At 61.7% G+C, this 113,795-nt stretch carries 110 protein-coding genes and 6 tRNA genes (1 of these 116 running past the window's edge); 62 read left to right on the top strand and 54 right to left on the bottom strand.

What is annotated here, in order from left to right; translation table 11 throughout:
* The 16 genes from HDE77_RS00575 to terL all read left to right on the top strand — a co-directional run.
* Positions 1-796 carry the 3' end of a portal protein gene (locus HDE77_RS00575; protein ID WP_184415120.1) on the top strand. It extends 995 nt beyond the left edge of the window, so only the last 796 of its 1,791 coding nucleotides appear in the window; the start codon falls outside the window, past its left edge; it ends in the stop codon at positions 794-796.
* Entirely contained in the window at positions 783-953 is a 171-nt protein-coding gene (locus HDE77_RS00570) for a hypothetical protein (protein ID WP_184415118.1), read from the top strand. Before HDE77_RS00575 ends, HDE77_RS00570 begins: the two co-directional genes overlap by 14 nt.
* A 5-nt stretch (positions 954-958) precedes the next feature.
* The gene (locus HDE77_RS00565; RefSeq protein ID WP_184415116.1) at positions 959-1,717 is read left to right on the top strand and encodes a hypothetical protein; all 759 of its coding nucleotides are present in this window, start codon (positions 959-961) and stop codon (positions 1,715-1,717) included.
* Between the two features lie 103 nt (positions 1,718-1,820).
* Positions 1,821-2,765 carry a phage capsid protein gene (locus HDE77_RS00560; protein ID WP_184415114.1) on the top strand — a complete coding sequence of 315 codons (945 nt, stop codon included), beginning with the start codon at positions 1,821-1,823 and terminating at the stop codon, positions 2,763-2,765.
* 67 nt (positions 2,766-2,832) lie between these two features.
* Positions 2,833-3,420, top strand: a complete 588-nt coding sequence (locus HDE77_RS00555) for a hypothetical protein (protein ID WP_184415112.1) — start codon at positions 2,833-2,835, stop codon at positions 3,418-3,420.
* Positions 3,420-5,555 (top strand): hypothetical protein, encoded by a 2,136-nt coding sequence (locus HDE77_RS00550; RefSeq protein WP_184415110.1) that lies wholly within the window; start codon positions 3,420-3,422, stop codon positions 5,553-5,555. The genes HDE77_RS00555 and HDE77_RS00550 overlap by 1 nt, the downstream gene beginning before the upstream one ends.
* Positions 5,552-6,010 carry a hypothetical protein gene (locus tag HDE77_RS00545; RefSeq protein WP_184415109.1) on the top strand — a complete coding sequence of 153 codons (459 nt, stop codon included), beginning with the start codon at positions 5,552-5,554 and terminating at the stop codon, positions 6,008-6,010. Before HDE77_RS00550 ends, HDE77_RS00545 begins: the two co-directional genes overlap by 4 nt.
* A 1-nt stretch (position 6,011) precedes the next feature.
* Positions 6,012-6,476, top strand: a complete 465-nt coding sequence (locus HDE77_RS00540) for a hypothetical protein (RefSeq protein WP_184415108.1) — start codon at positions 6,012-6,014, stop codon at positions 6,474-6,476.
* A 16-nt stretch (positions 6,477-6,492) separates the two neighbouring features.
* On the top strand, positions 6,493-8,805 hold the full coding sequence (locus tag HDE77_RS00535) for a hypothetical protein (RefSeq protein WP_184415107.1): 2,313 nt from the start codon (positions 6,493-6,495) through the stop codon (positions 8,803-8,805).
* Between the two features lie 12 nt (positions 8,806-8,817).
* Positions 8,818-12,057: a hypothetical protein gene (locus HDE77_RS00530; protein ID WP_184415106.1), complete on the top strand. Its 3,240-nt coding sequence runs from the start codon at positions 8,818-8,820 to the stop codon at positions 12,055-12,057.
* A 47-nt stretch (positions 12,058-12,104) separates the two neighbouring features.
* On the top strand, positions 12,105-14,009 hold the full coding sequence (locus HDE77_RS00525) for a phage tail fiber protein (RefSeq protein ID WP_255482493.1): 1,905 nt from the start codon (positions 12,105-12,107) through the stop codon (positions 14,007-14,009).
* 107 nt (positions 14,010-14,116) lie between these two features.
* Positions 14,117-15,709 carry a hypothetical protein gene (locus HDE77_RS00520; protein WP_184415104.1) on the top strand — a complete coding sequence of 531 codons (1,593 nt, stop codon included), beginning with the start codon at positions 14,117-14,119 and terminating at the stop codon, positions 15,707-15,709.
* Between the two features lie 3 nt (positions 15,710-15,712).
* Complete coding sequence (locus HDE77_RS00515; protein ID WP_184415103.1) at positions 15,713-16,177, top strand: hypothetical protein; 465 nt, start codon at positions 15,713-15,715, stop codon at positions 16,175-16,177.
* A 2-nt stretch (positions 16,178-16,179) separates the two neighbouring features.
* Positions 16,180-16,464, top strand: a complete 285-nt coding sequence (locus HDE77_RS00510; protein ID WP_184415101.1) for a hypothetical protein — start codon at positions 16,180-16,182, stop codon at positions 16,462-16,464.
* Positions 16,451-16,690, top strand: a complete 240-nt coding sequence (locus HDE77_RS00505) for a hypothetical protein (RefSeq protein ID WP_343206030.1) — start codon at positions 16,451-16,453, stop codon at positions 16,688-16,690. The genes HDE77_RS00510 and HDE77_RS00505 overlap by 14 nt, the downstream gene beginning before the upstream one ends.
* Complete coding sequence (terL, locus tag HDE77_RS00500; RefSeq protein ID WP_184415098.1) at positions 16,687-18,345, top strand: phage terminase large subunit; 1,659 nt, start codon at positions 16,687-16,689, stop codon at positions 18,343-18,345. Before HDE77_RS00505 ends, terL begins: the two co-directional genes overlap by 4 nt.
* A 612-nt stretch (positions 18,346-18,957) precedes the next feature.
* Here the strand turns inward: terL and HDE77_RS00495 are convergent.
* Positions 18,958-19,293 carry a hypothetical protein gene (locus HDE77_RS00495; RefSeq protein ID WP_184415096.1) on the bottom strand — a complete coding sequence of 112 codons (336 nt, stop codon included), beginning with the start codon at positions 19,291-19,293 and terminating at the stop codon, positions 18,958-18,960.
* Between the two features lie 62 nt (positions 19,294-19,355).
* On the opposite strand from HDE77_RS00495, the gene HDE77_RS00490 reads away from it, so the two are divergent.
* Both HDE77_RS00490 and HDE77_RS00485 read left to right on the top strand, forming a co-directional pair.
* On the top strand, positions 19,356-19,820 hold the full coding sequence (locus HDE77_RS00490; protein ID WP_184415094.1) for a lysozyme: 465 nt from the start codon (positions 19,356-19,358) through the stop codon (positions 19,818-19,820).
* A 94-nt stretch (positions 19,821-19,914) separates the two neighbouring features.
* Positions 19,915-20,514: a hypothetical protein gene (locus HDE77_RS00485; protein ID WP_184415092.1), complete on the top strand. Its 600-nt coding sequence runs from the start codon at positions 19,915-19,917 to the stop codon at positions 20,512-20,514.
* Between the two features lie 36 nt (positions 20,515-20,550).
* Here HDE77_RS00485 and HDE77_RS20255 read toward each other — a convergent pair whose 3' ends face one another.
* Together HDE77_RS20255 and HDE77_RS00475 are read right to left on the bottom strand one after the other, a co-directional pair.
* Positions 20,551-20,694, bottom strand: coding sequence for a hypothetical protein (locus HDE77_RS20255; RefSeq protein ID WP_221444057.1), 144 nt, complete (start codon positions 20,692-20,694; stop codon positions 20,551-20,553).
* 118 nt (positions 20,695-20,812) lie between these two features.
* The gene (locus tag HDE77_RS00475; RefSeq protein WP_184415090.1) at positions 20,813-21,049 is read right to left on the bottom strand and encodes a hypothetical protein; all 237 of its coding nucleotides are present in this window, start codon (positions 21,047-21,049) and stop codon (positions 20,813-20,815) included.
* 410 nt (positions 21,050-21,459) lie between these two features.
* On the opposite strand from HDE77_RS00475, the gene HDE77_RS00470 reads away from it, so the two are divergent.
* The 8 genes from HDE77_RS00470 to HDE77_RS00435 all read left to right on the top strand — a co-directional run bounded on the left by HDE77_RS00470 (position 21,460) and on the right by HDE77_RS00435 (position 25,766).
* Positions 21,460-21,696 (top strand): hypothetical protein, encoded by a 237-nt coding sequence (locus HDE77_RS00470; protein WP_184415088.1) that lies wholly within the window; start codon positions 21,460-21,462, stop codon positions 21,694-21,696.
* An 82-nt stretch (positions 21,697-21,778) separates the two neighbouring features.
* The gene (locus tag HDE77_RS00465; protein ID WP_184415087.1) at positions 21,779-22,219 is read left to right on the top strand and encodes a hypothetical protein; all 441 of its coding nucleotides are present in this window, start codon (positions 21,779-21,781) and stop codon (positions 22,217-22,219) included.
* Between the two features lie 951 nt (positions 22,220-23,170).
* Positions 23,171-23,443, top strand: coding sequence for a hypothetical protein (locus HDE77_RS00460; RefSeq protein WP_184415085.1), 273 nt, complete (start codon positions 23,171-23,173; stop codon positions 23,441-23,443).
* An 81-nt stretch (positions 23,444-23,524) separates the two neighbouring features.
* A complete protein-coding gene (locus HDE77_RS00455; RefSeq protein WP_184415083.1) occupies positions 23,525-23,713 on the top strand; it encodes a hypothetical protein in 189 nt (62 codons plus the stop codon).
* A gap of 27 nt (positions 23,714-23,740) precedes the next feature.
* Entirely contained in the window at positions 23,741-24,172 is a 432-nt protein-coding gene (locus HDE77_RS00450; protein ID WP_184415082.1) for a hypothetical protein, read from the top strand.
* A gap of 64 nt (positions 24,173-24,236) precedes the next feature.
* Positions 24,237-24,827 (top strand): hypothetical protein, encoded by a 591-nt coding sequence (locus HDE77_RS00445; protein WP_184415080.1) that lies wholly within the window; start codon positions 24,237-24,239, stop codon positions 24,825-24,827.
* A 1-nt stretch (position 24,828) separates the two neighbouring features.
* The gene (locus tag HDE77_RS00440; RefSeq protein ID WP_184415078.1) at positions 24,829-25,455 is read left to right on the top strand and encodes a hypothetical protein; all 627 of its coding nucleotides are present in this window, start codon (positions 24,829-24,831) and stop codon (positions 25,453-25,455) included.
* Positions 25,452-25,766: a hypothetical protein gene (locus HDE77_RS00435; RefSeq protein WP_184415075.1), complete on the top strand. Its 315-nt coding sequence runs from the start codon at positions 25,452-25,454 to the stop codon at positions 25,764-25,766. Before HDE77_RS00440 ends, HDE77_RS00435 begins: the two co-directional genes overlap by 4 nt.
* A gap of 262 nt (positions 25,767-26,028) precedes the next feature.
* On the opposite strand, the gene HDE77_RS00430 is transcribed toward HDE77_RS00435, so the two are convergent.
* On the bottom strand, positions 26,029-26,262 hold the full coding sequence (locus tag HDE77_RS00430; protein WP_184415073.1) for a hypothetical protein: 234 nt from the start codon (positions 26,260-26,262) through the stop codon (positions 26,029-26,031).
* Positions 26,263-26,328: 66 nt separating this feature from the next.
* On the opposite strand from HDE77_RS00430, the gene HDE77_RS00425 reads away from it, so the two are divergent.
* The 5 genes from HDE77_RS00425 to HDE77_RS00410 all read left to right on the top strand — a co-directional run bounded on the left by HDE77_RS00425 (position 26,329) and on the right by HDE77_RS00410 (position 29,266).
* Positions 26,329-26,502: a hypothetical protein gene (locus tag HDE77_RS00425; protein ID WP_184415071.1), complete on the top strand. Its 174-nt coding sequence runs from the start codon at positions 26,329-26,331 to the stop codon at positions 26,500-26,502.
* A gap of 2 nt (positions 26,503-26,504) precedes the next feature.
* Positions 26,505-26,630 (top strand): hypothetical protein, encoded by a 126-nt coding sequence (locus HDE77_RS20365; RefSeq protein ID WP_255482462.1) that lies wholly within the window; start codon positions 26,505-26,507, stop codon positions 26,628-26,630.
* Between the two features lie 241 nt (positions 26,631-26,871).
* The gene (locus HDE77_RS00420; protein WP_184415069.1) at positions 26,872-27,255 is read left to right on the top strand and encodes a hypothetical protein; all 384 of its coding nucleotides are present in this window, start codon (positions 26,872-26,874) and stop codon (positions 27,253-27,255) included.
* 15 nt (positions 27,256-27,270) lie between these two features.
* A complete protein-coding gene (locus tag HDE77_RS00415; protein ID WP_184415067.1) occupies positions 27,271-27,945 on the top strand; it encodes a hypothetical protein in 675 nt (224 codons plus the stop codon).
* Between the two features lie 58 nt (positions 27,946-28,003).
* Positions 28,004-29,266: a site-specific integrase gene (locus HDE77_RS00410; protein WP_184415065.1), complete on the top strand. Its 1,263-nt coding sequence runs from the start codon at positions 28,004-28,006 to the stop codon at positions 29,264-29,266.
* Positions 29,267-29,283: 17 nt separating this feature from the next.
* Here the strand turns inward: HDE77_RS00410 and HDE77_RS00405 are convergent.
* The 8 genes from HDE77_RS00405 to rlmE form a co-directional block, all read right to left on the bottom strand.
* Positions 29,284-29,368, bottom strand: a tRNA-Leu gene (locus tag HDE77_RS00405).
* Between the two features lie 333 nt (positions 29,369-29,701).
* Positions 29,702-29,777 (bottom strand) — tRNA-Lys (locus HDE77_RS00400).
* Between the two features lie 24 nt (positions 29,778-29,801).
* A tRNA-His gene (locus HDE77_RS00395) sits at positions 29,802-29,878 on the bottom strand.
* A 15-nt stretch (positions 29,879-29,893) separates the two neighbouring features.
* A tRNA-Arg gene (locus tag HDE77_RS00390) sits at positions 29,894-29,970 on the bottom strand.
* A 34-nt stretch (positions 29,971-30,004) separates the two neighbouring features.
* Positions 30,005-30,081, bottom strand: a tRNA-Pro gene (locus tag HDE77_RS00385).
* A gap of 178 nt (positions 30,082-30,259) precedes the next feature.
* Positions 30,260-30,336: transfer RNA gene (locus HDE77_RS00380), tRNA-Arg, on the bottom strand.
* 282 nt (positions 30,337-30,618) lie between these two features.
* Complete coding sequence (ftsH, locus tag HDE77_RS00375; protein ID WP_184415063.1) at positions 30,619-32,577, bottom strand: ATP-dependent zinc metalloprotease FtsH; 1,959 nt, start codon at positions 32,575-32,577, stop codon at positions 30,619-30,621.
* Complete coding sequence (rlmE, locus tag HDE77_RS00370; protein WP_184415061.1) at positions 32,570-33,223, bottom strand: 23S rRNA (uridine(2552)-2'-O)-methyltransferase RlmE; 654 nt, start codon at positions 33,221-33,223, stop codon at positions 32,570-32,572. Before rlmE ends, ftsH begins: the two co-directional genes overlap by 8 nt.
* A gap of 82 nt (positions 33,224-33,305) precedes the next feature.
* Here rlmE and yhbY point away from each other — a divergent pair, with 82 nt between their 5' ends.
* Both yhbY and HDE77_RS00360 read left to right on the top strand, forming a co-directional pair.
* Complete coding sequence (gene yhbY / locus HDE77_RS00365) at positions 33,306-33,602, top strand: ribosome assembly RNA-binding protein YhbY (protein WP_184415059.1); 297 nt, start codon at positions 33,306-33,308, stop codon at positions 33,600-33,602.
* Entirely contained in the window at positions 33,602-33,979 is a 378-nt protein-coding gene (locus HDE77_RS00360) for an Mth938-like domain-containing protein (protein ID WP_184415057.1), read from the top strand. Before yhbY ends, HDE77_RS00360 begins: the two co-directional genes overlap by 1 nt.
* Before the next feature lie 239 nt (positions 33,980-34,218).
* Here HDE77_RS00360 and HDE77_RS00355 read toward each other — a convergent pair whose 3' ends face one another.
* Genes HDE77_RS00355 through surE form a run of 4 tightly spaced genes read right to left on the bottom strand, consistent with a single transcriptional unit; the run spans position 34,219 to position 37,395 of the window.
* The gene (locus HDE77_RS00355; protein WP_255482461.1) at positions 34,219-35,277 is read right to left on the bottom strand and encodes a peptidoglycan DD-metalloendopeptidase family protein; all 1,059 of its coding nucleotides are present in this window, start codon (positions 35,275-35,277) and stop codon (positions 34,219-34,221) included.
* A 28-nt stretch (positions 35,278-35,305) separates the two neighbouring features.
* Positions 35,306-35,914 carry a VTT domain-containing protein gene (locus HDE77_RS00350; protein WP_184415055.1) on the bottom strand — a complete coding sequence of 203 codons (609 nt, stop codon included), beginning with the start codon at positions 35,912-35,914 and terminating at the stop codon, positions 35,306-35,308.
* On the bottom strand, positions 35,914-36,594 hold the full coding sequence (locus tag HDE77_RS00345; protein ID WP_184415053.1) for a protein-L-isoaspartate(D-aspartate) O-methyltransferase: 681 nt from the start codon (positions 36,592-36,594) through the stop codon (positions 35,914-35,916). Before HDE77_RS00345 ends, HDE77_RS00350 begins: the two co-directional genes overlap by 1 nt.
* Positions 36,595-36,597: 3 nt before the next feature.
* The gene (surE, locus tag HDE77_RS00340; protein WP_184415051.1) at positions 36,598-37,395 is read right to left on the bottom strand and encodes a 5'/3'-nucleotidase SurE; all 798 of its coding nucleotides are present in this window, start codon (positions 37,393-37,395) and stop codon (positions 36,598-36,600) included.
* 172 nt (positions 37,396-37,567) lie between these two features.
* Between surE and HDE77_RS00335 the strand changes: the two genes are divergently transcribed.
* Positions 37,568-38,113, top strand: coding sequence for a Smr/MutS family protein (locus tag HDE77_RS00335; protein WP_184415049.1), 546 nt, complete (start codon positions 37,568-37,570; stop codon positions 38,111-38,113).
* Here the strand turns inward: HDE77_RS00335 and HDE77_RS00330 are convergent.
* From HDE77_RS00330 to HDE77_RS00295, 8 genes are all read right to left on the bottom strand, one after another.
* Positions 38,102-38,965 carry a type 1 glutamine amidotransferase domain-containing protein gene (locus HDE77_RS00330; protein WP_184415047.1) on the bottom strand — a complete coding sequence of 288 codons (864 nt, stop codon included), beginning with the start codon at positions 38,963-38,965 and terminating at the stop codon, positions 38,102-38,104. The genes HDE77_RS00335 and HDE77_RS00330 overlap by 12 nt on opposite strands.
* 2 nt (positions 38,966-38,967) lie before the next feature.
* On the bottom strand, positions 38,968-39,993 hold the full coding sequence (truD, locus tag HDE77_RS00325; RefSeq protein ID WP_184415045.1) for a tRNA pseudouridine(13) synthase TruD: 1,026 nt from the start codon (positions 39,991-39,993) through the stop codon (positions 38,968-38,970).
* A 51-nt stretch (positions 39,994-40,044) separates the two neighbouring features.
* Positions 40,045-40,518 (bottom strand): 2-C-methyl-D-erythritol 2,4-cyclodiphosphate synthase, encoded by a 474-nt coding sequence (ispF, locus tag HDE77_RS00320; protein WP_184415043.1) that lies wholly within the window; start codon positions 40,516-40,518, stop codon positions 40,045-40,047.
* Positions 40,518-41,213 (bottom strand): 2-C-methyl-D-erythritol 4-phosphate cytidylyltransferase, encoded by a 696-nt coding sequence (ispD, locus tag HDE77_RS00315; RefSeq protein ID WP_184415041.1) that lies wholly within the window; start codon positions 41,211-41,213, stop codon positions 40,518-40,520. Before ispD ends, ispF begins: the two co-directional genes overlap by 1 nt.
* Before the next feature lie 30 nt (positions 41,214-41,243).
* Entirely contained in the window at positions 41,244-41,573 is a 330-nt protein-coding gene (gene ftsB / locus HDE77_RS00310; protein ID WP_184415039.1) for a cell division protein FtsB, read from the bottom strand.
* A gap of 19 nt (positions 41,574-41,592) precedes the next feature.
* Positions 41,593-42,891: a phosphopyruvate hydratase gene (gene eno, locus HDE77_RS00305; protein WP_184415037.1), complete on the bottom strand. Its 1,299-nt coding sequence runs from the start codon at positions 42,889-42,891 to the stop codon at positions 41,593-41,595.
* A gap of 91 nt (positions 42,892-42,982) precedes the next feature.
* Positions 42,983-43,819, bottom strand: a complete 837-nt coding sequence (gene kdsA, locus HDE77_RS00300) for a 3-deoxy-8-phosphooctulonate synthase (protein ID WP_184415035.1) — start codon at positions 43,817-43,819, stop codon at positions 42,983-42,985.
* Positions 43,816-45,486 carry a CTP synthase gene (locus HDE77_RS00295; RefSeq protein ID WP_184415033.1) on the bottom strand — a complete coding sequence of 557 codons (1,671 nt, stop codon included), beginning with the start codon at positions 45,484-45,486 and terminating at the stop codon, positions 43,816-43,818. Before HDE77_RS00295 ends, kdsA begins: the two co-directional genes overlap by 4 nt.
* A gap of 146 nt (positions 45,487-45,632) precedes the next feature.
* Between HDE77_RS00295 and HDE77_RS00290 the strand changes: the two genes are divergently transcribed.
* Positions 45,633-47,432 (top strand): aminopeptidase P family protein, encoded by a 1,800-nt coding sequence (locus HDE77_RS00290; RefSeq protein ID WP_184415031.1) that lies wholly within the window; start codon positions 45,633-45,635, stop codon positions 47,430-47,432.
* A 78-nt stretch (positions 47,433-47,510) separates the two neighbouring features.
* Here the strand turns inward: HDE77_RS00290 and HDE77_RS00285 are convergent, their stop codons facing one another.
* Both HDE77_RS00285 and HDE77_RS00280 read right to left on the bottom strand, forming a co-directional pair.
* Positions 47,511-50,222: an EAL domain-containing protein gene (locus HDE77_RS00285; RefSeq protein WP_184415029.1), complete on the bottom strand. Its 2,712-nt coding sequence runs from the start codon at positions 50,220-50,222 to the stop codon at positions 47,511-47,513.
* A gap of 111 nt (positions 50,223-50,333) precedes the next feature.
* Complete coding sequence (locus tag HDE77_RS00280) at positions 50,334-51,110, bottom strand: iron-containing redox enzyme family protein (protein WP_184415027.1); 777 nt, start codon at positions 51,108-51,110, stop codon at positions 50,334-50,336.
* A 410-nt stretch (positions 51,111-51,520) separates the two neighbouring features.
* On the opposite strand from HDE77_RS00280, the gene HDE77_RS00275 reads away from it, so the two are divergent.
* Entirely contained in the window at positions 51,521-52,276 is a 756-nt protein-coding gene (locus tag HDE77_RS00275; protein WP_184415025.1) for an SH3 domain-containing protein, read from the top strand.
* A 72-nt stretch (positions 52,277-52,348) separates the two neighbouring features.
* On the opposite strand, the gene HDE77_RS00270 is transcribed toward HDE77_RS00275, so the two are convergent.
* Positions 52,349-53,050 (bottom strand): NAD-dependent epimerase/dehydratase family protein, encoded by a 702-nt coding sequence (locus HDE77_RS00270; protein ID WP_184415022.1) that lies wholly within the window; start codon positions 53,048-53,050, stop codon positions 52,349-52,351.
* Positions 53,051-53,113: 63 nt separating this feature from the next.
* Between HDE77_RS00270 and HDE77_RS00265 the strand changes: the two genes are divergently transcribed.
* Positions 53,114-55,309, top strand: a complete 2,196-nt coding sequence (locus HDE77_RS00265; protein ID WP_255482460.1) for a M13 family metallopeptidase — start codon at positions 53,114-53,116, stop codon at positions 55,307-55,309.
* 69 nt (positions 55,310-55,378) lie between these two features.
* Here HDE77_RS00265 and HDE77_RS00260 read toward each other — a convergent pair whose 3' ends face one another.
* On the bottom strand, positions 55,379-57,211 hold the full coding sequence (locus HDE77_RS00260) for an FAD-binding oxidoreductase (RefSeq protein WP_184415020.1): 1,833 nt from the start codon (positions 57,209-57,211) through the stop codon (positions 55,379-55,381).
* A 306-nt stretch (positions 57,212-57,517) separates the two neighbouring features.
* Between HDE77_RS00260 and HDE77_RS00255 the strand changes: the two genes are divergently transcribed.
* A complete protein-coding gene (locus HDE77_RS00255) occupies positions 57,518-57,955 on the top strand; it encodes a hypothetical protein (RefSeq protein WP_184415018.1) in 438 nt (145 codons plus the stop codon).
* 245 nt (positions 57,956-58,200) lie between these two features.
* Here HDE77_RS00255 and HDE77_RS00250 read toward each other — a convergent pair whose 3' ends face one another.
* Positions 58,201-59,883 (bottom strand): hypothetical protein, encoded by a 1,683-nt coding sequence (locus HDE77_RS00250; protein ID WP_221444056.1) that lies wholly within the window; start codon positions 59,881-59,883, stop codon positions 58,201-58,203.
* Positions 59,884-60,342: 459 nt separating this feature from the next.
* Here HDE77_RS00250 and HDE77_RS00245 point away from each other — a divergent pair, with 459 nt between their 5' ends.
* The 4 genes from HDE77_RS00245 (at position 60,343) to HDE77_RS00230 (ending at position 65,273) form a co-directional block, all read left to right on the top strand.
* Positions 60,343-61,179 carry a DUF4097 family beta strand repeat-containing protein gene (locus tag HDE77_RS00245; protein ID WP_184415016.1) on the top strand — a complete coding sequence of 279 codons (837 nt, stop codon included), beginning with the start codon at positions 60,343-60,345 and terminating at the stop codon, positions 61,177-61,179.
* Between the two features lie 111 nt (positions 61,180-61,290).
* Positions 61,291-63,504: a penicillin acylase family protein gene (locus HDE77_RS00240; RefSeq protein WP_184415014.1), complete on the top strand. Its 2,214-nt coding sequence runs from the start codon at positions 61,291-61,293 to the stop codon at positions 63,502-63,504.
* A gap of 151 nt (positions 63,505-63,655) precedes the next feature.
* Positions 63,656-64,006 (top strand): YciI family protein, encoded by a 351-nt coding sequence (locus HDE77_RS00235; protein ID WP_184415012.1) that lies wholly within the window; start codon positions 63,656-63,658, stop codon positions 64,004-64,006.
* A 16-nt stretch (positions 64,007-64,022) separates the two neighbouring features.
* On the top strand, positions 64,023-65,273 hold the full coding sequence (locus tag HDE77_RS00230) for a DUF6596 domain-containing protein (protein WP_184415010.1): 1,251 nt from the start codon (positions 64,023-64,025) through the stop codon (positions 65,271-65,273).
* Positions 65,274-65,346: 73 nt separating this feature from the next.
* On the opposite strand, the gene HDE77_RS00225 is transcribed toward HDE77_RS00230, so the two are convergent.
* The 3 genes from HDE77_RS00225 to HDE77_RS00215 all read right to left on the bottom strand — a co-directional run bounded on the left by HDE77_RS00225 (position 65,347) and on the right by HDE77_RS00215 (position 67,776).
* Positions 65,347-66,051 carry a glutathione S-transferase N-terminal domain-containing protein gene (locus HDE77_RS00225; RefSeq protein WP_184415008.1) on the bottom strand — a complete coding sequence of 235 codons (705 nt, stop codon included), beginning with the start codon at positions 66,049-66,051 and terminating at the stop codon, positions 65,347-65,349.
* A gap of 113 nt (positions 66,052-66,164) precedes the next feature.
* Positions 66,165-66,899: a methanethiol S-methyltransferase gene (mddA, locus tag HDE77_RS00220; protein WP_184415006.1), complete on the bottom strand. Its 735-nt coding sequence runs from the start codon at positions 66,897-66,899 to the stop codon at positions 66,165-66,167.
* Between the two features lie 49 nt (positions 66,900-66,948).
* Positions 66,949-67,776, bottom strand: a complete 828-nt coding sequence (locus HDE77_RS00215; protein WP_184415004.1) for a methyltransferase domain-containing protein — start codon at positions 67,774-67,776, stop codon at positions 66,949-66,951.
* 332 nt (positions 67,777-68,108) lie between these two features.
* On the opposite strand from HDE77_RS00215, the gene HDE77_RS00210 reads away from it, so the two are divergent.
* The 4 genes from HDE77_RS00210 to HDE77_RS00195 all read left to right on the top strand — a co-directional run bounded on the left by HDE77_RS00210 (position 68,109) and on the right by HDE77_RS00195 (position 71,986).
* Positions 68,109-68,642 carry an OsmC family protein gene (locus HDE77_RS00210; RefSeq protein WP_184415002.1) on the top strand — a complete coding sequence of 178 codons (534 nt, stop codon included), beginning with the start codon at positions 68,109-68,111 and terminating at the stop codon, positions 68,640-68,642.
* Between the two features lie 12 nt (positions 68,643-68,654).
* Entirely contained in the window at positions 68,655-69,626 is a 972-nt protein-coding gene (locus HDE77_RS00205; RefSeq protein WP_184415000.1) for an AraC family transcriptional regulator, read from the top strand.
* Between the two features lie 243 nt (positions 69,627-69,869).
* Entirely contained in the window at positions 69,870-70,895 is a 1,026-nt protein-coding gene (locus HDE77_RS00200; protein ID WP_184414998.1) for an acetamidase/formamidase family protein, read from the top strand.
* 197 nt (positions 70,896-71,092) lie between these two features.
* Complete coding sequence (locus HDE77_RS00195; protein ID WP_184414996.1) at positions 71,093-71,986, top strand: DoxX family protein; 894 nt, start codon at positions 71,093-71,095, stop codon at positions 71,984-71,986.
* A gap of 29 nt (positions 71,987-72,015) precedes the next feature.
* Here the strand turns inward: HDE77_RS00195 and HDE77_RS00190 are convergent, their stop codons facing one another.
* The gene (locus HDE77_RS00190; RefSeq protein WP_184414994.1) at positions 72,016-72,693 is read right to left on the bottom strand and encodes a GNAT family N-acetyltransferase; all 678 of its coding nucleotides are present in this window, start codon (positions 72,691-72,693) and stop codon (positions 72,016-72,018) included.
* Between the two features lie 192 nt (positions 72,694-72,885).
* On the opposite strand from HDE77_RS00190, the gene HDE77_RS00185 reads away from it, so the two are divergent.
* Entirely contained in the window at positions 72,886-74,211 is a 1,326-nt protein-coding gene (locus tag HDE77_RS00185; RefSeq protein ID WP_255482459.1) for an amidohydrolase family protein, read from the top strand.
* Positions 74,212-74,304: 93 nt separating this feature from the next.
* Here the strand turns inward: HDE77_RS00185 and HDE77_RS00180 are convergent, their stop codons facing one another.
* From HDE77_RS00180 to hutU, 7 genes are all read right to left on the bottom strand, one after another.
* A complete protein-coding gene (locus tag HDE77_RS00180) occupies positions 74,305-76,389 on the bottom strand; it encodes a hypothetical protein (RefSeq protein WP_184414992.1) in 2,085 nt (694 codons plus the stop codon).
* Positions 76,390-76,454: 65 nt separating this feature from the next.
* On the bottom strand, positions 76,455-77,783 hold the full coding sequence (locus tag HDE77_RS00175; RefSeq protein WP_184414990.1) for an amidohydrolase family protein: 1,329 nt from the start codon (positions 77,781-77,783) through the stop codon (positions 76,455-76,457).
* Between the two features lie 361 nt (positions 77,784-78,144).
* A complete protein-coding gene (locus HDE77_RS00170; RefSeq protein ID WP_184414988.1) occupies positions 78,145-79,641 on the bottom strand; it encodes an amidohydrolase family protein in 1,497 nt (498 codons plus the stop codon).
* Between the two features lie 166 nt (positions 79,642-79,807).
* Positions 79,808-79,984, bottom strand: coding sequence for a hypothetical protein (locus tag HDE77_RS00165; protein WP_184414986.1), 177 nt, complete (start codon positions 79,982-79,984; stop codon positions 79,808-79,810).
* Between the two features lie 78 nt (positions 79,985-80,062).
* Positions 80,063-80,413, bottom strand: a complete 351-nt coding sequence (locus HDE77_RS00160) for a helix-turn-helix domain-containing protein (RefSeq protein WP_184414984.1) — start codon at positions 80,411-80,413, stop codon at positions 80,063-80,065.
* A complete protein-coding gene (locus HDE77_RS00155) occupies positions 80,410-80,775 on the bottom strand; it encodes a DUF6516 family protein (RefSeq protein WP_184414982.1) in 366 nt (121 codons plus the stop codon). The genes HDE77_RS00160 and HDE77_RS00155 overlap by 4 nt, the downstream gene beginning before the upstream one ends.
* A 119-nt stretch (positions 80,776-80,894) precedes the next feature.
* Complete coding sequence (hutU, locus tag HDE77_RS00150) at positions 80,895-82,565, bottom strand: urocanate hydratase (protein WP_184414980.1); 1,671 nt, start codon at positions 82,563-82,565, stop codon at positions 80,895-80,897.
* A 154-nt stretch (positions 82,566-82,719) separates the two neighbouring features.
* Here hutU and HDE77_RS00145 point away from each other — a divergent pair, with 154 nt between their 5' ends.
* The gene (locus HDE77_RS00145; RefSeq protein ID WP_184414978.1) at positions 82,720-83,706 is read left to right on the top strand and encodes a PD40 domain-containing protein; all 987 of its coding nucleotides are present in this window, start codon (positions 82,720-82,722) and stop codon (positions 83,704-83,706) included.
* A 114-nt stretch (positions 83,707-83,820) separates the two neighbouring features.
* Here the strand turns inward: HDE77_RS00145 and HDE77_RS00140 are convergent, their stop codons facing one another.
* Positions 83,821-85,452 (bottom strand): DUF4034 domain-containing protein, encoded by a 1,632-nt coding sequence (locus HDE77_RS00140; protein WP_184414976.1) that lies wholly within the window; start codon positions 85,450-85,452, stop codon positions 83,821-83,823.
* Between the two features lie 296 nt (positions 85,453-85,748).
* Here HDE77_RS00140 and HDE77_RS00135 point away from each other — a divergent pair, with 296 nt between their 5' ends.
* From HDE77_RS00135 to HDE77_RS00115, 5 genes are all read left to right on the top strand, one after another.
* A complete protein-coding gene (locus tag HDE77_RS00135) occupies positions 85,749-87,263 on the top strand; it encodes a DNA-3-methyladenine glycosylase 2 (RefSeq protein WP_184414974.1) in 1,515 nt (504 codons plus the stop codon).
* Complete coding sequence (locus tag HDE77_RS00130) at positions 87,260-87,796, top strand: methylated-DNA--[protein]-cysteine S-methyltransferase (RefSeq protein ID WP_184414972.1); 537 nt, start codon at positions 87,260-87,262, stop codon at positions 87,794-87,796. Before HDE77_RS00135 ends, HDE77_RS00130 begins: the two co-directional genes overlap by 4 nt.
* Before the next feature lie 251 nt (positions 87,797-88,047).
* Complete coding sequence (locus tag HDE77_RS00125) at positions 88,048-88,629, top strand: TetR/AcrR family transcriptional regulator (RefSeq protein WP_184414970.1); 582 nt, start codon at positions 88,048-88,050, stop codon at positions 88,627-88,629.
* Positions 88,613-90,052 carry a nitrilase-related carbon-nitrogen hydrolase gene (locus HDE77_RS00120; protein WP_184414968.1) on the top strand — a complete coding sequence of 480 codons (1,440 nt, stop codon included), beginning with the start codon at positions 88,613-88,615 and terminating at the stop codon, positions 90,050-90,052. Before HDE77_RS00125 ends, HDE77_RS00120 begins: the two co-directional genes overlap by 17 nt.
* 155 nt (positions 90,053-90,207) lie before the next feature.
* Positions 90,208-91,488, top strand: a complete 1,281-nt coding sequence (locus HDE77_RS00115; protein WP_184414966.1) for an ectonucleotide pyrophosphatase/phosphodiesterase — start codon at positions 90,208-90,210, stop codon at positions 91,486-91,488.
* A 14-nt stretch (positions 91,489-91,502) separates the two neighbouring features.
* On the opposite strand, the gene HDE77_RS00110 is transcribed toward HDE77_RS00115, so the two are convergent.
* From HDE77_RS00110 to HDE77_RS00100, 3 genes are all read right to left on the bottom strand, one after another.
* Positions 91,503-91,886: a VOC family protein gene (locus tag HDE77_RS00110; protein WP_184414964.1), complete on the bottom strand. Its 384-nt coding sequence runs from the start codon at positions 91,884-91,886 to the stop codon at positions 91,503-91,505.
* Positions 91,883-93,169, bottom strand: a complete 1,287-nt coding sequence (locus tag HDE77_RS00105; protein WP_184414962.1) for an MFS transporter — start codon at positions 93,167-93,169, stop codon at positions 91,883-91,885. The genes HDE77_RS00110 and HDE77_RS00105 overlap by 4 nt, the downstream gene beginning before the upstream one ends.
* Before the next feature lie 89 nt (positions 93,170-93,258).
* A complete protein-coding gene (locus HDE77_RS00100) occupies positions 93,259-94,437 on the bottom strand; it encodes a membrane dipeptidase (protein WP_184414960.1) in 1,179 nt (392 codons plus the stop codon).
* Positions 94,438-94,571: 134 nt separating this feature from the next.
* Between HDE77_RS00100 and HDE77_RS00095 the strand changes: the two genes are divergently transcribed.
* From HDE77_RS00095 to HDE77_RS00080, 4 genes are all read left to right on the top strand, one after another.
* Positions 94,572-95,300 carry a TetR/AcrR family transcriptional regulator C-terminal domain-containing protein gene (locus HDE77_RS00095; RefSeq protein ID WP_184414958.1) on the top strand — a complete coding sequence of 243 codons (729 nt, stop codon included), beginning with the start codon at positions 94,572-94,574 and terminating at the stop codon, positions 95,298-95,300.
* Between the two features lie 110 nt (positions 95,301-95,410).
* Positions 95,411-96,181: an SDR family oxidoreductase gene (locus HDE77_RS00090; RefSeq protein WP_184414956.1), complete on the top strand. Its 771-nt coding sequence runs from the start codon at positions 95,411-95,413 to the stop codon at positions 96,179-96,181.
* Between the two features lie 32 nt (positions 96,182-96,213).
* Positions 96,214-97,002 carry an SDR family oxidoreductase gene (locus HDE77_RS00085; RefSeq protein WP_184414954.1) on the top strand — a complete coding sequence of 263 codons (789 nt, stop codon included), beginning with the start codon at positions 96,214-96,216 and terminating at the stop codon, positions 97,000-97,002.
* 51 nt (positions 97,003-97,053) lie between these two features.
* Positions 97,054-98,070 (top strand): NADP-dependent oxidoreductase, encoded by a 1,017-nt coding sequence (locus HDE77_RS00080; protein WP_184414952.1) that lies wholly within the window; start codon positions 97,054-97,056, stop codon positions 98,068-98,070.
* Between the two features lie 284 nt (positions 98,071-98,354).
* On the opposite strand, the gene HDE77_RS00075 is transcribed toward HDE77_RS00080, so the two are convergent.
* Complete coding sequence (locus tag HDE77_RS00075) at positions 98,355-99,368, bottom strand: DUF3800 domain-containing protein (RefSeq protein ID WP_184414950.1); 1,014 nt, start codon at positions 99,366-99,368, stop codon at positions 98,355-98,357.
* Between the two features lie 162 nt (positions 99,369-99,530).
* On the bottom strand, positions 99,531-100,430 hold the full coding sequence (locus HDE77_RS00070) for a Dyp-type peroxidase (protein WP_343206045.1): 900 nt from the start codon (positions 100,428-100,430) through the stop codon (positions 99,531-99,533).
* A gap of 213 nt (positions 100,431-100,643) precedes the next feature.
* Here HDE77_RS00070 and HDE77_RS00065 point away from each other — a divergent pair, with 213 nt between their 5' ends.
* On the top strand, positions 100,644-101,021 hold the full coding sequence (locus HDE77_RS00065) for a hypothetical protein (protein WP_184414947.1): 378 nt from the start codon (positions 100,644-100,646) through the stop codon (positions 101,019-101,021).
* Positions 101,022-101,076: 55 nt separating this feature from the next.
* Complete coding sequence (locus HDE77_RS00060) at positions 101,077-101,946, top strand: class I SAM-dependent methyltransferase (RefSeq protein ID WP_184414945.1); 870 nt, start codon at positions 101,077-101,079, stop codon at positions 101,944-101,946.
* An 81-nt stretch (positions 101,947-102,027) separates the two neighbouring features.
* Here HDE77_RS00060 and HDE77_RS00055 read toward each other — a convergent pair whose 3' ends face one another.
* The 3 genes from HDE77_RS00055 to HDE77_RS00045 all read right to left on the bottom strand — a co-directional run bounded on the left by HDE77_RS00055 (position 102,028) and on the right by HDE77_RS00045 (position 105,118).
* On the bottom strand, positions 102,028-102,873 hold the full coding sequence (locus tag HDE77_RS00055) for a hypothetical protein (protein WP_221444055.1): 846 nt from the start codon (positions 102,871-102,873) through the stop codon (positions 102,028-102,030).
* A gap of 415 nt (positions 102,874-103,288) precedes the next feature.
* Positions 103,289-104,056 (bottom strand): MipA/OmpV family protein, encoded by a 768-nt coding sequence (locus tag HDE77_RS00050; RefSeq protein ID WP_184414943.1) that lies wholly within the window; start codon positions 104,054-104,056, stop codon positions 103,289-103,291.
* Between the two features lie 324 nt (positions 104,057-104,380).
* Positions 104,381-105,118, bottom strand: a complete 738-nt coding sequence (locus HDE77_RS00045) for a DUF4410 domain-containing protein (protein ID WP_184414941.1) — start codon at positions 105,116-105,118, stop codon at positions 104,381-104,383.
* Positions 105,119-105,243: 125 nt separating this feature from the next.
* On the opposite strand from HDE77_RS00045, the gene HDE77_RS00040 reads away from it, so the two are divergent.
* Positions 105,244-106,038 (top strand): AraC family transcriptional regulator, encoded by a 795-nt coding sequence (locus HDE77_RS00040; RefSeq protein WP_184414939.1) that lies wholly within the window; start codon positions 105,244-105,246, stop codon positions 106,036-106,038.
* A 14-nt stretch (positions 106,039-106,052) separates the two neighbouring features.
* Here HDE77_RS00040 and HDE77_RS00035 read toward each other — a convergent pair whose 3' ends face one another.
* The 3 genes from HDE77_RS00035 to HDE77_RS00025 all read right to left on the bottom strand — a co-directional run bounded on the left by HDE77_RS00035 (position 106,053) and on the right by HDE77_RS00025 (position 109,206).
* Positions 106,053-107,039, bottom strand: coding sequence for a multidrug resistance efflux transporter family protein (locus HDE77_RS00035; protein ID WP_184414937.1), 987 nt, complete (start codon positions 107,037-107,039; stop codon positions 106,053-106,055).
* A gap of 113 nt (positions 107,040-107,152) precedes the next feature.
* Entirely contained in the window at positions 107,153-108,523 is a 1,371-nt protein-coding gene (locus HDE77_RS00030) for a HAMP domain-containing sensor histidine kinase (protein WP_184414934.1), read from the bottom strand.
* Positions 108,520-109,206 (bottom strand): response regulator, encoded by a 687-nt coding sequence (locus tag HDE77_RS00025; protein WP_184414931.1) that lies wholly within the window; start codon positions 109,204-109,206, stop codon positions 108,520-108,522. Before HDE77_RS00025 ends, HDE77_RS00030 begins: the two co-directional genes overlap by 4 nt.
* Positions 109,207-109,357: 151 nt before the next feature.
* Between HDE77_RS00025 and HDE77_RS00020 the strand changes: the two genes are divergently transcribed.
* Positions 109,358-109,855 (top strand): Spy/CpxP family protein refolding chaperone, encoded by a 498-nt coding sequence (locus tag HDE77_RS00020; RefSeq protein ID WP_184414929.1) that lies wholly within the window; start codon positions 109,358-109,360, stop codon positions 109,853-109,855.
* 263 nt (positions 109,856-110,118) lie between these two features.
* Here the strand turns inward: HDE77_RS00020 and HDE77_RS00015 are convergent, their stop codons facing one another.
* Both HDE77_RS00015 and HDE77_RS00010 read right to left on the bottom strand, forming a co-directional pair.
* On the bottom strand, positions 110,119-110,280 hold the full coding sequence (locus HDE77_RS00015) for a YXWGXW repeat-containing protein (protein WP_184414927.1): 162 nt from the start codon (positions 110,278-110,280) through the stop codon (positions 110,119-110,121).
* Between the two features lie 153 nt (positions 110,281-110,433).
* Positions 110,434-111,804: a formimidoylglutamate deiminase gene (locus HDE77_RS00010; RefSeq protein ID WP_184414925.1), complete on the bottom strand. Its 1,371-nt coding sequence runs from the start codon at positions 111,802-111,804 to the stop codon at positions 110,434-110,436.
* A 91-nt stretch (positions 111,805-111,895) separates the two neighbouring features.
* Between HDE77_RS00010 and HDE77_RS00005 the strand changes: the two genes are divergently transcribed.
* Positions 111,896-113,455 carry a bifunctional GNAT family N-acetyltransferase/carbon-nitrogen hydrolase family protein gene (locus HDE77_RS00005; protein WP_184414922.1) on the top strand — a complete coding sequence of 520 codons (1,560 nt, stop codon included), beginning with the start codon at positions 111,896-111,898 and terminating at the stop codon, positions 113,453-113,455.
* The last annotated feature ends 340 nt before the right edge of the window (positions 113,456-113,795 follow it).

Raw genomic sequence — 113,795 nt, 5'->3', positions numbered from 1 at the left:
CGGCGAGGACTACGGCGCTGGTCTGGTCTACGACTACTACGGCGACTTCGATGCATTGGAGAAGCTGAGCAAGGCAATCCTCAAGGGTGCCGCAGCAGCCGCCAAGGTTCTGTGGGCACTGGATGAGAACGCCACGATCCGACCGACGACCATCACTCAGGCCGAGTCTGGTGACGTGCTTCGGTTCAAAGCCGAGCAGCTCAAGTCCGTGTCACAGGAGAAGTTCGGCGACTTCAACTTCGTGGGTCAGCATATCGACAAGCTGATTACTCGATTGGAGATGGCGTTCGGCGTTCGCACGTCGATTCAACGCAGCGGCGAGCGAGTCACTGCTGAGGAAATCCGTTACCTGGCTCAAGAGCTGGAAGACACCCTCGGTGGCATCTACTCGATCCTCGCAGAAGACCTTCTACTTCCCCTGGTTCGCCGCATCATGGATCGCCTCACCCGCGCCCATCGACTCCCCGATCTGCCTCCAGGTCTCATCAAGCCCCGCATCGTTGTCGGCGTCGCCGCACTCGGCCGTGGGCAGGACATGCAGAAGCTCATGGAATGGGCACAAGCAGCGCAGCAGGTTCTCACACCGCAAGTGTTCTCACAGCGTGTGAATCCAGGCGAGCTGATGGCCCGTATGGGCGCTGCATCCGATCTGACCATGAAGGGCCTCATCAAGACTGATGAGCAGCTCCAGCAGGAACAGCAGACCGACACCATGCACCAGGCCGCCATCCGTGCAGCCCCAACCATCGCAGGTGCCGCCATGGCACCACCAGGAGATATGAGTGGCCAACAGTAACCCAGTGACCGACACGCCGGCTGATCCGGCAAAGACCAAGCCGGTCACACCAGCTCCCGTGAAGACCCCGAAGGACACAGCGAAGGCCGAGGCCGATCCGCTGGAGAAGTTCAAGTCCGAGTCGAACGGTCTCACCATCTACAACTTCAACCACTGAGCCTTATGACCGAAAAGTCCGAGATCACAATGACCATCGAGAACCCGGTCGCCGAAGCTACTTCCACGGAAGCCGCTGCTGCAACCGAGGTCACGTATGGTGGCTTCAAGACCGTCGAGGAGCTGGTCGCCGCTCACGCCGAACTGACCGCAAAGCAGACGGCCACGCCGACCGCTGAAGAAGCTGCCGCCGCCGCTGCTGCTGCGGAAACCAAGCCGGCCCTGGAGATTCCAGCGGGCGACGAAGGTGCACAGAAGGTTGTCGAGGGCGCCGGCCTGGATTGGGCTGGCCTCAACACCGAGTACGCCGAGACGGGCAAGCTTTCCGAAGAGACGTATGCCTCGCTGGAAAAGGCCGGCATCCCGAAGGCCGAGGTGGACACCTACATCCGTGGCAAGCAGGCCGAAGTCGATGCATATGACGCGGCTGTCTACGGCACCGCTGGCGGCAACGAAGCGTACCTTGGTCTGATCGAATGGGCGAAGGGCAACCTCGCTGAAGCCGAGAAGATCGAGTTCAATTCCGCTGTCACGTCCGGCAACCCAGCTCGCGCAAAGATGGCCGTCGAGGCCCTTGCTGCGCGCCATGCTGCGAAACGTGGCGCCCCTCCGGGGTCACTGCTGAATGGCAAGAAGGCTCCCACGGGCGCCGCGCCATTCAAGTCCCAGGTCGAGGTCACCGCAGCGATGCGTTCTCCTCAGTACAAGAACGACCCGGCGTATCGCGCTGAAGTCATGGAGCGGCTGCGCCACTCCGAGTTCTAAGCCCCGCACTGCCCCTGTAGTAACCCACTGGATGAAATAGGCCCGTGTGCAATGCCGCAGGGGAATTTCATTCTCCCTTCCATAAGGAAATCTCAAGAACAAAATGGCAAACGCTGTACCGAATCGTCTTGGTCAAGTCCAGAATGCTGGCGACGACAAGGCGCTGTTCCTCAAGCAGTACGCGGGTGAAGTCCTGACCTCGTTCATGGACGAGTACAAGCTGGCCGGTCATGTGACCGAGCGCAACATCTCCCATGGCAAGTCGGCCTCGTTCCCGGCCATCGGCACCATCGGTTCCGAGTACCACGTACCGGGCACCGAGATCACCGGCCTGAACGTGCAACACAACGAAGTGGTGATCGGTCTCGATCCCATGCTGATCTCGCATGTGTTCATCCCGAACATTGACGAGGCCATGAACCACTACGACGTGCGTAGCGAGTACACGAAGCAGCAGGGCCTCGAACTGGCAAAGCAGCGCCAGCTCAACGAAATCCGCTGTGCGATCCTGGCCGCGCGTATGACCACCGGCCCGGTCGATGGTCAGCCGGGTGGTGCGATCATCAAGGCTGCGACGATGGGCACCGATGCGTCGTTGCTGGCTGCTGCGATCCGTCAGGCTCGTCAGACCTTCGACGAGAAGGACATCCCGGAAGAGGATTGCATTGCCGTCCTGAAGCCGGCGCAGTGGTATCTGCTGACCCAGGTGAAAGACTTGGTGGATCGTGACTTCAACCCCACTGCGGGTGCGTCGCTGTCGCAGGCCGTGATCGAGTCCATCGCTCGCATCAAGCTGCTGAAGACCAACCACTTCCCGAACGCTGATGACTCGGCGAACGCGAAGATTCAGCTCTCCCGCCGCGCTGACTACAGCAAGTCGGTCGCTGCTGTGTTCCACAAGAGCGCAGTCGGCACGCTGAAGCTGCTGGACTTGGCATTGGAAGATGCCTACGACGCACGTCGCCAGGGCACCCTGATGCTCAGCAAGTTCGCGCTGGGCCACGGCCCGCTGCGTTCGGGCGGTGCGGTCGAGATCGCAATCGTCTAAGCAGTACCCCCTCAACCCGTCACGTCCCTAACCGGCGTGGCGGGTTTTTTTTGTCTACCGGAGACTTATGCAACTCACCGCAACCACGGAGCTTGAGGCTGTCAACCAACTGCTGAAGGCAGTGGGCGAGACTCCCATCAACACGCTCGACAACATGGGCTTCACCGACGCCTCGATTGCGCGCGATACGCTGCGCACGAAAGCACGCGAGATTCAGTCACGCGGCTGGTACTTCAATCGCGACTACAACTATTACTTCACCCCGGCCTCTGACGGCCAGGTTGTGTTACCTCAGAACGTCATCGCGCTGCGCCCATCGACGGCAGAGTCACGCCGTATCGTCCCGCGTGGCGGCAAGCTCTACAACGCAGACGACAGCACCTATGTGTTCGACGCCGACAACGGCCCCGTCGCTGAGGTGATCTGGATGTTCGACTTCGAGACTCTCCCCGAGTCCGCGCGTCGCTACATCACCGTCAAAGCGGCCACGCAGTTCCAGGCGCAGTTCCAGGGCAGCGAGCAGTCCTACGGGTTCACCCAGGACGACGAGCGGTTCGCACTGGCAGTCCTCGCCGACGAGGAGCGGGCCTACGAGCCGAAGGGCAACATGTTCAACGATGCGGCCGAAGTGTCCGAAGTCTGGACTCGCTCGTAATGCCATTGGTCTCTGGAACTATCCCGTCGATGATTGGCGGGGTCTCCCAGCAGGACGCCTCTGTGCGCCTGATGTCGCAGATCGAAGCGGCAATGAACTGCGACCTTTCCCCTGCACGCGGTGCTGGCCCTCGGCCGCCCGCGCAGTTCGTGAACGTGCTTGGCTCCGACATCCCTGACAACGCGTTCTTCCACAGCATCATCCGGGACTCCCGCGAGCGGTACATCGTCGCTATCTATCCCGGCAAGGTTCGCGTGTTCAACCACGAGACCGGCAAGGAGTACGTGGTCATCGTTGACCAGGCGTCCCTGTCGTACCTCACGACCCAGCAGAACCCTTGGGAGTCCCTTCGAGCCGTCACGGTCGATGACTACACCTTCATCGTCAACCGCGATGTCCGTGTGGCCCTGGCCGACACGTTGACCCCCGGCAGTGTCACGGGTTCCGTCCAGACCTTTGAAGACCTCCCGAAGATCACCGATCACTACGACCGCATCGGCGTCATCTACGAAGTCCGTGGTGACTCTCAGAACTCCTTCGACAACTACTTCGTGCAGATGGAATCCACGATGGTATGGCGAGAGGTGCCCTGTCCGGGACAGAAGGGAACGCTCGACAAGACCACGATGCCTCACGGTCTCAAGCGAGTCCCTGACTCCATCAACCCGGACGGCTTCTACTTCACCTACGGCCCGCTCGAATACGACACGCGCTATGCGGGTGACGACAAGTCCAGCCCTGCCCCGTCCATCGTCGGGCAACGCCTGGGTGACGTGTTCTTCCATCGGGATCGTCTTGGTCTCGTGGCGAGTGCCGGCAACGTCGTGATGTCCGAGATCGGGCACTACTTCAACTTCTGGCGCACCACGGTCACCTCGCTGCTGGACTCCGACGTGATCGACGTGAACGCACCCACTGAGGGTGTGGCGGAGATGCTGCATGTCTGTGCCTATCAGAAGGCGCTGATGATCTTCGCGTCCGGCAAGACCTCGATGTTCCAGCTCACTGGCACGCCGACGCTGACACCGAAGACGGTGAAGATCGACCCGGTGACCACCTACCAGGTGTCGCCGACGATCAAGCCCTTGCTGGCAGCGAGCAGCCTGTTCTTCTTGGACGACAACGCCGCGAAGCCCTGGAGCACTGTGCGGGAATACTTCGTCTCCGACGACACCGTGACGCCCGAGGCGGCGAACATCACCGCTCACGTTCCGTCCTACGTCCCCGGCAAGACCCGATGCATGGAAGCGGCCAGTGATGCCGACATGCTGTTCCTGGCTCACCAGTCGCCCACAGGACCGCAGGTGTTCGTCCACCAGTACAAGTGGCAGGGCGATGAGAAGCAGCAGTCCGCATGGCACCCATGGACTCTCGTGGGCACCGGAGCGGTACTGCACATGCACTCCATCGGCACCATGCTCTACCTCGTGACCAAGGCACCGGCCGGCGGTGCGGAGCTGCTGACGATGGACTTGAGTACGTCCCCGACGTACCCGCCGATCTCCAACACCTTCGACATCCATCTCGACCGGCGTCAGACGGCGCAGCCTGTGTATCAGGCGTTCGGTAACTACACCGACATCACCGTCCCTCTCGTGCTTCCAACCCTCACGGCCCTCACCGTCCTCAAGACGACTGACTGGCCCTCACCGGGCACGTACCTCGACCTTCGCAGTGCAACGCTGGTGAATGGTGGGCAGACGATCCGTCTTCCTGGTCGAGTGGACACTGGACGTGTCGTCGTGGGCTACCGCTACAACCGAAGCATCACGCTGAGCCAGCAGTTCACGCGGGATCAGAACAACGTGGCGAAGCTCATCGGCCGTTTGCAGATCAAGCGGATGACCGTGCGGTTTAACGACGCTGCGTACTTCAAGACCCAGGTGACCCCCAAGGGTCGCAGCACGGCCACCGATTCAATGGTGCCGCTACTGGAGAGCACGTTCGCCGGCCGTTCCGCTGGTGACGCTGCGTTCCTCACGAACACCCCGCAGGTTCAATCGGGCACCTACAGCTTCCTCGTGGCCTCGCGCTCCGACCAAGTGAACGTGTCCTTCGTCACCGACTCGCCTTATCCCGCCTGGTTCCAATCCGTGCAGTGGGAGGGCCTCTACACCAGCAAGGTACAGCAATGATCCTGACGATCCACGCGCCCACACCCGAGGCGCTCAAGCAGATAGCCGAACGTATGTGCGCGGAGGATCGTGCCGAGATCGAAGCAAGCCGAGGCGGTGATCCACTGGATGTCCTGACGGAATCCGTGGGGGCCAGTAGAGAGTCATACGTCGCATGGTGGGACGGCAAGCCGCAGGCAATGTTCGGTGTTGCCGACTTCACCTACGACACAGATCACGGCGTTCCCTGGATGCTCTCCACGGGAGCGCCGCCTGCGCGTGTCGCACGCCAGTTTATCGCTGCATCCCGGAAGTACGTGGCCGCATGGCTACCGATGTACGTCCGCCTTTTCAACATGGTCGATCTGCGGCACCTCCGCGCTCAGCGGTGGCTGCTGTCTCTCGGCTTCCACGCCGCACGGGTGCATGACATCCACGGCTACCCCTTCATCGAGTTCGAGGCTTCACCAAACTAAGATGTGCTACGTCGCCATTCCGTACATCGTCATGGCCGTTGCCGCAATCGGCACCGCCGCCTATGCCGCTAACCAATCGAAGATCGCTACCGAGCGACAGATGAAGTTTGCGCAGGAGCAGACCGACCAGGGTGCTCAAGCTCAGACCGACGACCGCCTCAAAGCGGCCCGTGAACAGCGCGCAGCAGCGCGTGCAGCATCCGCAGAGTCCGGTGCATCCGGCAACTCCAGCGACGCAATCCTCAACGACATCATGATGCAGTCAGGCCGTGACGTATCTCGCATCGAGAAGAACCGTGAGAACGGTCAGCTCGAAACGCAGCAGCAGGCTCGCAGCCGCTACTCCGAGATCAACGGTCAGCTCGTCGCGAGTGTCGGCAGTTCCGCAGCAAGCGCCTACGGTGGCTATTCGTCCGCCGCATCCAAGACGCCAACCATCACGCCTGACGGCAAGAAGCCCACCTAACCCTTGAGGAACCTACATGCCTCGCTTTGAAGCACAACGCATCACCTCGCGACCGGCCGTAGATTCCTCGCAGTCCGCCAACGTCGCCCTGCCCGTACAAGCTGACCTCAACGCCGTTCGCGGCCAGGGCAGCGCGATGTGGGGCCTCAGTCGCGCACTCGGTGACGTGGCGAACACCATGGCGCAGAAGAACGCCCGTGACGCTGCCAACCAGAAGGAGGCGCAGGACGCGTCCGACAAGAAGGCCGGCGCCACGCACGCTGCCGAGTTCAACGTTAGTGGTGCGGATCAGACCGAGTGGCTGAAGCAAGCCAGCGACGTAGCTAAGCAGAGCTACGAGGAGACTGACGGCATCAATGCCGTGGGTCGCTTCCAAGACCAACTACAGGAACCACTGGCAAAGCTGGAACCAGGTGCGGACATCGACGGGTTCCTGAAGGAGCATGCCGAGCAGTACATCGCCGACAACAAGCTCGACGGCAAGGCACGCGACACCTTCATGGTGGGCCTGTCCAAGTCGCAGGACGACATCAAGCAGGCGTTCCTCAAGCAGTCGATCAAAGAGTCGATGAAGCGCGAGGAGGACGGCGCGTCCGCCATGCTGGTCGATGGACTGACCAAGGGGAACATGACGACCCCCGAGGGCTACGCCGCGTGGCGTGCCTACAACGCCAACAAGGGTATGACCGACGACGAGCTGGACACCATCGCGGTGAACTCCGTCAAGGCGTCGCTCGCATCCGGTGACATCGACATCGCCAAGGGCATGTCCATCCTCCAGACCTCGACCGGCAACGGCCGACCTGTGCTGGCTGACATCCCGGAACACAAGGAAGAACTCCAGCTCGCCGCCAAGCGCGGACAGGCTGTGCAGGAGGACCGTGCGAAAGCCGCTCGCTATGACCAGGAAGTGCAGGACACCGTGCAGGTGGACGCACTGGCCGACAAGGGCATCCTGGGGAAAGCCCGTGCGCTCGCATGGGGCAAGGCGAACGACAAGTCGGCCGCTGAGGTCGCCTCGAAGCTCAACTCGTCCCGCGAGGCTGCGGAGCGACAGTCCGACAAGATGGCGAAAGAGCAGCGTCAGCGTGACGCGATGCTCCTGTGGAACAACCACGATCCTCTCAGTGAGAACCGTGCGGGCTTCTCCGCCGACGAGATCGCTAAGGCCGGCGACACCACGTTCACTGCGGCTCTCCAGGCCGGCGACCCCAAGCAGGTTGCTGCCGTCGTGGATCACGCCATGCGCAGCGGTGCCCCCATCCCGGCTCTCAAGGGAATCCTGTCGAGCACTCTCGATCCCAGCAATCCCCAGCAGGCCACGCAGTACGCGCAGCTTGTGGATCGCATGTTCAGCATCTCCCCTGCCCGCGCCTCTGCGGAGCTGGATAGCAAAGCCCTCGCGAGCTACACGCAGTACAAGCAAGCGAAGCTCCTGGGTGCTGACGACGCGCAAGCGTGGTCGAAGGTGAAGATGGGGACGAACCTCGACTCCGAGACGATCACCAAGAACGTCACTGACGCGATGAAGCTGGTGGCGAAGGATGCCCCCAAGGACTTCACATCCGAGCACTTCTGGCAGTCCAACACGCCCATCGCAAACCTGGGTGAGCTGGACACGGCCTACCGCCTCTCCGTCAAGGACATGGTGGAAGCCGCTGCTTCTCCCGAGGTGGCCGCCAAGGCCGCGCTGACCCGAGTGCAGTCCTCCTACATCCGTGTGGGCGACCGCATGGTGCGCAACTACGGCACGGGTGACGGCATGGACAAGCAGACCAGCGAAGCCATGACTGAAGCCAGCAACATGTGGAAGGGCAAGCTCGTCGAGAAGAATGTGGTCGGCAAGGATGATCCGGTGATGTTCGCGCCGATCCCTGGAGCGCCGAACACCTGGCGGCTGACCTACTTCGCTGCTGGTGGTGTCCCACTGCCTGTGACCCACGAGGTCACGAGGGTCGGCGACGACGGCAAGGAGCACACCAGCACCGAGTTCGTCGATGTCATCCCTTCAGCCGCTCGCGTGAACTACGCGGCGTGGAAGAAGCAGGAGGACGCTAAGCGTGTCACGGTGGAGCAGTTCGCCAAGAACAATGAAACGACCATCCCGGAAGGCGGCCTGACCGCTGCGAACGTCGCCAAGATCAATGCAGCGATGAAGACCTCCGACGAGAACTGGTCGAAGCCAGCAGCTACCGAACTCCAAGAGTACGGCAAGAAGAACTGGTTCGACCCGGCCAACGTTGCCAAGCGCACGAAGGTCTCGAACTTCCTCAACGATCCCTCCAACCACTCGCAGTCCTTCGCGGACTTCATCACCAGCAACCACTAACGAGGTACACCTGTGGACACACTACCGAGCATGTACGCTCGCGAGGGGCAACCAAACCTCGCCCTGCCGTCCGCAGGTGTTACCAAGCTGGACGCACAGGCCCGCACGGACGCGGCGACGGAACAGAAGACAAAGGACGCGACGACCTTCACCGACCTCATCGGCGCCAAGATCGTCCAGGGGCCTATCGCATGGGCCGACAGGGCACTACAGGAACAGGGCGTCCCTCGCGACCCCGACTTCTACGGTGCGGCACTACAGCCAGTCATTGACGACTGGCGTAAGGCGGGCCTTGAGAATCAGACGGAACTGCTGGAGCGTGCAACGTCTCCCGCACACGCTGAACTCCTCAAGGGATTCGCAATCCAGAACAAGATGGCGCAGGAAGACTCGGCTCGCTCCGGTCTCCTGTCCAACCTCGCAGCAGGCGCACTCGATCCCTCCATGTTCGCCATCGGTGCCCTCTCGGGTGGCGCTGGCTACTCCGCGAACGCGGGACGCTTGGCGAACGCTGTGCGTGCCGGCGTCGTCGGCGCAGGTATCAACATGGGCACCGAGGGCCTCGCATCACAGTACGACCCCGAGATCGACACGTCCCACCTGGTCACCGCAGGAGCCTTTGGGTTCCTCGCGGGCGGCGCCTTCGGGTTCCGCGCAGGTGAGCTGGCCGATCTGGCGCATGGCACCAACAAGCTGGTGCGCGGCACCACAGCGCCCGTGCGTACCGGCAATGACAGCATGGGTGCAGCGCGAGTCGATGGCTCTGTAGTGAGCACCCTGGACGGCCCCGTAGTGGGCACGCCAGAGTGGCAGCAGACCATCCTCGACGAGTCCTACGCGAACACCAACCGTGCTGCGTTCACTGGCAGCGGCAAGGGTGCGCCCAAGTGGCTCCCGAAGTGGATGGCGAACATGACCATCCGCCGTGACCTTGCGGGCCGCCTCGGTGGCAGCGAGTCCTCCGTTGTCCGTAACGAGGGCAGCAAGCTCCTGCGGGACAGCGTAGGCAACACAGATCGCAGCGCGGCAACCAAGTTCACTGCGTCCGAAGAATCAGAGCTGATGGATCAGACGATCCACGCGGCGTACCGCAAGGGCGTCGAGGGTGAGTGGTCGAAGTTCTCCGCCGCCAGCGGCATCAAGGGTGACGTGGCGCGTGGTCAGTTCAACGAGTCGGTCGGCTACCACATCCGTGGTGTCGCTCAGGACATGTCGCCGGAAATCGAGGCGACCGCGGATCACGCTGCTGCTGCCTTCAAGACCATGAATGACGAGCTGCGTGCAGCCGGCGTCCCCGGCTTCGAGAAGGAGCTGCCGACCAAGGGTTACCTGCCCCGCATCTTCTCCGCGAAGGGCTACACCGACCTCAATGCGACCAAGGGCCTCTCCTTCGAGAACCTGCGCGACAACCTGGTGAAGCCAGCGATGCGTAGTGAATGGATCAAGAACCTGCCGGACGGCGAGAAGGTCAACGAAGACCTCCTGCACGAAGTCAGCAACGCATGGCTCAAGCGTGGATATGACAAGGCGATGGGCGGCGCAGGTGACCTACATGGCACGCTGAACCGTGCAGACGCCGGCAGTGTCCGCGATCTACTGACGGAAGCTGGTGTGGATGTGCAACGCATCGACGCACTGGTGGGCAAGCTGGAGAAGGACGCAGCCAAGAAGGCCATGCACTCCCGTGCGAAGTCCCGCATCGACATGGACGAGTCCTTCGGCGCAACGCTGAAAGACGACCTCGGCAACGAGCACAAGGTGAACCTCGCTGATCTCCTGGAGAACAACGTGGACAAGCTGGTGCCCGAGTACGTCCGTGAGATGTCCGGCTGGGCCGCGCTGAAGAAGCACGCCAACATCGGCACGCAAGCGGAGCTGGACAAATACAAAGCGTTCCTCCTGGCTCAAAGCAAGCAGGCGGGCGACAGTGATCTGTCCCGCGCACTCGACATCACGTTCAACTCGATCCTCGGCAAGTCCACGTCCGACGCACCGCACTCCGCATGGACTCGTGGTTCCCGCTTGGCTCGTGGGTGGAACTTCCTGACCTCAATGGGCCAAGTGGGTTTCACGATGCTGGAGAGTGTGGGCGGTACGCTGGGCGCTGTGGGTTTCCGCAACGCACTGAAGGCGGCCCCTGCGGCGGTGGACATGGTGCGCAACATGCGTACCGGCAAGTTCTCCACTGACGAGGCGCGCTTCATCTCCGAGCTATCCGGCTTCGGCACCGACTTCATCCGCAACCAGCCGCATCTGCGCCTGGACTCCGTGGGCGAGTCCGTGTGGAACAACGAGAAGGCGGTGGGCAAGGCGCTGAACAAGCTCGACCAGGGTGAGCAGTACGCACAGCGCGCGATGTCCGTGGTCTCCGGTATTGCACCGATGGTGCAGTTCAACCAGGGCCTCGCTGGCACCGGCATCACCAGCTACATCATCGACCTCGCCAACCGTGCGTCGATCCCCAAGAGCGCACTGAACCGCCTGCGTGCAGGTGGCCTGGACGCTGCTGACCAAGCTCGTCTCTTTGGAAACCTCAAGGGCATGACGGGCGTCAAGGACATCGCAAAGTCCTGGGACAAGTGGTCGCCGGATGACAAGCGTCTCCTGGCACTGTTCGTCCATCGCAATGCGAAACGCTACCTGGGCGAAGGCGGTGTCGGTGACACCATCCAGCTCATGCACTCAGCGACCGGGCGCATCTTCACTCAGTTCCGTACCTTCCAGACCAACTCGTACACCTCGGTGCTCTTGCACGGGCTGCACATGCGTGACTGGCAGACGGCGCAGATGTGGATGGGTTCCACGCTGTTCGCAGGTATCGGCATGGCCGCTCGTAACTACGTCAACACCATCGGCGACCCGGAGAAGCGGGAGAAGCTGATGACGATGGATACGATTGGCAAGCAGGCGTTCCAGCAGTCCAGCTACTCCTCGATCCTCCCGTTCATGGTGGACACCGTTGCACACGACATGGGTCTCAAGAAGGCCCTCGGTGGTGATGACACTCCTGTCTTCGCCTATGGCCGCTCCACGGGCCTGGACTCCGGTGTGCAGGGCATCCCCTCGCTGGCAACCGGACGTGCCTTGTGGGGTCTTCCGAAGCTCGCGGTGACAGCACTCGATCCACATGCACAGGTCACACAGAAGCAAGCCAAGGATGCGATGTCGCTCCTGTGGTTCCAGAACGTCACTGGCGTTCGTAACGGTCTCTCGTGGGCAGCTTCACAGCTCCCGAAGGGCGACACTCCCTAACTCTCTGGAGACACATGAACCCACTGGCTCGTGGCTACTCCTTCGTGATGTACCTCGCGGAGTCAGCGGTCACGTACACCATCCCCTTCCCCTACCTGCACTCCGAAGACATCCGGGTGTTCGCAGGGGATGTGGGGGATGCTGTGGAGCAGTCCTTCACCTGGACTGGCCCCACCACAATTCAACTGGCCGATGAGGTTCCCTCGGGAATCCTCGTCACCATCCGCAGGTTCACTCCGCGCGACAGGAACCTCGTCGTCGTCGAAGACGGCACGCAGCTACCAGCGCGTGACTTGAACCTCAACAGTACACAGCTCCTCTACATCATCCAGGAGCAGCTCGACTTCGGCACCTACGGTGCTGGCGGCCTTCCTGGCGGCGGCTCTGGTTGGCCCGGTCAAGGCGACCAGCCTTCCCTACCGATCCAGCAGATCATCGACGCGATCATGCAGTCGCCCATCATGGGCATCCTGGTGACCCGGCTCGATGACATCGACAACACTGCCGAGACGCTGATGGAAGAACTCCTCCGCAGCGACCAGACGTTCGACGAACGCCGGAAGCTCGAAGGACGCATCGCTACCGCAGAGACCAGCCTGACCGCGCTGGTGGACGATCACTCGTCCGTCGCCACACAGATCACCGAGCTGTTCGCCAAGTTCGACGACTCCGCTGCGCAGTTCATCCAGGTCAACCAGGCCATCGCCACGGAGACAGAGGCACGCACCACGTCCGCCACGCAGCTCAGCGCGGCCATCAACGACAGCATCGCGCAGATCACCGACGTGAAGCAGGCGATTGCCAATGAGACCGAGGCACGATCCACCGCGATCACCAAGGTCGCTGCGGACTTCGACAAGGCCGACAAGGCCATCTCGCAGACCATGCAGACCTCCTACGCCACCAAGGACTACGCGCAGGCCATCGCTACCACCCAGGTCGAGGCGTTCTCCAACGGTTCCTTCGCGAACCTACAGAGCCGCTTCGAGGCCCTCGTGGTGGGCAATCCTGATCCTGGTGCAAACCCGGAATGGCAGGCCAACTGGTCGGTCAAGATGAATGGCGGAAAGATCGACGGCATCCCTGTGATCGCCGGCATCGGCCTGGGCATCGACAGCAAGACTGGCTCGACCTTCACGGTCATGGCTGACCGCTTCGCCATGGTCTCCCCGACCTACACCACTACGGGTGGCGTGGCGCAGCTCAAGTATCCATTCGTTGTCGGCACGGTCGGCGGCGTGAGCACCGTGGGCATCCAGGGTCAGCTCATCGTCGATGGCTCAGTGACAGCCAACAAGATCACTGCGAACTCCCTGTCAGCCATCACGGCCAACCTGGGCACGGTGAACGGCGGTACGTTCCGCACGTTCCAGCTCGACGGCAACGGCGCGATCATCAACCCGCTGGAGTTCCGCTGCGAGATGACGAACAACCCTGGCGATGCCTATCCGATGTGGATCGGTGCCGGGGCGAAGAATTGGAACAACGCAGTCTTCTCTGTCGATCGTTCGGGCAACGCCAAGTTCGCTGGACAGATCACCGCTCAGAACATGATCGGCAACTTGCAGAAGTCCACCTACACGTCGTGGACTGGCGACATCGCGGCGAACGTCGGCGGTGTCGGCGCACAGATCACTCTGACGACCCCCGTGCTCCTTGGGGAAGCTCAGGTGCCTGTGCTGCACGTCGAGTGTGAGATCCACAACCCCGGCTCCAACCCCTGCACAGGACTCATCATTCTGGAGAAGCTGGTCGGTTCGACGTGGGTAGTGATGAAGCAACACGCCTACTACATGAACGTCTCCTCCACCGCCTACGACTCCATGATGGCCCTGGACGGTGCAGCCACGGGCGCCGTGAGCTACCGCGTTCGCATCGACGGCACCGGGCAGATTCGCCCTGACTACTTCCACGTCACCGCCATCTCAATCTACGCCCTCGGGCTGAGGTAACTATCTCCGCAAACGACAACCCCGGCTCGATCTCGAACTCGACTCTAGCCGCTCGCATCTCCGCTCTGATCGACAAGTGGAACGGATACAAGAACGCACTGCGCGACTTGCTCACCAAGCAGACCGGCACAGTGGATATGGAAGACGGTACGGGTGCCATCGTCACCCTGCCGACCTTCCCGGCCCTACAGAAGACCGTCACGTCCCTTACGGACAACTTGACGGGTGCCGCCGCGCAGGCACAGGCGTCCTCGTCGCAGGCTTCGGCCTTCGCATCTGCGTCGCTGAAGTCCGCTACTGACTCCGACACAGCCCGCGCCGCTTCCGTTGTCGCTAAGGACGCCGCTGCTGCCTCTGCGGTCACTGCGGGCACCTCGGCTTCCAACGCGACCTCGAAGGCCACTGACGCTGCTACAAGCGCAACCACGGCGACCACGAAGGCTGCTGCGGCTGACGCGTCTGCGGTGGCTGCGGCCGGCAGCGCGACGACCTCCAGGAACAACTCCGACAATGCCGGCTTCTCTGCGGCATCCGCGTTGTCCTCGAAGGGCGCTGCGGAAACCGCGCAGGGCCTCGCCCTGCAATACGCGAACGCTCCGGTGAACGTCCAGGTCTCGCCTGGTAACTTCTCGGCGTTCCATTGGGCCGAGCAGGCCCGCCTCACCGCCATCGGCGCGCTGATCTACCGAGGCAAGTGGTCTGCTGCATCCGGTGCAATGCCAGACAGTCCGAAGGTCGGCGACTTCTACATCGTCTCCGCTGCCGGCACCGTCAGCACCGTCAAGTACGGCGTAGGCGACATGCTCGTTTACGACGGCGACTCCTGGGATCGCATCGACAACCAGACCGTCGTCACTACTGTCGCCGGCCGCACCGGCAACGTGGTGATCGGCATCTCTGACCTCGCGGGCCTACAGGGCACGCTTGATGCCAAGGCACCGCTGGCAAGTCCCGCCTTCTCGGGACTCGTTGATATGCCCTCGGCAACAGGTCGGTGCTTCTTCGCGTCAGGTGCGGGCGATGGCGCCTCCTACGCTACCCACAACAGCCGTGTGCATTTGCATTGGGGCCTCGGTCTTGCGGACTACACGGATACGGTTCGTGGCGTGTACGACGCCCGCACGGGTACGTGGGACACCTTGGGTGGCTACAAGGTCAACGGTAAGGCCGTGTGGCATGCGGGCAACTTCGACCCCGGCAGCTATCTGCCTGTCGGCGTGCGTACCTCCAAAGACGGAACGGTTCTCGCCAGCGGTAGCCCTCCCAACATCTCGGGGATCGTCAACAACAACGCCACCGCGCTGTGCATCGCGAACAACAACAACCAGTACGCAGCGGCCGTCATGTCCTTCCTCCGCGACGGTCAGTACGGCGCCCACTTCGGTATCGACACCGACAACCAGTGGAAGGTCGGCGGCTGGTCGATGGGTGCCAACGCGTACCGCGTGATCCACGAAGGCGTCACGAACTGGAACTGTGCCGGTCAGGTAGCAGGCAACAGCCTGACCACCCAAAGTAACGGCGGTGCGTACATCAACGGCAACGGCAGCGGCCTTCAGCACAACGGCAACGCGTACTTCGCAGGCCAGATGAACAGGCTATGGGCGAACAGTGCTGGTTGGGTAGGCATGCCGCGCATCTTCGTCCAGGGCAGTGACCCAGGCGGCGCTGCGCAAGACGGTGACCTGTGGATTTGGTGACCCATGCTGAAGATTAGAAGCGGCGGCGGGTGGCGCGATCCGGTGCAAGGACAAGCACGTAAGACCGGCGGCATCCAGACCAAGATCGGAAACATCTACAGGCGACAGGGAGGCGCCTGGGTGCTCGCGTTCGCTGCCTACACACCCGTCAGCGGCTCTGCCAGTCCCACCAGCATTTCAGGTGGCGCGCAGGGTGTCCCCAATTCCGGCAACGTCACCTCGAACGCTACAGCGGCCTACGGTGCAAACGGCAACGGCTCGTACAGCTACACCTGGTCAATCGTCTCCGTGAGCAATGGCGTCGCCCCGACCATCACCAGCCCGAACGGACAGTCCACAACCATCTCCCGTGTCGTGACTGCCGCTATCGGCGCCATCACCGGCGTGCTGGCTTGCACCATCTCGGACGGCCAATCGTCCTACGTGGTGTACGTGAACTACACACTCTCCTACTCGACCAACAAGTAACCATGGACAACGACACGAAACTACTCGCTACCTTGGGCATCACCGGGGCCGTCATCGGCCTCGGCAAAACCCTTGCTTCGAGCGGCCCTTCCAACTGGAAGATCGCCCTCGCCCGCTGCATCACCACGGCCGGTCTCAGCATGAGTGCCGCGCTGGCCGTCGTGATCTTCCCCACGCTGTCCTTCCCGGCCCATGTGGGTCTCGCTGCGGCCCTGGCGTCCCTCGGGACGACCGCGCTGGAGAGTCTGTTCGCTCGCTTCCTCGGTGGCGGTAGTGGCAGCAAGTAAGGACGCACTCGAAGCCCTGCACTCCGCTATCGCCAACAAGCTCACCGACACCATCGAGAGCATGGATACGGACACCAAGGGACTCGCTGCGATCCTCAACGTCGCCCGACAGTTCGTCAAAGACAACGGCATCGAAGCCGTCATCGTACCTGGCAGTCCCGCTGGCAAGCTGGCGGACAAGCTCAAGGAGTTCCCCTTCGACGCAAGCTCTGACCGGAGCCATTGAGCGATCCGCATCCGTTCGAGGACTTCCGTAACTTTGTCTACCATATCTGGCAGCAGCTCGGCCTACCGGCGCCGACCGCTGTCCAGTACGACATCGCTGCCTACCTGCAATACGGCCCTCGCCGCCGCGTCATCGAAGCCTTCCGAGGCATCGGGAAATCCTGGATCACCGCAGCGTATGTCTGCTGGCTCCTGTGGAAAGACGCGCAACACAAGGTACTAGTTGTCTCCGCATCCAAAGATCGCGCTGACGCCTTCTCGATCTTCACCAAGCGATTGATCGAGACCATTCCCGAACTAGCTCATCTGAAGCCCAAGGGCGACCAGCGCAACTCGAACCTCGCGTTCGATGTCGGCCTTGCGAAGCCCGACCAGTCCCCTTCCGTGAAGTCTGTCGGTATCACCGGCCAGCTCACCGGCTCACGCGCCGACACGATCATCGCGGATGACGTGGAGGTGGTGAAGAACTCGGCCACTGTCGCGCAACGCGAGAAGCTGGGTGAACTCATCAAAGAGTTCGACGCGATCCTGAAGCCCCTGGCTCACGCAGAGATCGTCTACCTGGGCACGCCTCAGACCGAGGAATCCATCTACAACCAACTCCCTTCGCGCGGCTACGAGATTCGCATCTGGCCCGCGAGGTATCCGAAGGATCGCAAGCACTTCAACCAGTACAGCGGTCGCCTCGCTCCGTTCATCGCGGATCACTTCGAGGCCAACCCTGGGTGTGCATGGCAACCTGTGGAGCCTTCCCGGTTCCATGAGGATGACCTTCTTCGCCGTGAGGCGTCCTATGGTCGCGGCGGGTTCCTGCTGCAATTCATGCTCGACACCACGCTGTCCGATGCTGAGCGGTATCCGCTGAAGCTATCCGACCTGATCGTGATGGACGTAGACCGCGAAGCGGCACCCATCCGAATCATGTGGGCCTCTGGCAAAGAGCAGGTGATCGACGACATCCCCGCTGTGGGATTCACTGGTGACCGCCTGCACCGACCGATGTATCTCGCCAAGGAAGTCGAGGAGTACACCGGCTCCGTCATGTCCGTCGATCCCTCGGGACGCGGCGGTGACGAGACGGGCTACACCGTGACCAAGCTGCTGCGCGGCATGGTCTTCCTGCGTCGTGCAGGGGGCCTGAAGGGCGGCTATGACGACGAGGCTCTTGAGCAGATCGCGCACGTAGCCCGTGCCGAGAAGGTCAAGATGATCCTGGTCGAGTCGAACTTCGGCGACGGCATGTTCATCAAGCTGCTGGAGCCTGTGCTCCGCCGCATCTACCCGTGCGCTGTCGAGGAGACTCGCAGTGTCGGTCAGAAGGAACGCCGCATCATCGACACGCTGGAGCCTGTGCTCAACCAGCACCGACTGATCGTGGATGCCGCGCTCATGCGTGCGGATCAGAAGTGCGAACCGAAGTTCCAACTGTTCCACCAGCTCACGCGGATCACCCGCGACCGTGGCGCCCTACGGCACGACGACAGACTCGATGCGCTCGCAATGGCCGTCGCGTACTGGAGCGAGTACCTCAACCGCGACATCTCCCGCGAGGAAGACAAGCGGATGGAGGAGCTGATGGAGATCGAGTACGCGAAGTTCGCGGAGAGCGTCTTCGGTCATCGGCCGGCAGCGCCGAACTTCTTCGACAACTACTGAGCGGCCGAAAAGGATAGCTAATGCGGTGGGCGAATGGATAGAACAACCGCACTAATCACCGCGCCCACCGCGAGCCAAAAGACCCTCTCCAACAAGCTGAGGCCCATCCTCGCTGTCGCACGTTTCTGTTCTGCGCGCGCCGTTCTTAGCATAAGAACCACGTTCGTCTCGACGTCCTCATGGTGCCTCCGCAGAATGTCCAGATAGCCGTCGTGCTTAAGCCCGTTGGACTCGTAAGCAGGCAGCAGAGCATGCAGCCTTTGATCGCAGAACTGAAGCAGCGTTTGGAGCTGTGACTTCGTATACAGCTCCCACTCTCTTGTATGTATCCAGCTCGGAATGAGAGCGTATTGATTGACCCAGCGATATTGCTCTACGCACTTCGCAGCGAGCTGGTCTAGCACGTCTCTGTGTTGGCCGATTAGGACACTCACAGCGCTGCTGTTCTGGCCGACTACCCCGCCTATATTTGCTGCCACAGGCTCTCCACGGAACACGACCCCGTGCAGGTCGCGACGGAACTTCTCTATCGTATCCCGTGCCGTGTTGTTTAGATCGTTGTTCTGCATTCGCTTACCCTCATCGACCCTCCGGGCCAAACTTCTGCGACAACTACTGAGTTGGTTTGTCCATAAGATCGTCAACGAGGTGCTGCGTAGCTATTTCGACCCGATCAAGCGGGTGAGCCGCGCAGTACGCGTCTACATAGGCGTCTAGCGCGTTGGTGTCTTCCTGCTTGAGCGCGCCATCCACATCGTAGTAACCGGAAGCCGTGACGAAACCGGCGACCCATCCCAGGAGATCTGCGTCGAGATGGTGCGCTCGGTCAGTTGTCCAGGTGCCACAGCTTGCGGCTCCGGCCCCGTAAACAGTGTAGCCGCGCGCCGACACGATTCCCGGCGCACATAAAGCGCACACAGCAGCAACAGCGAACAGTCGAAAGCGCATAAGTCATTCCTTCCCCTGGAGTACCCATAACCTATCAGATCACCACCCGCCTCCTCGACTTCATGGTCAAAGTCGAGGGGGAAAGGCTTGTCGCATATCGTGACACCAACGGCACCCTGACCATCGGCGTAGGCCACACCGGCCTCGACGTTACTCCTGGTCTCCGCATCACTTCTGAGACCTCCCGCGTGCTCCTCCTACGCGATCTCGCGTGGGCTACCAACTGCGTATCCAAGAATGTCCACGTCGCCCTTACGGAGCCGCAGTGGATCGCTCTCGTGTCCTTCGTGTTCAACGAGGGAGAGCATGCCTTCATGACATCCACCCTGCTGCGCTTGCTCAATGCAGCCGACTACGCGTCGGTGCCCACGCAGCTCCTGCGGTGGACGAAGGAGACCATCAACGGCCGGCTGGTTGACAACGCGGGTCTTGTGAACCGCCGCGCCGCCGAGGCCGTGTTATGGAACTCGCGGGCGGGGGCTGAACTCTCAACTCCTACGCGCGCCCTATACGTTGGTGCTCCGTAAACGTCCGTGGCATAGTTGCCCCAGCTTTTTGACGGCCTGTAGCAGTTGAGTGGCGTTGCAAAGCCTCCTGGCGCCTAGATTTACGGGGAAGAATTTGAAACGCATATTACGTTGGCTGGGCGGGTTCGCCGGACTCTTGTTGGTCGGAGCATTAGGTAGCGGCCTTTGGGAAAAGGTTCTTTCGCCGTTGTTGTCGATAGCGTCGTCAGCCCTGGTGAGCACAATTTCCAGATTCAGCAGAAGCTATAGCGATGCAACGTATGCACTGGCCGCGCAGGGATCGCCGACCAGTGCTGGGCTGTTCGCCGATTGTTTGATTGTCTTCGCGTCGATGATAGCGGTCATGTTCGTAACGACGCCCACGCTGAAAAGGACGTTTGCCCGCGTGAAGGAGCTGACCGAGAGGTCCAGCAAAGCACGGTTCATATTGGAACTGAATGCTTTGCTTTTCATGGCGGCGTTAGCGACCGTGATGGTCTCTCTGGCGAAGTTAACAGTTGCCGAGGACGTCGGGGGCAGGACTCTACAAAGCATGGAGATTCTTCGGCCAGTAATCGGGGAGCAGTACTACATTCGATTCCGGGCAGACTTCTATTCCATGAAGACAGAACGAGACTTCTTGGCGCTTAAGAAGCTGATCGACGAACAAGCGCAACGTTACAAGACGTCTGTCCCCATAGATGATCGCCTCTGAACACTCGGGCGGCCTCAAGCGAAGTGACGCGAGAAGTCACATGTGTTTCTCCACAAGTTGTTGCAGCGTCGCTGCATTTCGCTGCCCCTGGTCTTCGTAGTTGTTGTTGAAGATGCCCTGGACGTTCAGTGTGTCCTGGGCAAGCTTCCGCATGGCGTAGTAGCTATCGACCTCCACCATGCGGAACTGTTCGGCGTAGTACCGCAGGCACTCCTCGGCGCTGTTAGACCCTCGCGGGTAGAACAGCTTGGACGCGATCAGGGTCTTATCCGTCCAACCGGCGGTGCCTATCTAGATCTCACCCATCGCAGGGAATCTCTTCTCCAGGCGGGAAGCCCTGCTCCCTCAGCATCTGATCGAGCTGTTCACCCGCCCACACGTCGTCCGCTGCGCTAACGTTCTCGGTGATCTCGTCAGCCTCGCTCGCGAAGGCGCATAGGAAGTCTGCCCGTTCTTCGTGATCCTTGACGAGCTGTGGCAGCGAAGCTTCAAAAGCATCCAGCTTGTGCTGAATCTGTCTCCGCGTGAGCAACATGATCGACACCTCTGAGGTGAACAGACAATGTGACGTGAGTTGTCTACCAGGGATCAAGCAACTGTGGACAAGCCAGTCACAGTGACTAAGGAAGGGGTCAGGAAGGAGACACCCCCCTCTCCCCTGGCGACTCCTGAAGTGCTCTACATGACTCATATAGGGATCATAAGGTTCTCTTGCTTCCCCCTTGCTCCTATGCTGCGGGTTATATTATTCTCTCAATAAAAACATGGACTTGAAAGATGCTGCGACGGACTCTTGCGATCACTACTCTCCTGGCCCTGACGGCCTGCGCCTCGCTCCCCAAGCAGCACGCGGCAGTGGATGCCCTCCTCTTGGGGAAGCCACAGAGCTTCGCCACGGCCCGCCTGGGCCAGCCGCATACGTTCGGGGACACTAAGGGTCGCTTGGTGCAGTACGACCTCCGTCGCGGTGTCGGTACGGCTCTCATTCCCAACACCTCCCAGGTCAGCGGCTATGTCGGCACCACGCCTGTCTCCGCCTCCGTCACCTCCTACGACAGCTACACCTACGACACCTACTGCACCCTCATGATCCAGATGGACGCCAGCGGTATCATCGTCTGGACTAAGCTCGACGGTCAGCCGAGTGAGTGTCGCAAGGGACTCCAGCCGCTCCTGGGGTGACGCAAGTTCTCCTGATGGTTCCTGGGTGCGCCCTTGGATTACGATGCCCCTCGGGGATGTCTCAGGGTTACTAAGGATCGTGATGAAACTGAAGCTGCTTGCGAACGCACTCCTCGGAGTGCCTCTCGTCTTCTACGCAACATTCGTCGCAGCTCGGACGCCGACACCAGCAGATCTGCGGTTTTGTACTTGGTATGGCTCAATGGCCCAACGCGCCTTAATGCATCAACGCTCTGGCGTACCTATGGGCGACCTGGTGCAGGAGCTTGAGCGCAACCCGAATCATACGTACGCCATGGATTTCATGGGCTGGGCTACAACGGCACCGGCATGGGTAAACGATGTGTCTGCTGATGCGAGTGAACATTGCCTGGAGATCGTACGTCGCAATATGCGCGGATGGCTGGTTGACGATCCCGAACGTCTTCGCGTAGAGGACAAGCCTGGCGATTTTGTCGGAGGCATCACACGCCTTCCCAGCAAGAATGAAGCGCAGGCACCAGCGACTAGCCAGCAGCACTAGCCCCTGAAATGTTCAGCAGAGATTTCCGCTGGGGTATCCATAGATTCTGAACCGCGCGCATCCCCCCGTGCCCGCGTCAATGATCGCGCGCCTCGCGTCGTGACGTGAAGAAACACACGCACGCTGCCTTATCCCGGCACCGAATGGCACCTAGGGCGGCACCACAATGGCCCTAGGCCGCGCCACTAAGCCATCTGCACCGCATCCTATATCCGGCGCGCTATGCCCTAGCTGCCCTCATGCACCCAATCAGGCCCCGAATGAGCCACGCAAGGCACCTGATGTGCCGCAATGCGCGTGCGTGTGTCTGTCCTCATCTGTAGTTTTCGCCGCAGCACCTACCGTGCCCATGCCGGCCCCATACGATCCCTCACGGCTCACGCACCGCACCTGATGGCCCACGCTGGCCCCTAATGACACCTGATGCACACACGGCCACACACGCGGCCTGATGGGCCATCTGTCTTTTTTCGTTCTTGACACATCGGGAGGCTTGACAGATGGCAATTCGATGGTATCGTTTCATCCAAGTCACGGCAGGACGCCACCGACCCGCACCGCATCCACCGCGCTGCGCAGTGAAGGATCACAGGGCACCGCGAGCTTCCCTAGGGATAGCGCGGAGCGGCAAGGGAAACGAAGGCATCCGGTGACGGCTCTGCTGAGTGGATCGAACCGCAAACGACGGCCTTGCCGCTCGCCCTGCTAGGCACTGCTTCAGGACTCTTGCTACATCGCAAGACTTGACACAACGCAAGCCTTGAGTTAAGATTCGCTCCACGGTCAACGCAACACCGACCGACACCTGACACGGCTATTCACGATCCAGCGGCGCCACCCGGCGTGCCTGATGACGATGCCAAAGATGCACTGAGTGACTCGACTCATGCCGCCTACGCACCGGACGGCATGACTGGAAGCATTCAAGGGGTGCGCAACTAGGAGTGAGACATGGACAGCGAAACACGCTTCAAAGGCCGCAGAAGACAACGCCACGACGCACGGCTAACAAAGGGGAACGTGATGGTGGATCAGGAGTGCTGCAAACCCGTTCAGGACTTGAAGGGGGAGTACGTCAAGCGCAAGGAGTCAGCGCGAACCGTCTACATGGTGGGCAGCTATGACCGCGTGACTAAGCGGTGGGAGCTGATCGACACGGAAGACGTGAACCGCTGCATCTACGTGAAGACGGGGACGATCCTGTTTGCTGGCTTCACGTATTGAACGGCTAGGCACAAGCGCAGCCCATTCCTTGGGGGAGTGGGCTTCACTGGTCCCTAACGACACACACAAGGAGCGCATGACATGCGTACAGACCGTAACCCGTACCCGTTCCACAATCGCCAGCCGCAGCGCCCCGCAGTGTCCATGGGGTACAAGCCGGCACCCATGCGCCGCCGCCGCAGCAACGGGCGTGTACTGGCGAACCTTGTTGGCTACTGCGTTGCCGTGAGCATCGTGGCGGTGACCTTCGTCGGCTTTGTCGTGCGCTGACACTTGACACATCGGGAGGATTGACCAATGGCAAACCTAGACAATTCGGAAGACGTGATCGACAGCCGGGACGTGATCGCTCGCATTGAGGAGCTAGAAGGGGAACGGGACAACTTCACGTTGCCACATCCAGATGGCGGGGACGACGTTGAGGCGCCGGGAGAGTGGGCCGGTCTTAACCCCGATGACGCAGCGGAGCTGGCGACGCTGACCGCGCTCGCTGACGCGGCGGAGAGTGCTTCCGATTGGGTGCACGGGGAGTCCCTGATACGCGAAAGCTACTTCACGGACTACATCGAAGAGCTGGTCAAAGACTGCTACGAAACCCCAAAGGGCATGGACAGCGGTGCGTGGCCGTGGCGTCACATGACGATGGATTGGGAAGCCGCTGCGGATGAGGCGAAAGCCGACTACGACGAAGTGGACTTCGATGGCGTGACCTACCTGATTCGCTGCTAACAGACACAAGCGAGGCCCATTCGTTCCTGAGTGGGCCTCACTGGTTTCTGACAGGACAACGACAATGCCAGCTTTCAACTTCAGCAAATGCGGCAACCACGCGAGCGTCGATAGCGCCGTGATGCGCCACCTCCGCGACATCGGGGCGAGTGATGCCCTCGTACGGAGCATTGGGCACAAGGGGTGGTTCACTGACTTCGAGTTCGCTGATGCCACGTACCGGGGCAACGTGTGGCAGCTCCCCGCTCGCAAAGGTCGCACCCTGTTCCTCGCGGGCTACATCGAAAGCGAATACGACGGTTACGTGGTGCTGGACGCCATACGCGGCAAGCTCCGCCTGTTTGATACCGCTGAGGATGCAGCGCGGGCCGGCGATGAACTGGCGCGCGTCAACGCGGAGCGTGAGTGCGAGTACCAAAGCTACTGGCACGCGGAGCTTGCGGCTGAGTCTGCCCTCGCTGACGCCCGCGATGCCTTCAAGGATGCACGGGACGCATGGCGTGAACAGCAGGGTATCGGGGCGCTTGGCGCACGGCTCTGCAAAGACCTCCGCCAGCGACTCACTGACGCCCGCGACGCCTTCAAGGAGGCGTTGGGTTCCCTTATCGAAGCGCGGGCCGAAATGGCTCGCTATCAGCGCAGCATGGGGTACTGACATGACACAACTACTGACCGCATGCATCCCCTTCGCGGGTTTCTATTGCAGCGCGCACGACGAACAACTGAGCTACGCGGCTGAGTCGATGTTCTCTGACGATCAAGGGGACGCGAACCGGGGCCTTGTGGAGCGCCTGACGTATTCCTGTAGCTGGCGCGAGGTGCAGACGGCCTACGCGTCGCGGTTCGTTGAGGAGTATTGCGAGGCCGTGGGTTTCGATGCGTGCTTCGAGTCGATGCAGTCCCCCAAGTTTTACAACTTCGAGACCGATCGTATCTTCGTGACGCTTGCGGCCACTGAGGCGCGGCGGATGTTCGAGAACATCTCACCGGGAACGATGACCGAAAAGGCTGAGGAGCGGCACACCTCGCGCAGCGGGTTCATTTCCTTCTACACGTCTGACTGGCGTCAGTGGGGCGAGGTGGAAACGTGGGATCACAACCAACTCCAGACCATGATCGAAGCCTACGCGGCGGACATGGCCGATGAGGTTGACGAAGTGCACCTGATGGAAGACGCATGGTGCAACGGCAACATCGAGAGCTGGATCGAAAACAACACACCGGGGATCGAGCGACTCTATCGAGTCCATGAGTACCTCCGCACACGGGATGCACACGCATGAACAGGACAATTCTCGGCTCCCACGGGGCCATCGTGATCGACGCTACTGGCGCAATCGTGAGCACCGATCTGGACGGGGATGAATACGCGGACATCACCCGCTTCAACGTTGCGGAGTTCGTCAAGTGGTGCGAGGACGCGGCGCACCCGGATGACAACGAACTGCTGCGCGAGGAGGTGGACATCTGCCTCATCGGCTACTGGTACACCGATGCGGCCGGCAATGAGCGGTACGAAGCAGCGGTCGATGAGTTCCGGCACACCCACATCCACGGACACGACGAGCCCGCCTTCATTGAGTCGGGGAGCTAGTCACCGACTGCCAGTGGTGGCGCGTCCACCGCTCGATCCACACCTTGCCCTTCTCCCCTGTCGGGACGTAGCAGCTCCACATGGCTACGTCGCGGCCCTTCGGGAACAGATTCACCACCCAGCGGGAGTCCAGGCACTCGCTGATGGTCGCGAAGCACACGCCATCTCGCGACGGGAGCCGCGCGTACCACGGCCCCATCGTGTTCTCACCTAGTCGGATGCGCTCCCAACGGATGCACGCCTGATGTTCGTCCATAGCTGATTAACGGCCTGCCTGTTCGTCTACCCAATGGGCGGCCCACTCTCTTGCGTGAACCACGGCCGCCTCTTCGGAAATGAAGACCAGCTTTTCAAGCGAAGCGGCGATCACGGTGTCCCCGGTTTTGTCAGCCCGAACCACCACGGCGTTCGCTTTATACCCGGCGCCGTCGAGGCGTGTGGGGTCGCACATCAACAAATACCCACGGTAGAGGAAGCAACGTTCGTCTTCTTCCATAAGAGGCCCCCCGGCTGCGCGCAATGGGTCAACTTTATTCCTAACTCGTCTCAAGGAGTCATACGCATGGTGAAACCCTCACGTTACCCGCTGATCTTACGCGCCCTCATGGTCACCCTGGCACTGCTGGGGTTCGCCGTCGCATCCATCGGTTCCCCCAAGCTCGCTGCGGTGTACTGCGTGGTCTACCTGGCCGTGCTGGTTGCTTGGGGCCTGATGGCCTACCGCAGCGGGAGGTGACGATGCTGTACCCATACAGTGAAGTGGTGCGACTGAATGACACACTGGATGAAATTACAGGTGTCACCCTCGACGAAGCTGTAGCAAGGGCTTTCGGCCATACGCTGACGCCGGACGCCGAAATGTGACGCATTGCGCGTCTTGCCGCAGTTTCAGGAACCGGGGACACTCCCTCGCTTAGCTCAAGGTTTGACACGGAAGGATTCAGAATGCTCCACCACATCCCCGCGCTATCGTTGCAACTCGTTGAACTTCATAGAGGTTTGCAGTTTTACTTTGAACGCCCCACACCCTTGAGTTGTGTCATTGCTTTCGGTATCGCAAGGCTTTACATTTCCTGGGAGCCGATTCCACCCATTAGGATTCCTGATGAAACACCTGACTTCCACGGACGCCGCGCGGATCATGTTCTCGCTGATCCAGAAGGTACGCAGGGATACGGAGGGCGGCGCGAAGTTCACTCTGTCCAACGCCGCCACCTTGTTTGCCGCTTTGAAAAACCCCGGTGCACTCCAGACTGACATCTACAAGGAGGTCGGCGGGATTAAAGACTCCGCCATCTCCCGCCAGTTCGATCTTCTCGAAGGGCGCGCGCGCCTCGACGACAGTGATGGCCCCAGCACGGGGCTAATCACCCGCGCTCGCGATGGACGCTCCCGTACCAACAACGCAATCCTGCTGACTGCGGAGGGCGAGAAGTTTGCCGCTGAGTTCGCAGACCTGTTCAACAAGCTCCTAGACGCTCGCAGCTAGAGACAGGAAGCACTGATGACGCCGCAAGACGTGTGCTCCGTCGATTGGGTTAAAGTTTTCGACTCCGGCAAGGACGTGCTAGTCGCTGGCGCGGCTGTGCTCGCTTCATGCGTAACGTGGCACGGTATCAACAGTTGGCGAAGAGAGCAGCGAGGCAAAGCTGACTTTGAAGTCGCGCGCGCCCTCGCAAGAGCGTTATATGCCTACCGTGATGCCGTGACAGAGGCCAGACAGGGCGTGATCCGCACTTCGGAACACCCCCCTGCTTCAGACAGCGTGCGGGAGGCTAGTCCGCAACAACGCGCCGAGTTCTACGCTCACGTTTTTGAGGGACGGCTGAAGCCGCTGAATGCTGCGGCAGTGGAACTTGAAGCCGCCAGAAACGAAGCGGAGGCATTGTGGGGGGCGAAAGCGCGAACACTGGTGAATGCTGCGCTTGAGTGCAAAGGTGAGCTGCGAGGCGCCATGTGGGCCTACGTAGCGAATGAGCAGCCAGACGGCGAACATTTCGACGATCACGGTATATCCGGTTTCGCTGACATGGTGCGCATGACGGTGTTCGACGCCACGACAGGCTTCAACGGGCCGGACATAGATCCATTCGGTATCAGACTGTCAGAGCGTATTGACGCGGTCCAGCAAATGCTCCAGCAACATTTGAGCGGCGGGCAGAAGAAAAGTCGCCGCTGATCCACCATTACCAACCTCAAAACCCGCCCATGTGGCGGGTTTTTTATTGGAGAAACGTATGTCCCTAGAACTGAAGGGCAAGCTCAAGCCCGGTCAAGCTGACCGCCGCTACTACATGATCCGCGTCCAGGTGGACGGCCGGCGCGAAGTGATGTCATCAGGCACACGCGACCGCTCGGCGGCGCTGCTGAAAGAGCAGGACATCATCAACGCATTGCGGGCGAATCCCAACACCAGCAAGGCTGATCTAGTCGCCATGACGCGCGGGGATACCAGCCTGCGCCACAAGGCGGTGCTACGGCAGTCCGGCGGGGTGACGCTCCCCGAGGCGTTCGCTCGCTGCTTTGCTGACCCGAAGGTATGGCGGGGCATTCGCGCCCGTCGCGGGTACGAGTCGCTCTGTAAGGAGATCGAGGCGTACTTCGGGGGTGATCGACCGATCGCATCCTTCCGCCTGGGCGAGTGCGACAAGTTCGCCACCGAGCTGCTGGACAAGGGGCTGGCCCCGAGCACGGTCAATAAGCGGCTGGCCTGTCTCTCGAAGGTCTTCAACGTGATGCGTCGCGCGGAGGACGGCTACCCCAACCTGCCCGTGCTCACCATGCTGGACGACAAGAACCCCCGGACGTACAGCGCGAGCCTGAAGGACGAGCAGGCGCTCTTTGCGGCCGTCGCGGGCCTGGATGACACCCGAGTAGGCCCCAAGGGTGGCCCTCCGCGTAAGAAGGACGCCTACAAGTACCTGCGGCTGTTCAAGGTGCTGGTCGAGACCGGCATGCGCTTGGGCGAGGGCCTACGCATCCGCTGGGAGGACATCGTGGTCGATACGTCGGACGATACCTGGCTCATCAAGGTTCATCGTCGGCACGAGATCAAGAACAAGAAGGCGAAGACGATCCCGGTGACCGGCATGGCCCGCGACGTTCTCACTGAGCTGCTATCCCTGCCGGCGAAGGAGAAGCACCCGGTCGGCCCCTTCGGCGACTTGCGGAAGCGGCGGGCGCAGCACATGTGGACGGCGGCGAAGGAGGTGGTCGGGATCACCGACAAGGAGTGCGTCATCCACTCCCTGCGTCACACGCTCGCTACGCGTCTCCTGAAGGCAACGGGGAACCTGGTGCTGGTTAGCACCTGGCTGGGCCACACATCAACGCAGACGACCTCTGCCACGTATGCCCACGTCGAGTCCGACAGTCTGATCGAGGGCGCAGCGGCACTTACGAAACTTCGTGGCACCTTATCTGACTCTCTTCAAGCATCCCGAGACAGGGATACTTCACCAGAATCAACTCTTGACACATCGGGGAATCTAACTGCCTGATTTAATTGAAAAGTGAATGGTGCGAAAGGCGGGACTCGAACCCGCACATCTTGCGATGCCAGAACCTAAATCTGGTGCGTCTACCAATTCCGCCACTCTCGCCTGTCACCCTCATCAGACCTGCGTAACTACTGGAATCTGAAACTAAAAACCCCCGGCCAATGCCAGCCCGGCCCACCGTTTCGACCCGCCACGCCACGTCCGTCTAAGTCGATGATTCCCTTACACGAAAGCGTATCATTTTAAGGTTGCACGGCCCCACAGCACAAGCACGCTGACAAACGCACCCTGACCTGACTGATCGGCCAGCCAACCTTGCCGGGAGCGCGCCCGGACTGCCCCTGCGGCTGCAGGCTCCGTTCGGCGTGCCACCAGCCATCTTTCAAACGCACAAAGCAAGACGCCGATCGCAAGCGATCGGCGTCTTGGCTTGATTGGTGGGCCGTGAAGGATTCGAACCTTCGACCAATTGATTAAGAGTCAACTGCTCTACCAACTGAGCTAACGGCCCCGGAACTTGTTTGTCACTGGAAACTGGGGTGGATGATGGGATTCGAACCCACGACAACCGGAATCACAATCCGGGACTCTAACCAGCTGAGCTACACCCACCATAAATCTTGAAACTGGTGCGCCCGACAGGACTCGAACCTGCAACCGTCGGCTTAGAAGGCCGATGCTCTATCCGGTTGAGCTACAGGCGCAGGCACTGCCAGTAGAACATGTTACTGGCCGAGGTGGTCGGGGCAGAGGGATTCGAACCCCCGACTTTTGCGTCCCAAACGCAACGCTCTACCAGACTGAGCTATACCCCGCAACGAATCATCGAAACACTTCAAGTCGTCGAAGCCCTCAAATGTTACGGGTGACGCTTCGCTCAGTCAATCCGTATCGAAGCACACCGTGAATCCTGAAACACTGTTTTCATGGAAAAGGAACGCCCTTCTCTGTGAAAACAAAACAGGGTGCAAGCACCCCGCCTCGCAAATAAAATGGTGCGCCCGGAGAGATTCGAACTCCCGACCACCTAGTTCGTAGCCAGGTACTCTATCCAACTGAGCTACGGGCGCACTAAAGTGTTTCACTTCGCTGCCTGGACGTTGGGGCATCAAGGCGGTGAAGCGAGAAGCGGAATTATTCAGACTCCGCCCTCGTGCGTCAACACTTTTCGTCAAAAAGATTTCATTGCGTGTTGTCTTTCCGCACGAATGTGGCTCGACAGATGACTTTGCCAGCCATACACGCGGAACGTGACGCAGCGAAGAAGATCACACGACAAGCGGAGTTGATGGCCATCGGCAGCGCTCTGGGTCCCAGGCGCTGCCGCTTGCTTTAGCCGTCCAAACCGCCGATCAGTTTTCCAGACCTGAGCGATTCTGCGTAGCCGGGTCACCCACCTTGCCCACTGCTGAGCCCGCATCGCCCTTCGGCGGCGGCGGCGGTGGCGGCGTGCTGGTCGATGCATTCTTCGTCCAGTCAGCCGGTGGACCAGGCTCGCGCCCGGCCATGATGTCGTCGATCTGATGCGCGTCGATGGTCTCGTACTGCAGCAAGAGCTCAGCCATCGTATGCAGCTTCTCGAGATTCGCCGTCAGCAGCTCCTTGCTGCGCGCGTAGGCGCGATCGAGGATGCCGCGCACCACTTCGTCGATCTTGCTGGCGGTCTCGTTGGAGATGCTCTTGTGCTGGGTTACCGAGCGACCGAGGAATACCTCGTCTTCGTCTTCGCCGTAGGTGATCGGACCAAGCTCATCGGACAAGCCCCACTTGGTCGCCATGTTGCGCGCCATCTTGGTGGCCCGCTCGATGTCGTTCGAGGCACCGGTGGTGACCTTGTCGGCGCCGAAGATCAACTCCTCGGCGACGCGGCCGCCGTACAGCGAGCAAAGTTGCGACTGGATCGCCACGCGATTGATGCTGTATTTGTCGCCTTCGGGCAGGTACATGGTGACGCCAAGCGCGCGCCCTCGCGGAATGATCGTGACCTTGTAGACCGGGTCATGCTCGGGCACAAGACGGCCGACGATAGCGTGGCCAGCCTCGTGATAGGCGGTGAGTTTCTTCTCGTCCTCACTCATCGCCATCGAGCGGCGTTCGGTACCCATCAGGATCTTGTCGCGCGCCTTGTCCAGATGAACCATGCGAACTTCACGGGCGTTCTCGCGCGCGGCAAACAGCGCAGCCTCATTGACCAGGTTGGCCAGGTCAGCACCGGAGAAACCTGGGGTGCCGCGCGCGATCGTCATGGCGTTGACGTCGCTGGCGGTCGGCACCTTGCGCATGTGCACTTTGAGGATCTGCTCGCGGCCACGCACGTCTGGCAAGCCCACGACAACCTGACGGTCGAAGCGACCCGGGCGCAGCAACGCCGGATCCAGCACGTCGGGCCGGTTGGTCGCGGCGATCACGATGATGCCTTCGGTACCCTCGAAACCATCCATTTCGACCAGCAACTGGTTGAGCGTCTGCTCGCGCTCGTCATGACCGCCGCCGAGGCCGGCACCGCGATGGCGACCGACGGCATCGATTTCGTCGATGAAGATGATGCACGGCGCGTGTTTCTTGGCCTGCTCGAACATGTCGCGCACACGGCTCGCGCCCACGCCGACGAACATTTCGACGAAGTCGGAACCGGAGATGGCGAAGAACGGCACCTTGGCCTCGCCGGCGATCGCTTTCGCCAGCAGGGTCTTGCCGGTGCCGGGCGGGCCGACCATCAGGACGCCGCGCGGAATCTTGCCGCCCAGTTTCTGGAAACGGCCCGGATCGCGCAGAAACTCGACCAGCTCGCCGACTTCCTCCTTTGCTTCATCGCAACCGGCAACGTCGCTGAAATTGACCTTGATCTGATCCTCGCCCTGCAGCTTGGCGCGCGAACGACCGAAACTCATGGCACCGCGACTACCGCCGCCGGACTGCATCTGGCGCATGAACCAGATGAACACACCGACGATCAGCAGCACCGGCAGCCAGCTGATCAGCAGGCCGATCAGCGAGAAGCCCTCGGACGGATCCTGGCGGACTTCGACGCCCTTGTCCTGCATCTGCTTGACCACAGCGTTGGTGGAGAAGCCGAGCATCGGCGCAACGGTGTGGAACACGCTGCCGTCCTTCAGCTTGCCGCTGAGGGTGGCCGGTTGATCGGCGCTGATCGTGGCGGTGGCCACGTTGCCGTTGTCCACACTCTGCACAAAGGCGCTGTAAGCCAGGTCCGAAGAGGACGTGCCGCGCGGATTGAAGCTCTGGAATACGGTGAACAGGACCACCGCGATGATCACCCAGAGCAACACATTTTTCGCTGTCTCATTCATGCACGGTTCTCGCCTGTTGCGCCACGGAAGCTTTTAGACTGACCGCCAGCGCGTATACCTCACGCGAACGTGCGCGCGAGGCTTTGGGTTTACGCATCGTCACGCGGGTGAAGTCCGCACGCAAGCTGCGTAAATATTCGTCAAAGCCCACCCCCTGAAACAACTTGATCAGGAATGAGCCACCCGGCTTGAGCCACTGCCGACTGAAATCCAGCGCCAGATCGGCCAGAGCCATCGCCCGGATCTGATCGGCCAGCGCCACACCACTCATATTGGGGGCCAGATCGCACAGTACAAGATCCAGCCTGTGCCCTTCCAGCCGGCTCTCCAGCTCGCGCAATACCGACTCCTCGCGAAAATCGCCCTGCAGGAAGTCCACCCCGGCAATACTCTGCATCGGCAGGATGTCCAGCGCAAATACTTTGCCCGTATCACCCAGCCGATTGCGCACCAGTTGCGACCAGCTGCCCGGGGCCGCCCCGAGATCCACGACGTTGATACCCGGCTTGAGCAGCCGATCACGCTCGATCAGCTCCTCCAGCTTGTACACCGCACGCGAACGCAAGCCCTCGGCCTGGGCTTTCTTTACGTATTCATCATTGAAATGTTCGCGCAGCCAGACTGCACTGCTTTTGCTGCGGGCCATGTCGTTGGGGGTCACAGATTGGGGAACGGGATGGCGCATGATACCCTTTGCCGTTCATTTACCGCGAATCGAGCACCAGCGCATGGCCCTTTCCTCCTCGCAGATCCGTTACCTGCGCAGCCTCGCCCACGATCTGAGCCCGGTTGTCCTGCTCGGCGCCAAAGGCGCCACCGAGGCCGTTGTGAAGGAGTTGGGCCAAGCGCTGGACATTCACGAGCTGGTCAAGGTGAAGCTGTCTGGCGGTGACAAAGATGAACGGCAGGCACAGATCGATGTGCTGACCGGTGGCACCCAAGCCGAAAAAATCCACCAGATTGGCCATGTGGTCGTGCTGTTCCGCCGCAACGCCGACGAGCCGAAAATCGCCCTGCCACGCTAATGGACCTGTCGCTCGAACGTCCCGAAGGGTATTTGTCCGTGCGCCGGGTCGGCGCACGCAGCATCACCCTGATCGATCGCGAGCTCGACAAGAGTTTCCTGCTGGCACCGGACCGGGCGATCGAGAACTGGCCCGTCGACACCGCCAGTGCGCTGGATGCCAGTCACGTCGAGGCGTTGCTGGCATTGCAGCCGGAACTGGTCATCCTGGGTACCGGTGAACGGCAGATCTTTCCGGCGGCGGTTTTCATGGCCGGCTTTCTGCGCAAAGGCATCGGCATCGAAGTGATGGATAACGCTGCTGCGGCGCGTACCTATAACCTGCTGGCTGGTGAAGGGCGGCAGGTTATCGCGGGATTCATCCTGCCTTCCGGCTGATCGTTTTTCGATTTTCGAGCGCAACTGGCGCACGCAGCCCTGATGGAGTGCGCGTAAACTTTCGCCGGCCTCATTGCCCTTGTGAGAGCGGCTTCAGTCGCGATGCTCTGGCTTTGGCTTTGCTGTTTGGCTCGCCGCAGAGCCCAAGAGCAAAGCCACAGCATCGCGACTGAAGTCGCTCCCACAAGGGCTACCCCACAAGACCTATTCGCGCACAGGGTGCGCTCCTACGCGCTATTTCAGCGCGGCGGCAGATAGCCCAGCGGGTCAACCGGGTTGCCGTCCTTGCGTATCTGGAATTCCAGCTCGCTGCGCGTCGCGCCACTGGAGCCCATTTCGGCAATTTGCTGGCCAGCGCTGACCCGCTGACCTTCCTTGACCATGCGCTTGCTGTTGTGGCCATACGCAGACAGGAAGCTGTCGTTGTGCTTGATGATCACCAGTTCACCGTAGCCGACCAGGCCGTTGCCGCTGTAGACCACCACGCCATCGGCGGCAGCGCGCACCGAGTCACCGGTATTGCCTGCGATCTCGACGCCGGGAATGGAGTCACCGCTCTGGAAACGTTTGATCAGGCTGCCCTGGGCAGGCCAGCGCCAGGTCACCCCACTGGCGGTGCGAGAAGGCCCCGCGACAGCCGCTGGCACCTTCGCCGGCGGTGGCACCGCTGCCGGCGAAGGTGAGGGCACGCCTGCCACCGGCACCACAGTTACGGCGGTAGCAGCCACGGCAGGCACCACGGAGGCGGCTGGAGGCACAGGGGCTGCTGTATTCGGCACCTTCGCCGTGCTGGAGGCAGCGGCAGGCTCCTCCACGGGCTCGAACGCAGGGGCCGGGGCGATCGTCGATGGCGGAGGCGGCGCCGCATGGGGATGCTCAACGGGAACCGGCGGAGGCATCGGCGGGGCCGTGCCCGCGATATGCACAGGAACAACAGGCGACGGCGCCGACGGTGCGGCAACCACGGTGCCCGACACCTGCAATTTCAGCCATTGCCCGGGCCAGATCGTGTAAGGCGCGGAGACTCCGTTCCACTGCGCCAGGTCGCGAAAATCCACGCCGTTGCGGAAGGCGATTGAATACAACGTGTCGCCCTTGACGACCTGGTAGCTGCCGCCAGGAATCGGTGTGCGGGCGTGTGCAACAGGCTGGCTGTGACCGCCGGTAGCCGGCTCGACCACGACCGAGCTGCGCATGGTGCTGCAGGCAGCGAGCAGCACGGATGCGGCCATCGCGGTAACGAGTTGAAGGTATCGATCCATGCTGGTCAGCATACCGAGGCGGAACAGCTTTTTCATACAAGACGCTCCACAGGGTGACTCACGCTCAACGCGGCCAGAGCCACCAGATCAGCAGCAGGCCGAGCAGTACCAGCACGGCCCAACCGATCCACTCGATATATTTGTGCAGTACGCGTTCGGCACGCTCGCCAAACAAACGAATCAACAGCGCCAACAGCCAGACGCGTTTGCCGCGGCCAAGCGCGATGCACGCAAGGAACGGCAGCACCGGCACGCCGATAATGCCGCAGGCCCAGGTGACGAATTTCATCGGTACCACCGGCTGCAGCGCGGCCAGGATCAGCACGCCGAACATGCCCCACCGATGCTCGGCCATCTGCGTGCCCAGGCTCGTCACGCCCAGCTCGATCGGCGCCAGCAGGTGCAGCGAACCGAGCAGCGGTCGCAATGCCTGAAACGCCCAGTGACCCAGCGCGTAACCGACGAGTGCACCGAGCAGCGAACACAGCAGGCTGATATTGGCGTAGCGAAATGCCTTGTGTCGCTTGCCGAGCATCATCGGCGCCAGCATCACCTCTGGCGGAACCGGAAAGATGAAGGCCTCGACAAAGCTGAGCCCGGACAAGTAATACAGCGCACTTGGCTCGCGCGCCCAAATCAATGCACGCGCATAAAGTTTCCCGAACAAACGCATCAGCCGATTCCACCAAGCAGCGGCACGAAACTGACCGCTCCGAGTTCCTCCTGGATGAAATCGCCGTGCCCGTCGCCACGCATGCGTATCAGCATCTGCTGGCTGGGTGAACCCACTGGTGCCACCAGCACGCCGGTCGGGCTCAATTGATCAAGAATCCGGGTGGGAATGGTGTCGCCGGCAGCCGTGAGGATGATGCCGTCGAACGGCGCCTCGTCCGGCCACCCCAGTTTGCCGTCGTCGTGGCGCGTACGCAGGTTGGTCAGGCCGAGCTGACGAAAGCGACGGCGCGCCTGGCGCAGCAATTCCTCGATCCGCTCCACCGTGAATACCTGCGGTACCAGCGCGGCCAGCACCGAAGCCTGATAACCCGAACCCGTGCCGATCTCCAGCACCTTCTGCGGGATGCCGAACTCGATCAGCGCCTCGGTCATGCGCGCCACCACCCATGGCTGCGAAATGGTCTGGCCATGGCCGATCGGCAGCGCGGTATTTTCGTAGGCGCGTGAATGCAGCGCCTGGTCGATGAAGTGATGGCGCGGCACGTTGCGGATCACCTCGATCACACGTGGATCGCGGATACCGCCCTCTTTCAAACTGGCCACGAGACGATCTCGTGCACGCTGCGAAGTCATCCCCTCACCTTTGAGGTCCGCGGCCGGCAATGGATAAACGTTCATGGTTCAGGCCGCCTCATCGCTGATGTTACGACCACTAGCCATGTCGTCGCTCAGTGCCTGCATCCAGCTGCTGACTTTTTCCAGCGCCTGGAAACGGGTCAGGTCGACGTGAATCGGCGTAACCGACACAAACCCACGCTGTACAGCGTCGAAATCGGTGCCGGGGCCAGCGTCGTCTACCTCACCGGCCGGGCCGATCCACCAGATCGGGCGGCCGCGCGGATCGGTCTGCGCAATGCACGGCGCGGAGCGATGGCGGCGACCCAGCCGGGTCACTTCGAAACCCTCGATGTCTGCCCACGGCCGGTCCGGCACGTTGACGTTGAGGATGGTGTCGGCCGGCAGCGGATCGACCAGCAGGCGCTGCATCAACAGCAACACCGCCTGGGCGGCCGAGTCGTAGTGCACGCCCTTGTGATCCTGCGTCACCAATGACACTGCAATCGCCGGCAACCCGAGGAAGCGCCCTTCCATGGCCGCCGACACCGTGCCGGAATAAATCACATCATCGCCAAGATTCGCCGAATTGTTGATGCCGGACACCACGATGTCTGGCTCCTCATCCAGCAACCCGGCCAGCGCCAGATGCACGCAATCGGTTGGCGTGCCAGCCACGCGGTAATAACCGTTGCCCATCGGCAAGACCCGCAACGGCGCATCGAGGGTGAGCGAGTTGCTGGCGCCGGAACGATCGCGATCGGGCGCCACCACGGTTACCTGGCCGACCGCGCCGAGGCGTTCGGCGAGTACGCGGATGCCCGGTGCATCCACGCCATCGTCGTTACTTACCAGAACTCGCATGATGCTCCGTCGAAAACTGACTGCGGACGCGCCTGTCCAAGACTCCAATGCCCATGAGTCCACAGGGCGCGTTCCAATCCTGAAGTCTACCGGAGCGTGCCCACGGTTTCACACGGATCGGCGGCGATTTTGCAATTCGCTACCCGAGGCGCGCTTTGGTTAGCATGGCAGCATGAAGCGGCGCGTCCCCACTCCGATCGACGATGATGACAGCCGCCTGTTTCGCGAGGCTATTGGCGACGTGCGCCGACTCGACCCGGTGGCCGCACCGCCGGCTCCCGCCAGGCCCGCGCCACATCCGCACATGCTCGAAGCCGACGAAGCGGCGGTGCCGGGCGAGTTGCTCGACATGGCATTCGATCCAGCCATGCTCGAGGTTGGCGAGGAACTGAGTTACCTGCGTGACGGCTACTCGCCCAAGCTGCTGCGCCAGCTCAAACGAGGCCAGTTCAGTGTGCAGGACGATCTGGACCTGCACCAGATGAACGCTGCCGCGGCGCAAGCCAGCATCGTCACCTTTCTGGCTGAGGCGAAACAGCATGGGCGGCGCTGCGTGCGCATCGTGCACGGCAAGGGGCTGCGCTCGCGTGCTGCCGGACCGGTATTGAAGGGTCTCACCGATCGCCTGCTGCGCAGACGCGATGACGTGATTGCCTTTGCCTCGGCACGGCCGGCACTGGGGGGAACCGGGGCCGTGGTTGTGCTGCTAAAGGCTTGAGTCGAGTAACCGCGAAAACGTGCGGGCAAATGTATGCACGTCGCCCGGCCAGCGGGCCGACACGTAGTTGCCGTCCTGCACCACGAAAGCCGGTGTGTCATCGCCGAGGCGGTCGCGGACCAACCCGCTACGCTTGCGCGAGGCATGCGCCGCGTCAGCGGAGACATCCAGGAAATCTTCAGGTCGCGCCAGTGCCCGTGTCACTTCCTGCTGAACCGACATATAGCCGCGTGGCTGACCGCTGCGCTCGCTGTAGGTGCGGTAATACTGCGGCTCCCAAAATCGGCTGATGCGCGCAAGCGACCACGCGGATTTTTCCAGCGCCCAGGTCAAGGCCGTCGTACGTCGACCGAACAGCACCGAGCGATCGCTGCCAGCAACATAGCTGCGCGCCGCAAGCAGCACGCCGTGGCAGATCGCGCCCACTGGCTTGTCTGCCGCGAAGAAGCGAGCCACTACACCCTGCAGCAGACTCGACTCGAGATACTCCTGCATGCCGCGAGCACGGTGGCCGCCGGGCAACAGCAGGCCGTCGAAAGCCGTTGGCTCAATTGCATCCCAGCGCAAAGGGAAACGGAAATTCGCGTCGCGCTCCAACGCTGCATAAGCATGCCGGGCGTCGCGATTGGCACGCAGAAGTAGTCCGATCAATGGCAATGCGCGCAAGCCGGGAATCCATCCCCAGAGATCGAGCCCACGACCATCGAGCATCAAGGTATCTGCCACGCCGGGCCGTCCATCGGGCGTCGCGAAGGAGACGCGATGTCCGACGTCTGTCAGCACACGCCAGCTGATCGCGACTTCGCTTGGATCGAAGTCGCGCGATGGAATCGGCATCAGCACGCTGGCCATGCTCAGCCCTCAATCGCCGCCAGCTCGCGCACCACCACCGTGGCGTAGGCGCCTGCCGGTAGCTCGAACGCCAGCTCGAGTGCGTTGTCGTCCAGCCAGCGCCATTTCAAGTCCCGCGGCAGCAACCGCAGCGGGCGGCGCTCCTGGTCCATGCGCGCTGCCGCCACGCCTTCAGCCAGATCGCTGGAAGCCGCAGCCACCTCGCGCTCCAGAGCACCCGCATCGCCCACGGTGGGCGGCTCGCCCTGGCCCCACAACGGGCCGGACGGGTGAATATCGGCTCGCGACAGGCGCTCGGCCAGCACATCGCTGAACGGTTCCGGCCCGAACCAGGAGCGCGAGCCGGCCAGCGACCAGATCTCGCCATCCAGTGGCGTATCCCAGGCGCCACGCTCGACCCGTGCCGCCAACACGTTGTTGAAGATCTGCGAACGCGCGGCCGACAGCAGGAACGAACGCTTGTCGCGATCGACCCGACGTCCCGCAAACATCGCGCGGGCCTGCGCCACGTTGCCGCCTTCGCGGCCGAACCGTTGTTCACCGAAATAGTTCGGTACACCGCGTGCGGCGATCTGCTGCAGTACCTGCTCGGCAGCACCTCGATCGCCCTGCACCTCGCGCAGCACCAACACGAAACGGTTGCCCCGCAGCGCACCGCGCTTGAGCTTGCGCGAATGTCGCGTTGCGGCCAGTACTTTCACATCGGGATGCGGAAACGTCGACCAGTCGGGGTCGGGTTTTCCGGCCAGCTGCACCGAGAACGTCTGGCGTGTCACTGCGTGGCGATCCTTCAACCCCGCATAGCCCACCGCGACCGGCGAAACACCGGCAAACTTCGCCAGTTCGCGCGCGACCCAGTCGGTATTCGCGCCGCGCTTTTCCACCCACAGCAACGCATGCTCGCCCTGCCCTTCGGCGTCATAACCGAGGACTTCCTCGACGCGGAAATCCTCCGGTGTGCTGCGCAGATGGGCAGCCAGCGATGGCGCGCCGTAAGCGCGTGGAAGTTCAAGTTCGGAAGAAGACATCTTGCTCCACCGGTCATGCCGGCTTGTGAATCGAAATGTTTCGAGAGCGACTCAGCCGCGCTCCAGCAGCACGCAGGCTTGCGCCGCGATACCTTCACCGCGACCGGTGAAGCCGAGTTTCTCGGTGGTGGTGGCCTTGATGCTGATGCGGCCGATGTCGCAGTCCAGGTCGGCGGCGAGGTGCCCGCGCATCGCCTGTGCGTGCGGGGCAATTTTTGGCTTCTCGCCGATCACGGTGATATCTGCGTTGCCGAGCGCGTAGCCGTGCTGCGCCATCAGCATCGCCGCATGGCGCAGGAACTGCCGGCTGTCGGCATCGCGCCAGCGCTCGTCCGTCGGCGGAAAATGCATGCCGATATCACCCAGCGCCAGCGCGCCGAAGATCGCATCGCACAGCGCATGGATCACCACGTCGCCGTCCGAATGCGCGACTACCCCGTGACTATGCGGCACACGCACGCCGCCCAAGGTCACGTGGTCGCCGTCACCGAACGCATGCACGTCGAACCCGCTACCGATACGCATCACACCGTCCTCGTCAGGAGAAACTCGGCGAGCGCAAAATCCGCCGCCGTCGTCACCTTGATATTGTCTTCGGCACCCTCGACCAGCAACGGCGCGAAACCGGCTAACTCCATCGCCATCGCCTCATCACTGACTTTCAGGCCACGCCGCACCACATCGCGCAAAGCGGAAGTCAGCTCACCACGTCGAAACATCTGCGGGGTGAACGCACGCCAACGCTCGTCGCGCGATTCGGTGGCGATGCTATGCCCTGCTGCATCGGCACGCTTGAGCGTGTCGCGTAGCGGCGCACCCAGCAGGCCACCATCTGCTGCCGTACCCAGATCGATCAACTTGCCGATATCCGCCTGCCTGACGCAGGGCCGCGCGGCGTCGTGGACCAGCACAAATTCGTCGACAGCGACGTCCACTGGGAGCGCCTCGATCCCAGCCAGAACCGAATCACTGCGCTCAGCTCCGCCTACCGCTGTGAGGACCGGCTTGCCATTGAGTGTGGTGAACCCAGGCCAATGCCCATCCGACGCACCCAGTGTCACCAGCAATCCGGCAATCCGTGGATGCGCAGCGAGTCGATCAAGCGTGTGCTGAATCAATGGCCTGCCCGCCAGCGGCAAGTACTGTTTGGGGCAATCCGAGCCGACTCGCGTGCCGCGTCCAGCGGCCGGCACCACGCACCACAACATCGCCACGCTCATGATGGGCACGCTCTCATGACGGGCACGATCTCATGGCTGGCCCGTGGACGCGGCAGCTGGTGGCGGTGTGCTCCCGCCATTGGCAGGCTTGTCGACCACCTGGTAGAAAGTTTCGCCTGGCTTGATCAAACCCAGTTCGGTGCGCGCGCGTGCCTCGACGGCCTGCTCGCCGTGCTTGAGATCAAGCACATCGGCGCCCAGTGCCTGGTTGCGCTGCAGCAGCTTTGCGTTCTCGTCAGCCTGCTTCTTCACCGCCACGCGCAAGCTGTCTACTTCATGCATGCTGCCATTGCCGGACCACAGCTTCAGCTGCAGTCCGATCAGGACCAGGATCAGAATGAGGGCGATCCAGCGCAACATGGGCGGTCGATATCCCCGCTCAGCCGGGCAGGCGCGTCAGGTTGGGAAACGCGTTGCGGCCGGCATACCGCGCTGCCGTACCGAGCGCCTCCTCGATGCGCAGCAGCTGGTTGTACTTGGCCACACGGTCGCTGCGACACAGCGAGCCGGTCTTGATCTGGGTCGCGGTGGTCGCCACGGCGATATCGGCGATGGTGGTGTCCTCGGTTTCGCCCGAACGATGCGAGATCACCGCTGCGTACTTCGCGGCGTCGGCCATCGCGATGGTTTCCAGGGTCTCCGACAACGTGCCGATCTGGTTCACCTTGATCAGGATCGCGTTGGCAATGCCGGCATCGATGCCTTTGCGGAAGATCGCCGGATTGGTGACGAAATTATCGTCGCCGACCAGTTGCACGTCTTTGCCAAGACGCTCGGTCAGCAACTTCCAACCTTCACTGTCGCCCTCGGCCATACCGTCTTCGATGGTGATGATCGGGTATTGCTTGGCCCAGCTGGCAAGCACATCGACGAACTGCGCCGGCGTATATATCTTGCCCTCGCCCTCGAGATCGTAGTGACCGTTCTTGAAGAACTCGGAGCTGGCCGCGTCAAGGCCCAGCAGGATTTCACTGCCGATCTTGTAACCGGTGGTGTTGACGGCCTCGAGAATCGTGTCGAGCGCTTCGATATTTGAGCGCAGGTTCGGCGCGAAGCCGCCCTCGTCGCCCACGGCGGTGCTCAGGCCCCTGCCTTTCAGCACGCTCTTCAGCGCATGGAAGATTTCCGCGCCGGCGCGCAACGCCTCGGCAAAGTTCGACAAGCCGACCGGCAAGATCATGAACTCCTGCACGTCGACGTTGTTGTCGGCATGCGCGCCGCCGTTGATGATGTTCATCATCGGCACCGGCAGCGCACCGGGCTTGCCGTTCGACAGATAATTCCACAACGGTTCGTCGCGCGAAGCAGCAACGGCATGTGCGGCTGCCATCGAAACGCCGAGTAGCGCGTTCGCGCCCAGATGACCCTTGTTCGGCGTGCCGTCCAGCGCGATGAGCTTGGCGTCCAGCCCCTTCTGGTCAGCTGCATCAAACCCATTCAGCGCCTGGGCAATCGTCGTATTGACGTTGGTCACCGCATTCTTGACGCCTTTGCCCGCATAACGCGACTTGTCGCCATCGCGCAGCTCGACCGCTTCGCGCGAACCGGTCGAGGCGCCGCTCGGCACAGCAGCGCGACCGAAGCCGCCGTCCGCGAGGGTGACTTCGGCTTCCAGCGTGGGATTGCCGCGCGAGTCGAGGATTTCACGGGCGTGGATGCGGGTGATCAGAGTGCTCATGCAGTGTCCGTTAGCTTGATTAAATGGTGATATTGGATACACGGTGACGGTGCTCGATTGCTCAAGACCATTCCGTGCAAGACAGTTCCTGTCAAGACAAACCCTGCTCCAGGAAGCCGTGCCGCTTGGTCACGGCGTCCAGTTCCAGCAGAGTTTCCAGCAGCGCTTCCATTTTGCCCAATGGCCACGCGTTCGGGCCATCGCTGAGTGCCTTGCTCGGATCGGGGTGCGTCTCGGCGAACAGCCCTGCCACACCGACCGCGACCGCCGCACGCGCGAGCACCGGCACGAATTCGCGCTGGCCACCGGAGCTGGCACCCTGCCCGCCGGGCAACTGCACTGAATGCGTGGCATCGAAAACGACCGGGCAGCCGGTATCGCGCATCACGCTGAGCGAGCGCATGTCCGACACCAGGTTGTTGTAGCCAAAGCTGGCGCCGCGCTCGCACACCATGATGTCGTCATTGCCCACGGCCTTGGCCTTCGCGACGACATGTTTCATGTCCCACGGCGCCAGGAACTGGCCCTTCTTGATGTTCACAGGTTTGCCGGCGCGCGCGACCTTCTGGATGAAGTCGGTCTGCCGGCACAGGAACGCTGGCGTCTGCAGTACGTCGACCACCGCAGCCACTTCGTCCATCGGCGTGTATTCGTGCACGTCGGTAAGCAAGGGCACGCCGATCTGCCGCTTCACTTCGGCGAGGATCCGCAGACCCTCTTCCATGCCCGGTCCGCGAAAGCTCTCGCTGGATGAGCGATTCGCCTTGTCGAAGCTGGACTTGAAGATGAAGTTGATACCGAGCCGGCCGGTGATTTCCTTGAGCGTGCCGGCGGTGTCCAGCTGCAGCTGCTCGGACTCGACCACGCAGGGACCGGCAATCAGGAACAGTGGCTGGTTCAGCCCGATCTCGAAACCGCACAGCTTCATGCGATCGACTCCTGTGCCAACCGGTGACCATCGCGCACCGCCTTGAACTCACGCGCGGCAAGGATGAAGCCGCTGAACAGCGGGTGGCCGTCACGCGGCGTCGAGGTGAATTCCGGATGCGCCTGGCAGGCGATGAACCATGGGTGCTGCTGCTGCGGCAGCTCGATCATTTCCACCAGCAGGTCGTCCATCGACTTGCCGGAAATCACCAGGCCCAGATCCTCGAACGATTGGCGATAGCGGTTGTTGAACTCGTAGCGATGGCGATGGCGTTCGCGCACCACGTCCTGGCCGTACAGTTCGCGTGCCAGCGTGCCCGACTTCAAACGGCACTCCTGTGCACCGAGGCGCATGGTGCCGCCCATGTCGGAACGCTCGTTGCGCTGCTCGATGTCACCCGTGGTGGTGGTCCATTCGGTAATCAACGCGATGACCGGATCCGGCGTATTGCGGTCGTTTTCGCTGGAATCGGCCTCGGCGAGTCCGGCTACGTGGCGTGCGAAATCGATCACGGCCGCGTGCATGCCGTAGCAGATGCCGAAATACGGCACGCCACGTTCCCGCGCGTATCTGGCGGTCAGAATCTTTCCCTCGAAGCCGCGCTTGCCGAAACCGCCCGGCACCAGGATCGCATCGACGCCGGCCAGCGCCTTGGCGGCACCGTCAGCCTCGATCTGCTCGGCGTCGACCCAATGCAGGTTGACCCGGGTTTCCTGTTTGATACCGCCATGGCGCAACGCTTCGCCGAGCGACTTGTAGGCATCCTTGTGCTCGACGTACTTGCCGACGATGGCGACGGTGACCTCGTCTTTCGGGCGTTCCATCGCGTCGACCGTGCGCTGCCAGCTGGACAGGTCGGCCGGGCCGGCATCGAGGCCGAGGCGCTTGACCACGATCTCGTCCAACCCCTGCTGATGCAGCCACAGCGGTTGCTTGTAGATGATGTCGACGTCGGTGGCGCTGATCACCGCGTTCTCGGGCACGTTGGTGAACAAGGCGATCTTGCGCCGTTCGCTCTCGGGCAGTTGCTGTTCGCAACGGCACAGCAGGATGTCCGGCTGGATACCGATCGAGCGCAGTTCTTTCACCGAGTGCTGGGTCGGCTTGGTCTTGATCTCGCCGGCAGCCTTGATATACGGCACCAGCGTGAGATGCATGAACACGACCTTTTCCGGGCCGTGCTCGATGCGCAGCTGACGAATCGCCTCCAGGAACGGCAGCGACTCGATGTCGCCGACGGTGCCGCCGATCTCGACCAGCGCCACGTCGAAGCCACGCGTGGCCTCGTGGATGCAGTGCTTGATCTCATCGGTGATGTGCGGGATCACCTGCACCGTGGCGCCGAGATAGTCGCCGCGGCGCTCCTTGCGAATCACCGACTCGTAGATCTTGCCGGTGGTGATCGAATTCTTGCCGGTCAGGCGGGTGTGCACGAAGCGCTCGTAGTGACCGAGGTCGAGGTCAGTCTCGGCACCATCGTCGGTGACGTAGACCTCACCGTGCTGGAAGGGACTCATCGTGCCCGGATCCACATTGATGTAGGGATCGAGCTTCATCATGGTGACTGATAGCCCGCGCGCCTCAAGAATGGAAGCGAGCGACGCCGCAGCAATGCCCTTGCCAAGCGAGGACACCACACCGCCGGTGACGAAAATCAGGGGGGTCATGGAAAGCAGCCGTGCTGGAAATTAGGCATTTTAGCTGCAGAAGCGCTCCACTGCGAGATGGCATCGAACAATTCGCCATTTTGATTCAGCCCAGGAGCCCCTGAGCGGGGATGAAACGGCCATTGATCGCCTGCTAGCATGCCCCAATGAGCAATCCGATCCCCGCCCGTCTCGCCGCCCTGCGCGCGGCCATGCAGCAGCATCGCGTCACCGCCGTGCTGGTTCCCACCGCCGATCCCCACCTGTCCGAATATCTGCCTGAACATTGGCAGGCACGGGCCTGGCTGTCCGGCTTCGACGGCTCGGCCGGCAGCTTGATCGTCACCCAGGAGCATGCCGGCCTGTGGACCGATTCGCGCTATTTCTCCCAGGCCGAGCAGCAGCTGGCCGGTAACGGTGTCCAGTTGATGAAGCTTCGGGTACCGCATGCCGCGGAACACCTGGAATGGCTGCAGCAGCATCTGCACGATGGCGAAGTGCTGGCCGTGGCCGGCGACAGCATCGCGTTGACCACCCAGCGACAGATCGAACGCCGGTTGTCCGAGACCCATGCCATCCTGCGCACCGATCTGGATCTGCCTGGCGAGGTCTGGGCGGATCGACCCGCCCTGCCCCAGGCGCCGGTGATCGAACATGACCCGGCCTATGTCAGCGTCCCGCGTGCCGACAAGCTCACCCGCTTGCGCAACGCCATGCGCAAGCTTGGCGCCACGCACCATCTGCTTTCCAGCCTCGACGATATCGCGTGGCTGACCAACCTGCGCGGCAGCGATGTCGAATGCAATCCGGTGTTTCTCGCCCACCTTCTGGTGGAAACGCGAGGCCGCGCCACGCTGTTCGTCCAGCGCGCCAAGCTCGGCGATGCGCTGGTCGCCGCACTCGCGGCCGACGGCATCGAGATCGCCGATTACGCCTCGATCACCTCGGCACTGAACGAACTCGGCGCGGCCGACACCCTGCTGCTGGACGGCAGCAGGATCGTCGACGCGATTGGCGCGGCGATCCCGCCGGTGGTCCATCGAATCGAGGCGGCCAATCCCAGCACCGCGTTCAAGGCGCGCAAGAATGCCGCCGAACTCGACCATATCCGCGAAGTGATGCGTTGCGATGGCGCGGCGCTGGTATGCGCGTTTCGTCGACTGGAGCAGCGGCTGGCCGCCGGCATGACCCTGACCGAGCTGGACGTCGACAAGCTGCTGGTCCAGGAGCGTTCGAACCAGCCCGGCTACCGTGGCGAGAGCTTCGCCACCATCGCCGGCTATCAGGCCAACGGCGCGCTGCCGCATTACCGCGCCACCCCGCAGTCGCACAGCACGCTGCAGAGCAAGGGACTGCTGCTGATCGATTCGGGCGGCCAGTATCTCGGCGGCACCACCGACATCACGCGGGTGCTGGCGCTCGGTCCCACTACCGGTGAACAGCGCCGCGACGCGACCCTGGTGATGAAAGGGATGATCGCGCTGAGCCGCGCACGCTTTCCCAAGGGCGCCAGCGGTCCGCAGCTGGATGCGCTTGCTCGTGCGCCCTTGTGGGCGAGCGGCATGGATTATGGCCACGGCACCGGCCACGGCGTGGGCTACTTTCTCAATGTGCACGAAGGTCCGCATGGCATTCGCCCGCCGGTTACCTGCGGTGCGCTGGTGCCGCTGGAGCCCGGCATGATCAGCTCGATCGAGCCGGGGCTGTACAAGCCCGGCCGGCACGGCATCCGTCATGAAAACCTGGCGGTGGTTGTCGAAGCGGAGCAGACGGAATTCGGCGAGTTCTACGCCTTCGAAACACTCACGCTGTGCCCGTTCGACCGCCGCGCGCTCGAGATTGGCCTGCTCAACCCAGAAGAACGTGCCTGGCTCGACGACTACCACGCCGGGGTGCGCGCTGCGCTCAGTCCGCTACTGGAGGGCTCCGATCTGGAGTGGCTCAATCGGCACTGCGCGCCGCTGTAAGGCGCCCTTTACCGTCATTCCTGCGAAGGCAGGAATGACGAGTTGCGTCTACGCTGCATCAGCCGATCCAGCACACCATCAAGTGCGCTTTGGCGGTACCAGCTTCAGCCGGGTGGACGTAGCCTGGGGCAGATTCGGACACAGCAGGTGCTGGATCTCGTCTGCCTTCAACGGATAGGAATACAAATAACCCTGCCCTTCGACACAGCCGGCGCGCAGCAGGAAATCATGTTGCGCCTCGGTTTCGATGCCTTCGGCAATGGTGCTCAGGCCCAAACTCTTCGACATCGCCAGCATCGCCTCGGCAATCGCCACATCGTTTGGATCGCCCGGCAGTCCGGTGACGAAGGAACGGTCGATCTTCAGATACGCCACGGCCGGCAACTTCAGGTAGGCCATCGAGGAATAGCCCGTACCGAAATCGTCGATCGCCACGTCGATGCCCAGCGCATGCAGGGTCTGCATGGTGCGCTCGGTGTCATCGCCAAGGCGCAACATCGCGCTTTCAGTGATCTCCAGCAGTAGCCGCCGCGCCGACAACTGCCTGGATTGCAAGGTGTGAGTCACTCCTTCCACGAAGGCCGGATGGCCAAACCAACGCGCCGAAATATTGACCGCCACGCGGATATGCGGCACGCCGGCCCGGTCCCACGCCTGGATCTGCGCACAGGCGGCCTGCAGCACCCATTCGTCGATACGCCGGATCATGCCCAGGCTTTCGGCCACCGGAATGAACTCGGCGGGCAAGACTTCGCCGCGCTCCGGATGCTTCCAGCGCAGCAGCGCTTCCACCGCCACGATGCGTCCCGTGCGCAGTTCGATGCTGGGCTGGTAGACCAGATGGAATTCATTGCGGGCCAACGCCTGGCGCAACTCGGTCGCCAGTTGCAGGCGCCGACGGGTATCGGCGTGCATCATCGGGGTGTAGAAGCGGAACGCGTTGCGCTCCTCGGTTTTCGCCGTATACATCGCGGCGTCGGCATTGGCGATCAACGTCGCCGCATCGATGCCATCCAGCGGATAGCCGGCCACGCCGATACTGGCGCTGAGCACGATTTCGTAGTCGTCCACGATCAGCGGTTCGGACAGGGTGGCGAGCATGCGACTGACGATCGCCCTGGCATCCTCCCGCAGACTCAGCCGGGGCAGCAGCACGGTGAATTCGTCACCACCGATGCGCCCTGCCACATCGTCATCGGACAACTGGCGTCGGATACGATCGGCCACCTTCACCAGCAGGCGATCGCCGATCGCGTGGCTGTAGCTGTCGTTGACGATCTTGAACGCGTCCAGGTCGATAAACAGCACGACCGCTGCCAACCTCTCGCGCTCGGCAATCGCGATCGCATCGGCGCAGTGCCGTTCGAATTCGGCCCGATTCACCAGCCCGGTCAGCGGATCATGTCGCGCCAGATGCTCCAGGCGACGCTGATTGAGCTTGGCGGTCTGGATGTTGGTGAATACCGCGACGTAATAAAGTACTTGATGGTCCGCATCGCGGATGATGCTGATGCTCAGGTGTTCCGGATAGGTCTCGCCGTTCCGGCGTGTGCTCAGCACTTCACCATGCCAGTTGTGGCCAGCGGTGATGACTTCCCAGATGGAGTTCGGCAGCGGCGCACCACTAGGCAGGGTGCGGGTGCTGTCGAAGCGCTTGCCAAGCAGCTCCTGGGCAGTGAATCCGGTGATCTCGGTATGTGCGGCATTGGTCGAGATGACCCGGCGGTCGGCATCGGCGATGATCACGCCTTCGGCAATGCTGGCCAGCGCCTCCGCGGCAACCCGACGCTCCTGCTCCATCGCCACACGCTCGGAGATGTCGCGAATGATGGCTTGGCGCACGGGCCGCTCACCCCAGTTGGCCAGGCTGCTTTGCGTCTCCACCAAGCGCGTGCTGCCAGCTTCGCCCAGCAGGATGTTGCTTGTGGCACGGCCATTCTGCTGCCCTGAAAGGGACTGCTTGAACAGGTGCACGAAACGGTCGCCAATCAATTCATCGGTGTCGCGCCCGGTCCATGCCGACGTAGTCCGGTTGACGTCGAGAATCCGCCCACTGGCTTCGTCGACCATCACGATCGCGTCGGCGGCGCTGTCGAACAGCAGGCGGTAGCGCTCTTCGCTGCCGCGGATGCTTTCCAGGATCCTGCGCGCCATGCGTACCCACAGCAGCGCCGCGATGCCGAAGGCACCCAGCACACCCCAGAACAACAATTGGCCGAGCCATACGGCGCCGCGCACCATCTCGATCGAAAATAGATTTGTGCGCGGCTCCATGTACACATTCAGTGCATTGATGCGCGCGTGTTGCCGGGCGATCTCCGCAGGCGATGGTGCGCCCATGCTGTGGGCACGCTGCAATTCATCCGCGATCTGACCAAGTTCGATCAGCGACGCATCAGTGGATCGCCACGCCTCAAGTGCTTCCTTCATGTGCGGGGCATCGGAAAAATACTGCAACATGAACGTCATGCCGGGTTGCGCGGCCGGCATGATGTTGCCCCTGGTGAATACCTTTGTGATCTCCTGCTGGCTGAAATGACCCGATGCGATCGCATCACGACCGCTGCGGTCGGATTCGAGCAAGCCATAGTTGCGCCGGAAATCGGCGAGGTCCTCGGCCTCGCCATTAAGTGCATAGTTGTCGAGATCGATCACAGCCTGCTTCTGGGCCTTGGACCAGACACTCTCGCTGTTGAGGAAGCCAGCGAGAGTGAGCTGAACCTGAAGCACGCCCCATGTCAGGGCCATAATCAATGCGATGGCAACCGCCAACGCATAAGCCAGCGGCATCAAGCGTCGTGACAGAGGTCGTTGCTGATTGTTACCCACGAAACGCATCGCATGCCTATCTGGTTGATCACGCAGCGGTCTCCCGCTGTTTCAGTTTGTTGCTAGCTGCCGTCAAGCCGCGGCTTCATTGGCCACCCAAAGATTCCGACACGTCCGTATGCAGCGGTCACCCAGCAGGATCATGCTCATGTAGCTTCGCTTGATGCATTCGCCTAGATGTGCCACGTCGTCGACCGACGGTGTCTCACCCATCAGCGTACACACTATATCCAATGCCTCCCACGGATGGACATCATCGTAGGCAGCGTGCAGGTGCAACCAGCGCAGACTGGATGCCCGGATCGCCGGATCGAAGCTCTCCCGGTACTTTGTACTCTCGTAAATCATCTGCGACCACTCGCCAGTGACTCCCTCGATGGCGTAGTTGGTCGCCACGATGCCTGCCGCCAGGGTACCGCGGGCACTGATGTCTTCACACCACTTGACCAGGCCGTCGGTGCCATGGGGCGCCACGCCGTGCAGCAGTTCCGCGCGCGGAACCCCTGCCCCCTCGGCCCAGTTGAGCCAGTATTCGGCATGGTTCTGCTCGACCCGGATGTTGCGCACGAGCCAACGGCGAGCCATATCATCGCCGGGACTTCGGCCATAACGGGTCTTGAGCAGGTTCAGCGCCATGAAGCTGGGGAACCGTTCGATGAAGGGCCACAGGCCCATCATGAAGTTGCGGACGGACTCCTGGTCGAGCTGCAGCTCGGTCATCATGGACCAGATGTCGTGATCCAGAACGCGCTGCTTGGTGCTTGCGCAGTCCGCGATCATGTCCTGGGCCCACTGCGGGTAGCTGGTCAGTTCGGCCAAGGGACCGGTACGCTCAAAACGAGTATTCATGTAATTCTCCTAAGGGGTTGTGGCTTCAATGGGTACTGCTTCAGTTGGCCGACACAAAGTTCCTGCTGCCGGTCGTAATCGGGCATCAAAATGCGATACCGGAAACCTTTGAATTCGTGCTCTGGGACCAGTCCCATGGTGTTCCCCCTGTTTACATAGTCGATGTCGCCGCCTCCCGAGCTGTCGCGGGTGATGGGTGGCTGAAACCGGCCATGCGAAATTGAGCGTACTGCTGTCGCGTATCGCACAAGTGAACGGACTTAACGCTTCCAGGTGCTGGCATGGCCTACCGCGCTGCGGTCGCTTCACTTGCGTGGATAGGGAAACTGGATCAGCCTCCAGGCTGCTGTCTGCATTGAATCGCTTCGTATGGACGGCCATTTCCCGCCAACGTGCCGGAGATCGAATCGATGAAACGCCTTGTCTGGTCTGCCGCAATATCACTGCTGCTGGCTGCTCCCGTGGTCGCGCATGCGGCGGATGGGTACGTCACTGGAAACGTGAACCTGCGCGCCGGTCCCGATGCGCAATACCCGCTCATCCGCACGATCCCGGCTGGTTCGGCGGTTTCTGTTCAGGGTTGTACGGCTGGTTGGGAATGGTGCGACGTGATCGTCCCTGGCGGTCGCGGCTGGGTGGACGGCTACTACATTCAGTACCAGTATCAGAATCAGCCCGTGGCGTTGCCCACCTACGGAGCCCAGATCGGCATCCCTATTGTCACCTTCGTGATTGCCACCTACTGGAACAACTACTACCGCAACCGGCCGTTCTACCGCCAACGCGACAGCTGGTACAGCCGCCCGATCCCACACCGGCCGCCACCGCGGCCGATCCGCCCCCCATCGGGACATCGTCCGCCTCCGGTCAGGCCGCGTCCACCCGTCAATCCTCCCCCGCGGCCAAAGCCGCCGACCAGTGGTCGGCCAAAACCGCAGCCCAAGCCGCAGCCGCAGCCACCGGGCAACCGTCCGCAACCCGGTCAGCGACCGCCACCACGGCCGACCCCGCCGGGTAGTGGCCCGGCAAAACCACCGTCTACCCAGCCTGTCAAAGGTCCGACCAACAAGCCTGGGAGCAACCGTCCGGCGCCGCCGACCAACGGACAACAACCAGCTAAGCCAAAGCCCAAGCCTAATCCGTCTGCCAATAACGGCGGGCAATAGGCCTGCTGCGTCAGGAGCGCGATGCACGGAGATGGCCAAGTCAGCTGTGCATCCTGCTCAAGCTAATGCCGCTCATTTGGCCTGGACTTCTGCGTCGCGGCCAATCGCACTGATCTGCGCCGCTTCAAGCACGGCGCGGATTCGATCGACTCCCAGCGCGCCGCGTCGGGCGACAGCGAGCATCGCCCGGCCGACGATCTGCGTACTCAACACCGTATTCGGCAGCAAGCAGCGCAACAGCGGCAGCAGCGGCCATGCCAGCGTGTAGAACCAGCGATAGGAACCCGTCTTGGAGCGGATGCCGTGCAGCGGCTGGATGATGCCGGGTCGGAACACGTATACCGCCTTGAATGCCAAGCCCTTCAAAGCATTCTCGGTGCGCCCGCGCACTCGTGCCCACATCGTCTTGCTGGTCTCGCTGCTGTCCGCGCCCGCACCGGAAACGTACACGAAAGTCATCTGCGGATTGAGCCGTGCCAGCGTTTGCGCGGCTGTCAGCGTGAGGTCATGGGTAAGCCGGGTGTACTCGCCCTCACTCATGCCGGATGAAGTCACGCCGATGCAGAAAAAGCACGCATCGAAGTTCGTCAGATCAGCCTCAATGGCGCTGTAGTCGAACAAGTCCCCGTGTACCAGTTCGCGCAGCCTGGGATGTTGCTGTCCGGTCGCGGTGCGACCGATCGTCTGCACCCGTGCCACATCGTCGGCGAGCAGGCATTCGCGCAATGCGCCCTGACCGACCATGCCGGTAGCACCGAACAGCAAGACATTCATGGGTCGCATCCTCGAATAGTGTGAACAGCGTCACAGAATAACCGTGCTCAGTGCAAGACACCGATGCGTTCCCGCACTGCGCCGCCCCTGCATACCGAAGCCCAAACCTGCGCCGACCCGGCCCTGGCGACCGCGCTCAAACATGCGAACATGCGCGAACATCAATGTCTGGTCGGGGGCGTCATGAACAGCAGGATTCTTGCGGTGGTTTGCCTGAGTGCGTGGATCGCAGGCGCGGCTCATGCCGGCGACGCGACAGGCACCCCACCGAAATACGGCAGCTGGGGTTACGACGCCGCTGGTGCCGACATGACCTCCAAGCCTGGCAACAATTTCTTCCGCTATGCCAATGGCACCTGGCTGGATCGCACGCCGATCCCGTCCGACAAGCCCGGCGTCAGCCTGCGCCTGCTGATCACTGACCTTACCGAGCAACGCCTGCATTCGATCATGGAGTCGGCGGCGACGCATGCAACCGCTCAGCCCGCCACACTGCAGGACAAGGTGGGGGCGTTCTATCACTCGTTCATGGACGACGCTCACGTCGAGGCGCTGGGCGCGAAACCGATCGCGCCTCAGCTCGATGCCGAGCGTCAGGCGACTACCCGCGATGCGCTGGCGGCGCTGATGGGCCGCACCAATGTCGACTTTGAGGGCTCGCTGTTCAATGTCGGCATCGATGTCGATCTGAAGGATCCGAAACGCTATGCCGTCTATGTGGGTCAGGCCGGCCTCGGCCTGCCCGATCGCGATTACTACCTCAAGCCCGAATTCGCGAAGCAGAAGGCGGCGTACCAGGCCTATGTCAGCACGCTGTTGACGCTGGCCGGCTGGACTCATCCCGAGACGGCCGCGACCGATGTGGTGGCATTCGAGACGGCGATCGCTCAGGCGAGCTGGAGCAAGGTCGAACAGCGCGATCCGGTGGCAACCTACAACCCGATGAGCATTGCCGAACTGCAGCAATTCGCGCCCGGTTTCGCGTGGCCTGCGTTTCTCAAGGCGCAGCACCTGAGCGATCTGGATCGCATTGTGGTTGGCGAGAAAACCGCGTTCCCGAAACTTGCCGCACTGTATGCGAATACACCCGTGGCAACGATCCAGGCATGGCAGGCGGCGCGCATTGCCGACAACGCCGCGTTCTACCTGTCCCAGCCGTTCCAGAACGCGTATTTCGATATGCACGACAAGACCCTGTCAGGCCAGCAGGCGCAAGCCGTGCGCTGGAAGCGCGGCGTGCATGCCGTGTCGGGCGGCGACTGCAGCGCCGGCGAGCGGCTGGACTGCTTCGGCAACCTGAGCTGGGCCGTAGGTCAGCTATTCACCGACCAGTATTTCCCGGCGTCCTCCAAGGCGAAGATCGAACAGCTGGTCACGAACCTCAAGGCTGCCTACCACGCGCGCATCCAGAATCTGGACTGGATGAGCCCGCAAACCAGGCAGGAAGCGCTGCGCAAACTGGAAACCTATACGATCAAGGTCGGCTACCCGGACCATCCACGCGACTACTCGCACCTCATCGTTCGCAGCGATGACCTGACCGGCAACGTGACGCGTGCCGCCGACGCGGACTGGATGTTCTATGTGGATCGGCTGAACGGTCCGGTCGATCGCAGTGACTGGTCGATGACGCCGCAGACCAACGATGCCTACAACGGCAGCCTGCGCGACATCGTGTTCCCGGCCGGCATCCTGCAGCCACCGATCTTCGATCCGAATGCCGACCCGGCGATCAACTACGGTGCGATTGGTGCCGTGATCGGCCACGAGCTCACCCATGGCTTTGACGACGAAGGCCGCAAGATCGACGCCGATGGCGTATTGCGCGACTGGTGGACAGCGGCCGACGCGACCGCGTTCGAGGCGCGTGCGAAAAAACTCGGCGCGCAGTATTCCGCGTTCGAGCCGTTGCCCGGCGTGCACATCAACGGTGACCTGACCATGGGCGAGAACATCGCCGATCTCGGTGGCCTCACCTTGGCGCTGGACGCTTATCACGCTTCCCTGCACGGCAAGCCTGCGCCCGTGCTCGACGGCATGACGGGCGACCAGCGTGTATTCCTGGGCTGGGCACAGGCATGGCGCGGCAAGCTGACCGACGACGCGATCCGGCGCCAGGTCACCAGCGACCCGCATTCGCCGCGCGCGTTCCGCGTCAACGGCGTGGTGCACAACATCGACGCGTGGTACGACGCCTATGGTGTCAAACCTGGCGACAAGTTGTATGTCGCACCGGCCGACCGTGTGCAGATCTGGTAAAGCCGCTGAGATGAGTCTGCGGCTCGCCGGCGAACTATCCGGCGAGCCCAGCAGCAACGAGACTCTTTGCTAACCGCCCTGCACCCGCGTAAACCCATCGGCACTCCACGCCTCACTGCCCACGCCATGGTGCACAAAGAACAGGCCATGCGGATCGTAAGTCTGCTTCACCGCAGCCAGCTTCGGGTAGTTCGTACCCCAGAACGCGGTCTGCCACGCACGCTCGAAGAAGTCACTTTCCGAAACATACGAGCCAGCCCCGGGCGCAACACGTAGCAACTCTGTCATCGCCCGGCTAACCCCCGCAGCGTCTGCCCGCGCAGCAGCCAGATCCGGCTGGGCGCCCGGCATGCCGGGAAATGCAGGGGAACCCTCGGCCGCGATGATGGCCAACGCAAACGCATCCAGCACGGCCGGATTCGTCGCGGTGTCTTTCGCGGCGGCGATCTCATCGGCAGGAGCCCCGGCGAGCCCCTTGTTGAAATGGAAGGCCATTTGCCAATGCCGCGTGGTTGCGAACACGGCATCGACCAGCGCGGACTGTCGATCCTGGCGCAGCAGCGACGCGGGAATCCACGCCGATTTGTAACCGTGCAGAAACTGCGCCACCTGACCCTGGTCGCCCCTCCACAGCACATGATCCCGTGGCGCATCGGGCCGGTCATCTGCGACCTGGATTCCCGGTGCGTGCTGCCGGAAAAATTCAGCGTCCCACATGTGCTGTGCCGGCAGGCCCATGAACTGGACCGGCTCGGCGAAGGCATAGTCCTTGTTTGCACCCACCCAGTCGAAAAATGGCGCCCAGATTTTCTCCACCTGTGGCTGGGTCAGGCCCTGGAACACCATGGAGATCTTCAGCGTGTTCTCGCTCTTGAAAACCATCTGCTCACCCCAGTGCGGATTGAACAGATCGCTTTGATAGAAACTGATCGCCTTCGCAATCAAGGCCCGATAAGCCTCGTCCGAGGACGCCTTGATCGCGGCCGCCACCGCGCCGAAAAACTCGGGCAGCTCGCGCGTACGCAAGGTCAGCCGGGTGATCACGCCCAGACTGCCACCGCCGCCACCCTTGATGCCCCAGAACAGATCCGGGTTGGTGCAGGCGTTGGCGATACGCACCGTGCCATCGGCCGTGACGACCTCCGCCTCCAACAATCCTGCCGCCGCCGTGCCGTAGTTTTTCGAGAAGCTGCCAAACCCGCCGCTCTGCACGAGACCGGCGACACCCACCGTGGTGCAGCCACCGCCTTGCACGTAGCGGCCACCGTGGGTGGTCACCGCGTCATAGGCATCGATCCACATCGCGCCCGCGCCGACCGATACCGCTGGCTGCGGCGCCTGCTTGCCTGCGCAACCATGACCCACGAACGCATCGTGCAAAGTGACGTCGTTCATATGTCGCGTCCATACCAGCAATGAATCCGCGGCATCCGACGTACCCTGATAGCTGTGACCACCGCCTTTGACGACCAGGCGCAAGTGGTGCTCGCGCGCAAAATTGACGGCGGCGACGACATCCGCCGTATGGCTGGCAGCGACCGCGTAAGCGCTCGGATGCGAGGTCCAGGCATCGACCCAGCCACTGGTCTGGGTCAACGCGGGCTGGTCGCCGATGAAGTACGGATTCTTCAGATGCTTGAGCGCGTCGCCGCAGGCCGCATCTGCAGGCCCCGTTGCGCAGTTCGCGAACGGAGACTCCAGCCTGAGCAGACGTCCGCCGACGTCCCGCTTCAATCCGTCCCATGCAGCAATGGAAGGCCATCCTGGATCGCCCGGTCGCACGCGAGAGCGCAGCGCGCCGGCGGCTCCGGTACTGGCCCACGCTGTCGCGAACCGACCCTGAAAGATACCTGGCAAAAACGGGATCGCGATCGCGGCCTTGAGCAAGTCTCTTCGATTCATCAATGCATCCTCACCAGGTTGCTTGAAAGCCGTCACTGCCGCCACACGATACCTTCAAGCCGGCACCCAAAGTGTCGAATCCGGATCCCATCAAGGTAACTCCGGATGACATAAAGGGTTATGTGAACCGCTAAAAAAACACAGCCGGCTCCCCGCGCGCAAAGGCGCGATCGAGGCATTATTGCGAACGCGGTTACCCTTTCTCATGCTGCGGATTATTCAACCCGTCGGTTGTTGACGTCCCCAGGCACTGCGCGTAGCGTTAACGAAACTTCGCGTCCGTGCAGTCTTGTCAAGGAGCATACTGTGAAACGTATCGCAATATTGATTATTTCATTGCTGATGTTCGCGGTTGTGAGTTCGGCATTTGCGCAGGACACGAAGCCCTACAAGGAGGGTGGCGTCACTCGTGTCAGCTTCATCAAGATCAAACCAGGGCAGTTTGAGAATTACATGAAATACCTGGACGGACCCTATAAAGCGCAAATGACAGCACTGAAGAACGCGGGCCTGATTACGGGTTATGCGGTCTACAGCTCCGAGGCGCGCTCGGCACAGGACGCCGATGTGATTCTGACCATTAGTTACCCAAACATGGCCGCACTCGATCGCACCGATGAAAGCGATGCCGTCGCCACCAAGGTATTGGGCCCGATGGCCGCCCGCAACAAAGCCAGTATGGATCGGGAATCGATGCGAACTCTGCTGGGCAGCCAACTTACCCGAGAGTTGATCCTGAAATAGCAGCGGCTCCAGGATAATGGGGAGATGCGCTCGGTACGAGCTGATTTTGACGTTGATTAATGTGCTGCCAACAGTTCATGGTCAGCGCGCCATGGCTATACAGAGTTTCACAACACCCATTCATGCCGAAACGCATTAAAAACCAGGCCCTTGCCACTCAGGCAAGGGCCTCCTTTTAACAGCCCTGGCGGACAGCGGAACTGCCGTGCAAATGCACGGTGCTCTTGCCCACGCGCATGCGTGATTCAATGCAAGCCGCTATGACCCGCATCCGTGTCCGGTGTAAACGACACGCCACGCAGCACTTCCGCGAAACCTGCCGCCCGCAACGTCGTGAACTTCTCCCGTGACGCGCCCGCGGCACTGACGTTCTTCAGCTCATCACGGATCGCCACCAGCCGGTTCGGATCGGCACCGACGTCGCCGTTGCCGCTGATGGTCGAGGTGACCGCCCAGATCGTGACGCGACCATCCGAATCTACCCGACCCGTAAGATTGCGCAAACCATCGGTTGCCGGCGACCACGGCAGGTTGGTGCCCGGATTGGTACCGGTTGGATAGTCGCGCACGCTGTAGGCCTGGCCCAGCCCAAGACCCGCCTGCAAGGTGTAGGCAAGGGTCCAGCTGTTCGTCGTGGCGTTGAACACCCACTTCTGCAGACCGGCCGTCGTCTGCGCCGCCGCATGCGTGTACAGATCGGTGCCGCCGGTGTAGCCGTCACCTTCATCGGCAACATACAGCGTGTTCGCATCGGCAAACCACAACGCGAACGGGAAGGCCAGCGGATTCGCCGACTTGTTCGGCGTTGACGGGAAGCCGGCCAGCACGCACATGTTGGTCGGCAGACCACTGGTCTGCAGCGTGGCCGCATTGTAGGAAAGCGGTTCACTGGGAAGCGCTGCACCAGCCACCGGCACGCCAACACCGGACGGACATGCGGTACCTGTCGTTTCGACGAAATACACCGTATTGACGCCGTTGCTGCCGCTGCCCTTCGTGAAATACAGCACGTTGTTGAACACAGTCATGCCGCGAAAATTGTCATCCTTGCCGATCTTGTCGGCCTTCTGACCCAGCGCGGCGACCGAAAAGCTGGCCACCGGCGTATTCGCGCCAGGGCTCTGCGACAGCTCGGGCAATGATGTCGGCGTGACGAATTGCGCGCCCGCACCGAGAATGACGCCGTCCGGCTGCGGGTTGCTGCCGTTGCCGGCGTTGCCGCTCGTATAGAAGTAATTGCCACCGTTGCGATCATTCAGGATCGCTGCGCGGCCGTTGTTGCCGCTATATGCGTTGGTTTCCGTGAAGCTGAAGCGACCACGGCCGTCAACGGTGGCGATGGCGCGGTAAAAACTCTGCCCGACTGGATTGGTCGGGTCGACCGCACCGGGTGTGTTCGAATTCGACACGTCGATTGCGTTGACCGGCGCGACATAGCCCATGAAGGTAAGGTATTTGCGATTCAGCGACAGATGCAGCCCTATCTCCGATTTCGAGCTGAAGCTGGTGACCAACTGGCCGGCCATGGCTGCAGGCAGCAGACTGTTTGGCACTTCCAGCGAATTGAGCAGCCAGCCGTTCGGCGTGATCTGGTCGAGATAGATGCGTGAGGTGATGCCGAAGTTCGCGTCGTACAGCACGTCGTTCCATACATACGGATAGGTGCCGTCATAAGGTGCGCCAGTGGCTGCGCCGCAGCCGCCGGTAGTCGCAGCGCAATTCACCGGCAGGATCGTACCGACCTGCACATTGCTGGGCTTGTTGTCGTAGACGCTGCGACTCACCACCAGGTTGCCGGGCCAGAAATGAAAGTCCGGACCGCGCGAATAATCGCCCGCGTATGCAAAGGTGCTGGCCGCCAGAGCGGTGAGCGCAAGGGATGCAACAACGTGCCTACAGCGTAAGCGCACAGACAGAGGGTTGGTCATCGTGATCTCCGGGTTGGGTTTGAACGCACATCAATCACACAGGCAGAACGGAGCCACGGTAGTGACCCACCATGAACGATTCTTTACAGTCGCGCCGGGCCCATCGCGCGATGTGACCAGCGCCACACAGGAAGTACGTCATGAGGGTTGCCTCCCGTGGACGAAGGGTGTCGCCTCGCGTGGCGCCTTGGCGGACCTGACTTGACCCCCGCCCCGGCCTGGCTCAGACGCGCCTGCGTCTTGCACCGTTGCGCGAAAGCTGATGCACTGGAATCCGGGCTTGAGGCGGCATGACCGACACCGGCGCCCCACTTCGGCGCTGCTGCACGTTGTTGCCAACGCGATACCAGGGCTCAGGACCTGGCCGAAGGTCATGTATCGCCGCCGCAAGCGCATCACGTATAAACGCTGAGTGTCCCGCGAGCATCAGACGGGTGTTGCCCACCTGGAGTAGATACCGTGCATAAAATCATCATTGCCCTGTTGCTGACGACACTGCCACTTGCTGCTGGCGCCTCGGAATGCCGCTATAGCGCGCCGCGCAACGCTGACCTCGACGCCGCAGGCCTGAGCGGCCTGCTGCTGAAACTCGGCTCCACCGACCTGGACATACAGAGTGTGCCGGGCTTGAACAAGGTCGAGGTACGCGGCACCGCCTGTGCTTCCGATGCGTCCTGGCTGAAGGATGTGCAGCTCGATGCCAACCGCAGCGGCGATCGCGCGACGGTGGTCGCGCAGAACAATCGGCACGACAACACCTTTACCCTTATCGGGTCCACCTACGCGTATCTGAAGTTGCAGGTGCGCGTACCGGCGTCGCTCGCGGTGACCATCGACAGTGGCTCCGGCGATGTGAAGGCGAGCAACCTCGCCTCGTTGAATTTTGACTCCGGCTCGGGCGACCTCCAGGCGGATCACATTGCTGGTGCACTGACCTTGAAACTTGGCTCAGCCGATGTGAAAGCCCAGCAAGTCGGCAGTGTCGAACTGCGCCAGACAGGCTCGGGCGACGTACGCGTCGATGGCGTGCGCGGTGACGTCAAGGCGGATCATTCGGGCTCGGGCGAACTCAACTTCAGCAATGTGACCGGCGGCGTCAACGTGGGAGCGACCGGTTCCGGCGATGTCACGTTCAACAATATCGGCCGCGATGCAAAGGTCGGTGTCACCGGGTCCGGTGACATCAATGCCAACGGCATCGGTGGCAATTTCACCGTAGGCGCCAATGGCAGCGGTGAGGTCCATTACGCCAACGTCAAAGGCCAGGTCAGCGTACCGAAGCGTAACGACGATTGAATCACCTTCAACACCACGACGGGTGGAGCAAAGGCGGTCGTGGACATCTCGTGATGTGAGATGTCCACGACCTTGGCTTTGTCTACCGCTGCCTTGACCACTGGGAAACTGATGCCAATACGCTCCAGGAAGAAACGCTTTTGGCTGACACGCTCGCTGCAACTGGTTGCCCTGCTCGCACCCTGTCTCGCCGCAACTGCCAAGGCGCTCCCGCCCGATGAAGCGCGTTGGCAGCACGAGGCACAGGCGGTCACGATTACCCGCGACGACTGGGGCATCGCACACGTCCATGGCAAGACCGACGCCGATGCCGTATTCGGCATGGCCTATGCGCAGGCCGAGGACGATTTCAATCGCGTCGAGACCAACTATCTAAACGCCATGGGCCGCCTCGCCGAGGCCGAGGGCCAACCTGCCATCTGGCAGGACTTGCGGATGAACCTGTTCATCGACCCGGTCGAGCTGCAAAGAGTCTATGCCAACAGTCCCGCCTGGCTGCAGTCGTTGATGAACGCCTGGGCCGATGGACTGAATGATTACCTTGCCCTGCACCCTGACGTCCATCCGCGAGTCATCCATCATTTTGAACCATGGATGGCGCTGAGCTTCAGCGAGGGCAGCATCGGCGGCGATATCGAACGCGTATCGCTCGGCCAGCTTGAGGCTTTCTACGGCCATGATCCCCAGGCGGCGCTGGCGCAGCAGGACCCGCCATCGAGTTGGACCGAACCCACGGGATCAAATGGCATCGCGATCGCGCCGAAGCTTACCGCCGACGGCCATGCTCTATTGCTCATCAACCCGCATACCTCGTTCTTCTTTCGCTCCGAGCTGCAGATGACCAGCGACACCGGACTCGACGCCTATGGCGCGGTCACGTGGGGGCAGTTCTTCATCTATCAGGGTTTCAATCACCACATCGGCTGGATGCACACCTCGACCGGCGCCGATGTCGTCGACGAGTTCGCCGAAACGATCGTGCACAAGGACGGCCAACTATTCTATCGCTACGGTACGCAACTTCGACCGGTCACGACGCGCACGATCAACGTTCCGTACCGCAACAGCGACGGTTCGATGGGACAACGCAGCTTCACTGTCTACGCCACGCACCACGGCCCTGTCGTGCGCGAGAAAGACGGCAAGTGGATCGCGATCGCGCTGATGAACAAACCGATGGAAGCACTGGAACAAAGCTGGCTGCGTACGCGAGCCAATGACTACGCCAGCTTCATGAAAGTTGCCGAGCTCAAGGCCAATTCGTCGAACAACACGATCTTTGCCGATGACAAGGGCGAGATCGCTTATCTCCATCCGCAGTTCATTCCGAAACGCGACAACCGCTTCGACTACACCAAGCCCGTCGACGGCAGCGATCCGGCCACCGACTGGAACGGGCTGCACGCGCTCAACGAAGCGCCGCACCTGCTCAATCCAGCGAATGGATGGATCTTCAACACCAATGACTGGCCGTATTCCGCTGCGGGACCCGATAGCCCGAAGCTAGCGGATTACCCTCGCTACATGGACAGTGCCGGCGAGAACCCGCGCGGCATCCACGCCACCCGCGTGCTGAGCGGCCAGCAAGGTTTCACCATGGCGTCGCTGATGACCGCCGCGTTCGACTCCTACCTGCCGGCGTTCGCGCGGCAAATCCCGGTGCTGATCGCCGACTACGACGCGCTCCCCGCCAACGATCCACTCAGGCACCAGCTGGCGGGTCAGATCGCGCTGCTGCGCAGCTGGGATTACCGTTGGGGGATCGCCTCCATGCCGACCTCACTGGCGGTGTTCTGGGGCGACACGCTGTGGGACAAGGTCGATAAAGCCGACACCGCCGAGGGCCTGTCGATCTACGACTATATGGCTGAGAAAGCCGGCCCGAAGGCGCGTCTGGGTGCGCTGGTCGAAGCATCCGACAGGCTGCAGAAGGATTTCGGAACCTGGGGCGTTCCATGGGGTGAGGTCAACCGTTTCCAGCGCATCGACGGTGCCATCGTGCAGCCGTTCGACGATACCAAGCCCAGCATCCCGGTGCCCTTCACTTCGTCGCGCTGGGGCTCGCTCGCCTCGTTCGGCGCGCACCGCTGGCCAGGGACGAAGCGCTACTACGGCACCAGCGGTAACAGCTTTGTCGCAGTCGTCGAGTTCGGCGACAAGGTCAGTGCCCGCGCGATCACCGCCGGTGGCGAGAGCGGCCACCCGGATTCCCCGCATTTCAACGACGAAGCCGAACGCTACACCACCGGCAACCTGCGCACGGTCTATTTCTGGCCCGAGCAACTCAAGGGCCACATCGAGCGCATCTACCACCCCGGCTCGTGACACTGCCCCGGTTCGTGACATCGCCTGTGTAGGTCGCATGCACCGACCTTCGACAGAAGTTGCGGTACAGACTGTCCAAATCACGTCGGCCCGCGCGTCATCATGGTGGCGCAGCAATCTGCCCGCCCATGACCCACGATGGAGAATAGCCATGCAATATCTTCTGATGCTCTATGCAAACGAAAACGGTTGGTCCGAGCTACCGCAAGCAGAAAAGTCCCGCTGGATAGCGGCCTACCAGGCCTATACCGAAGCACTGACCAGCGCGGGCGCCCGCGTCGGCAGCAACCGCCTGAGCGACAGCGGGACCGCGACCACCGTACGCGTTGCAGACGGCAAGACACAGGTGCTGGACGGGCCGTATGCGGACTCCAAGGAGCAGTTGGGTGGCTACTACCTGATTGACGTACCCGACCTTGATGCCGCGATTGCGTGGGCCGCCCGCTGCCCGGCAGCCAGCCACGGCACCATAGAAGTACGTCCGGTCTGGACACCCCAGTAAGCCGCGTGTGAGCCGCATGAGTGATCCGGACACCATCGGCCAGGTGCGCTGCGCGGCGGATGCCGTCGCGCGGCGCAGCTACGGCAAGCTGGTCGCCTACCTGGCAGTGCACACCCGCGACGTGAGCGCTGCCGAAGATGCGCTGTCGGAGGCCTTTGCCGCAGCGCTGACGGGCTGGCCAATGCAGGGCATACCAGCGAACCCGGAGGCGTGGCTGCTCACCGTCGCCCGCCGCAAAGCGATCGATGTCGCCCGTCGTCGCCACAGTGGCGACGTGGCGAACGCGCAGTTGCAGGTACTGGCCGAAGGCACACATGCCGCGCTGACCGAAGACGCCTTGCCCGATCATCGCCTTGGCCTGCTCTTCGCCTGCGCGCATCCGGCCATCGATGCAGGTATCCGTGCGCCGCTGATGTTGCAGGCCGTGCTCGGACTGGATGCGAAGCGGATTGCCTCGGCGTTTCTGCTGGCGCCGGCAACCATGGGCAAGCGGCTGGTGCGCGCCAAGGACAAAATTCGCGAGGCCGGCATACCGTTTCGCCTGCCCGAGCGCGAGGAATTGCCGGGCCGGCTCGAGGCGGTGCTGGACGCGATCTATGTCGCTTTCGCCGAAGGCTGGACTGACGCCGATGGCACTGATGTCGCACGCAGCGATCTCACCGGTGAAGCGATCTTCCTCGCACGGTTGGTCGCCGAGTTGCTGCCACACGAAGCCGAAGCGCTAGGACTGCTTGCGCTACTGCTCCATGCACAGGCCAGACGCAACGCGCGGCGTAATGCACAAGGCGACTACATACCGCTGGCGGAACAGGATTCCGCGCAATGGGATGCGTCGATGATCGACGAAGCCGAGGCGCTGCTGCTGCACGCCAGCACGCTTGGCAGCATCGGCCGCTTTCAGCTCGAAGCCGCCGTGCAGTCGGCGCACGTCCACGGCTGTCGCGCTGGTCATGTTGACTTGGCCGCGCTGGTGCGACTCTACGATGCACTGATCCTGCTTACCGGCTCACCCGTGGTCGCGATCAATCGTGCGCTGGCGATCGCGCCATTGCGCGGTGCCGACGCTGCGCTCGAGGCGCTGCCCTCGCCGGCCGACGACGCGCGACTGGCCGACTACCAGCCGTATTGGGCTGCCCGCGCGGAACTGTTGGCCCGCATGGGCGCGCTCGTCGATGCCAGCCACGCCTACGAACTCGCCATCGGCCTGGAACGCGACCCCGCCGTGCGCCGCTTCTTGCAGCAGCGTCGGTTGGAGATGGATGGCTAAACCATCCAGCAATGAGTTTGTCTTCGGGGAGCAGGCGACTTGTATTGCCAGCCCTGGTGCTGGCCCAATGGCGTCAGCCCCGGCTGGGAATCCCCAGGCCACGCGTCACCGCCGGCCGAGCCAACGCCCGGTCGAGCCACGCGACGACGTGGGTAAAGCTGTCGTACTCGACCAATTCGCGCGCCTCGTAGAACGTGATGAGGTTGCGCACCCAGCCGAGCGTCGCGATGTCGGCGATCGTGTACTCGTCGCCCATCAGCCACATGCGACCGTTCAGGCGGGTATCGAGAACGCCGAGCAAACGCTTCGATTCCGCGACGAAACGCTCGAGCGGCCGCTTGTCGGCGATCTCCTTGCCGGCGAACTTGTTGAAGTAGCCGACCTGGCCAAACATCGGGCCGACCGCCGCCATCTGGAAGAACACCCACTGGATCGTCTCCCAGCGTTGTGCCGGATCAGCCGGAATGAACTTGCCCGTCTTGTCCGCAAGATAAAGCAGAATCGCGCCCGATTCGAATAGCCCAAGCGGTTTGCCGCCCGGGCCATTCGGGTCGATGATTGCGGGAATCTTGCCATTGGGATTGAGCGACCGGAACTCCGGCGTGTGACTCTCGCCCTTCATGATGTCGACGAGGTGCGGCTCGTAGGGAAGCCCGGTCTCCTCAAGCATGATCGACGCCTTCACGCCATTGGGCGTGTTGAGCGAATAAAGCTGAATACGGTCGGGATGCTCGGCTGGCCAGCGGGTGGCGATGGGGAAGTTGGACAGATGGGACACGGCTTGCTCCTGCGTCATGGGCTCGCCGCAAGGTAGGTTGTTCTGCCGCTGCATTCAACTCTGTAACGGAGAAGGTGCAACCCGACCGCCGCTTTCTTCGATCCCGCCCTCGATCACCTCCGCGACTTCAGCCACGGCAGCAACATCGGCACCTGCCGTCGATACTCTTCGTAAACTGAGCCGAAATAGGCCGCCAGATCACGCTCCTCGAACTGTAGGGCGATCAGGATGTAAGCCGTCGTGGCCAGGGAAAAAACAAGATGGGCTACGGTCATCGTCGGCGTCGCCCAGAATGCGATGATGAATCCGAGCATGAGTGGATGTCGCACGACCCGGTAAAGCAAGGGCGTCCTGAAACCCGCGGACGTGTACGGCTGCCTTTTCAGATTCAGATACACCTGGCGCAGACCAAACAAGTCGAAGTGGTTGATCAGGCAGGTAGTAAACAGCACCACCGCAAAACCGAGCCCACATAGCGCCCACAGGACATCGCGCGCCAGCGTGTTCCCGACATTCCACACCACGCCAGGCATGGAACGCCACTGCCAGAAAAGCAGCAGCAGTGCGAGGCTCGAGAGCAGCACATAAGTGCTTCGTTCGATCGTCTTCGGAATGAACTGCGTCCACCAGCGCTTGAAGCCCGGCCTTGCCATGACGCTGTGCTGGACAGCGAAGATCCCAAGCAATACCACGTTGATCAGCAACGCCTCTCCGAACGCAACCGGTGGGGTCGAATCCATCGTCTTGGGTACGATCAGATCGCCAACGAATCCGATGGTGTAGAGAAACGTGACAAAAAAAATCAAATAACTGGTCGTACCATACAAGAAACAAAATATGCGACTCATGACATGGCCCTCTCGAAAAATTGATTGAAAGTCTGAACATCCAACGGCTCTACCCATCACCTGGCACGGCTGCGGCCACGATGACGAACTCGCCTGGAACCCGATAAGCCCGGCCGTGCCGCCACTCCGCGATCGCTTCGACGTAGCGTGCGCAAACCCTCGCCCGCACGACGCTGTCGAAGCGCGACCACGCAAGTGCGACGGGACCACTGACAAAAGCCGCGCTGCATGCCTCATCGGCGTTCGCGTAGTCCAGCGTCGTGGTCATGCGATGCAATCCGATAGCCGAAAACCGGGCGTCGGTGCACACACGAGCCAGCGTGTCGCCCTGCCCCAGGCGAAAGAACCATGGACACACCTCGCTGGCGACCTCGGCATCGACGATCGGGAAAAGTGCCGACCATCCGCAGCGAGACCGCTCGCCCCACACAGCAGTGAGCATGCGGCCGCCCGGCCGCAACACTCGCCGCATTTCACGCACGGCCTGCTCCGGCTCAGGCATGTACATGAGACCGAGCGCGCACAGCACGACGTCGAAGCTCGCAGCGGGAAGCTGCAGATCCTCGGCATCCATGCGCTCGAAACTCGCGTTGCGCACATCGTGCTCTTTGGCCCGTCGCCGGGCGGCATCGAGCATATGGCTGGACAAGTCGATGCCGACGACCTGCCCATGCGGCCCGACCGCCTCTGCAGCTCGCAAAGCCACCAGCCCGCTGCCGCAGGCCACGTCCAGCACATGCTCACCCGAAACCAGCGAAGCGCGCGCGATCAGCTCGGCGTGCATGCAAGCCAACTGCGCTTGCCATAGCGGCTCGTAGTCCGCCGACGCCAAGTCCCAACCGTAGCGCTGGATCCTCCTTTGCAGTCGCGCTTCCATGCTCAGTTCCAGGTGATGGCGATGACGGTGGCGTTCATGCTGCTTCGCTCCTTCGGTCTTGTCTTCGGGAATAGGGCTGCTGTGGAGGTCGGTGCCGGCTGACCGGCCTGCCAGCGGGATGCACGGTGACATCCGGGTCCAGCAGACGTCCTGTCCATGCGTCGCCAATACCTACCCCTTCGTCCTTGCGCCATCGAGCACAACGGTGTTCTTAGCCGGACGTCCGGGAGTCCTGCCCGATGGTCCGACTGATACACACGGAGCCTCGGGCCAGCTTGGCGTCGTGCATCGAGAGGGCCACAATAGAAAGCACCGACGCGGAGGGCATCCACATGGCGACGCGAGATATCGCAGCGGCAATGCAGCGCATAGAGAAGGTCCTGCAGCGTCGCCCAGAGACAGGCATTCACGACGACGCATCTGCCATCGCCCGCTGGGAGAGCGGCACGCGGATCGTGGCGAGTCATGCCAACGGTGCGCAGATGCTGACCGACATGCCGAACGAACTCGGCGGCAGCGGCGATCAGGTCACGCCAGGCTGGCTGTTCCGCGCCGGAGTCGCATCCTGTCTGGCCACCTGTATCGCGATGAATGCGGCGGCCAAGGAGATCGAACTGACCATGCTCGATGTGCTGGCCAGCAGTCGTTCGGATCTGCGCGGCCTGCTCGGCATGGCCGATGCCGCGGGTGAAATCGTCTCGGCCGGACCGAGCGATGTGCAACTCCGCGTCAGCATTGCTGCACACGGGGTCTCGCCGGAACGCTTGCGTATCCTGGTCGAAGACAGCCGTCGCCGTTCACCCATGCTCCTTGCACTGGAGAATGCCGTGCCGGTGGACATGCGCATCGATGTGGGCGTGAGTTGATCGACACGGATCATGGACGCACTCTCCGAAATCCTCCGCGTTGTTCGCCTGGTCGGTGCCATCTTCATCCATGCGAGGTTCACAGCGCCCTGGTGCTACCAGTCACCCTGCGCTGATTCGGCGGCACCGCTGCTCGAACCTGGCGCCGAGCGCGTAGTGATCTTCCACCTGATCACCGAAGGCGAATGCTTCGTCGAACTGGGTGACCTGGCGCCGACGCGCCTGAGCGCCGGCGATGTCATCATTTTCCCGCGCGGCGATGCGCATCGCATGACTTCTGAACCTGGATTGACGCCAGCCTCCGGCGCGCGCCTGGATGTGGTGCTGTCGCGTCGCCCACGTCAGCTTGCCTATGGCGGTGGCGGCCTAACGACACGTATCGTCTGCGGCTACCTTGCCTGCGATGACCGCCTCGCGCAGATGCTGCTTGCAGGGCTGCCTTCGCTGGTGCGGGTCAATGTACGTGGATCGAATGCCGGCGCCTGGCTCGAAGCGTCCGTCCGTTATGCGCTGGCCGAGGCCCGCTCACCTCGGCCCGGTGGCGCCGGTGTATTGGCCAAGCTTGCCGAGGTGCTGTTCATCGAAGTGCTGCGCCTATACATGAACGAGCAGCGCGGCGGTCGTACCGGATGGCTGGCGGGTCTGGCCGACCCCATCGTGGGTCCCGCCTTGAACGCGTTGCACAAGCGACCTGCGCATGCCTGGACTCTTGAAGAATTGGCATTCGCGGCGAGTACCTCCCGCTCGGTGCTCGCCGAACGCTTTCATCAGCTGGTTGGCAGTACCCCGATGCAGTACCTCACGCAGTGGCGCATGCTGCTTGCCGCCAATCTCCTGCGCCGCAGCAACTCCCCCATGGCGCGAATTGCCGAAGACGTCGGCTATCAAACCGACACGGCGTTCAGCCGCGCCTTTCGCCGCGAGTTCGGCGCCCCGCCAGCGACCTGGCGACGGAGCCAATCGATGCATGATCAGGTTCGTTGACTGCGGCACCCCGGGTCTGACGCCCCCTTAGCATCTTCGAGGACCTTGCGTCTGGTTTGGCGAATAGCGAGTATCAGCCGGTGCGCCGGCTTCGCCAGGCGGCAATGGGGATATGCAGAAATGTCGACGTCGCTGATTCAATCAGGTTCGCTTCAATCAGGTTCGCTTCAATCAGGCTCGCTTCAATCCGTCTCGCTCCGTTCCATCCTGCGTGCTGCGTCCGCCGCGGCGCTCGCCGCTTGCATGATGACGAACCCGCTGGTTGCCCATGCCCAGCAGGCCGACCAGGAAAGCGGCAAGACGTATACGTTGCTCGCCACGCCAGAGACCGTCGCCTGGGGCCACTACGACGCGACCACGCCGCCGGTGCTGCGCATCAAGTCGGGCGACACGGTGGTGTTCCACACCGTGCTCACCAACAGCCCCTCGGGCCTGGAGAAAGCCGGCGTAAAGCCTGCCGACGTCGAGCAGAGCCTGCGCGATCTGTTCGATGGCGTCGCTCTCAAGGACCGTGGTCCCGGCGGTCATATACTGACCGGCCCGGTGTACATCGAGGGCGCCGAGCCCGGCGACACGCTTGAGGTTCGGGTCAGGAAAATTGATCTCGCGATTCCCTACGCGTACAACGCGTTCCGCTACGGCGCAGGCTTCCAGACCGACGACTTCCCGTATGCCCGCGTCAAGATCATCCCGCTCGACCGCACTACGCGCACTGCCCACTTCGGGCCGGGCATCGATATCCCGCTGCATCCGTTCTTCGGCAGCATGGGCGTGGCACCGCCGCCTGCGTTCGGTCGCTATGACAGTGCGCCGCCCACCATCATCGGCGGCAACATGGACAACAAGGAACTGGTGGAAGGATCGACCGTGTACTACCCGGTCTTCGTCCCCGGCGCGTTGTTCCAGATCGGCGACGGCCACGCCGGCCAGGGTAATGGCGAAGTGGATATCACCGCGATGGAGACCTCGCTGGTTGGCACTGTGCAATTCATTTTGCAGAAGGGCGTGAAAACCGGGCCCTACCCCCGTGCCGAAACTCCGAACTATTTCATCAGCATGGGCTACGACGACGACCTCACCGTAGCGACCCACAAGGCGGTTGCCGGGATGATCGACTTTCTGGTCGAGCATCAGCACATGAGCCGCGACGATGCCTACATGCTGATCAGCGTGTCCGGCGACATCGATATCACCGAGCTGGTCGACCACAACAAGGGCGTCCATGTGATGGTGCCCAAATCCATTTTCAAACAGGGGACGCAGGGATAGCTCACTATTTGCTGCTGGAAGAATGCACATCCACCAGCACCGTGGCGAGATCCATAAATGTGACCCGCGGTTCTTTTCATGGACTGCCTCTCAAGAGTGCGGATCGCTACAAAGTACGGCTCAATCAAAGCCTTGTCACCCCGACATCTTCAGTCCCGCAGTTGGCCTTCCACTCATAAAACGCGAGGAGACAAGGTATGGATAGATCAACGCAGCCAGGTCGTACGCTGCTGGGACCACCCGCGCTATTTGCGGATAGCTTGTCCATCGGGCCAACCACCGGGAATCTGGCCGGCATGTGCTTGGGCCACGTATTGCTCGCTGCGGTGATGATCGCCCTTGGCATCCGCGGTCTCCTCTATGGCGATTTCGCGTCGATATGGCAGCGCATCCCCATCGAAAATCTGCCTGGCCGGCAATTTTTCGTGTATGCCTGCGCCGTCATCGAACTGGGGACCGGAATCGGGCTGCTCGTGCGACGCACGGTCAGGCTTTCATCCTGCATCCTGTTCGTGTTCCTGCTGCTCTGGGCTGTGTTGCTGAAACTTCCGGCGGTGGTGTTGGTACCGCAGATGGAAGCGACCTGGCTGGGCTTCGGCGAAATTGCCGTCATCCTGGCGGGAGGCTGGATCCTGTTTGCCGTATATGCGGGTGAATGGTCGAGACAGCATTTGAAATTCGAGGTTGGAGCGAGTGGCGTGCGCTGGGCCCGGCTGCTGTTTGTTGTTTCATTGCCAACAATCGGGCTTTCGCATTTTGTATATGCCAAGGAAACTGTCGCTTTCATACCGGCGTGGCTGCCCTGGCACCTAGCTTGGGCCTACCTCACCGGCGCAGGCAGCATCGCCACCAGTCTGGCCGTGCTGTTCGCCGTCTGGCCGCGCCTGGCGGCGACACTGGAAGCGGCCATGCTGAGCGTGATTACGCTGCTGGTCTGGCTGCCCGGCGTCATCGCCGCACCTGGGAATGATTCGGTGACACCGTTCCTGATGTCCACCGCGATCGCCTGCGGTGCCTGGGTGGTGGCTGACTCGTACCGCGGGGTTGCGTGGCTTTCGGTGTCAGCTTCGCGCGGAAATGCAGCGCCATAACTGACCCAGCTATCGCGCTCGGGTGAAGCCTAAGCGCGGCCCAGCGACCAGAACGGGATCTCGCGGCGATGGCGATAGCCGATCTGCTCGTACAACAACTTCGCGCGGTGGTTCTGCTGGCTCACGTGCAGGAAAGGCATGCGGCCACGCTTCAAGTTATCGTTCGACAGCAGCGCCACTAAACGGCGAGCGTAGCCGCGGCCGTTGAAGTCAGGATGCGTGCAGACCGCACTGATTTCCTGGTACGCATCGGTGCCCAGGCGCTCGCCAATCATCGCCGCCAGCTGCCCGTCCTGGTAGATCCCGAAATAGCGACCGAGCTCCATCGTGCTTGGACGGAAATAGTGCGGATACACCAGCGCGGTCAGCGCCAGCACATCCGCGCGATGCGCCTCGGACAACTCGATCACCTGCGGCCCATCAATCACCGGGATCGGCGCCGTGCAGATCATCTGCGCCAAGGGAGGAAAAGCTTCGAGAGTCCACCCTTCCGGTGGGTTCGGCGCAACGCCCAGCAGATACAGCGTTTCGCCCGACCCAACCAGCGACTCGATGGCTTCGACGACGTCCGCATCCGCGCTAGCCACGCCCAGAAAAGGCGCGAACTCCGCCGGATAACGCGCTGCATCACCGACGCACTGCGCCAAGGCGCGATGCCTGCTGCGCAGCGAACACCAGAAGGGATTGTCGAGTTCTGTAGCGATCATTCCGAAATGCTGCCTTGTCCGTCGTTCGGGCAAGAGATTGCCACGGAAAGTGCCGGCTGTGCGCGAAAAAATAACTCGATAATGGCCCGACTTTTCGGACACACTTCGGATTGTCCCTCCACCGTCAGCGATTTGCCGCTTTGTCGGTGTTACAAGGGGCGGATGGAAACCGACAGCAACGGGGGAAAGACCATGTCGATGCAGAGATTCACGCGCAGCGTTGCCGCGTTGATCGGTGGCATGCTGCTGGCATGTACCGCATGTGCGGCGACCGCCGGAACCGTCGACAAGCCTGCCGATCACGCATGGCTGTTCAAGGCCGATCGCGTCTTCGACGCGCGCAGTGAGCAGACGCATGCGGGTTGGGTGCTGCTGGTCCAGGGCGAGCGGATCTTGGCGGTCGGGCCAGCCGCGCAGGTCAAGGCACCGCCGGGCACGCAGACCATCGAGCTACCGGGCATGACGCTGCTGCCCGGCCTGATCGACGCGCACTCACACATCTTCCTGCACCCGTACAACGAAACGCTGTGGAACGACCAGGTGCTGAAGGAGTCGCAGGCGTATCGCACGATCGAAGCCGTGCAGCATGCGCACGACACGCTGATGGCCGGCTTTACCGCACTGCGCGACCTCGGCACCGAGGGCGCGGGCTATGCCGACGTCGATGTGCAGCACGCGATCAACCAGGGTTTGATCCCGGGCCCGCATATGTTCGTTGCCACCCGCGCGACCATCGCCAGTCACTGCTACGGCCCCGGTCCGATGGGCTTTCGCACCGACATGGATCTGCCGCAAGGTGGCATCCCGGTCAGCGGGTCCGCCCAGATGCTGGATGCGGTGCGTGATCAGGCAGGCCACGGCGCGGACTGGATCAAGATTTACGCCGACTACCACTGCGGCAAGACCAAGGGTTCGGTGCCGACATTCACGCAGCAGGAATTGAACGCCGGCGTCGAGGCTGCGCACTCGCTCGGCCTGCCAGTCTCGGTGCATTCGACCACCGCCGAAGGCATGCGTCGTTCGATACTCGCCGGCGTCGATACCATCGAGCACGGCTTCGGCGGTACGCGTGAAGTCTTCGAGCAGATGAAACAACACAACGTCGCCTATCTGCCGACGCTCGAAGCCGTCGTCGCCTACGCGGAGTATTTCGGCAGCTGGAAGCCAGGCGATCCGCCGACCGAGGAGATGCAGCAGTCTGCGCGCGCATTCAAGCTGGCCATGGATGCCGGCGTCACCATCGGCTGCGGCAGCGACGTCGGCGTGTTCACGCACGGCACCAACTACAAAGAACTGGAATGGATGGTGCGCGACGGCATGTCACCCGCGCGGGCCTTGCTGGCCGCCACCGCTGTCGACGCGAAAATCCTGCGCCAGCAGGATCAGTTCGGCCAACTGAAAGCCGGCCTCGACGCCGACATCATCGCGGTGCAAGGCGATCCCACGGCAGACATCAGTGCCATCGAACGCGTACCGTTTGTGATGAAGGGCGGCGTGATCTACAAGCAGCCGCAGTGAATCGCCAAAGCGAGATTCGCGCGCGGAACTCGCAGCACCCACGGCGTTTTTCTGCCTTGCCTCAATGGGTTCCGAATTCAGGGTGGAACGGCGTCAGTTTCTGTCCAGAGGTTGCGGTGGAACCATCTCGCCTTCGCTGTACCGGATGTCGATGAACTTCCACCCGTCAAGTGTCGTTCCGTTCATGGCTTCAAGACTGATCCGCGATGTATCCGCGTGCCACCTCGTCAGCACACGCTGTAGCTGTCCTGCTGCAACCGTGACCGTCACCGGTACATTCGGCGGCGAGTCGATTTTCAGCGCCCTGTCCGCCGGGCTGTCGTTGAATACTGTCATGCCCGCCAGGACGCGAGGTGAAACGAACGAAAACGTCGCGCGGTCTGCCTTGGCATCGGCGACGCCCAGATTGAACTTCGAGAGTCGTCCGATGGGCGCACCGATGCGCCACATGCCCATGCCCCAGTCGATAACGCCCGCCGGAAACGACCCGCTCAATATCGTTCCAGCAGGCACACGCGGATTTTCCAAATCCACCATTTGCGTCGGATCGGTGCCGCCCGACCCCTCGATGCTTACGGTGTATGCATTGGTGCGATGTATGCGCAGCACATGCGTGGTTGTGTTGAACGAATACCCATCCGCGCTTTCATCATTGCCTGGCGAGAGGGCATGCCCATCAGCAAGCACCAACGCAGGCGTGAAGTTCAATCGCAACACGTCGCTAGCTGCGGCGTCAAAAGTGGAATACGTAACGCTGCCGCGACCGTAGCTAATGCTCTTGACGACCGATGTGGTGCCAAGGAAATGCGATTCCGCCGCGGGTGCCCACTCCGGCACGGCCCACAAGCCATCCATCATGCGTCGAGGTCCATCCGCAAATTCATCGGTAAACCACCATTGCCCCTGCCCCCAAGGCGTGCTCCCCTTGGGCGGAAATCCCTGCTGATAGGTGACCCAGTTGTACGAGCGAAACGCTTGTTCCCGGTATGTCTCGTCGCCGGTTTTCCAGTAGTAGATCGCCTCGACGGCGGCCAGCCGCGCCGTGTGACTGTCACAGCAATCGTTGGGCTTGCCGCAGCAGAACTTGTGGCCGTCGCCCTGCTCCGTCGTGACCGTCGCACCATGCACGATGTACTTCGGCCACTTGGGCGTGGTCTTGACCCACTCAATCAACTGCTCCGCATCCTTCTTCCAGCCTGGATCCATTTCAGGGTGCAGCAGTAGATAGCGCGCCGTTTCCAGTGGGATCACGTTATTCATGTTTTCCATGGTCGGCGCCACGTCTTCGAAGTAGCCGACCCACACGTTGTTCGTCATCGGGTAGCGGAACAGCCATTGCCAGGCCTGATCCCGCGTGCGCTGGAAAGCAGCGACGTCGCCCAATTTCAGACGGATCAATTCGTCGAACAACTCGATCGGCTCGATGACGTTTGCCGAATACTCACCCATTGCCTTCTTGCCGACCCTGCCGGTGCGCGCATACACCCGTACCGGCCACGGTGAGTGTGTCGCGTCGCCTTTTCGACTGTTCTTCACCAACGCATCAGCGCAGCGAATGGCTGCCTGCAGGTACCGGGCTTCGCCAGTTATTTCATACAGACGCAGGTAGCCATAACCATCTTCGCCGACGATCGGTGGCTCGATGAAATCCACGGCATGTCTGCTCCATCCGCGGTAAGTCGCTGAGCCGGGATCGGCCGACGCGTAAGGGACGCCACTCCACACGTAGTCCCGAGGCGTGGTGCCGTTGCGCAGTTCGTAATCGACGAAATCCTTCAACAGCTGGATCGCCTCCGGATCGCCCGTGTAGGGATACAGATGCTCGACGAAGCCCTCCAGCATCGCCCGCAGATAGCCCGTTGAATTGGCCCAGTGACGATCTGGCAACAGCTCGAACGTCGTACGGTCGAAATCCACGCAGCAGAAAAAATAATAGTCACGCGGCCCGTGGTACTCGCGCCGAAGGACGCTCCACTGCGTCATGAAGTACGACTCGTACGAGGCACCGATGTCGTCGGGGTACGGCCACGGCAGCAACTTTCCCTCGCTGTCCAGTTGCACCGGTCGACCCTGGATCGCAGGGGCATCCACTGTTGAAACCGCCTTGAACGCGCTCTGCGCGAACGATGTCGGGATATCCAAAGCAAGCAGAGCGAACAGTACGAGGATTCGTTTCATCGGGATGATTTGTCCTTTGCTGCTCGCTCTGGGCGGCTACGGCGAAATCGACTGTGCTGGAATGTTCAGGCTCCGTCCTTCTTGTAGATATGCCCGTTCTTGACCACAAACGCGATTTTTCCAGTGTTGTGGATATCGCGCGTTGGATCGGCAGTCAGTACGACCAGATCGGCGCGCTTGCCGGCAGTGATCGTGCCACGTTGCTCGGCCTGCCCCATCGCCGCCGCACTGACTTGGGTAGCGGCCTGGATCGCCTCGATAGGCGTGAATCCACAGTGCTCGACCAGTAGCGCCATTTCCGTATGCTCGAGCGGCAACGCTTTCAGATCCACTCCGTGCGCATCGGCGGAAAGTCCCGAGCTGTCCGTACCGACGTCGATCAACACGCCTTGCTGATGTGCCAGCTTGGTCACCGCATAGCTCCACGGCATGATGCCGGCGCCTACGCTTTTCGAATGATGTTGCGCTTCCTCCTCGAATGGCAGCAGCGTGGCGTCGAGTATCGTGCCGTGCTGTTTCATCGCCTTGAACAAGGCGATGATCTGCGGTGCGTCAGGCTGGATGTGTTCGAAGTCGCCGAGCGCACGTCCGCGGTAATCGTCCGGTACGCTCGGCGCCGCCGCCCATACCAGATACGGACTATGCGAAATGGTGTCGACACCGGCGGCGACGGCATCGCCCGGAGTGGCGGGGAAAATCGTCGCGTGCGTCCAAACGCGCAGGCCCTGCCGGTGCGCTTCCGCCGTGATCTTGGTGACCAGACTCGCGGGCAGATTGGCGTAAAGCTTGAGGGCGGTCGCGCCGGTGCCCTTCGCTTCGGCAACCGCAAGCGGGATGTCGGTAGTCGAGGAAATTGCCTGCATCCATGGCGCAAAGCCGAGCGGCTCACCTTCTGAGGCGTCCTTTGCGCGTTCGTCTTCGGCAAAGAACGTTGGCCCGGCCATCAGCGCCACAAAGAAAATGTCCGGCGATGCGAGCGCATCCGAATTTGCTTCTCCCGCGAGATAGGCAACCAGGCGGTCATCACCCGCCATGTCGCGAACGCCGGTGACGCCACCACGCAGGAGCGCCTGCAAATGCGGCTGGTAATGCGCAATATCCGGCTCGGCACCGGTGAGGTGCACGTGCGCATCGATCAACCCCGGGATGACATAACGCCCACTCAGATCTTCCACGCGAGCTCCCTTCGGCGCCTCCTGGCTGCCGTCCGCATAGATCGCCGCGATGCGCTGGCCCTCGATCGCGATGGTCATGTTCGGCTTCGCCGCCGTGCCCGTGCCATCGATAACCGTGACGTGGGTCAACAGCAAAGACGGCTCGGCGGCCAGCAGTGGCGTAGCCAGTGCAGACAGCACCAGCAGGGTCATGCGCTTCATCAAGATGCTTGCGGACATGTCGTCTTCCCCTGGATGGCTTAGGCGATTTGAAAAATCTGATCAGAGTGCAGTTTCGAAAAAAGTGCAACCTGCGGGCCACGCTCGGGTTCGCTGCGCCCAACCTACGCGCTACCCGCACAAGGCCGCTGCCAGCTGAGCTAGCCGCTGAAAGTTTGGGTGGGACTATCCCGACTCCCCTGCACCCACCGTTCGCCCTGAGCGTAGCCGCGCAGCGGCGAAGTCGAAGGGCGTTTGGCGCGCGGCTTCGACTTCACGCCTTCGGCGCTACGCTCAGCCCGAACGGTTTTGGTCAGCCGCTTGCGGCGCTGAGCGCGGCCATCAGACGAACCAAACTTGCTTCAAACGTCGCGACACCCTGCTAGCGCAAGCCCACGGTACCGTTTGCCGCCGTGACCAGCTTGGCCGGGTCGTAACTTACGCCGTCCTTGAACACCAACTCGACATTTTCGATGTCCTTGATGTTTTTCGCGGGATTGCCGTTGATCAGCACCAGGTCAGCGGCCTTGCCGGTTTCGATGGAGCCGATGACCTTGTCCTCACCCATGAAGCGAGCGCCGTTCATGGTGGCAATCTGGATCGCCTCCAGCGGGGTGAAGCCGGCTTCCACCAGCAGTTCAACTTCGTGTTGGTCACCGTAACCTGCGATGACGCCGCCATAGCCGGTGGGGTCCAAACCGGACAGCAATGTGCCGCCCTGCCGCACGAACGCGTGCTCGAAATCCTCTTCGAGCTTGAACACCTTCACCCACGGCGAGTCGGGCGTATTGGCGACATGGTCGCGACTCTTCAGGTACTCCACGCGTGTTTCCGGGAGCATCGCGTCCAGCACGCGCTGATCAACCGACGCCCGACCGGGCACGAAGGTTTCGAATACCGGCAGTGTCGAGGTGACCGCCACGTGCTTCGAAACCAGATAGCGGATCAGCTGCTGGATCTGCGGGTCGTCAACACTCATCGTCGCCAAATGAGCGACCGCGAGTTTCGTATCCGGGCAGATGTCGGTCTGCTTGCCGGGGGTGAACTCGGTGTCCACCGGCAAGCCATGCTCCAGGTCGTCGATGCCGAGATCGGCCGCTTCGGTGAAGCCGATCGTGCATAGGTGCCCGGTAACCTTGATGTGCTTCGCATGCGCCGCGGCGATCGCCGCCGACAGCTCACTGCGCGTGATGTGCATGTACGCCTTGAACGACGTCGCGCCCTCGCCGATCCAGTAGTTGACCGTGTCGGTGGCGTCGGCTGCATCCATGAGTTCATGCATCTGCGGCGTAAAGCTGCCCTTGCCTTCCAGATACGGCCCGGTGGTGTGCATCTTCGGCCCGGGGATCTTGCCGGCGTCGATGGCCTTCTTCAACTCGAGGTCGGTATACGGCTCCGTGCTGCCCGTAGTGCGGATGGTGGTGACACCACCGGCCAGATAAAGCTTGGGAAAACTCGAGGCCTGTTCCGGATAGACCGCTTCCTTCGCTTCCGGATTGACCTTCGGCGCCGGATAGAACATGTGGTCGTGCATGCCAACCAGGCCTGGGATCAACGTGTGCCCGCTGCCATCGATCACGGTTGCATCCTTAGGCACCCTCACGTGCTTGCCGACCGCCTCGATGACCCCATCGCGCAGCAGCACCGTCTGGTTTTCCTTCGCGGCCGTGCCGTTCCCGTCGATCAGCCGCACATGGGTGATCGCCAACAGCGGCTGCGCATATTTCACGTACTGCTGCGTCTGCGGCGCAAGCTGCGGGGCTTGGCCCCAGGCGGGCAACGCAGCGCAGAATGCGGCCAGTGCAGTGGCCAGAACAGTTCGCAGGCCGGCACTGGCCGGTGACAAGACAGGCGCAAAGCGGCGGGCTTTCGTAGGCACAGTGGACTCCCCAGTAGCGAAGCAGGCAAGTTCCTGCGCATCGGTCAAACTACTATCGCACGATGGGAGAATGCGGTGTAGGACGCGTCGCTAGTTAGCTCGCTGCCTGAGCAAGCCGATTCCACCGCCGGCAAATATCCACGGGTATCAGATTGTCGAGGGTGTATTACCCCCGAGTCAGTGAGGGTCGCTGCTTGAGACTTGCTTCAGTCGATTGGGTAACGTCAAGGCGGAAGACACGGCCGGTTTTGCCCGCCTTGATGTCGCGAATCGCCTGCAGAACCTCGGCGCCGATATCGCGCCTGGCATCGCCTGCGAGGATGTCCTTGCCCAACTTTCTCATGATCCCACCTGCGCCCATCGAAGGGGTAACCAAACTGCCGGCCGTCCGGCCTCGAAGCCGGATGATTCAGCCTGCGCTTCACGCAGCCTGGATGACAAACTCACTGGCATTCACGACGGGGCGCACGGTGCGCACATCGCGGCGCATCTCGACCAGGCCATAGTGCTCCATAGTCTTCAGAGTACGCGACAGATTACTTGGCGCTCGCCCGGTGAGTTCGGCGAGACGGCTCAGGGACTCCGGCTTGTGCTCGCGGATGACTCGCAGCAGCGCACGGTTATCGTCGGAGAGCACTTCGGCCAATGAGCGCATGGAGGTGAACCAGATTTTTGGCTCCCCAGCACGCGGCCGATGGTCGCCGCGCGCGATGGCCAACGCACGGGCGCGTATGTCCTGTTGGGATGCGATGCCGATGATCATTTTCTTCATGGCGCTAAATCCTTAAGTACCCGATCGACCTCGTCGAAAAAATCCTCAAGCAGCTGCTGCGCGCTCGTGAATTCATAAGGCACGCCCTTGTCGTGAGCATGCCGGTGGCGGTGGTCATACGCGAGACGGCGGCCAGCATAGTGCCGTTGCCCCGGTAGTTTGACGGCATGAGCGTTGTCGAAACCCAACAAACGTGTGCCATGGCGGTCATGCAGCGTCAGCGAATAACGCACGCCATGAGGCAGATGCTCATTCGCTTCGACAGACCATGCTTCGAGCTTGATCCAGTAACCGTTGCCCTGGTCGTAAATCTCGCCGTTGAGCAACAGCAGCGTTGCCAGCCCCGCGTCTTCCTTGACCATGAATATATCATCCGATGATAACTCAAGATAGGCCTGTCGCGATTTAAGGGCGCTGGGTCCCTGCCTTCGCAGGGATGACGGCCTTGAGGGGATCTAGCGACGGCTCGGCTAGCCGGCGCTCAAATCATCGGCAACTTCAACCCCTGCTCCTTGGCACAGGCAACCGCATCCTCATACCCCGCATCCGCATGCCGCATCACGCCGGTGCCTGGATCGTTCCACAGCACGCGTGCGATGCGCTTGTCGGCTTCCGGCGTGCCGTCGCAGACAATGACGACGCCGGAGTGCTGCGAGTAGCCCATCCCTACGCCGCCGCCGTGATGCAGAGATACCCACGTTGCGCCACCTGCAACGTTGAGCATGGCGTTGAGCAGCGGCCAATCGGAGACGGCGTCGGAGCCATCTTTCATCGCTTCGGTTTCGCGGTTCGGCGAGGCGACGGAGCCGCTGTCGAGATGATCGCGACCGATCACCACCGGCGCTTTCAACTCGCCGTTGCGGACCATCTCGTTGAACGCGAGTCCAAGCTTGTGACGCTGGCCGAGGCCGACCCAGCAGATGCGTGCCGGCAGGCCCTGGAAGCTGATGCGATCCTTCGCCATGTCGAGCCAGTTGTGCAGGTGCTCGTCGTCGGGAATGAGTTCCTTGACCTTCGCGTCGGTCTTGTAGATGTCTTCCGGATCGCCGGACAACGCGACCCAGCGGAACGGACCGACGCCGCGGCAGAACAACGGGCGCACGTAGGCGGGCACGAAACCGGGGAAAGCGAACGCGTCGGCCAGCCCCTGATCCTTTGCCATCTGGCGGATGTTGTTGCCGTAATCAAATGTGGGGATGCCCTGCGCATGGAAGGCGAGCATCGCCTCGACGTGTGTGCGCATGGAGCGCTTGGCCGCATCGCGCGTGCGATCGGGATCGCTCTTGCGGCGCTCGAACCACTGCTCCACCGTCCATCCTTGAGGCAGGTAGCCGTTGACCGGATCGTGCGCGCTGGTCTGGTCGGTAACGGCGTCGGGACGCACGCCGCGCTTCACCAATTCCGGCAGAACGTCGGCAGCGTTGCCGAGCAGCGCGATGGACTTTGCTTCGCCAGCTTCGGTGTACTTCTTGATGCGCGCAAGCGCGTCATCCAGGTCAGTCGCCTGCTCGTCCACATAGCGCGTCTTCAGGCGCATGTCGATGCGGCTCTGCTGGCACTCGATATTGAGCGAGCAAGCACCGGCAAGCGACGCAGCGAGCGGCTGCGCGCCACCCATGCCGCCGAGGCCGGCGGTGAGTATCCATTTACCCTTCAGGCTGCCGTTGTAATGCTGGCGCCCCATCTCGACAAACGTCTCGTAGGTGCCCTGCACGATGCCCTGCGAACCAATGTAGATCCACGAACCTGCCGTCATCTGGCCGTACATCATCAAGCCCTTCTTATCGAGCTCGTTGAAGTGCTCCCAGTTCGCCCACGCCGGTACCAGGTTGGAGTTCGCGATCAACACGCGCGGCGCATCCTTGTGCGTGGGAAACACGCCGACCGGCTTGCCGGACTGCACCAGCAGCGTCTCGTCGTCGTTCAGTTCGCGCAGCGATTTCAGGATCGCGTCGAAGCACTCCCAGTTGCGCGCTGCCCGACCGATGCCGCCGTATACGACCAGCTCCGCCGGGTTTTCCGCCACCTCCGGATCGAGGTTGTTCTGCAACATGCGGAACGGCGCCTCGCTAAGCCAGCTCTTGCAGGAAAGTTCGGTACCGCGCGGTGCGCGGATGGTGCGGGTGGTATCGATGCGGGTGGGGGCGGTCATGGACTAAGGCTCCGGTGAGTCAGACCACGATTATAGCCACGGGGCTGGTGTCGACAGGCGTGGCACCATCCTCAGGTCATTGGTGACTTCCTGCACGTGCGGCCCGGCTGCTACCGGCGGATAAAGAGCGCCGGATCCCTCTGAGTGATAGCCCATGCGCCGCGAAGCACGCCTGCTACTGGTTGCTCCCTGCCTGTCCTGTCTTGGAGTCGCGTTCGCAGCATCGGCAGCCAGCGCCGAGCCGGAAATCTTTTCCCCTGGCGTCATTTCCGGCCCAGCCGGGGAAGCCTGCCCAGCGTTCACGCCGGATGGAAACACGGTGTATTTCGATGTGGGCTCGATGATCCTGGTCTCGCATCGCGCCCAGGGGCAATGGTCAAAGCCGCAGATCGCCCCGTTCTCCGGCACGTGGGGCGACCACGACCCGAGCATCGCACCAGACGGCTCGTACATCGTCTACGTGTCCAACCACCCGTTCGACAACAGCGGCAAGGCACTGAGCGCGACGGCGCATGGCCAGGTGTATCCAAATGCAGGTGGCAATCTGTGGCGGGTGGATCGCAAGGGCAACGACTGGGGCACGCCGATGCACCTGCCGGCTACGGTCAATGACAGCGATCGCACTTACGCCCCGAGCATCGCTGCCGATGGCAGCCTGTACTACATCCATCCGGACGCGGCAGGCACATTTCACGTCTACCGCTCAGCCTATAAGAACGGCAATTACCAGACGGCTGAACAGCTGGTGCTTGGCGATCCCACTGCACAGGTGCATGACCCGGCAATCGCGCCGGATCAGTCATTCATCGTGTTCAACTGGAACGACGCGAAAAAACCGGGCATGGGAGGCCTGTACATTGCGTTTCGCGAAGGCAATCACTGGAGCCAGCCAATCGACTTGGGTGTGGCCGTCAATGGCAAGGATGGTCGATGGAACCAGTGGGGCGCGCACCTGAGTCCCGATCACCGCACGCTGTACTACACCAGCGACCGAACGACGCCGACATCGTATCCACGCACGCCGGAACAAGCACAACGGCAGCTGGCACGCATGCAGCAATGGGATAACGGCGGCGACAACATCTGGTCGGTTTCACTGGCGCCGTGGCTGCATGCCCATCACGCGACTGATGACAGGTGATGTACTCGCTGCACCAACGAGTGATCTTGCCGGACTCCTGTAAGACAGACCCAAAAGGTATACGGGAGGGGCCGGCGCGGCCTTGCTCAAACCACCAGGCAAATTGTGATTCAGCTAGTGATCCGGCTTGCCAATGTTTGACTTGCCAACTGCCGATTTTTCCGCAAGGGTCCGGCGCAGCAATTCCAACATCGGTTGCTGACCGGGATCACGCCCAAAGTGGGCCAGGAATTGCCCATAGGTATCATCCAGGCCCCCACGCGGCTGATTCATCTGAATGGTCGCGCGCATTGCCCAACCACCGGCGTAGTTGGGATACGCCTTGATGATGCGATCGGCGACGTCCCAGCCCTTGTCCCACTCATGGGTTTCGTTCACATAGATGCTTCCGAGCGGCACAAGCACATCAATATCGTCCGGGCTTGAAGCAAGCACAGCTTCGAAGTCCTGCTCTGCGTGGTTATGGTCACTCATGTACATGTAGACGTTGCCGCGCGTTTCATAGTTGGCGACATTTTTCGGATCGGCCGCGACGAGCTTATTGGCTTCGTCAAGAGCCATGGGTGATTCGCCAAGGATCGCCAGATCCTTGGCGCGCTGGCGGCGAAGGTCGTCCTCTTGCGGCTGAAAGCGCAGGGCTTCGGATAAATAGACTACCGACACCGGAAACACGTTCTGACTGGAGGCTGTCAAGCCGGCGTCGACCAGGCTGCTGCTGATGGCCAATTCGTCAAATGCCGCAGGAAACTTCGCTGCCTGCGGCAATGGTGCGCAGTTGCACCCGCTTGGATTCGCCTCGTAACGTTGAACTGCCATTTTTTCCATCACGAGTAAAGGATTCTGGCTGGCGTGGGTCATGGCAGACGTCGCGATGCGTTGCATGGAATCCAGCGAGCCAAACCATTCCGGACGGGCCAGCCACATCAGCTGGTGATAGATGTACCAGTTGGAAGGATCAGCCCGCAATCCAAGGTCGACTGCGTGATCGGCATAGGCCTGACCCAGGCTCAAGCCGCCCGCATGGATCATGGCGGCGTATACGGGCGTGATATGCGGATTCAAGGCGATCGCTTGTTTCAAATCCGTGTCGGCTTCCTTAAGAAGTCGATCCATCGAATCCAACTTTTCTTGCGGAGTTTCCTGCGCAAATGCGCCACCGCGTGCAGCGTGTGCCATCTCTACATAGGCGTAGCCACTGGCCGCATAGGCGTAAGCGCTCTTGGGCGACGCACGCTTCCATGCATCGAGGATTGGTCGGATAGAGAACGAACCGTTTTCAAAATCAGAAATAAAGATGTGATCGAGCCGTCCCCGCGCGTCCGGCTGCGTCAGCTGCGCCTGCAGCGCCTCATCCATGCGGCGGTCAAGTTCGGCAGATTTGCCTTGCTCTATCAGGTCCTTTGCCTCGACGAACGTAATCGTTGGCTGAAACCGGTAGCGGCAATACGCTGCAACGGCGTCCTGCGTCCAATGACTGCCGGGTGGATTGGGATAGGCAAGACAGCGCTGGAGGGGGTCGGATCGTTTTTCCGCCTCACGAACCTGCGTAAGAAACGTCTTGATTTGATCGCCCGAAAAAGGGGGAGGCACAGCGCGACGGAGGGTATGTGCAAATCGGCGATGCGTCACGCTCACCACTTGCGTAGGCACTGGCTGCGGCAAGTACTTTCCGAAAAGCAGATAACTGCCGGACAAACAGATCAGCACGACCAAACCAGCGAGTAACCCCTTCTCGCGAATCGTCACGGCACATCCCCTGTTGAATTCCCCACATACCTATACCAAAGAGCACGATGCATTGCTAATCGCCCGACATCGGCGTGCACAGCCAGGCGACTCGTCGCTTCGCTGAACCTTTTAAGGAATATTCGCCATCTCGAGACGCGCCGCAGGCGAATATCACCGACGGCCTGCAGCGTTGAATCGGCATGTGGAAAGCGACGCGTGGTCTGCTCACCGATAAACTGGCCTTCGTTCCTCGTTTTCCCATTGATGTCCGAAAACGGCGAGTCCACCTCGCGCAGCAGTGCTAGCCTTGACCCATGAACGATCTCTCTGCCCTGCCAGACCCGCATATCTGCGAACAGGCGCGACTTAGCCGCGATGCACGCTTCGACGGCCTGTTCTTCACCGCCGTAAGCAGCACGGGCATCTACTGCCGACCGGTATGCCCGGCGCCGCGGCCGAAGCGCGAAAACGTCAGCTATTACACGAACGCGGCGGCGGCGGAGGCAGCCGGGTTCCGACCCTGCCTGCGTTGCCGACCGGAACTCGCGCCGGGCAATGACAGCTGGCAGCGCGGTGACCATGTCGTTGCGCGCGCATTGAAGTTGATCGAGCACGGCATGCTGACGGACGAATCGCTGGAAGCGCTCGCACTGCGCGTGGGCGTCGGTGTGCGCCAGTTGCGCCGGCTGTTTGTCGATCGCGTCGGCGCGCCACCGATCAGCGTACACACGACGCGCCGGCTGTTGTTCGCGAAACAGCTGCTGACGGAGACAGCGATGCCGGTTACCGAAGTCGCGCTCGCGTCCGGCTTCCGCAGCTTGCGTCGTTTCAACGCCGCATTCCTGCAAGCAAACCGCATCCCGCCGCGCGAACTGCGCCGGCATCCGCGGGCGGCGCCCGGTGCGGCGCTGCTACTGCGACTCGGCTATCGCCCACCGTATGATTTTGAAGCGCTGCTAGCATTTCTGCGTGGCCGCGCATTGCCAGGTGTGGAACTGGTCGACGAACACAGCTATGCGCGTGTGTTCGGGCCGGCCGATGCGCCGGGCTGGCTGCGCCTGAGTGCCTGGCCGGATGGTGAACATGCGCTGCGCCTGCAATTGCATTGCCCACAACCGGCGCAACTGCTCGGCGTGGTGACAAAGCTGCGGCGGATGTTCGATCTGGACGCAAATCCGCAGGCGATCGCGGACACGTTTCATCACGACCCGATCCTTGGCCCCTTGATCGCGCGCCGGCCTGGCCTGCGCCTGCCGGGTGGCTGGGATGGTTTCGAGATCGCGGTGCGCGCGATCCTCGGTCAGCAGATCAGCGTGTCCGCGGCACGCACACTGGCGACCCGCATCGTGCAGCGTTGGGGCGAAGCATTGCCTGCGTCCCCGATGCCGGGACTGGAGCGGCTGTTTCCCACCCCGGAGATACTTGCACAGGCCGACTTGCGCGAGGTCGGCCTGACCACGGCGCGGGCTGCGACGGTGCGCGGGATGGCGCAGGCACTGCTGGATGGCCGCGTGGATTTTCGCGCCGAACAGACGCTGGATGAGTTTGTGTCGCGCTGGATCGCGTTGCCCGGGATTGGCGAATGGACGGCTCACTACATGGCGATGCGCGCGTTGGGCGATCCCGATGCGTTTCCGGCCGCAGATCTGATCCTGCGCCGCGAAGCGACGACCGATACCGTGCCGCTCAGCACAAAGTCGCTGACCGTTCGTGCTGATGCGTGGCGACCGTGGCGCGCGTACGCAGTGATGCATCTATGGCGTGGCGCCTCGGATGCCGCACCACCGCCACGCATTCCACGCAGTCGCAAACCGGAGGCCATCGCATGACGAACGATCCTCACCGGCCTTGCAACGGCCCGATCCACTACGACGACATCGACAGTCCGATCGGCCGCCTGCGCCTGGTCGCCGGTCGCGATGGCTTGCATGAAATCTGGTTTGAGCAGGGGCGCCATCAGAAAGCGGCGCGGCCAGAGTGGATTCGCGCGGCCGAACCGCTGGCGTTCGCCCGCGTGCAGCTCGAGGAATATTTTGCGGGTGAACGGACGACGTTCGACCTCCCGCTGCGTCCGCTTGGCACCCCGTTCCAGCTCGCCGTTTGGCAGGAGCTGGCGCGGATTCCGTATGGCGTCACGATCAGCTACGGCGAACTGGCGCGGCGCATCGAGCAGCCATTGGCAGTGCGCGCCGTTGGCGCCGCGAACGGACGCAATCCGTTGCCGATCGTGGTGCCGTGCCATCGCGTGATCGGCAGCAACGGCAGCCTCACCGGCTTCGGCGGCGGCCTGCCAACGAAGCGCTATCTGCTTGCGCTGGAGCAGCGTGTCGCCGAGGGCGATCTGTTTGCGAATGGTCGCTGAATAGCACACCACGGATAGCCGCTACTCAGCTCGTCATCCCTGCGAAGGCAGGACAAGCGCAAAGCGCGCAGAGCGCTCGAAGAGCGGCCCCGCAGGGGCGAGCGAAGCGAGTAATCCAGGAGCGTCAAGCTCCCGAAGAGCAAGTGCACTGGGTCCCTGCCTTCGCAGGGATGACGGCTGGTGGAGTGCGGCCGAAAGCATGGCCTAGCCACGAATTGACATCGTGAAAATCTCTTGTATACACTGTATACATGAAAAAGCTCGGTACCGCCGAAAAGATCCTGCGCGAGGCGTACAAACTCTTCGACCGCGAAGGGCCCGATGCGGTGAGCATGCGTCGGGTAGCCGAGGCCGTCGGCATTACACCGATGGCGATCTATCGACACTTTCCGAATCGTGAGGCGCTGCTCAAGCGGGTGTCGGACGATAGCTTCAAGAAGCTGGCGATCGAGTGGTCGGCTCGTTCACAGCACACGGACATCACCGAGCGGTTGATGGCCTTGCTGGAACCGTATCTGGATTACGCACTGGCCCATCCGCATCTGTTCGACCACTCATTCTCGGTGCGCCGCGAGGACGCACGCCGCTACCCCGAGGATTTTCGCAGCGGCAAGTCGCCCACGTTCAATATCGGTGTCGAGGCGATTGCCGAGGGCATGCGTCAAGGCGTGCTGCGCAAGGACGATCCCTGGGCCGTGGCGATGTCGGCGACAGCACACTCGCACGGGCTGATCGCGCTGTATCGCGCCGGTCGCTTCAGTTACGACGAAGCACAATTCCGCAAGTTCTATCTTGAATCTCTCGGGAGACTGATCAATGGAATCAAGGCTTGAACGCATAGGGTCGATCACCGTTCTCGTGGCGATGGCGTTGTCCATTGCCGGCTGGTGGTTCGGCTATCAACTCCACCCCATCTGGTGGGCGATGTGGCTGGCGCCGTTCCCGATGCTGTGGCTGGCCACACGCGTCAATGCACGCATCGCGGCACTCGCCTCCTTCATCAGCATCGCGCTGGCCGGCCTGGCGCAGTGGCACTTCCTGCATACGCTGGTGAAGCTTCCGTTGCCGACGATCGGATTCGCGCTATTTGCACCGGCGCTGGGATTCATGTTCATGGTGCTGTTGTACCGCCGGCTTGCCATGCGCAGGCACCTGCTCGCAGCCGCGTTCTCGGTGCCGGTGCTGTGGACGGCTATCTTCTTCATCAATGCGTCGCTGTCGCGGAACGGTACGTGGGGCGATCTGGCGTATACGCAGATGGATGTGCTCGCCGTGATCCAGATTGCCGCGGTCACCGGATTGTTGGGCATCGGATTCATGGTGTTGCTGGGATCGGCCAGCGTGGCTGCAATGCTCGAGCGCGGCGCGTCACGTGACGCACGCTGGCGGGTCGCCGTGTTTGGTGGTGGCCTGATACTCGCGTCGCTTGTCTACGGCGGCTGGCGCCTGCATGCCGCGGACGAAGCTCCCGGCACACCTGTGAAGATCGGACTCATCGCACTGCAAGGCCCGGTCCATCCCTCGCTGGATACACCGAAAGGCCAGGCGTTCCTGCACCGTTATGTCACCGCCGTAGACGCGCTCGCCACGAACGGCGTGCAGATGGTGGTGATCCCGGAGGTGGCGATGACGGCGACGGATCCTGCCATTCCCGACTTGATCCACGTCGCACAGCAGCACGGCATCACCTTGGTCACCGGGATCGACTACACACCTGCCCGTGGTCCTGAGCGCAACATGTCAGCCGCGTTCCATCCACAAGGCGGCCTGCCCACGACGTACAACAAACATCATCTGATGGTCGCCTTCGAAGATCACTTCACGCCAGGTGACAGCTACACCGTGCTGGACAGCACACCGCGGGTGGGGCTGCTGATCTGCAAGGACATGGATTTTCCGGCCACCGGTCGTGCCAACGCGGCAAACGGCGCCCAACTGCTGCTGGTCCCGGCGTGGGATTTCATTGCAGACGGCTGGTACCACAGCCGCATGGCGATCCTGCGTGGCGTGGAGAGCGGCCTCGCGATCGCACGTTCCGCACGCGACGGCGCGCTGACGCTGAGTGATGACCGCGGCCGCATCATCGCCGAGATGCCCAGCAATCAGAACGTGGATGCCAGCGTCGTCGGCACGTTGCCGGTTCGCACGACCAAGACGTTATACGCGCAATGGGGCGACTGGTTTGGATGGCTCAACCTCGTCGCCTTGATCGGCCTGCTGGTACTTGCCGTGCTGCCCAGGCGCGCTTTCGCATAGCATGCTCCGCGCTACGAACTCGCCACGGGCCAGGAGCAGCTGGGTAGCGCAAATAAATGCGCGCAACGCGATGAGCCTTGCCTCATCGAGTAACTGAATTAGTCATGTAACTGCGCGATCATGGGGACCTATTTACCGATACCCGGATGTTCTTCATGAAATGGTTGCCCCGCGTCCTGCTGTGCTCGCTCGTCACGATATGTGCCGGATGTGCCACCCACCCCACGGCACCGACACATCCCGCTGAGTCACCAGCCAGGCCGGCTCCCCTGCTGCTGATTTCGATCGACGCCTACCGCTACGACTACGTCGAGCGCGGCTTCAGCCCCACGCTCGCGATGCTCGAGAAATCCGGCGTGCAGGCAGCGTCGATGCAGCCGTCGTTTCCGTCGTTGACGTTCCCGAACCACTACACGATCGTCACCGGCCTGCGGCCCGATCACCACGGCATCGTCAACAACACGATGCTCGATGCCACGCTGGGCAAGTTTTCGCTGGGCAATCGCCAGGCGGTAAGTGATGGTCACTGGTGGGCCGCTGGCACACCGATCTGGGAGACCGCCGAGCAGCATGGGCTGCGCACCGCCACGATGTTCTGGCCGGGTAGCGAGGCGGACATCCACGGCCACCACCCGGATTACTGGAAGCCGTTCGATGAAAAGGTGACTGCAGATCAGCGAGTGGACCAGGTGCTGGCATGGCTGGATTTGCCTCCCGCTCAGCGACCCGCGTTCCTCACTTTGTATTTCGATGCGGTTGATCACGCCGGTCACACCTACGGTCCTGATTCGCCGCAAGTGAATGCTGCGCTACGCGACACCGACGCGGCAATGGCGCGGCTGGTGCAGGGGCTCAAGCAACGCGGCCTGTTCGACAGGATCAACATGATCGTGCTGGCCGACCATGGCATGGCCAATAATCCGCTATCAAACAGCGTGATGATCGACCAGCTGGTCCCGCTTGACCAGCTGCAAACGGTGAGCATGGGCATCCTGGCCGGATTCAATCCCAAGTCGGACAGCACGGTCGACCGCAATCACTTCGCCGCGGTCGAACATCAGCTGGAGCAGCCGCAGCAGCACATGCAGTGCTGGGACAAGACCCGCGTACCGCCAAGGTTCGTCTATGGCAACAACCCTCGCGTACCGCAATTGCTGTGCCTGGCCAACGTGGGCTGGCGCGTCACCACCACCGATTACGCCGCCAGCCACCAGGGTCACATCAGCATAGGCGAGCATGGGTACGACAATGCAGATCCATTGATGCAGGCGCTGTTCATCGCCCACGGCCCCGCGTTTCGCGTCGATGCAAAGGTCAACGCGTTTCCGAATGTAGACGTCTATCCACTAATGACACACCTGCTCGGCATTCCAGCCGTTGCGAACGATGGCGACTACGACGCGGTGAAGGACATGCTGAAGCCATCCGAACGCTGACTGCGGGAACCGCGTCAAGCTGGATAGTTGCTGACCTCGATCAGGTTGCGATCCGGGTCGCGGAAGTACACCGACATGATGGGCCCGCGTGCGCCGGTACGTTGCACCGGGCCTTCAAGTACGGGCACCCCGCAAGCCTGCAAGTGGTCGATCACCTTCGCCAGCGGCGTGCCCGTGATGAAACACAGATCGGCCGAACCAGGCGTGGGCCGCTCGGCTTTCGGCTCGAACTCATGTCCATGCCGATGCAGGTTGATCTTCTGCACGCCAAACGCGAGCGCCTTGCGTCCCTGGCCGAACGTGATCGTCTGCATACCCAGCACGCGCTCATAGAACGCACAGGTTGCATTGATATCGGCGACGGTGAGCACCAGATGGTCGAGTGCGTCGATCTTCATGGCATGGCTCCCTTGCTCATCGGGGTGGCCGGCGTCGCCACATTCACCAGTGGCGGCAATCGGTACAGCCGCCAAGCCACCAGCAACCCCGCCAGCACCAGCGTACTCACAAACACGGCCACCCCGTTCCAGCCGTGCGCGGTATAGAACAGCCCACCGCTGGCACCAGCAATGCTCGAACCCATGTAGTAGGAAAACAGATACATCGACGATGCCTGTGCCTTCGCTGCCCCGGCACGCCGGCCCACCCAGCTGCTGACGATGGAGTGACCGCCGAAGAAGCCGAACGTAATCGCCACGATGCCAAGCATGATCAGCAGCAACGGCCTCGTCATCGTCAGCAGCACACCTATCAGCATCAGCGCGAACGCCGTCCATAACACTTTGCGTCGACCTCGCTGCCCAGCCAGATGGCCCATCCACGCCGAACTGAAAGTGCCAACCAGGTAGATTCCGAAGATCAGCCCGACCGACGCCTGGCTCAGGTTGTAAGGCGGCGCCAGCAACCGGTAACCAAGATAGTTGTAGACGGTGACAAACGCGCCGAGCAGCAGGAAGCCCTCGACAAACAGCCACGGCAAGCCAGGATCGCGAAACATGCCGATGAAGCGGCTGAGCAGCGCGCGCCAGTGGATGGGCTGCGCCGTGAAATGCCGCGACGGCGGCAGCGCTCGCCAGAAGATCAGGCCGGCGAGTACACCGATCAAGCCAACCGCAGCCACGCCAACGCGCCAACCCACGAATTCAGTCAGCACACCAGTAATTAGCCGCCCACCCATACCACCCACGGCGCTGCCGCTGATGTACAGACCCATGCCCAGCCCGATCGACTCGACATGCATCTCCTCGCTCAGATACGTCATGGCCACAGCCGGCAGGCCGCTCAGGGTCAACCCGAGCAGCGTACGCACGACCAGCAATGCAGACCAGGTTGGCATCAGTGCCGTTACCAGCACGAGCAACGCGGACGACAACAGCGACGCGACCATCACCGACTTGCGCCCCCATGCATCCGACAACGCACCGGCAAACAGCATCGCGAATGCCAGCACGCCGGTGGTCAGCGACAGCGACAGCGCGCTGGTCGCCGCGCTCACCCCATAGTCACGACTGAACACCGGCATCAACGGCTGCACGCAGTACAAAAGGCCAAACGTGGCGAAGCCGGCCGCGAACAGCGCAAGATTGGTATGCCGGAACGCTGGCGTGCCGTGTCGGATAAAATCTCCCGGCGCTTCATGCAGCGGTAGCCGTGCAGCGCTGGTTTCCAACTCGCCCTTCATGTCTCTGCCCTGCTTTGGGACTGTGCCGATGCCCGCAAGGATAGAGCCATCGGGCAACACGATCGAGGACGCGACCACGGCATCCGGGATTACGCCGTCCAGATTTCCTTGAACACGCGACTGAAGTTCAGGCCTAGCACCTTGTCGGCCACCCGCTCGCTGTAGCCGTGCTTCAGCAATGCGTCGGCGACCCGTTCAAGTTTGCGTGGCGTGTTGATGTCGGGAATGTAGGGAGGCCGATTTTCGCCTGGCGCGTTGACTCCGGCCTTCTTGCGATCCTCTTCTTCCTTTTTCATTTCCGTCAGATCGCTGTCGGTGACCTCGAAGAACATCGTGTCGGTACCGATGCCGACATGATCTTCGCCGCATACGTCCAGCGCGTGAACCATATGCTGCATATAGTCTTCAAGCATGGGCTGCCTGGTGTCGACGGTCAGGAACGGCAACATGTAAATGCCCATGACGCCACCCTTGTCGGCCAGTGCCTTCATTTCGCGATCCTCCTTGTTGCGAGGATGCGCGAATACGCTGCGGCAGCCGGCATGGGTGAAAACCGGCGGCTTGGTCGACATCGCGATGCCATCGGCGGTGGTCCGCACATTCGCGTGGCTCAGATCCAGCGCGATGCCGAGCGCATTCATCTTCGCAATCGCCTTGCGTCCCAGCTCGGTGACTCCGTCGGTATCGCCGTCGAGGCAACCGCAGCCGAACGGCGTCCTGTGGTTATAGGTCAACTGCATGACCAGGACATCGAGCTGGTGGAACATCTCGATGCGCTCGATCTTGTCCGCCAGCATGGAAGCCGCTTCGAACGAAAAGATGACGGCGACCTTGTTCTCGCGCCTTGCCCGTTCCAGGTCGTCGTGGCGAGTGACCTTGATGAACCTGTCGGGATATCGCGTGATCAACGCCTGCGCAGCGGCGATGTCGGCCACAGCTTCCTCGAACGTGCCGTTGGCGCCGCCGAGCGTACTCTTCAGGGCGGTGATACCGGAGTCGCGTATCCCCTGCAGCTCCTTTTCGGTATCCGCGTCGCAGCACAGGCTTCCGATCGAAGCCAGTGTGTTGCAATCGAGCACGAACGCCTTGCTATAGAGCTCGGCAGCCTTCGTTCCGCCCACACCTTCCGAAGCTTTACGTTGGGGCTCGGCAGCTTTTTTAACGCTCGACGCAGCGAATGCGTTACTGGAGAACGGTGGAAGCACCGCGCCAAGCAGCGCGCCGCCGGAAAGAGCCAGGACTTGCCGGCGTGTCCAAATATCGCTCATGGGATCGTCTCGCTTCAGATGGTGCCGGGCACCTTTCAGCACGCGGCAGACAGGTTGGAACAGCAAGCTTATCAGTGATAAGTTAGCACCCTGAAATTCAAGGTTCAAGCATGCGAAAGGCAGCTCCAGGCACAATGCAAAAACCGGTGCGCAAACCAGCCACTCCGGCACCCCCGGGCGGGCGTGTCGGCCTCGCGCGCGATCAGCTCGTCGATGCGGCACTTGAACTCATGCAGGAGGCCGGCCTCGATGCGCTGAGTACGCGACGCCTGGCCGAACGCCTCGGCGTGAAGTCACCCGCGCTGTACTGGCATGTGCGCAACAAGGGTGAGCTGCTCGGCCTCGTCGCCGACGCGATCTGCGCTCAGATGGCTTTGCCGACGACCAGCCTTTCGTTTCGCGTACGGCTTGAAAATATCGCCTGGGAATATCGTCGCGTCCTCGTCGCCCATCGCGACGCGCCCCGCCTCTTTGCAGAGCAGGCACCCACTGGGCCGCACCGCATGAAACTGTACGACGCGGCGATCGGCGCGTTTCTGGACACCGGCTTTGCGGCTCAAGAGGCAGTCGCGATGGCAACGTTCTACCGCAACTACCTGCTCGGCATGATCGCGGAGGAAGCGCGCCAGTCCCGGTCGGCCCAGCCAGGAACGCTGCGCCCCACGCTCGCCCTGGGCATCGAGCTGGGTCATCTCGGCGAGGAATCACGCAACTATCCGAATTTGCGTGGTGCCGCCAAACTGCTCGCGAACATCGAGCCTGGAGAGCTCTTCCGGATCGGCCTGAAGATTCTCCTGGATGGCACGGAATGCCGCGCCGCGGAAATCGCCCGGTCGAAGAAACCGCCCCGCCAGCGCAAGTAGACCGTGGCTGGAGGCCAAGCTATTCATCCATGACGGCATGACGCGTGCAGGCTATATTCTGAGCATTCCGCCTCGCCCATCGCTCACCTCACTTTGCAAAGGCTACTTTCATGAGTGCAACGCCAAGCTTCGACCTCACCGGCAAGATCGCCATCGTCACCGGCGCCAGCCGTGGGATTGGTGCCGAGATCGCCAAGCTGCTGGCTGCGCACGGCGCACACACGCTGGTGTCCAGCCGTCGCGTAGCCGATTGCCAGTTAGTGGTCGATGAAATCATTGCTTCCGGTGGCTCAGCCGAAGCGGTCGCCTGCCACATCGGCGAGCTGGAGCAGATCGAAGCGCTGTACGCGCATGTCGAGAGCAAGCATGGACGGCTCGATATCCTGGTCAACAATGCGGCGACCAATCCCTACTTCGGCCCGATCCTGGATACCGATCCGGGTATTTTCCAGAAGACCGTCGACGTGAACATCCGCGGCTATTTCTATATGTCGACGCATGGCGCGCGGTTGATGCAGCGCAATGGCGCCGGCTCCATCGTCAATGTCGCCTCGGTCAACGGCGTGGTGCCGGGTTTCCAGCAAGGCATCTACTCGATAACCAAGGCCGCCGTGATCTCCATGACCAAGGCGTTTGCGGTGGAGTGCGCGGAAGTCGGTGTGCGCTGCAACGCGCTACTCCCCGGGCTGACCGATACCAAGTTCGCTTCCGTGCTGGTGAACACGCCGGCAATCCTCAAACAGGCGTTGGCCCACGTGCCGATGCGCCGCGTGGCGCAGCCCTCGGAAATGGCCGGCGCCGCGCTCTATCTCGCCTCGGATGCATCGTCGTACACCACCGGTGCGGTGTTGAACGTCGATGGCGGTTACCTTTGCGTCTGACCCCCGGCTGCCCCTGACCACAGGATACGAAGATGACCGCACCCACTGCCCTACGCGTCGCCGGAAAACGCGCCTTCGTCACGGGAGCCGCAGGCGGGCTCGGTGCTGCGACCGGGCGCATGCTCGCGCGACATGGCGCGAGCGTCTTTCTCACCGATGTCGATGAGACCGCCGTTCGCGTCGTCGCCGATGACATCAATCACGAACACGGCCGTCAGGTCGCCTGGTCAGTCGCGCAGGACGTGCGTGACGAGGAACGCTGGAAAACGCTGCTCGCCGAAGCCGCCTCCGCGATGGGTGGATTGTCCGTGCTGGTCAACAACGCCGGCGTTGGATCGCTCGGCACTACCGAACAGATCGAATTGACGGAGTGGCGACGGGTCATGGCCGTCAACGTCGAGAGCATCCTTCTCGGCTGCAAATACGCATTGCCGTACCTGCGTGCGAATCAACCCGCATCGATCATCAACATTTCGTCGCTCGCCGCGTTCAAGGTCGACCCGGACTACACCGCGTACAACACGTCCAAGGCCGCCGTTGCCATGCTCAGCAAGTCGGTGGCCATCGACTGCGCGCGGCAGAAGATCGATGTGCGTTGCAATTCCGTCCATCCAGCCTTTATCCGCACCGGCATCGTCGCGCCGTTCTTCGCCGCGCTCGGCGAGGAAGAAGCGACACGAAAACTGGTGCGCGGCATTCCATTGCGCCGACTGGGCGAGCCAGATGACGTTGCCTATGCAGTGCTGTACCTCGCTTCGGACGAGAGCCGCTACGTCACCGCCGCCGAAATGCTCGTCGATGGTGGAGCCTGCGCGGTCTAGTCGCGCGCATACTTCACTGATCCTCCCTCCGCCCGACCCCATGGTGAGCACATGTCACGCATCAACCGCCAGTTGCGCCTGAAAAGCCGGCCCGAGGGCCTGGTCAAGCGCGAAGACTTCGACCTGCAAGAGTATCCCGTCGCCGAGCTGAAAGACGGCGAGGTGCTGGTCCGCGTGCTTTACCTCTCGATGGATCCCACCAACCGCGTGTGGATGAGCGACATTCCCCAATACATGCCGCCGGTGGCGATCGGCGAGGTGATGCGCGGACTCGGGCTCGGTCGCGTGGTGATGTCGAAGTCGGCGAACTACGCCGAGGGCGATCTGGTGCAGGGCCTGCTCGGTTGGCAGGACTATGCCGTGATCGACGACAGCCACTTGAAGGACTACGTGAAGCTGCCGCCCCGCCCGCCGGTACCGCTGCCGACCCTGCTTGGCGCCTGCGGGTTCAGCGGCATCACGGCGTACTACGGCTTGACCGAAATCGCGCCCGTGCAGCCCGGCGAAACCCTCGTGGTCTCCGCGGCCGCAGGCTCGGTCGGTTCCATCGTCGGCCAGATCGGCAAGCTTCGCGGCGCACGTGTAGTGGGCATCGCCGGTGGCCCCGAAAAGTGTCGTTACCTCATCGACGAACTCGGCTTTGACGCCGCCGTGGATTACAAGGCGGAAGACTGGAAGAAGGCCCTGGCAGATGCCACACCCGACGGCGTACATGTGAATTTCGAGAACGTCGGCGGACCGGTCATGCGTGCCGTGCTTTCACGCATGGTCAACGGAGGCCGCGTCGCACTGTGCGGACTCATCGCGAACTACACCAGCGGCGCGCGCCCAAGCGACGACTACAGCGTCATCATCGTCAAACGCCTGACCGTGCGTGGCTTTCTCGCGTTCGATTATCGAGACACGCAGAAAGCGGTGCAGGAGTTGATCGGATGGGTACTCAAAGGCCGCATCAAGGCCGAAGAAACCATCGAAGACGGCCTGGAAAACGCACCGCTCGTGCTCAATCAGCTCTTCGAAGGCAGCAACCGCGGCAAGCTGCTGCTACGGGTTTCCGACGAGGTGTGATTGGGGCAAATCAGCGGCTCGTCCGGCACAAAGCCAACGCGCTTCATGTGGTTTCCGATGGCATTTCGAGCCGGTAGATGCGACACCCATTGACGGGTTCAGCAGGAGGCGTGTTGTCACGACCGGCCGAATTTCCTGTCGAAGGCGGACATTCAGTTTGATCGGTCGATGGGGTGAACCTGACACAGTTACTCGTTTCTCCACTTATCCTGAACGGATACGCTGTCAATGGCAGCGTTCGTCGGTGCAGGATGAGCGTCGAACGGCTTCACGCGACAAGTCCGTTATCCCGGCCGTTTCTTGAATACTGCCCTCGCCACTGCGTTCATGTCCTTGACGGCCTTCCTTGCTACATCCGTGATCAACGGAGTTGCGGGGTCGCCGAAGCTGATCAGGTACGTGGCGTCACCCGTGGCATACATCCTCGCCGTGAGGCGGCCGAGGCACCGCGCTGCCCTTTCCTGGTCGGAAAACTTTCCGCGGAGAAGCGCGGCGATGCCTGATACAAGCAGATCGGCAATCTGCACACCACGGCTTCGCGCGGAATCGACAAAAGCCTGTCGCTCACGATAAAGACGCCGTGTGACGACCATGACCTCCGCGCGGGTTTGCCCCGGACTCGTCGGCCGAAGCGCCGCCGCGCCTCCTCGGATGAATCGCCCGAAATTCGAATAGTCGGCCCCAGCGACGTAAGGCATCGGATGGGCTTTGGACATGTCGCTGGCCAGCCCAGCCATCAATGGTCCATGCGCTTTCTCAAACGCGGCACCGGAACCACCCTTCGCATCGAAGCACCAGTCCATGCTGCACAACGTTTGAGGCTCGGTTTGCACGTAATGCGCGACACCAACACTCACGGCAAGCCAGGCCAGATACATCCGGCAGACTATTTCCACGTATAGCTGCGGCGAAAGGGCTTTCATCGCTGCGGCGAGTGCTTCAGTTTCCAATGTGTCTTTCAGCGCCTTCCGACGATCAATCGACTCCCGGATGATGCGTACTTGCCCCATCTGATTTTCCACCGCTCGCTCATTCCTCCCCGCATCCGTTGCAACGGAAACTAGAAAGCCACCTCGGGTTTCGAGATCCTCCAGGAACTGGAAATATTGCTCCTCGCTCACATCGCGACGCTTGATTTCCTCCGTCGCAGTACGGCCCACCTTTGCCTTCAGAGCATTCAGCACCTCCTCGGCTTCAACGCGATCCCGGGAGCCAACGACATAAGCGGCGACAACGCACCATGCCCCGGGCTGACTTGCCGGCGCAAACGTCCCGGACTCATCGATAAAGATATGCACGGACCTTGACTCGCTTACCGTCGGCAAGGGGCTTTATAGGCTGGACTATATCTCCACACCAGGCGACTGAATTCGCAACCCGAATTCTCGAACGTTTCAACTAGCGAAAGTCTTGTCCCATCGTTCCTCGGCCGCCCTGCCGCATGCCGTCCCGGGATGAACTCAACTGGCTAGATCTTCCAGAAATGTAGCGGATGGCACGAAAAACAGCGTGCCGGTGACAGCTTTGCTGTGGTCAAGCAAGCGGTCGTAGTTGCCTGGCGGTCGTCCGACAAACATGTTGATGAGCATCTGTTCGATTCGGCTCGGGGATCGCGCATAGCCGATGAAATAGGTACCGAACTCGCCTTTGCCGACGTTGCCGAACGGCATGTTGTCGCGCACGATATCCAGTTGCTCGCCATTTTCTTCAATCGTCGTCAGGGCATTGTGTGCGTAAGTCGGCTTTGTCGCGTCGTCCAGTTCGATGTCCGCCAGCTTCGTCCTGCCAATGATCTTCTCCTGCTGCTCCACGGGAAGTGCATTCCAGCTCGGCAGATCATGCAGATACTTCTGCACGATCACGTAACTTCCACCAGTAAAGGTCGCGTCTTCATCGCCGATGATCGCGGCATCGAGTGCGGCCTGATCGACCGGATTCTCCGTACCATCGACAAACCCGATCAAGTCGCGGTCATCAAAGTAATTGAAGCCATGTACTTCGTCCGCGGTAGCGACGGCATCGCCGAGCCTGGACATGATCTGAGTCGCGAGTTCAAAGCACAAATCCATACGCGCAGCACGTATGTGGAAAAGAATATCTCCCGGCGTGGAGACGGCATGGTGCTGGCCCTGAATCTCGCGGAACGGATGCAAATCCCTGGGCCGTGGCTGCCCGAAGAGTCGTTCCCAGGCATCCGAGCCGAAGCCCATGACACACGACAGACGCCCCTCGGCATCGCGGAAGCCCACAGCGCGCAGGATGCCGGCCAAGTCCCCACAAAGCGCACGCACCGTGTCGCGGTGCTGAGGCTCTGGCTTCAGCGTCAGGACAAGAAAAATGGCGGCGCGCGTAAGCTTCACTACAACCGGCTGCGGAATAGCGGACACGTCCCACCTCCCATGATTGTCTTCAGTAGTTTAGTTACGATCAGGCCTTCGGGCAGAGAGTATTACTACATCTGCCCCTTTGTGCGCATCCCGGCTTCAGGTCGCGGACATCGCAGCGCCCACAGGATCCGCGCGCTTGTCATATGCTTCGACCAGAATCGGAATGCATCGACGAAAGGAAATCAAATGCACACGATAGTCTCTGCTGTCGGGCTTTGCTCGGCCCTCGCGTTTTCCACTGCTGCGTCAGCTTTGCCCCCTGTCCAGCAGAACTATCTTTATGAACTTAACGCCCACTGCCCCGCCCTGCATATGGAAACGCGCGCACCGGCCGAACTGCTGGATCTTCAGGACGCGTTTCGTGAGGACCTCAGTAGCGCCGACAGGGGCCGCCTCGATCGCTCTCTTCATCGTAATGCTGATGGTTCCCTCCCAGCTTGTAGTCAAGCCGTGGCGGGGGCTACCTGCGACACGCTCGCCTACCTGAATGCGTTTGAGAAGACGGGGCTTTTCAAGCGTTTCATTGGTAGCGTGTGTGCGTCCGGCCGCGTCGATCCGCGCTAAGAAATTCGACGACAAAGACCGCTTCCGACTTTGGCTCCCACTGCTGAGAAACCCGATGGCGATCCTGCAGGAAAACATCGTCCGGACTGGCAAGCCCAGTCGCACAGCCTGGCGGGTCGCCACGCTTCGAGCCGCCCATCAGTTGCTTGACGAGCCGATCGTCCTGGACGATCCGATCGCGTTGCCGATCCTCGGGCCAAACGCCGCGGCGGAATTGCGCGAGGACCCATTCGTCTACAACGATCCCGCGTCGCGTGGCTTGCGCGCGGCTGTGGTCGTTCGCAGTCGATTTGCCGAAGACGAGTTAGCCCGTGCGGTGGCAGCCGGGGTACGGCAATATATTGTGCTCGGTGCTGGCCTGGACACCTTCGCCTATCGCAATCCGCACAAGGCTGCTGGCCTTCGTATGTTCGAGGTCGACCACCTTTCAACGCAACAATGGAAGCGGGAATGCCTGAAGGACGCAGGCATCCCAATACCTGAAGACCTGATCTTTGCTCCCGTGGATTTCGAACACGGAACGCTGGCGCAGGGTCTGGCAGAAGCCGGATTTCGGACTGACTTTCCGGCCTGCTTCTCGTGGTTGGGCGTAACGATGTACCTCACCGAGGCGGCGATCCTGGAATCGCTCCGTTTTGTCGCTTCGCTGCCAAAACTCAGCTCGATCAGTTTCGACTATCGCGTGCCCGCATCAATGCTCGACCCAATCCAGCAGGCCATCGGTAAGTTGATGGCGCAGCGCGCTGCTGCCGTGGGTGAACCTTGGATTTCCGCGTTTGATCCGGTCTTGTTGCGCCAGCAACTTCTCCAGATCGGTTTCAGTGAGGCCGAGACCTGCGAACCCGACGAATTGAATCGTCGCTACCTGCATCGCCGCAAGGATGGGTTGCGCTCCGGCGGCCGAATCATGTGCGCTCGTGTGTGAGTCGAAGCTCCTTACCAGGACGCGCCCTCGCTGGCTCCGCCGACCTTACATGTATGGCACCGGCTTCGGTGCTGCTGATGCTCAATGCACAACGGTATCCATCCAGTCGGCAATCCTGCCCACCACCATGGGTTCGATGCCGTAGTAGCCGTGCGGAGTCATCGACCCGCACGCCTTGCTTGACCGGCTCGTGCCTCCACTGACGTAAAGTACGCGCGCCTGCGGGGAGTGCGCCATCGCCGCCGCGATGCGCGGGGCATCTTCTGGCGGTGCTACGTCACAGCGATCATCATGGTTCGCGACGTCAAGTGCGGGCACGCGCACGTCCTGAGGACTCGCCTGAAATACGGTTTCGTGACTACCGCCTTGACGGGATACCGACTCCGTCAAGACGACACCCGCCAGCTGAGCTGCGGGAAGATGCGCTGCGCCGTTCATCGCCGCTATCGAGCCCTGACTCGTCCCAAGCAGGAAGACGGGCGCTGAAGACTTCGTATGTGCAAAACGGACCAACTCACCCACCAGGGCGGCGTACGCTGGCGAACTCCGCAAGCCGCGCAAGTTATCGCCATCTACGGTATCGGGAATCAGTACGGCATAGCCACGGGCAACCCACAGACTACGGGTACGGACGACAAAGTTATCGTCGTGGCGAAGATCGCCGGTCCGCTCGATACCGATATCGCCGGCACCTCCGGGCAACATCACGATGGTCGCCGTTGGGCTTGACGGAGCCGCGTACAAAACACGTTGGTGCTCACCGTTGAGTAACGAAAGATCGAACACGCGCTCCCCGGGAACCACATCCTGGGTGTCGGTCGGAGGCGAGCTACCCGGCAATTCATTGCGATGGGGGTCCGCATGCGCTGCGCAGGCCATGGTGAGCATGGCAACCGTAGACAGGATGCGCTGGAAGGTTCGACTCATTGGGACTCTCTCGGTGCGATGCAGTGAATACCAACGGCATTCGTCGGCCACATTGATCCAATTACTGCCTTCTCGGGAATGGCCACTCCTACCCTGAATCCCGTCGAGCGGAAGCTAGGACCTCCGCTCCTTTTCCATGATAGCCAGCAAGTAAATTTCCAGCAGGGCTTCCTGTCCCTCAGCGACAAGCTCACATGCCGTTCGGTGGCCAAGGTCGGCGATGGGATCTTCGCAGAACCACCTCACGAGCTTTCCGTAATCAGGCTCGATTCCCCTGGCCATCTCCAAAATACGCATCTCAAACAATATCGTCGGTTGAGGAAACAGAGTCAAAATCACGTGCCCATCGATCCTGTTCGTTTCCGCGCCAGCGAACCAAGCCAACCAGGCATGGACAATCCAGCCAACACACCATTTAAAAGTGGTACGAAACACCGACCAGATAGCTGGTCAACCCTTTCGTGCCAACCATCGGGCTACGGCTTATCTCATTCGGAAATTGGGTATAGCTGACTTGCGCGAAAGCGCTCCAACTCCGGGTAAACCGGTACGACGCCGCCACTTTTGCGAATGGAGACACGCTGGCGCCTGGACTGTAATTTGCCAGAGAGCTGCGCGCGGCTTCAGCGGAGGAGACACCGTAGTAGTAGTTGTTGAACTTGTTGCTGTTCCAGACGCGTCCAATGCTTGGAATAAACGTCAGCGCGCCGACGGTAAAGGGATATCCGTATTCGGCCTGTGCCGTCTGACCCTGGCTATTTCCTGAAACGTCTTGTGCGACTTTTACCTGAAGGACTCCCCAGTCGGCGCGGTACCGGTATCGCAGGCCGGTCATGAATGAGGGATCCCGTGTTTTCAACGTTTTCAGCTGGACGTTGGTCGTGTCTGACCCGCGGAAGTAGTTCGTTGCAATCGAGGCGTCGATGGACAAATCGTAGCTTTCGCCCTTGGCCAGATAGAAGCCTCCATCGAGTCCCTGCAGGTAATAGTGCGGACCCTCGTAGTTGACCGCGGGGAAAGGCCAGACTTTCTGATCGTAGCCGCGATAGGGGCTGGCACTGGAAACGGCAGCAAGACCGACAGCCCAGTTCGACGATTGAACGACGTCTTGTGAATAAACAGGCAGTGCACCGACGAGTGCAGCTACGCCGAGGCATATCGTCAGGAAATTTTTCTTCATCATCTGCATTCAATCCGCAGGTCAACCGTCGCGATCGCCGTTCTGTGAACGATCGTGGGCTAAACCACTTTCAGGGCTTCAGGGAAATACCCACGCCTTGTCGTATTGGCGTGGAGTACCGGTCTATCGACGTGATGAGCGATACCGTCGTGGAGGGCTCACCCAGACTTGGGCCAGGCCGCGATCGATAAAATGCTCTGACGAGGACGTGGCGTGCTTTGCCCGTCCTGCCGCTCTCGTTTCTGTGTGGATCAATGGATCGCTGACGCAAAATTGCGTTACGTCATCGGCGAAACCGCCGTACTTTGCGCGGCGGCGCTCAGCCATTTACTTTTGTGGTGTACCGCTTTGAGCCAGATCGTTCGCGGTCGAGCGCGCCGTACTCTCGTCAGCAACGGCGACGCCCGTCGCGAGCGGCCACGACCTTGTCGTGAAGTACGTCGCGATTTGGCCGTCGATATGCGCGGTCGTTTGCTCTGTTTCCGACGGCAGATTGTGTTTCATCGTGCCGGGCACACTCAGGGCCGCCTTGACGTCACTAAGCGTGCCGCCGGAAGCGACCCCCATGGCTGCCCCGCCGCCCACGCCGGTCGTACTGCGGGCTTCGAAACTCAACAAAGTAGGCCGGCCCTCGCTGCGCTGATCAGCCAACGCCACAGTGACCCTCAAGTCTGCTTTGCCCGCGCCATAGCCGACGATCAAACGCAGGGCTTCGTTGCCGCTGTGAACTTGTGTGATCTGGCACCGCAAGACGATGTCCGCGTCCTGGCCTGGCCGAACCACCACCAGTCCTCGTGATTTGAGCACGGCGGACAATTGCGCCAGCAGAGCGGCTTGCGTGGTGTTCACGTCGACCTGATGGGCATCGTCGTGGCGGGCATGTTTCGGCGCGGGGCTGTCATTCTCCACCACGATGGCAATCGTTCTTGGCGGTTGCGGGCTGACTTCCCGCGCTACACTGACGACGTTTCTAACGTGGGTGCCGGTGCACGCCGTGACTGACAGTGCGGCAGCCAGGATGGCCCATCGAACGCGCCGTCCGACATGTTGGTTTGTGCTGGTCATTGGATTTCCCGTTAGCAACATTGGGCTATTTTTCCGTACGGGGCGCCGCTCCGCTTGGCGGAGTCAGCCAAAAATCGAGTGTTTCGGGCCAAATGCGCGACAGGACTGCTACGGCAACCCCTCCCTTGATCGACGATCTCGGTACGGACACCGTTATGACCGTGTCGACGGAGCTAGACCTGAGCTCCCCAAGAGCCCACCTGCATTGCCATCCGCATGGCGAGCTATATCTATTGCGAGCCGGCTACCTCAGATCCGAGAGCCAGGCAGGGCGCTGGCTGATCCGGGCCGGGCTGTTGTGCTGGGTTCCGCCCTTCGTGGTGCACGGTGGTCAGACCTTCGACGTGGATCGCGTACGCATCCAGATCGCGCCGGAGCTATGTGAATCCCTGCCGCAAGGGCAACGGGTGTTCACGATGGCGCGCGAGCCGCTGATGCTTGGCATCATCGACAGACTTGCCGCCAGTCCAGGGCCTCGAACTAAATTGTCCTCGGCAGAAAGCCATCTTCTGGACGTTTTTCGGGATGAAGTCGATCGCGCCCGAAACAAGCGCACGATCTTGCTGCCGATGCCCAAGAACGAGCGGCTTCGGCAAATCGCTGAGCGTTGGCTGGAAAACCCCGACGACTCGAATGACCTGGATCGCCTGGCGGTCGATGCGCATATGTCGCGGCGCAACTTCACACGCAGCTTCAAGCAGGAAACCGGGTTGCCTGTGGGCACATGGCGCCAGATCGCGCGGCTCGTTCAAGCAATCGATATGTTTGCTTCAGGCAAATCTGTCACCGAGATCACTTACGCACTGGGCTACGACAGCCTCAGCAGCTTCGCTGCGTTGTGCCAGAAACACACTGGCATGAACCCGAAAGCGCTTGCGCAGGCGGTAACGTCGGGCGACTGGGATATTGGATTCCTTTAGTCACCAGTGCCGCATCAGGCGCTGCGGTCACCGCGCAACTGACGCAACGATTCATCGTGTCCAGCCGCATCTCGTCCACTGACCCAGCCAAACAGTGCGATGCCGACGACGATTGCCAGAGCGCCGAACGCCGAATAGCCTTGCGGCCACGCCTCGCCGAGAAACATCACGCCAAGCAGGGTCGCAAATAGCAGCTCCGCCGCCTGCATCGCCTCGACGGCTGCCAGCGCCGTCGGCTCACGTCGCACCATGTCGGTGGCACGGAAAAACAGCACGGTAGCAATCGTGCCTGAGGAGAGCGCCACGCCGCCGGCCAGCAGCGCCTCGCGCCAGCTCGGTGGCCCGATCGTGAACCAGGCAACTACCGCAAACACCAACCATAGCGGCCAACTGCACAGCGTCATGCCAAACACTCGCTGTACTGCACTCAGGCGCGCCTCGTCGTGCTCCAGATGCAGCAGCAACATCCGGTTGCCCAGTGGATAGGCAAATGCGGATACCACCACCGCACCGATCGCCAGCCAGTCACTCAGGTGCAACTGGCCCTGCGCGTGCCCCCACTGCAGCGCGAACACGCCGCCGACAATCAGCACACCGATCGCGACGCTGCGCCATGCCAGCTGCCGTCTTTCGTCGTGATAGATCAGCGGCGCCAACAGCGGCCCCGCCAGCACAGTCATTTGAAAGCTGCCTGCAATCAGCCAGGATGGACCGCTACTCGCCGCCCAGGTCAGCGGGATGCCAAACAGCACGAAGCCGATGCCGCTCCATAGCAGCCATGCGCGAGGATGCCGGCGCAACTCACGCGGCAGCTGGCCCATGCCACCTTGGATGGGCAGCACCAGCGCAAGCAACGGTAAGGTGATCAGGTAGCGCAGGATCACCGCCCACTGCCAATGGCCCCCACCTGTAACCAGGCTGCGGTTGAGCACATAGGTGAGCGTGAAGAACAGCGCCGCGCACAGCGCCAGACCCACGGCGGCGAGAGCATTCGAGCGCATCGGCAACCGGTCGGCAAAGTGCGAGTGTGTCAAATCACGGGCGATTTGCGTAGCGCGAGGATGATCACACGCGGAAGCTGCGAACTTTCACATGGCGCAAAACGCCCAGCCCATCACGCTGTCGTGGCGGGCGGCGCGAAGGGCAAATTCAGATGCACCTCGAGCCCACCACCTTCGGCATTGCGCGCATGGATGTCACCGCCATGTACTTGCACCACGCGCTGCACGATGGCCAGCCCCATGCCGTGGCCATCGGCGCGCGCGGCATTGCTGCCGCGGAAGAACGGACGGAACAGGAACTCCAGTTCGGCGTCGGGCACACCGGGGCCGCGGTCGCGTATGGTGAATTCGGCAGCATCCTTGCCAGCATCCACAAACAACTCAACACTGCCGCCCTCGGGACTGAACTTGATGGCGTTCGCGATCAGGTTGTCCAGCGCGCGCTCAAGCAACAGCGCACTGCCGAACACGGTGACGGGTTTGCTGGACGTCAATGACAGGTGCACGTTGCGTGCGTCCGCCTCCAGTTCGGCTTGCGCCATGCAACCTTGAACCAACTCGACCAGCTCCAGCTGTTCGCGATTCATGCCTGGGATGCCGCCTTCGAGGCGCGACAGCGCGAGCATTTCCCCGGTCATGCGATCCAGTCGGCCGATTTCCTGCTCAGCCTGGCGAAAATACGCGTCCGCCTCTTCAGCCTTGGTGCTGCGCTGAGCAAGATCGAGAATCAAGTGCAGCCGTGCCAGCGGCGAGCGCAACTCGTGCGACAGATCCTGCAACACGCTGCGATCGTGTGCCACCAGCGCCTCGATACGTTCGGCCATGGCATCGAAGTCGAGCGCGAGCTGGGCAAGTTCATCGTGCGCCATGCTCCCCTGGCGACCGACTCGTGTCGAAAGCTCGCCGGCAGCCATGCGTCGAGTCGCATCACGTAGCGCCTGCACCGGCTTGGCCACGCTGCGCGCCAGCCACCATCCAACCACTCCGATGAACAACAGGGACAGTCCCCACTGGAAGGCAAGGAAGATCTTCTCCCTGGTCTGCGGCCGCAGTCGCGTATGCGTCCTGCTGATCGCCACCAGTTGCCTGGGTTGGCCGTCGTTACCGACCACCTGTTGCACGGCGACGTAGAGCCCCGGCCATGGTTGCAGGACGGTGTCGCGATTGGCAGCGAGCCAGGTCGGCAGTGAACTGGCGATCGAGGAATGCAGGTGGATCGGATACAGCGCGCGACCCTTTTCATACAGGGTCGCCTCGATGCCTTCGCGCCGCTGCTGTGTGGACCAGTCGGCCAGTGCTGCCGTACCGCCGCTTTCATAGGCCTGATCGGCACCCTGCCCCAACCCCACCCAATTTATTTCCTTGGCCGTGGTGTACTCGATGAAGCCGCGCGTCAGCAGGCCGCCGAGAAACAGCACCAGCAAGTTCGCGACGCAAAACCAGATCAGCAGGCGCCAGTAGATCGAGCTTCTGAAAGGATTCACGGTGCACCCACCACGAGGATGTAGCCCGCCCCGCGCACCGACTCGATGCGCGGAGACTGCGCCGAAGCCTCCATCAGCTTGTGCCGCAGCCGACTTACATGGACATCGACACTGCGATCGAACCGCTCCAGTTCGCGTCCCAGCGCAATTCGCGTCAGCGCGGCCTTGTCAACCAGTTCGCCGGCACGTTGCGCGAGCGCCAGCAACAGCTGGAATTCCGCGCCGGTCAGCGACAGCTCGGTCTCGGCGGCGTAGGCACGACGCTCGCCGGGCTGCAGACGCAGTATCCCTACCTGCAGCGTTCCGGATACCGCCGGCGTGTTGCGCCGCAGCTGCGCACGCACTCGTGCCAGGAGCTCGCGCGGCAGGCAGGGTTTGGCCAGATAATCGTCCGCGCCCAGCTCCAGCCCGATGACCCGATCCACCGGTTCGCCACGGGCGGAAAGCATGATCACCGGCAAGCGGTACTGCAACCGCAGCTCACGCAAAGTATCCAGGCCATCGCGACCCGGCATCATTACGTCGAGTATCAGCAGGTCGGGCCGCTGCGCCTGGTTGCGCAGTTGCACCAGCGCGGTTTCGCTGTCGTGCGCGACATCCACGACAAAGCCTTCGCGCTGCAGGTATTCGGCCAGCAGGCTACATAGCGCGCGGTCATCGTCGACAATCAGGATTCTGGGCATGGTGGTCTGCTGGCTTCTATCCATTGATACCGTACGACCGCACGAACTCCACGGTCTTTACCCATCTTTACCTCTCAGCAAAGAACATACACGCCGCCTTGTCGTCAAATGGACGTAACAGATTTCCCCACCCACGACAAAGGTACTACTTATGCGCAAGAGCATCTCTCTCGGCCTGGTTCTGGCGTCGGCCATGGCTCTCACCACCCTCGCCGTTGCTCAGGCGCCTTCAGGCGGCCCCGGCGACGGTTGGCATTCACACGGCCACGGCCAATTCATGGCTCTGAGCAAACTGAATCTGACCGATGCCCAGAAGGCCAGCATCAAGCAGATCATGCAGACCAGCTTTGCCCAGAACAAGACGCAACGTCAGGCCCTCAGCCAGCAGCGCACCGCGTTCGAAACGATGACCCCCGATCAGGTCGGCTATCAGGCAGCAACCGCCAGCCTGGCGCAGGCCGAGGCCGCTGCCGCCTCCGCACGCGTGCAGCAACATGCCACCATCCGCGCGCAGGTGTACGCCGTACTGACCCCAGCGCAGAAGGCGCAGCTGGCCACCTTGCAGGCACAGCAGCAGGCTCGCAAGCAGCAGTGGCAGCAGTTCAAGGCACAGCATCCGGTGTCGTCGACTTCACAAGTGACCCAATAACCCGACTCGGGCAACGAGCTGCGCCAGCGACAGCGCTGGCGCAGCTGTCAATCGACTTTGCGGGTGCCCTGATCAACTGGGCACCCGCCCCCAGATGTTCAGCAGGCCCGCAGACTGTGGTGTGCGGTTACACCCCTCCCTGGTGCGCCGCCACGACTGGCTGTTCTGGCGAGACTGCGCACCGCAGTCTGCGAACCTGCTCGACATCACGCCGTCATGGAAATCGAGATGCTCAGTCGCCAGGACATACCGAACTTGCGCGATCAGTGACGCCAGTAACCACCGACCCAGACGTGCGACGGACCCCAGTAACCCGGTACCCAGACATGCGCGTGACGCGGAGCAACCACGACGCAACCGGTCATTGAAAGCGAGCCGCCAAGAAGCGCGGCGGAGATCAGCAAGGTAGTCATGAGGCGACGCATGGAGACACTCCTTCGTGTGGGATGTGTCGCCTTAAACGTTGTCATCGCCATGCCGATGACACGAGGCGCCGTGCCTGATGGCTGGCGTTCATTCGGAAAATATTCAGCTAACGCCGCGTTGCCTCACTGCAATGGTGGATAGCGCATGGCGTACTACCGCAAAGCGAGCCGCTCAACGCTGGCGCGATAACGAGCGGCAATGCGCTCCTCATCGCGATGACGGAATTCGCGCACCACCCACTCGCCGCCGCACATGACGTCGCGCACCAGTGGGGTGTTACCGGCGAACAGGAAGCTGTCCATCATCGACCGGGTATCACGTGCGGCAAGCAGCGGCGATGTTTCATCCAGCACGATCAAGTCGGCGCGGGCACCATCGCGCAATTCGCCGATCGGCAGGCCCGAAGCCTGTGCGCCACCCTTCAATGCTGCGCGCCACAGCGTTTCACCCACGCTGATACCCTGCCCGCGCGCCGCAACATTGCGATGCCCGGTAGTCAGTCGCTGACCGTATTCCAGCCAGCGCAGCTCCTCCACCGGCGAGATCGAGATGTGTGAATCCGAACCGATGCCGAGCGTGCCGTGCGCATCGAGATAGTCGACAAGAGGAAACAGGCCGTCGCCCAGATTCGCTTCGGTGGTCGGGCAAAGCCCCGCGACTGCACCGCTGTGTGCAAGGCGCTCGGCTTCGGCTTCAGTCAGATGGGTCGCGTGCACCAGACACCAGCGCGCGTCCACCTGGGCGTGATCAAACAACCACTCCACGGGGCGCGCACCGCGTATGGCGAGGCAATCCTGCACTTCGCCGACCTGCTCGGCGATATGGATATGGATCGGGCAGGCTTTCGCTGCATCGCTGGCCAGTACGCGACGCAGCGCTTCCTCCGGCACGGCGCGCAGCGAATGCAGCGCGATACCGACGCGCAGGTTGTCGCCCTCGAGCTGACGCAATGATTCCAGCAAGCGCAGATAGCCGTCTACATCATTTCCAAAACGGCACTGCCGCGCGGTCAGCGCGCGGCCATCGAAGCCGCCACTCATGTACAGCACCGGCAGCAGGGTCAATGCGATGCCGGCTTCGCGCGCGGCCTCGATCAACGCCAGCGACATCGCCTCGGGCTGCGCGTACGGTGTGCCACCCGGCTGATGATGCAGGTAATGGAATTCGCAGACCTGGGTGTATCCCGCCTTGAGCATCTCCACGTAAAGCTGCGCCGCGATCGCCTGCAACTGGTCCGGATCGATCGCGGCAGCGAACGCATACATCGTCTCGCGCCAGCTCCAGAAACTGTCATCGACCCGTCCCTTGCGCTCGGCCAGGCCGGCCATCGCACGCTGAAACGCGTGCGAATGCAGGTTTGGCATACCGGGGAGCACCCACTTACCCAGGTTCTCTATCTCGGACGTAGCCGGCCCGAGCAACCGTCCATTCGCGCTCACACCGAGCGTGGCATCAGCCTGCCAGCCACCAGGCTGCCACAACTGGCTGGCTTTGAAACTGCGATGGGCTGCGCTGTCACTCATGAGCATGGCTCCGTACGGATGCGGCGCAGTGTAACCGGGGAGCAGGCATCGTCTTCACTTGGGCATATGACGGGCCATGCATAATTGAGCCATGGCCAGAAAAACGAACGAACTCACACCCAAGCTGCTGTTGCGACAGGCGATCCCGGCCGATGTGCCGGCGCTGGTCGAACTCACGGGGCGCGTCTACACGGCCGAATGGGGCCACTCGGCGGAAATGCTGCGCTCGCAGCAGACCCATTTCCCCGAAGGTCAGTTCGTGGTCGAGTACGAAGGCACGATCGTGGGCTACTGCGCCACGTTCCGCATCGATGAGGCGACGGCGCTGTCGCCGCACACCTGGATGCAGATCACCGGCGGCGGCATGGGATCGCGCCACAAACCGGACGGCGACTGGCTGTACGGCATGGAAGTGGTCGTGGATCCCGGCTACCGCGGGATGCGCATCGGCCAGCGGCTGTACCAGGCACGCAAACGCCTGTGTACGGACCTGAAGCTGCGCGGCATCGTGTTCGGCGGCCGCATTCCTGGACTGGCGAAAAACATCCAGCGCTACGGCACCGCCGAGGGCTATGTGCAGGCCGTGCTGGACGGCAAGCGACGCGATATCACCCTGAGTTTTCAGCTCAGCAACGATTTCGAGGCGATCGGCCTGCTGCGCGCGTATGTGCCGTCCGATTACGATTCGCTTGGCTACGCCGTGCATCTGGTATGGCGCAATCCGCGCCTGCTCGACCAGCCGGACATGCCGTCGATCCCCTCGCCGCAACGCCTGCCCGACTCGGTTCGGGTGGCCTCGGTGCAATACCAGCAACGGCGCATCAAATCGTTCGAAGAGTTCGCCACGCACGTCGAATACTTCACCGATATCGCCGCCGACTACAGCGCCGACTTCGTCACTTTTCCCGAGCTGATCACGCTGCAGCTGCTGTCGATCGAGAACGAAGAATTATCGCCCGTCGACACGATCCGCAAGCTCAGCCATTACACGCCCCAGGTGAAAGAACTCTTCAGCCATCTGGCCGTGCACTACAACATCAACATCATCGCCGGCTCGCACCCTACCGAGCAGCCGAATGGCGACATCCACAACGTCTGCTATGTCTGCCTGCGCGACGGTTCGATCCACGAGCGTGAGAAGCTGCACCCCACGCCGAGCGAGCGCAATGTGTGGAACATCACCGGCGGCGATAGCGCAGCGACCGTGCAGACCGATTGCGGTCCGATCGGTGTGATGATCTGCTACGACGCGGAATTCCCCGAAGTCGCACGCCATCTCGTCGATCAGGGTGCCTTGATCCTGTTCGTGCCGTTCTGTACCGATGTGCGCGAAGGCTACCTTCGCGTGCGCTACTGCTCGCAGGCGCGTGCGATCGAAAACCAATGCTACGTCGTGCTGTCGGGCAACGTCGGCAACCTGCCCGGCGTGAACAACTTCGACATCCAGTACGGCCAGAGCTGCATCCTCACACCCAGTGACTTTCCTTTTGCACGTGACGGCATCGCGGCCGACTCCACGCCGAACATCGAGACCGTGCTGTTTGCTGATCTTCGGCTGGAAAGCCTCGCCCGCGCACGCAATGCCGGTGCCGTGCAGAACCTGAAGGATCGCCGCTTCGACCTGTACGAAACCCGCTGGCGCCCCCGCTGATGCGAAAATGTAGCGGCGCACTCCTGGATCAAGTCCGGGGTGGGGTCTGTGCGCGAACGTTGTTACGAGGCATCGCCGCTGCACAAGCCGCCGCGTAGGTTGGGGTGAGCGAAGCGATGCCCAACGCATGGGATGCCGGAGCGTTGGGCATCGCTTCGCTCACCCCAACCTACTCGCTGTGTGCACTTGGCCGTTCTTGTGGGAGCGACTTCAGTCGCGATGGCCCGAATGAGCCGATTGAAGCAATCGCGACTGAAGTCGCTTGTATGTTTGACGGCGGCGAGTCAGAAAGGGCTTGCCGGGGTGGAGGGACCTTAGCCGCATCTGGCCGTAGGCACAG

Origin of the sequence: Rhodanobacter sp. MP7CTX1 (assembly GCF_014205795.1) — a bacterium.
In the GTDB taxonomy this organism is placed as follows: Bacteria; Pseudomonadota; Gammaproteobacteria; order Xanthomonadales; family Rhodanobacteraceae; genus Rhodanobacter.
The sequence above is the reverse complement of the archived record's forward strand: the minus strand, read 5'-3'. Positions and strand labels throughout refer to the sequence as shown.

What these genes read in the sequence shown, in the direction of transcription:
- HDE77_RS00565 (WP_184415116.1), top strand. Translation starts at nt 959, where the DNA reads ATGACCGAAAAGTCCGAGATCACAATGACCATCGAGAACCCGGTCGCC.
- HDE77_RS00560 (WP_184415114.1), top strand. Translation starts at nt 1,821, where the DNA reads ATGGCAAACGCTGTACCGAATCGTCTTGGTCAAGTCCAGAATGCTGGC.
- HDE77_RS00555 (WP_184415112.1), top strand. Translation starts at nt 2,833, where the DNA reads ATGCAACTCACCGCAACCACGGAGCTTGAGGCTGTCAACCAACTGCTG.
- HDE77_RS00550 (WP_184415110.1), top strand. Translation starts at nt 3,420, where the DNA reads ATGCCATTGGTCTCTGGAACTATCCCGTCGATGATTGGCGGGGTCTCC.
- HDE77_RS00545 (WP_184415109.1), top strand. Translation starts at nt 5,552, where the DNA reads ATGATCCTGACGATCCACGCGCCCACACCCGAGGCGCTCAAGCAGATA.
- HDE77_RS00540 (WP_184415108.1), top strand. Translation starts at nt 6,012, where the DNA reads ATGTGCTACGTCGCCATTCCGTACATCGTCATGGCCGTTGCCGCAATC.
- HDE77_RS00535 (WP_184415107.1), top strand. Translation starts at nt 6,493, where the DNA reads ATGCCTCGCTTTGAAGCACAACGCATCACCTCGCGACCGGCCGTAGAT.
- HDE77_RS00525 (WP_255482493.1), top strand. Translation starts at nt 12,105, where the DNA reads ATGTACCTCGCGGAGTCAGCGGTCACGTACACCATCCCCTTCCCCTAC.
- HDE77_RS00515 (WP_184415103.1), top strand. Translation starts at nt 15,713, where the DNA reads ATGCTGAAGATTAGAAGCGGCGGCGGGTGGCGCGATCCGGTGCAAGGA.
- HDE77_RS00510 (WP_184415101.1), top strand. Translation starts at nt 16,180, where the DNA reads ATGGACAACGACACGAAACTACTCGCTACCTTGGGCATCACCGGGGCC.
- HDE77_RS00495 (WP_184415096.1), bottom strand. Translation starts at nt 19,293, where the DNA reads ATGCGCTTTCGACTGTTCGCTGTTGCTGCTGTGTGCGCTTTATGTGCG.
- HDE77_RS00490 (WP_184415094.1), top strand. Translation starts at nt 19,356, where the DNA reads ATGGTCAAAGTCGAGGGGGAAAGGCTTGTCGCATATCGTGACACCAAC.
- HDE77_RS20255 (WP_221444057.1), bottom strand. Translation starts at nt 20,694, where the DNA reads ATGGTGGAGGTCGATAGCTACTACGCCATGCGGAAGCTTGCCCAGGAC.
- HDE77_RS00475 (WP_184415090.1), bottom strand. Translation starts at nt 21,049, where the DNA reads ATGTTGCTCACGCGGAGACAGATTCAGCACAAGCTGGATGCTTTTGAA.
- HDE77_RS00465 (WP_184415087.1), top strand. Translation starts at nt 21,779, where the DNA reads ATGAAACTGAAGCTGCTTGCGAACGCACTCCTCGGAGTGCCTCTCGTC.
- HDE77_RS00460 (WP_184415085.1), top strand. Translation starts at nt 23,171, where the DNA reads ATGGACAGCGAAACACGCTTCAAAGGCCGCAGAAGACAACGCCACGAC.
- HDE77_RS00455 (WP_184415083.1), top strand. Translation starts at nt 23,525, where the DNA reads ATGCGTACAGACCGTAACCCGTACCCGTTCCACAATCGCCAGCCGCAG.
- HDE77_RS00450 (WP_184415082.1), top strand. Translation starts at nt 23,741, where the DNA reads ATGGCAAACCTAGACAATTCGGAAGACGTGATCGACAGCCGGGACGTG.
- HDE77_RS00445 (WP_184415080.1), top strand. Translation starts at nt 24,237, where the DNA reads ATGCCAGCTTTCAACTTCAGCAAATGCGGCAACCACGCGAGCGTCGAT.
- HDE77_RS00440 (WP_184415078.1), top strand. Translation starts at nt 24,829, where the DNA reads ATGACACAACTACTGACCGCATGCATCCCCTTCGCGGGTTTCTATTGC.
- HDE77_RS00435 (WP_184415075.1), top strand. Translation starts at nt 25,452, where the DNA reads ATGAACAGGACAATTCTCGGCTCCCACGGGGCCATCGTGATCGACGCT.
- HDE77_RS00430 (WP_184415073.1), bottom strand. Translation starts at nt 26,262, where the DNA reads ATGGAAGAAGACGAACGTTGCTTCCTCTACCGTGGGTATTTGTTGATG.
- HDE77_RS00425 (WP_184415071.1), top strand. Translation starts at nt 26,329, where the DNA reads ATGGTGAAACCCTCACGTTACCCGCTGATCTTACGCGCCCTCATGGTC.
- HDE77_RS20365 (WP_255482462.1), top strand. Translation starts at nt 26,505, where the DNA reads ATGCTGTACCCATACAGTGAAGTGGTGCGACTGAATGACACACTGGAT.
- HDE77_RS00420 (WP_184415069.1), top strand. Translation starts at nt 26,872, where the DNA reads ATGAAACACCTGACTTCCACGGACGCCGCGCGGATCATGTTCTCGCTG.
- HDE77_RS00415 (WP_184415067.1), top strand. Translation starts at nt 27,271, where the DNA reads ATGACGCCGCAAGACGTGTGCTCCGTCGATTGGGTTAAAGTTTTCGAC.
- HDE77_RS00410 (WP_184415065.1), top strand. Translation starts at nt 28,004, where the DNA reads ATGTCCCTAGAACTGAAGGGCAAGCTCAAGCCCGGTCAAGCTGACCGC.
- ftsH (WP_184415063.1), bottom strand. Translation starts at nt 32,577, where the DNA reads ATGAATGAGACAGCGAAAAATGTGTTGCTCTGGGTGATCATCGCGGTG.
- rlmE (WP_184415061.1), bottom strand. Translation starts at nt 33,223, where the DNA reads ATGGCCCGCAGCAAAAGCAGTGCAGTCTGGCTGCGCGAACATTTCAAT.
- yhbY (WP_184415059.1), top strand. Translation starts at nt 33,306, where the DNA reads ATGGCCCTTTCCTCCTCGCAGATCCGTTACCTGCGCAGCCTCGCCCAC.
- HDE77_RS00360 (WP_184415057.1), top strand. Translation starts at nt 33,602, where the DNA reads ATGGACCTGTCGCTCGAACGTCCCGAAGGGTATTTGTCCGTGCGCCGG.
- HDE77_RS00355 (WP_255482461.1), bottom strand. Translation starts at nt 35,277, where the DNA reads ATGAAAAAGCTGTTCCGCCTCGGTATGCTGACCAGCATGGATCGATAC.
- HDE77_RS00350 (WP_184415055.1), bottom strand. Translation starts at nt 35,914, where the DNA reads ATGCGTTTGTTCGGGAAACTTTATGCGCGTGCATTGATTTGGGCGCGC.
- HDE77_RS00345 (WP_184415053.1), bottom strand. Translation starts at nt 36,594, where the DNA reads ATGAACGTTTATCCATTGCCGGCCGCGGACCTCAAAGGTGAGGGGATG.
- surE (WP_184415051.1), bottom strand. Translation starts at nt 37,395, where the DNA reads ATGCGAGTTCTGGTAAGTAACGACGATGGCGTGGATGCACCGGGCATC.
- HDE77_RS00335 (WP_184415049.1), top strand. Translation starts at nt 37,568, where the DNA reads ATGAAGCGGCGCGTCCCCACTCCGATCGACGATGATGACAGCCGCCTG.
- HDE77_RS00330 (WP_184415047.1), bottom strand. Translation starts at nt 38,965, where the DNA reads ATGGCCAGCGTGCTGATGCCGATTCCATCGCGCGACTTCGATCCAAGC.
- truD (WP_184415045.1), bottom strand. Translation starts at nt 39,993, where the DNA reads ATGTCTTCTTCCGAACTTGAACTTCCACGCGCTTACGGCGCGCCATCG.
- ispF (WP_184415043.1), bottom strand. Translation starts at nt 40,518, where the DNA reads ATGCGTATCGGTAGCGGGTTCGACGTGCATGCGTTCGGTGACGGCGAC.
- ispD (WP_184415041.1), bottom strand. Translation starts at nt 41,213, where the DNA reads ATGAGCGTGGCGATGTTGTGGTGCGTGGTGCCGGCCGCTGGACGCGGC.
- ftsB (WP_184415039.1), bottom strand. Translation starts at nt 41,573, where the DNA reads ATGTTGCGCTGGATCGCCCTCATTCTGATCCTGGTCCTGATCGGACTG.
- eno (WP_184415037.1), bottom strand. Translation starts at nt 42,891, where the DNA reads ATGAGCACTCTGATCACCCGCATCCACGCCCGTGAAATCCTCGACTCG.
- kdsA (WP_184415035.1), bottom strand. Translation starts at nt 43,819, where the DNA reads ATGAAGCTGTGCGGTTTCGAGATCGGGCTGAACCAGCCACTGTTCCTG.
- HDE77_RS00295 (WP_184415033.1), bottom strand. Translation starts at nt 45,486, where the DNA reads ATGACCCCCCTGATTTTCGTCACCGGCGGTGTGGTGTCCTCGCTTGGC.
- HDE77_RS00290 (WP_184415031.1), top strand. Translation starts at nt 45,633, where the DNA reads ATGAGCAATCCGATCCCCGCCCGTCTCGCCGCCCTGCGCGCGGCCATG.
- HDE77_RS00285 (WP_184415029.1), bottom strand. Translation starts at nt 50,222, where the DNA reads ATGCCGCTGGCTTATGCGTTGGCGGTTGCCATCGCATTGATTATGGCC.
- HDE77_RS00280 (WP_184415027.1), bottom strand. Translation starts at nt 51,110, where the DNA reads ATGAATACTCGTTTTGAGCGTACCGGTCCCTTGGCCGAACTGACCAGC.
- HDE77_RS00275 (WP_184415025.1), top strand. Translation starts at nt 51,521, where the DNA reads ATGAAACGCCTTGTCTGGTCTGCCGCAATATCACTGCTGCTGGCTGCT.
- HDE77_RS00270 (WP_184415022.1), bottom strand. Translation starts at nt 53,050, where the DNA reads ATGAATGTCTTGCTGTTCGGTGCTACCGGCATGGTCGGTCAGGGCGCA.
- HDE77_RS00265 (WP_255482460.1), top strand. Translation starts at nt 53,114, where the DNA reads ATGCGTTCCCGCACTGCGCCGCCCCTGCATACCGAAGCCCAAACCTGC.
- HDE77_RS00260 (WP_184415020.1), bottom strand. Translation starts at nt 57,211, where the DNA reads ATGAATCGAAGAGACTTGCTCAAGGCCGCGATCGCGATCCCGTTTTTG.
- HDE77_RS00250 (WP_221444056.1), bottom strand. Translation starts at nt 59,883, where the DNA reads ATGACCAACCCTCTGTCTGTGCGCTTACGCTGTAGGCACGTTGTTGCA.
- HDE77_RS00240 (WP_184415014.1), top strand. Translation starts at nt 61,291, where the DNA reads ATGCCAATACGCTCCAGGAAGAAACGCTTTTGGCTGACACGCTCGCTG.
- HDE77_RS00235 (WP_184415012.1), top strand. Translation starts at nt 63,656, where the DNA reads ATGCAATATCTTCTGATGCTCTATGCAAACGAAAACGGTTGGTCCGAG.
- HDE77_RS00230 (WP_184415010.1), top strand. Translation starts at nt 64,023, where the DNA reads ATGAGTGATCCGGACACCATCGGCCAGGTGCGCTGCGCGGCGGATGCC.
- mddA (WP_184415006.1), bottom strand. Translation starts at nt 66,899, where the DNA reads ATGAGTCGCATATTTTGTTTCTTGTATGGTACGACCAGTTATTTGATT.
- HDE77_RS00215 (WP_184415004.1), bottom strand. Translation starts at nt 67,776, where the DNA reads ATGGAAGCGCGACTGCAAAGGAGGATCCAGCGCTACGGTTGGGACTTG.
- HDE77_RS00210 (WP_184415002.1), top strand. Translation starts at nt 68,109, where the DNA reads ATGGCGACGCGAGATATCGCAGCGGCAATGCAGCGCATAGAGAAGGTC.
- HDE77_RS00205 (WP_184415000.1), top strand. Translation starts at nt 68,655, where the DNA reads ATGGACGCACTCTCCGAAATCCTCCGCGTTGTTCGCCTGGTCGGTGCC.
- HDE77_RS00200 (WP_184414998.1), top strand. Translation starts at nt 69,870, where the DNA reads ATGATGACGAACCCGCTGGTTGCCCATGCCCAGCAGGCCGACCAGGAA.
- HDE77_RS00195 (WP_184414996.1), top strand. Translation starts at nt 71,093, where the DNA reads ATGGATAGATCAACGCAGCCAGGTCGTACGCTGCTGGGACCACCCGCG.
- HDE77_RS00190 (WP_184414994.1), bottom strand. Translation starts at nt 72,693, where the DNA reads ATGATCGCTACAGAACTCGACAATCCCTTCTGGTGTTCGCTGCGCAGC.
- HDE77_RS00185 (WP_255482459.1), top strand. Translation starts at nt 72,886, where the DNA reads ATGTCGATGCAGAGATTCACGCGCAGCGTTGCCGCGTTGATCGGTGGC.
- HDE77_RS00180 (WP_184414992.1), bottom strand. Translation starts at nt 76,389, where the DNA reads ATGAAACGAATCCTCGTACTGTTCGCTCTGCTTGCTTTGGATATCCCG.
- HDE77_RS00175 (WP_184414990.1), bottom strand. Translation starts at nt 77,783, where the DNA reads ATGTCCGCAAGCATCTTGATGAAGCGCATGACCCTGCTGGTGCTGTCT.
- HDE77_RS00165 (WP_184414986.1), bottom strand. Translation starts at nt 79,984, where the DNA reads ATGAGAAAGTTGGGCAAGGACATCCTCGCAGGCGATGCCAGGCGCGAT.
- HDE77_RS00160 (WP_184414984.1), bottom strand. Translation starts at nt 80,413, where the DNA reads ATGAAGAAAATGATCATCGGCATCGCATCCCAACAGGACATACGCGCC.
- HDE77_RS00155 (WP_184414982.1), bottom strand. Translation starts at nt 80,775, where the DNA reads ATGGTCAAGGAAGACGCGGGGCTGGCAACGCTGCTGTTGCTCAACGGC.
- hutU (WP_184414980.1), bottom strand. Translation starts at nt 82,565, where the DNA reads ATGACCGCCCCCACCCGCATCGATACCACCCGCACCATCCGCGCACCG.
- HDE77_RS00145 (WP_184414978.1), top strand. Translation starts at nt 82,720, where the DNA reads ATGCGCCGCGAAGCACGCCTGCTACTGGTTGCTCCCTGCCTGTCCTGT.
- HDE77_RS00135 (WP_184414974.1), top strand. Translation starts at nt 85,749, where the DNA reads ATGAACGATCTCTCTGCCCTGCCAGACCCGCATATCTGCGAACAGGCG.
- HDE77_RS00130 (WP_184414972.1), top strand. Translation starts at nt 87,260, where the DNA reads ATGACGAACGATCCTCACCGGCCTTGCAACGGCCCGATCCACTACGAC.
- HDE77_RS00125 (WP_184414970.1), top strand. Translation starts at nt 88,048, where the DNA reads ATGAAAAAGCTCGGTACCGCCGAAAAGATCCTGCGCGAGGCGTACAAA.
- HDE77_RS00120 (WP_184414968.1), top strand. Translation starts at nt 88,613, where the DNA reads ATGGAATCAAGGCTTGAACGCATAGGGTCGATCACCGTTCTCGTGGCG.
- HDE77_RS00115 (WP_184414966.1), top strand. Translation starts at nt 90,208, where the DNA reads ATGAAATGGTTGCCCCGCGTCCTGCTGTGCTCGCTCGTCACGATATGT.
- HDE77_RS00110 (WP_184414964.1), bottom strand. Translation starts at nt 91,886, where the DNA reads ATGAAGATCGACGCACTCGACCATCTGGTGCTCACCGTCGCCGATATC.
- HDE77_RS00105 (WP_184414962.1), bottom strand. Translation starts at nt 93,169, where the DNA reads ATGAAGGGCGAGTTGGAAACCAGCGCTGCACGGCTACCGCTGCATGAA.
- HDE77_RS00100 (WP_184414960.1), bottom strand. Translation starts at nt 94,437, where the DNA reads ATGAGCGATATTTGGACACGCCGGCAAGTCCTGGCTCTTTCCGGCGGC.
- HDE77_RS00095 (WP_184414958.1), top strand. Translation starts at nt 94,572, where the DNA reads ATGCAAAAACCGGTGCGCAAACCAGCCACTCCGGCACCCCCGGGCGGG.
- HDE77_RS00090 (WP_184414956.1), top strand. Translation starts at nt 95,411, where the DNA reads ATGAGTGCAACGCCAAGCTTCGACCTCACCGGCAAGATCGCCATCGTC.
- HDE77_RS00085 (WP_184414954.1), top strand. Translation starts at nt 96,214, where the DNA reads ATGACCGCACCCACTGCCCTACGCGTCGCCGGAAAACGCGCCTTCGTC.
- HDE77_RS00080 (WP_184414952.1), top strand. Translation starts at nt 97,054, where the DNA reads ATGTCACGCATCAACCGCCAGTTGCGCCTGAAAAGCCGGCCCGAGGGC.
- HDE77_RS00065 (WP_184414947.1), top strand. Translation starts at nt 100,644, where the DNA reads ATGCACACGATAGTCTCTGCTGTCGGGCTTTGCTCGGCCCTCGCGTTT.
- HDE77_RS00060 (WP_184414945.1), top strand. Translation starts at nt 101,077, where the DNA reads ATGGCGATCCTGCAGGAAAACATCGTCCGGACTGGCAAGCCCAGTCGC.
- HDE77_RS00055 (WP_221444055.1), bottom strand. Translation starts at nt 102,873, where the DNA reads ATGAGTCGAACCTTCCAGCGCATCCTGTCTACGGTTGCCATGCTCACC.
- HDE77_RS00050 (WP_184414943.1), bottom strand. Translation starts at nt 104,056, where the DNA reads ATGATGAAGAAAAATTTCCTGACGATATGCCTCGGCGTAGCTGCACTC.
- HDE77_RS00045 (WP_184414941.1), bottom strand. Translation starts at nt 105,118, where the DNA reads ATGACCAGCACAAACCAACATGTCGGACGGCGCGTTCGATGGGCCATC.
- HDE77_RS00035 (WP_184414937.1), bottom strand. Translation starts at nt 107,039, where the DNA reads ATGCGCTCGAATGCTCTCGCCGCCGTGGGTCTGGCGCTGTGCGCGGCG.
- HDE77_RS00025 (WP_184414931.1), bottom strand. Translation starts at nt 109,206, where the DNA reads ATGCCCAGAATCCTGATTGTCGACGATGACCGCGCGCTATGTAGCCTG.
- HDE77_RS00020 (WP_184414929.1), top strand. Translation starts at nt 109,358, where the DNA reads ATGCGCAAGAGCATCTCTCTCGGCCTGGTTCTGGCGTCGGCCATGGCT.
- HDE77_RS00015 (WP_184414927.1), bottom strand. Translation starts at nt 110,280, where the DNA reads ATGCGTCGCCTCATGACTACCTTGCTGATCTCCGCCGCGCTTCTTGGC.
- HDE77_RS00010 (WP_184414925.1), bottom strand. Translation starts at nt 111,804, where the DNA reads ATGAGTGACAGCGCAGCCCATCGCAGTTTCAAAGCCAGCCAGTTGTGG.
- HDE77_RS00005 (WP_184414922.1), top strand. Translation starts at nt 111,896, where the DNA reads ATGGCCAGAAAAACGAACGAACTCACACCCAAGCTGCTGTTGCGACAG.